At 65.8% G+C, this 115,052-nt stretch carries 100 protein-coding genes (2 of these 100 cut by a window edge); 58 read left to right on the forward strand and 42 right to left on the reverse strand.

From position 1 onward, the window contains the following. Positions 1-74, reverse strand: partial view of a LysR family transcriptional regulator gene (locus ACTSLZ_RS02745; protein WP_129316400.1) — the 5' portion only. Its footprint begins 820 nt before the window's first position; the window shows 74 of its 894 coding nt (coding positions 1-74); the start codon lies at positions 72-74; the stop codon falls past the left edge of the window. Between the two features lie 173 nt (positions 75-247). Here ACTSLZ_RS02745 and ACTSLZ_RS02750 point away from each other — a divergent pair, with 173 nt between their 5' ends. Continuing rightward, the gene (locus ACTSLZ_RS02750; RefSeq protein WP_129316399.1) at positions 248-1,603 is read left to right on the forward strand and encodes a gluconate:H+ symporter; all 1,356 of its coding nucleotides are present in this window, start codon (positions 248-250) and stop codon (positions 1,601-1,603) included. 67 nt (positions 1,604-1,670) lie between these two features. Here the strand turns inward: ACTSLZ_RS02750 and ACTSLZ_RS02755 are convergent, their stop codons facing one another. After that, positions 1,671-2,366 carry a YoaK family protein gene (locus tag ACTSLZ_RS02755; protein WP_443095633.1) on the reverse strand — a complete coding sequence of 232 codons (696 nt, stop codon included), beginning with the start codon at positions 2,364-2,366 and terminating at the stop codon, positions 1,671-1,673. A gap of 388 nt (positions 2,367-2,754) precedes the next feature. Between ACTSLZ_RS02755 and ACTSLZ_RS02760 the strand changes: the two genes are divergently transcribed. The 7 genes from ACTSLZ_RS02760 to ACTSLZ_RS02790 all read left to right on the forward strand — a co-directional run bounded on the left by ACTSLZ_RS02760 (position 2,755) and on the right by ACTSLZ_RS02790 (position 10,895). Further along, positions 2,755-4,029 (forward strand): enolase C-terminal domain-like protein, encoded by a 1,275-nt coding sequence (locus ACTSLZ_RS02760; RefSeq protein WP_443095634.1) that lies wholly within the window; start codon positions 2,755-2,757, stop codon positions 4,027-4,029. A 321-nt stretch (positions 4,030-4,350) separates the two neighbouring features. Continuing rightward, on the forward strand, positions 4,351-5,322 hold the full coding sequence (gene mvk, locus ACTSLZ_RS02765; protein WP_129316396.1) for a mevalonate kinase: 972 nt from the start codon (positions 4,351-4,353) through the stop codon (positions 5,320-5,322). Continuing rightward, positions 5,319-6,311 carry a diphosphomevalonate decarboxylase gene (gene mvaD / locus ACTSLZ_RS02770; RefSeq protein ID WP_443095635.1) on the forward strand — a complete coding sequence of 331 codons (993 nt, stop codon included), beginning with the start codon at positions 5,319-5,321 and terminating at the stop codon, positions 6,309-6,311. The genes mvk and mvaD overlap by 4 nt, the downstream gene beginning before the upstream one ends. Further along, positions 6,308-7,498 carry a phosphomevalonate kinase gene (locus ACTSLZ_RS02775; protein ID WP_443095636.1) on the forward strand — a complete coding sequence of 397 codons (1,191 nt, stop codon included), beginning with the start codon at positions 6,308-6,310 and terminating at the stop codon, positions 7,496-7,498. The genes mvaD and ACTSLZ_RS02775 overlap by 4 nt, the downstream gene beginning before the upstream one ends. Next, a complete protein-coding gene (fni, locus tag ACTSLZ_RS02780; RefSeq protein WP_436594950.1) occupies positions 7,495-8,598 on the forward strand; it encodes a type 2 isopentenyl-diphosphate Delta-isomerase in 1,104 nt (367 codons plus the stop codon). The genes ACTSLZ_RS02775 and fni overlap by 4 nt, the downstream gene beginning before the upstream one ends. Before the next feature lie 11 nt (positions 8,599-8,609). Further along, on the forward strand, positions 8,610-9,656 hold the full coding sequence (locus tag ACTSLZ_RS02785; RefSeq protein WP_197964342.1) for a hydroxymethylglutaryl-CoA reductase: 1,047 nt from the start codon (positions 8,610-8,612) through the stop codon (positions 9,654-9,656). Further along, complete coding sequence (locus ACTSLZ_RS02790) at positions 9,657-10,895, forward strand: hydroxymethylglutaryl-CoA synthase (protein ID WP_178979193.1); 1,239 nt, start codon at positions 9,657-9,659, stop codon at positions 10,893-10,895. 759 nt (positions 10,896-11,654) lie between these two features. Here the strand turns inward: ACTSLZ_RS02790 and ACTSLZ_RS02795 are convergent. The 6 genes from ACTSLZ_RS02795 to ACTSLZ_RS02820 form a co-directional block, all read right to left on the reverse strand. Beyond that, a complete protein-coding gene (locus ACTSLZ_RS02795) occupies positions 11,655-12,227 on the reverse strand; it encodes a GNAT family N-acetyltransferase (protein WP_338100834.1) in 573 nt (190 codons plus the stop codon). A gap of 7 nt (positions 12,228-12,234) precedes the next feature. Further along, positions 12,235-12,876 (reverse strand): HAD-IA family hydrolase, encoded by a 642-nt coding sequence (locus ACTSLZ_RS02800; protein ID WP_443096084.1) that lies wholly within the window; start codon positions 12,874-12,876, stop codon positions 12,235-12,237. Positions 12,877-12,883: 7 nt separating this feature from the next. After that, complete coding sequence (locus ACTSLZ_RS02805; protein ID WP_179628043.1) at positions 12,884-14,194, reverse strand: ISL3 family transposase; 1,311 nt, start codon at positions 14,192-14,194, stop codon at positions 12,884-12,886. A gap of 402 nt (positions 14,195-14,596) precedes the next feature. Continuing rightward, the gene (locus ACTSLZ_RS02810) at positions 14,597-15,226 is read right to left on the reverse strand and encodes a DJ-1/PfpI family protein (protein WP_443095637.1); all 630 of its coding nucleotides are present in this window, start codon (positions 15,224-15,226) and stop codon (positions 14,597-14,599) included. A 30-nt stretch (positions 15,227-15,256) separates the two neighbouring features. Beyond that, on the reverse strand, positions 15,257-16,246 hold the full coding sequence (bla, locus tag ACTSLZ_RS02815; protein WP_443095638.1) for a class A beta-lactamase: 990 nt from the start codon (positions 16,244-16,246) through the stop codon (positions 15,257-15,259). Between the two features lie 61 nt (positions 16,247-16,307). After that, positions 16,308-17,234 (reverse strand): helix-turn-helix transcriptional regulator, encoded by a 927-nt coding sequence (locus ACTSLZ_RS02820; RefSeq protein WP_443095639.1) that lies wholly within the window; start codon positions 17,232-17,234, stop codon positions 16,308-16,310. A 113-nt stretch (positions 17,235-17,347) separates the two neighbouring features. Here ACTSLZ_RS02820 and ACTSLZ_RS02825 point away from each other — a divergent pair, with 113 nt between their 5' ends. Next, positions 17,348-18,829, forward strand: a complete 1,482-nt coding sequence (locus ACTSLZ_RS02825) for an MFS transporter (RefSeq protein ID WP_443095640.1) — start codon at positions 17,348-17,350, stop codon at positions 18,827-18,829. Positions 18,830-18,842: 13 nt separating this feature from the next. Here ACTSLZ_RS02825 and ACTSLZ_RS02830 read toward each other — a convergent pair whose 3' ends face one another. From ACTSLZ_RS02830 to ACTSLZ_RS02845, 4 genes are all read right to left on the reverse strand, one after another. After that, the gene (locus ACTSLZ_RS02830; protein WP_443095641.1) at positions 18,843-20,081 is read right to left on the reverse strand and encodes an acetate/propionate family kinase; all 1,239 of its coding nucleotides are present in this window, start codon (positions 20,079-20,081) and stop codon (positions 18,843-18,845) included. Between the two features lie 76 nt (positions 20,082-20,157). Continuing rightward, positions 20,158-21,795: a class I adenylate-forming enzyme family protein gene (locus ACTSLZ_RS02835; RefSeq protein ID WP_443095642.1), complete on the reverse strand. Its 1,638-nt coding sequence runs from the start codon at positions 21,793-21,795 to the stop codon at positions 20,158-20,160. A gap of 267 nt (positions 21,796-22,062) precedes the next feature. Further along, positions 22,063-22,596 (reverse strand): Dps family protein, encoded by a 534-nt coding sequence (locus ACTSLZ_RS02840; RefSeq protein ID WP_129316416.1) that lies wholly within the window; start codon positions 22,594-22,596, stop codon positions 22,063-22,065. A gap of 97 nt (positions 22,597-22,693) precedes the next feature. Beyond that, positions 22,694-22,864, reverse strand: coding sequence for a hypothetical protein (locus ACTSLZ_RS02845; protein WP_443095643.1), 171 nt, complete (start codon positions 22,862-22,864; stop codon positions 22,694-22,696). Between the two features lie 897 nt (positions 22,865-23,761). Here ACTSLZ_RS02845 and ACTSLZ_RS02850 point away from each other — a divergent pair. The 5 genes from ACTSLZ_RS02850 to ACTSLZ_RS02870 are packed head-to-tail and all read left to right on the forward strand — an operon-like array spanning position 23,762 to position 29,264. Further along, a complete protein-coding gene (locus ACTSLZ_RS02850; RefSeq protein ID WP_129316417.1) occupies positions 23,762-24,088 on the forward strand; it encodes a PTS sugar transporter subunit IIB in 327 nt (108 codons plus the stop codon). Next, positions 24,085-25,464 carry a PTS sugar transporter subunit IIC gene (locus tag ACTSLZ_RS02855; protein WP_443095644.1) on the forward strand — a complete coding sequence of 460 codons (1,380 nt, stop codon included), beginning with the start codon at positions 24,085-24,087 and terminating at the stop codon, positions 25,462-25,464. Before ACTSLZ_RS02850 ends, ACTSLZ_RS02855 begins: the two co-directional genes overlap by 4 nt. Positions 25,465-25,469: 5 nt before the next feature. Next, positions 25,470-25,835, forward strand: coding sequence for a PTS lactose/cellobiose transporter subunit IIA (locus tag ACTSLZ_RS02860; protein WP_129316419.1), 366 nt, complete (start codon positions 25,470-25,472; stop codon positions 25,833-25,835). Next, positions 25,832-27,289, forward strand: a complete 1,458-nt coding sequence (locus tag ACTSLZ_RS02865; RefSeq protein WP_443095645.1) for a glycoside hydrolase family 1 protein — start codon at positions 25,832-25,834, stop codon at positions 27,287-27,289. The genes ACTSLZ_RS02860 and ACTSLZ_RS02865 overlap by 4 nt, the downstream gene beginning before the upstream one ends. Positions 27,290-27,305: 16 nt before the next feature. Beyond that, positions 27,306-29,264 (forward strand): BglG family transcription antiterminator, encoded by a 1,959-nt coding sequence (locus ACTSLZ_RS02870; RefSeq protein WP_443095646.1) that lies wholly within the window; start codon positions 27,306-27,308, stop codon positions 29,262-29,264. Positions 29,265-29,356: 92 nt separating this feature from the next. On the opposite strand, the gene ACTSLZ_RS02875 is transcribed toward ACTSLZ_RS02870, so the two are convergent. Continuing rightward, positions 29,357-29,761 carry a nuclear transport factor 2 family protein gene (locus ACTSLZ_RS02875; RefSeq protein ID WP_443095647.1) on the reverse strand — a complete coding sequence of 135 codons (405 nt, stop codon included), beginning with the start codon at positions 29,759-29,761 and terminating at the stop codon, positions 29,357-29,359. Beyond that, entirely contained in the window at positions 29,758-30,480 is a 723-nt protein-coding gene (locus tag ACTSLZ_RS02880; protein ID WP_443095648.1) for a hypothetical protein, read from the reverse strand. Before ACTSLZ_RS02880 ends, ACTSLZ_RS02875 begins: the two co-directional genes overlap by 4 nt. Positions 30,481-30,543: 63 nt before the next feature. Between ACTSLZ_RS02880 and ACTSLZ_RS02885 the strand changes: the two genes are divergently transcribed. Together ACTSLZ_RS02885 and ACTSLZ_RS02890 are read left to right on the forward strand one after the other, a co-directional pair. Continuing rightward, positions 30,544-31,056 (forward strand): MarR family winged helix-turn-helix transcriptional regulator, encoded by a 513-nt coding sequence (locus ACTSLZ_RS02885; protein WP_443095649.1) that lies wholly within the window; start codon positions 30,544-30,546, stop codon positions 31,054-31,056. Between the two features lie 88 nt (positions 31,057-31,144). Then, positions 31,145-31,705, forward strand: a complete 561-nt coding sequence (locus ACTSLZ_RS02890) for a dihydrofolate reductase family protein (RefSeq protein WP_129316424.1) — start codon at positions 31,145-31,147, stop codon at positions 31,703-31,705. 103 nt (positions 31,706-31,808) lie between these two features. On the opposite strand, the gene ACTSLZ_RS02895 is transcribed toward ACTSLZ_RS02890, so the two are convergent. Beyond that, positions 31,809-32,708 carry an alpha/beta hydrolase family protein gene (locus tag ACTSLZ_RS02895; protein ID WP_443095650.1) on the reverse strand — a complete coding sequence of 300 codons (900 nt, stop codon included), beginning with the start codon at positions 32,706-32,708 and terminating at the stop codon, positions 31,809-31,811. 236 nt (positions 32,709-32,944) lie between these two features. Here ACTSLZ_RS02895 and ACTSLZ_RS02900 point away from each other — a divergent pair, with 236 nt between their 5' ends. Then, positions 32,945-34,117: a polysaccharide deacetylase family protein gene (locus tag ACTSLZ_RS02900; RefSeq protein WP_443095651.1), complete on the forward strand. Its 1,173-nt coding sequence runs from the start codon at positions 32,945-32,947 to the stop codon at positions 34,115-34,117. Positions 34,118-34,203: 86 nt separating this feature from the next. Here ACTSLZ_RS02900 and ACTSLZ_RS02905 read toward each other — a convergent pair whose 3' ends face one another. The 7 genes from ACTSLZ_RS02905 to ACTSLZ_RS02935 all read right to left on the reverse strand — a co-directional run bounded on the left by ACTSLZ_RS02905 (position 34,204) and on the right by ACTSLZ_RS02935 (position 49,383). Next, positions 34,204-34,968: a 4'-phosphopantetheinyl transferase family protein gene (locus ACTSLZ_RS02905; RefSeq protein ID WP_443095652.1), complete on the reverse strand. Its 765-nt coding sequence runs from the start codon at positions 34,966-34,968 to the stop codon at positions 34,204-34,206. A 71-nt stretch (positions 34,969-35,039) separates the two neighbouring features. Next, positions 35,040-35,837: an ABC transporter permease gene (locus ACTSLZ_RS02910; protein ID WP_443095653.1), complete on the reverse strand. Its 798-nt coding sequence runs from the start codon at positions 35,835-35,837 to the stop codon at positions 35,040-35,042. Next, positions 35,834-36,838: an ATP-binding cassette domain-containing protein gene (locus ACTSLZ_RS02915; RefSeq protein ID WP_443095654.1), complete on the reverse strand. Its 1,005-nt coding sequence runs from the start codon at positions 36,836-36,838 to the stop codon at positions 35,834-35,836. Before ACTSLZ_RS02915 ends, ACTSLZ_RS02910 begins: the two co-directional genes overlap by 4 nt. Further along, positions 36,835-37,047, reverse strand: a complete 213-nt coding sequence (locus ACTSLZ_RS02920) for an MbtH family protein (RefSeq protein WP_443095655.1) — start codon at positions 37,045-37,047, stop codon at positions 36,835-36,837. The genes ACTSLZ_RS02915 and ACTSLZ_RS02920 overlap by 4 nt, the downstream gene beginning before the upstream one ends. Before the next feature lie 161 nt (positions 37,048-37,208). Further along, on the reverse strand, positions 37,209-47,933 hold the full coding sequence (locus ACTSLZ_RS02925; protein ID WP_443095656.1) for an amino acid adenylation domain-containing protein: 10,725 nt from the start codon (positions 47,931-47,933) through the stop codon (positions 37,209-37,211). 118 nt (positions 47,934-48,051) lie between these two features. Next, a complete protein-coding gene (locus ACTSLZ_RS02930) occupies positions 48,052-48,684 on the reverse strand; it encodes a class F sortase (RefSeq protein WP_443095657.1) in 633 nt (210 codons plus the stop codon). A 27-nt stretch (positions 48,685-48,711) separates the two neighbouring features. After that, the gene (locus ACTSLZ_RS02935) at positions 48,712-49,383 is read right to left on the reverse strand and encodes a hypothetical protein (protein ID WP_443095658.1); all 672 of its coding nucleotides are present in this window, start codon (positions 49,381-49,383) and stop codon (positions 48,712-48,714) included. 537 nt (positions 49,384-49,920) lie between these two features. On the opposite strand from ACTSLZ_RS02935, the gene ACTSLZ_RS02940 reads away from it, so the two are divergent. Together ACTSLZ_RS02940 and ACTSLZ_RS02945 are read left to right on the forward strand one after the other, a co-directional pair. After that, positions 49,921-50,484 carry a sigma-70 family RNA polymerase sigma factor gene (locus ACTSLZ_RS02940; RefSeq protein ID WP_443095659.1) on the forward strand — a complete coding sequence of 188 codons (564 nt, stop codon included), beginning with the start codon at positions 49,921-49,923 and terminating at the stop codon, positions 50,482-50,484. Further along, positions 50,478-51,290, forward strand: a complete 813-nt coding sequence (locus ACTSLZ_RS02945; protein ID WP_321201153.1) for an anti-sigma factor — start codon at positions 50,478-50,480, stop codon at positions 51,288-51,290. The genes ACTSLZ_RS02940 and ACTSLZ_RS02945 overlap by 7 nt, the downstream gene beginning before the upstream one ends. Positions 51,291-51,310: 20 nt before the next feature. Here ACTSLZ_RS02945 and ACTSLZ_RS02950 read toward each other — a convergent pair whose 3' ends face one another. Next, complete coding sequence (locus ACTSLZ_RS02950; protein ID WP_443095660.1) at positions 51,311-52,495, reverse strand: epoxide hydrolase family protein; 1,185 nt, start codon at positions 52,493-52,495, stop codon at positions 51,311-51,313. Continuing rightward, a complete protein-coding gene (locus ACTSLZ_RS02955) occupies positions 52,492-53,481 on the reverse strand; it encodes an MBL fold metallo-hydrolase (protein ID WP_443095661.1) in 990 nt (329 codons plus the stop codon). Before ACTSLZ_RS02955 ends, ACTSLZ_RS02950 begins: the two co-directional genes overlap by 4 nt. 47 nt (positions 53,482-53,528) lie before the next feature. Here ACTSLZ_RS02955 and ACTSLZ_RS02960 point away from each other — a divergent pair, with 47 nt between their 5' ends. Beyond that, positions 53,529-54,188: a TetR family transcriptional regulator gene (locus ACTSLZ_RS02960; protein ID WP_443095662.1), complete on the forward strand. Its 660-nt coding sequence runs from the start codon at positions 53,529-53,531 to the stop codon at positions 54,186-54,188. Positions 54,189-54,260: 72 nt separating this feature from the next. Here ACTSLZ_RS02960 and ACTSLZ_RS02965 read toward each other — a convergent pair whose 3' ends face one another. The 6 genes from ACTSLZ_RS02965 to ACTSLZ_RS02990 all read right to left on the reverse strand — a co-directional run bounded on the left by ACTSLZ_RS02965 (position 54,261) and on the right by ACTSLZ_RS02990 (position 58,307). Next, a complete protein-coding gene (locus ACTSLZ_RS02965) occupies positions 54,261-55,058 on the reverse strand; it encodes an aminotransferase class IV (RefSeq protein ID WP_443095663.1) in 798 nt (265 codons plus the stop codon). A 46-nt stretch (positions 55,059-55,104) separates the two neighbouring features. Continuing rightward, complete coding sequence (locus tag ACTSLZ_RS02970) at positions 55,105-55,611, reverse strand: YqeB family protein (protein WP_443095664.1); 507 nt, start codon at positions 55,609-55,611, stop codon at positions 55,105-55,107. A 194-nt stretch (positions 55,612-55,805) separates the two neighbouring features. Then, a complete protein-coding gene (locus tag ACTSLZ_RS02975; RefSeq protein ID WP_129316299.1) occupies positions 55,806-56,681 on the reverse strand; it encodes an MmyB family transcriptional regulator in 876 nt (291 codons plus the stop codon). Further along, a complete protein-coding gene (locus tag ACTSLZ_RS02980; RefSeq protein ID WP_129316300.1) occupies positions 56,681-57,226 on the reverse strand; it encodes a type 1 glutamine amidotransferase domain-containing protein in 546 nt (181 codons plus the stop codon). The genes ACTSLZ_RS02975 and ACTSLZ_RS02980 overlap by 1 nt, the downstream gene beginning before the upstream one ends. Positions 57,227-57,283: 57 nt before the next feature. Then, a complete protein-coding gene (locus ACTSLZ_RS02985) occupies positions 57,284-57,601 on the reverse strand; it encodes a putative quinol monooxygenase (RefSeq protein WP_443095665.1) in 318 nt (105 codons plus the stop codon). Between the two features lie 250 nt (positions 57,602-57,851). Then, positions 57,852-58,307, reverse strand: a complete 456-nt coding sequence (locus ACTSLZ_RS02990) for a hypothetical protein (RefSeq protein ID WP_443095666.1) — start codon at positions 58,305-58,307, stop codon at positions 57,852-57,854. Positions 58,308-58,425: 118 nt separating this feature from the next. Here ACTSLZ_RS02990 and ACTSLZ_RS02995 point away from each other — a divergent pair, with 118 nt between their 5' ends. From ACTSLZ_RS02995 to ACTSLZ_RS03020, 6 genes are all read left to right on the forward strand, one after another. Continuing rightward, a complete protein-coding gene (locus tag ACTSLZ_RS02995; protein WP_443095667.1) occupies positions 58,426-59,406 on the forward strand; it encodes an NAD-dependent epimerase/dehydratase family protein in 981 nt (326 codons plus the stop codon). Between the two features lie 54 nt (positions 59,407-59,460). After that, positions 59,461-59,940 (forward strand): MerR family transcriptional regulator, encoded by a 480-nt coding sequence (locus ACTSLZ_RS03000; protein WP_129316304.1) that lies wholly within the window; start codon positions 59,461-59,463, stop codon positions 59,938-59,940. Positions 59,941-60,066: 126 nt separating this feature from the next. Further along, positions 60,067-60,468 carry a (R)-mandelonitrile lyase gene (locus ACTSLZ_RS03005; RefSeq protein ID WP_443095668.1) on the forward strand — a complete coding sequence of 134 codons (402 nt, stop codon included), beginning with the start codon at positions 60,067-60,069 and terminating at the stop codon, positions 60,466-60,468. An 11-nt stretch (positions 60,469-60,479) separates the two neighbouring features. Further along, on the forward strand, positions 60,480-61,061 hold the full coding sequence (locus tag ACTSLZ_RS03010; protein WP_443095669.1) for a DapH/DapD/GlmU-related protein: 582 nt from the start codon (positions 60,480-60,482) through the stop codon (positions 61,059-61,061). A gap of 121 nt (positions 61,062-61,182) precedes the next feature. Then, positions 61,183-62,679 (forward strand): FAD-dependent oxidoreductase, encoded by a 1,497-nt coding sequence (locus ACTSLZ_RS03015; protein WP_443095670.1) that lies wholly within the window; start codon positions 61,183-61,185, stop codon positions 62,677-62,679. Positions 62,680-62,832: 153 nt separating this feature from the next. Then, positions 62,833-63,945: a DUF418 domain-containing protein gene (locus ACTSLZ_RS03020; RefSeq protein WP_397555255.1), complete on the forward strand. Its 1,113-nt coding sequence runs from the start codon at positions 62,833-62,835 to the stop codon at positions 63,943-63,945. Between the two features lie 212 nt (positions 63,946-64,157). On the opposite strand, the gene ACTSLZ_RS03025 is transcribed toward ACTSLZ_RS03020, so the two are convergent. Next, a complete protein-coding gene (locus ACTSLZ_RS03025) occupies positions 64,158-64,541 on the reverse strand; it encodes a nuclear transport factor 2 family protein (RefSeq protein WP_129316309.1) in 384 nt (127 codons plus the stop codon). A gap of 275 nt (positions 64,542-64,816) precedes the next feature. After that, positions 64,817-65,590, reverse strand: a complete 774-nt coding sequence (locus tag ACTSLZ_RS03030) for an MBL fold metallo-hydrolase (protein WP_443095671.1) — start codon at positions 65,588-65,590, stop codon at positions 64,817-64,819. 191 nt (positions 65,591-65,781) lie between these two features. On the opposite strand from ACTSLZ_RS03030, the gene ACTSLZ_RS03035 reads away from it, so the two are divergent. Beyond that, positions 65,782-66,300, forward strand: coding sequence for an amidase family protein (locus ACTSLZ_RS03035; protein ID WP_443095672.1), 519 nt, complete (start codon positions 65,782-65,784; stop codon positions 66,298-66,300). Continuing rightward, positions 66,297-66,587 (forward strand): helix-turn-helix domain-containing protein, encoded by a 291-nt coding sequence (locus ACTSLZ_RS03040; protein ID WP_443095673.1) that lies wholly within the window; start codon positions 66,297-66,299, stop codon positions 66,585-66,587. The genes ACTSLZ_RS03035 and ACTSLZ_RS03040 overlap by 4 nt, the downstream gene beginning before the upstream one ends. Positions 66,588-67,180: 593 nt before the next feature. On the opposite strand, the gene ACTSLZ_RS03045 is transcribed toward ACTSLZ_RS03040, so the two are convergent. After that, positions 67,181-68,491 carry an ISL3 family transposase gene (locus ACTSLZ_RS03045; protein WP_179628043.1) on the reverse strand — a complete coding sequence of 437 codons (1,311 nt, stop codon included), beginning with the start codon at positions 68,489-68,491 and terminating at the stop codon, positions 67,181-67,183. Positions 68,492-68,780: 289 nt separating this feature from the next. On the opposite strand from ACTSLZ_RS03045, the gene ACTSLZ_RS03050 reads away from it, so the two are divergent. The 3 genes from ACTSLZ_RS03050 to ACTSLZ_RS03060 all read left to right on the forward strand — a co-directional run bounded on the left by ACTSLZ_RS03050 (position 68,781) and on the right by ACTSLZ_RS03060 (position 69,938). Then, positions 68,781-68,921: a hypothetical protein gene (locus tag ACTSLZ_RS03050; protein ID WP_156265509.1), complete on the forward strand. Its 141-nt coding sequence runs from the start codon at positions 68,781-68,783 to the stop codon at positions 68,919-68,921. 292 nt (positions 68,922-69,213) lie between these two features. After that, complete coding sequence (locus ACTSLZ_RS03055; RefSeq protein WP_178979229.1) at positions 69,214-69,402, forward strand: DUF5708 family protein; 189 nt, start codon at positions 69,214-69,216, stop codon at positions 69,400-69,402. Further along, entirely contained in the window at positions 69,402-69,938 is a 537-nt protein-coding gene (locus ACTSLZ_RS03060) for a TetR/AcrR family transcriptional regulator (protein ID WP_443095674.1), read from the forward strand. The genes ACTSLZ_RS03055 and ACTSLZ_RS03060 overlap by 1 nt, the downstream gene beginning before the upstream one ends. Before the next feature lie 41 nt (positions 69,939-69,979). Here ACTSLZ_RS03060 and ACTSLZ_RS03065 read toward each other — a convergent pair whose 3' ends face one another. Beyond that, complete coding sequence (locus ACTSLZ_RS03065) at positions 69,980-70,480, reverse strand: GyrI-like domain-containing protein (RefSeq protein ID WP_178979231.1); 501 nt, start codon at positions 70,478-70,480, stop codon at positions 69,980-69,982. 55 nt (positions 70,481-70,535) lie between these two features. After that, positions 70,536-72,656: a phosphate acetyltransferase gene (gene pta, locus ACTSLZ_RS03070; protein WP_443095675.1), complete on the reverse strand. Its 2,121-nt coding sequence runs from the start codon at positions 72,654-72,656 to the stop codon at positions 70,536-70,538. Positions 72,657-72,803: 147 nt separating this feature from the next. Here pta and ACTSLZ_RS03075 point away from each other — a divergent pair, with 147 nt between their 5' ends. Both ACTSLZ_RS03075 and ACTSLZ_RS03080 read left to right on the forward strand, forming a co-directional pair. Then, positions 72,804-73,112 (forward strand): thiamine-binding protein, encoded by a 309-nt coding sequence (locus ACTSLZ_RS03075; RefSeq protein WP_129316314.1) that lies wholly within the window; start codon positions 72,804-72,806, stop codon positions 73,110-73,112. Further along, positions 73,109-73,741, forward strand: coding sequence for a GNAT family N-acetyltransferase (locus tag ACTSLZ_RS03080; protein ID WP_397555249.1), 633 nt, complete (start codon positions 73,109-73,111; stop codon positions 73,739-73,741). The genes ACTSLZ_RS03075 and ACTSLZ_RS03080 overlap by 4 nt, the downstream gene beginning before the upstream one ends. A 58-nt stretch (positions 73,742-73,799) precedes the next feature. Here the strand turns inward: ACTSLZ_RS03080 and ACTSLZ_RS03085 are convergent, their stop codons facing one another. Beyond that, positions 73,800-74,669, reverse strand: a complete 870-nt coding sequence (locus ACTSLZ_RS03085; RefSeq protein WP_443095676.1) for a TetR/AcrR family transcriptional regulator — start codon at positions 74,667-74,669, stop codon at positions 73,800-73,802. 205 nt (positions 74,670-74,874) lie between these two features. Between ACTSLZ_RS03085 and ACTSLZ_RS03090 the strand changes: the two genes are divergently transcribed. Both ACTSLZ_RS03090 and ACTSLZ_RS03095 read left to right on the forward strand, forming a co-directional pair. Then, positions 74,875-76,344, forward strand: a complete 1,470-nt coding sequence (locus ACTSLZ_RS03090) for an MFS transporter (RefSeq protein WP_443095677.1) — start codon at positions 74,875-74,877, stop codon at positions 76,342-76,344. A gap of 176 nt (positions 76,345-76,520) precedes the next feature. Further along, positions 76,521-77,399 (forward strand): spermidine synthase, encoded by an 879-nt coding sequence (locus tag ACTSLZ_RS03095; RefSeq protein ID WP_443095678.1) that lies wholly within the window; start codon positions 76,521-76,523, stop codon positions 77,397-77,399. An 896-nt stretch (positions 77,400-78,295) separates the two neighbouring features. Here ACTSLZ_RS03095 and ACTSLZ_RS03100 read toward each other — a convergent pair. Continuing rightward, positions 78,296-79,348, reverse strand: a complete 1,053-nt coding sequence (locus ACTSLZ_RS03100; protein ID WP_443095679.1) for a hypothetical protein — start codon at positions 79,346-79,348, stop codon at positions 78,296-78,298. A gap of 156 nt (positions 79,349-79,504) precedes the next feature. Next, on the reverse strand, positions 79,505-80,608 hold the full coding sequence (locus tag ACTSLZ_RS03105; RefSeq protein ID WP_443095680.1) for an ABC transporter permease: 1,104 nt from the start codon (positions 80,606-80,608) through the stop codon (positions 79,505-79,507). Between the two features lie 77 nt (positions 80,609-80,685). Between ACTSLZ_RS03105 and ACTSLZ_RS03110 the strand changes: the two genes are divergently transcribed. Both ACTSLZ_RS03110 and ACTSLZ_RS03115 read left to right on the forward strand, forming a co-directional pair. Further along, a complete protein-coding gene (locus tag ACTSLZ_RS03110; protein ID WP_443095681.1) occupies positions 80,686-81,387 on the forward strand; it encodes a TetR/AcrR family transcriptional regulator in 702 nt (233 codons plus the stop codon). Between the two features lie 147 nt (positions 81,388-81,534). Next, positions 81,535-83,226: an ABC-F family ATP-binding cassette domain-containing protein gene (locus ACTSLZ_RS03115; RefSeq protein WP_443095682.1), complete on the forward strand. Its 1,692-nt coding sequence runs from the start codon at positions 81,535-81,537 to the stop codon at positions 83,224-83,226. Here the strand turns inward: ACTSLZ_RS03115 and ACTSLZ_RS03120 are convergent. After that, on the reverse strand, positions 83,190-83,501 hold the full coding sequence (locus ACTSLZ_RS03120) for a YchJ family protein (RefSeq protein WP_443095683.1): 312 nt from the start codon (positions 83,499-83,501) through the stop codon (positions 83,190-83,192). The two genes, ACTSLZ_RS03115 and ACTSLZ_RS03120, sit on opposite strands and share 37 nt — an antisense overlap. A 647-nt stretch (positions 83,502-84,148) precedes the next feature. Next, positions 84,149-85,615: an NCS2 family permease gene (locus ACTSLZ_RS03125; protein WP_397555241.1), complete on the reverse strand. Its 1,467-nt coding sequence runs from the start codon at positions 85,613-85,615 to the stop codon at positions 84,149-84,151. A 307-nt stretch (positions 85,616-85,922) separates the two neighbouring features. Here ACTSLZ_RS03125 and ACTSLZ_RS03130 point away from each other — a divergent pair, with 307 nt between their 5' ends. From ACTSLZ_RS03130 to ACTSLZ_RS03140, 3 genes are all read left to right on the forward strand, one after another. Then, the gene (locus ACTSLZ_RS03130; protein WP_443095684.1) at positions 85,923-86,936 is read left to right on the forward strand and encodes an alpha/beta hydrolase family esterase; all 1,014 of its coding nucleotides are present in this window, start codon (positions 85,923-85,925) and stop codon (positions 86,934-86,936) included. Positions 86,937-87,033: 97 nt separating this feature from the next. Continuing rightward, on the forward strand, positions 87,034-88,029 hold the full coding sequence (locus ACTSLZ_RS03135) for an aldo/keto reductase (RefSeq protein WP_129315294.1): 996 nt from the start codon (positions 87,034-87,036) through the stop codon (positions 88,027-88,029). Positions 88,030-88,206: 177 nt separating this feature from the next. Beyond that, positions 88,207-89,643, forward strand: coding sequence for a sugar porter family MFS transporter (locus ACTSLZ_RS03140; protein WP_443095685.1), 1,437 nt, complete (start codon positions 88,207-88,209; stop codon positions 89,641-89,643). A 962-nt stretch (positions 89,644-90,605) separates the two neighbouring features. Here the strand turns inward: ACTSLZ_RS03140 and ACTSLZ_RS03145 are convergent. Beyond that, positions 90,606-91,619, reverse strand: a complete 1,014-nt coding sequence (locus ACTSLZ_RS03145; protein WP_443095686.1) for a sugar phosphate isomerase/epimerase family protein — start codon at positions 91,617-91,619, stop codon at positions 90,606-90,608. A gap of 278 nt (positions 91,620-91,897) precedes the next feature. Here ACTSLZ_RS03145 and iolC point away from each other — a divergent pair, with 278 nt between their 5' ends. The 10 genes from iolC to ACTSLZ_RS03195 all read left to right on the forward strand — a co-directional run bounded on the left by iolC (position 91,898) and on the right by ACTSLZ_RS03195 (position 104,556). Continuing rightward, entirely contained in the window at positions 91,898-92,872 is a 975-nt protein-coding gene (iolC, locus tag ACTSLZ_RS03150) for a 5-dehydro-2-deoxygluconokinase (protein WP_129315291.1), read from the forward strand. Further along, on the forward strand, positions 92,869-93,843 hold the full coding sequence (locus ACTSLZ_RS03155) for a Cgl0159 family (beta/alpha)8-fold protein (RefSeq protein WP_321201155.1): 975 nt from the start codon (positions 92,869-92,871) through the stop codon (positions 93,841-93,843). The genes iolC and ACTSLZ_RS03155 overlap by 4 nt, the downstream gene beginning before the upstream one ends. 11 nt (positions 93,844-93,854) lie before the next feature. Beyond that, positions 93,855-95,771: a 3D-(3,5/4)-trihydroxycyclohexane-1,2-dione acylhydrolase (decyclizing) gene (gene iolD / locus ACTSLZ_RS03160; RefSeq protein ID WP_436595370.1), complete on the forward strand. Its 1,917-nt coding sequence runs from the start codon at positions 93,855-93,857 to the stop codon at positions 95,769-95,771. Between the two features lie 64 nt (positions 95,772-95,835). Then, complete coding sequence (locus ACTSLZ_RS03165) at positions 95,836-97,341, forward strand: CoA-acylating methylmalonate-semialdehyde dehydrogenase (RefSeq protein WP_129315290.1); 1,506 nt, start codon at positions 95,836-95,838, stop codon at positions 97,339-97,341. A gap of 142 nt (positions 97,342-97,483) precedes the next feature. After that, positions 97,484-98,410, forward strand: a complete 927-nt coding sequence (locus ACTSLZ_RS03170) for a sugar phosphate isomerase/epimerase family protein (RefSeq protein WP_443095687.1) — start codon at positions 97,484-97,486, stop codon at positions 98,408-98,410. Between the two features lie 42 nt (positions 98,411-98,452). Continuing rightward, positions 98,453-99,430 (forward strand): Gfo/Idh/MocA family oxidoreductase, encoded by a 978-nt coding sequence (locus tag ACTSLZ_RS03175; RefSeq protein ID WP_443095688.1) that lies wholly within the window; start codon positions 98,453-98,455, stop codon positions 99,428-99,430. Between the two features lie 211 nt (positions 99,431-99,641). Next, on the forward strand, positions 99,642-100,541 hold the full coding sequence (locus tag ACTSLZ_RS03180; protein WP_129315287.1) for a sugar phosphate isomerase/epimerase family protein: 900 nt from the start codon (positions 99,642-99,644) through the stop codon (positions 100,539-100,541). Between the two features lie 56 nt (positions 100,542-100,597). Next, positions 100,598-102,043, forward strand: coding sequence for a sugar porter family MFS transporter (locus ACTSLZ_RS03185; protein ID WP_178979251.1), 1,446 nt, complete (start codon positions 100,598-100,600; stop codon positions 102,041-102,043). A gap of 123 nt (positions 102,044-102,166) precedes the next feature. Then, positions 102,167-103,297 (forward strand): zinc-binding dehydrogenase, encoded by a 1,131-nt coding sequence (locus ACTSLZ_RS03190; protein WP_443095689.1) that lies wholly within the window; start codon positions 102,167-102,169, stop codon positions 103,295-103,297. A gap of 53 nt (positions 103,298-103,350) precedes the next feature. Next, a complete protein-coding gene (locus tag ACTSLZ_RS03195) occupies positions 103,351-104,556 on the forward strand; it encodes an MFS transporter (protein ID WP_443095690.1) in 1,206 nt (401 codons plus the stop codon). A 330-nt stretch (positions 104,557-104,886) separates the two neighbouring features. Here the strand turns inward: ACTSLZ_RS03195 and ACTSLZ_RS03200 are convergent, their stop codons facing one another. Then, complete coding sequence (locus ACTSLZ_RS03200; RefSeq protein WP_443095691.1) at positions 104,887-105,786, reverse strand: LysR family transcriptional regulator; 900 nt, start codon at positions 105,784-105,786, stop codon at positions 104,887-104,889. Between the two features lie 148 nt (positions 105,787-105,934). On the opposite strand from ACTSLZ_RS03200, the gene ACTSLZ_RS03205 reads away from it, so the two are divergent. The 8 genes in view from ACTSLZ_RS03205 to ald are tightly spaced (at most 53 nt apart) and all read left to right on the forward strand, a layout consistent with a single transcriptional unit that may run on beyond the window. Continuing rightward, positions 105,935-107,149: a M24 family metallopeptidase gene (locus ACTSLZ_RS03205; RefSeq protein ID WP_156265507.1), complete on the forward strand. Its 1,215-nt coding sequence runs from the start codon at positions 105,935-105,937 to the stop codon at positions 107,147-107,149. A 2-nt stretch (positions 107,150-107,151) separates the two neighbouring features. Further along, the gene (locus tag ACTSLZ_RS03210) at positions 107,152-108,381 is read left to right on the forward strand and encodes an aminotransferase-like domain-containing protein (protein ID WP_443095692.1); all 1,230 of its coding nucleotides are present in this window, start codon (positions 107,152-107,154) and stop codon (positions 108,379-108,381) included. Continuing rightward, the gene (locus ACTSLZ_RS03215; RefSeq protein ID WP_443095693.1) at positions 108,381-109,613 is read left to right on the forward strand and encodes a M20 family metallopeptidase; all 1,233 of its coding nucleotides are present in this window, start codon (positions 108,381-108,383) and stop codon (positions 109,611-109,613) included. The genes ACTSLZ_RS03210 and ACTSLZ_RS03215 overlap by 1 nt, the downstream gene beginning before the upstream one ends. Positions 109,614-109,666: 53 nt before the next feature. Then, positions 109,667-111,139, forward strand: coding sequence for an MFS transporter (locus tag ACTSLZ_RS03220; protein WP_443095694.1), 1,473 nt, complete (start codon positions 109,667-109,669; stop codon positions 111,137-111,139). A gap of 3 nt (positions 111,140-111,142) precedes the next feature. After that, positions 111,143-111,898 carry an SDR family NAD(P)-dependent oxidoreductase gene (locus ACTSLZ_RS03225; protein ID WP_129315281.1) on the forward strand — a complete coding sequence of 252 codons (756 nt, stop codon included), beginning with the start codon at positions 111,143-111,145 and terminating at the stop codon, positions 111,896-111,898. Between the two features lie 29 nt (positions 111,899-111,927). Beyond that, positions 111,928-113,232: an aminotransferase family protein gene (locus tag ACTSLZ_RS03230; protein ID WP_443095695.1), complete on the forward strand. Its 1,305-nt coding sequence runs from the start codon at positions 111,928-111,930 to the stop codon at positions 113,230-113,232. Then, positions 113,229-114,704 (forward strand): NAD-dependent succinate-semialdehyde dehydrogenase, encoded by a 1,476-nt coding sequence (locus tag ACTSLZ_RS03235; RefSeq protein ID WP_443095696.1) that lies wholly within the window; start codon positions 113,229-113,231, stop codon positions 114,702-114,704. Before ACTSLZ_RS03230 ends, ACTSLZ_RS03235 begins: the two co-directional genes overlap by 4 nt. Before the next feature lie 32 nt (positions 114,705-114,736). After that, positions 114,737-115,052 carry the 5' portion of an alanine dehydrogenase gene (gene ald, locus ACTSLZ_RS03240; RefSeq protein WP_129315279.1) on the forward strand. The gene runs 830 nt beyond the window's last position, so only the first 316 of its 1,146 coding nucleotides appear in the window; the start codon lies at positions 114,737-114,739; its stop codon lies off the right edge, out of view.

Consider the following 115,052-nt stretch of genomic DNA (forward strand, 5'->3'; position numbering starts at 1 on the left):
TCCTCGGCGGCCCGGCCGAAGTGCAGGTTCTCCGCAACGGCGACGAAACACCGGAGCTGATCGAGGGTGAACATGCGCTCCTCCAGAACGAGTGATGCGGTTCAAGTATTACTTCATGCAAATCTAGTCTTAGACAATATTGAAACATGAATCATAAGCTCAATCACACTGTGAACCAGAACACGACCTGACGCATCCGACCTGCGCCGAGGCAACGCCCGGACGGCAGGGTTCGAAGGAGAATCTGATGCCTTTACTCATCGTGGCCATCGCAGTGGCATTGCTGCTGATCCTGATGACCAAGTACAAGCTCAACGGTTTCGTTGCGCTGCTGATCGTCTCGGTGCTCGTGGCCGGGTGGGGTGCCCTGTCGGGTGTTCTGACGGTGGACGACAAGCCCGCCGATGTCTCCGACATCCCGGACATCATCGGCAGCGGAATGGGCGGTCAGCTCGAAGAGACCCTTGCGGTGATCGGCATCGGCGCGATGATCGGCCGCATTCTGGGCGACGCCGGGGCCGCGCAACGGATCGCCCTCAAGGTGGTCGGGGCACTCGGCGAGAAACGTGTCCAGTGGGCGATGATCGCCACGGCCATGCTCATCGGCGTGACCATGTTCTACGAGGCGGCCTTCGTGATCGTGGTCCCGATTGTCTTCACCCTGGTCCGGGCGACGCGCACGAACCTGCTCTGGGTCGGTTTGCCGATGTCGATCGCCCTGTCCACGATGCACTCCTTCCTTCCCCCGCACCCGGGGCCGACGGCGGCGGCGAGCATCTACCAGGCCTCACCCGGCCTCTCCCTGCTCTACGGACTCTTCATCGCCGTCCCTGCCGGTGCCATCATCGCGATGGTTTGGCCGCGGCTGTCCTTCGTCAAGAAAATCGATCCGGAGATCCCCCGGGGGCTCGTGTCCGAGAAGTCCTTCACGGAGGACGAGATGCCGACCATGCTCCGGTCCGTCGTCGTCGCCCTGCTTCCCGTGGTGCTGATCGCCGGAGCCGAAATCTACATCATGGTCGGTACCGAGGGGACGCCGCTGATGCACGCGGTGACCTTCATCGGTTCCCCGACGATCGCGTTGCTGCTGTCCCTGATCGTCGCGATCATCATCTTCGGTCCCCTGAGCGGCCGACCGCTCACGGAACTCGCCGTCTCGATGGCCGACTCGGCGCGCGCCATGGCCATGATCATCATGGTGATCGCCGCCGGCGGCGGCTTCAAGGAGGTCCTGGTCTCGACCGGTATCGCCCAGTACATCGCGGACATGACCTCCGGGTGGCCGATCCACCCCATCATCCTGGTCTGGCTGACCGCCGTGATCCTTCGCATCGCCCTGGGGTCGGCGTCCGTCGCGGTGACGACGGCGGCCGGCATCGCTGCCCCGCTCGTCGGTTCGAGCGGCATCTCCCCGGAGCTCATGGTCCTGGCGACCACGTGCGGTTCGATCGCCGTCAGCCACGTCAATGACCCCGGGTTCTGGATGTTCAAGGAGTACTTCAACCTGTCGGTCGTCCAGACCCTCAAGGCGCGCACCACCTACACCACGGTCCTCTCGGTCCTCGGGCTGGGAGGCGTGCTCGTCATGAACCTGGTCATCTGAGCCGGCTTGCCGCGCCCGTGACCTCGTGGGTCTCGAGTCGACCGGCGGGCCGGGCCGGCGCGGAGCCTTACGCTGCCGTGCCGCCGGGTCTGCGGCGTGGCCGGAGTCCGGCGCGTGCCAGATCGCGAATGCTCGTGGGGGCGGACAGAAGAAGGATCAGAAGAGAGCCGACCATGAGCGCGCGGAAGTCGAACAGCCAGAAACCGACGATCCCCAGGGAGCCGCCGACCATGAACAACAGGACCAGAACGGCCAGGACCTTGGCCTTGTGCGGATCCATCCGAACCGATGAGGCGCCTCGCGGGATTCCGCCGTAGATCCATTTGCCGATCTCGACGCCCAAATCGGTGATCATCCCGGTCACGTGGGTCGTGCGCACGGGGAAGTCCCGGATCTTCGTGATGAGCGCATTCTGGAGCCCCATCGCGAAGCAGAGCGCCGGAACGAGGATGAGATCCGCCCGCACATGGTCGAGGTCGCCCGCGAGAAAACCCACGGCGAGGACCAGAAGGCCTTCGACGGCGAGGACGTTCGCATACCTGCTCGCCAGTCTTCGTCTCTTCGCCCAGGTAAAGAGGATCGTGCTCGCCATGGTTCCGGCGATGAAGGCACCTACGGCCAGCACACCGGTGAGCAATGAGTCGAATTTGGCGAGCATCGTGTGCTGGGCAATGTCGGCCACCATGCCACTCATGTGGGAGGTATAGATTCCGAGGGCCGTGAAGCCGACGGCGTTCAGTGCCCCCGCTTGAAGGACGAGCATATAGGCCAGATGGCGGTCGGATTTCGGGTGACGGTGCGGGCCGGAGACCACGTGGGGATATCGCGACGCTCTCGTCAGACGGGCTGCTATGGGGCTGGTCGAGTTCTTCAGGGCTGGTCCTCACAATCTTTGCTGTGGCGGGGCCGGTCCGGCGTATGAGGCCCGCTGGAAGCGGACGCCAGGGCACATGCGGCTTCTCTGAGGTTTTCACCCTGTCAGTCCCGCACGTCGGAGCACCAGGGTTCGGCGGCTATTGGTCCTTTCGTGACACGCCCCGTTCGACGCCGACGGGTGACGAAGCCCCGCCCGGACACCCCCGGCACGCAGCCCCTCGGATGCAATCCCCACACACAGGCCTCCACGCAACACCCGATCAGAAAGGCACGCCATGACGGACACCACCACTATTGCGGACATCAGAATCACACCGGTCGCCTTCGCCGACCCACCCCTGCTGAATTCGGTCGGCGTGCACGAACCGTACGCGCTGCGTTCCGTCGTCGAGGTCGAAACGTCCGGCGGCGTCGTCGGGCTGGGGGAGTCCTATGGCTCCTCGATCCACGTGTCCCGGCTGAAGATGGCCGCGGAATCCTTGCGCGGGCTCGACGTGCAGAACCTGTATGCGCTGCGCCAGGCCGTGGCGCGAGCACTGACGGACGACCGAACATCGGGCGGCGACGGAATGGCGGGGATGGTCACGGCCTCCTTGACCCTGGACCGCGTGTACTCCCCGTTCGAGGTCGCGGCCCTCGATATCCAGGGTCAGCAGTACGGCGTTCCGGTCAGCACCCTCCTCGGAGGACCGGCCAGGGACGAGGTCTCGTTCACCGGATACCTTTTCTACAAGTGGGCGGGGCACCCCGGCGCGGAACCCGACCGATGGGGTGAGGCGCTCGACGCTGCCGGGATCCTGGCCCAGGCCGAGACCATGGTCGAGGAGTACGGGTTCACCGCGCTCAAACTCAAGGGAGGGGTTCTCGCCCCCGAGGCGGAAGCGGAGGCCGTGGAAGCGCTCGCGGACCGGTTCCCGGGGATGCCGATCCGGCTCGATCCCAACGCCGTGTGGTCGGTCGAGACGGCCGTTCGGGTCGGCCGACGGCTCGAGGGCAAGCTCGAATACCTCGAGGACCCCTCGCCGGGTCTGGACGGCATGGCGGACGTGAGGCAGCGGGTTCCGATGCCGCTGGCCACGAACATGGCGGTCGTGGCCTTCGACCAGCTCCCAGAATCCGTGCGACGCGGCTCCGTCGACGTGATCCTGTCCGACCCGCACTTCTGGGGCGGGCTCGGGCAGACCAAGCTCCTCGCTGGAGTGGCTCAGACCTTCGGCATGGGACTGTCCATGCACTCCAACTCCCACCTGGGGATCAGCATGGCCGCGATGCTTCACGCCGCGGGCGCGACCCCCAATATCGACTACGCGTGCGACACGCACTGGCCATGGAAGGACCCCGAGGACGACGTCGTGGCCGGTTCGCCGTTCTCCTTCGACGCCGGCGCCGTCGCGGTCCCGACGTCGCCCGGGCTCGGCGTCTCCCTCGACCGCGACAAGCTCCGACGACTGCACGAACAGTACTTGGCCTCGGGGATGACCGAACGCGACGACACCGGGTACATGCGGCGGTTCGATCCGGCCTTCGACCCGAGCCTCGGCAGGTGGTGAAGCCGCGGGTATGACGCCCACGGAATGAAGTGCGCCACGTTGCGCCATGGTGATGGGCACAGGGCTCCATGTCTGTCGAGCGACCCCGACTCCGTGGTTCGATATCCTGGGTACATCGGTGCGGCCCGGGGTTCCCCGAGATCCCGGCGCTCCGACGGCTGACCCCGCTGACGGTGATGGCACGTTCCCCGCGTCCGACGGCGGCCGATGCCCCGGATCATGAATCACGACGTCCCGGCCCAGTGCGTGACACTTGGGGGATACGGAATATGCTTGATCCGTTCAGGAAAGTACCTTCCCCGCCCATCGGAGTTCAGAGATTTGCACAAGTTGAAAGAGGCCGACCCCCTCCAGGCCTCCGCGGTCGGCCAGTCCGTCGCTTGGGGCAAGGTGATTCTTTTCGGGGAACACTCGGTGGTCCACGGCCATCCGGCGATCGCATTTCCTCTGCCCCAGGTCGGGCTCACGGCCACCGCGACGCCGTCCCCCGGGCCGGTGTGGCTCACGGTCGACATCTACGACGGCCCCTTGTCCAGCGCGCCTCCCATGCTCGCCCCGCTGGGAGCGACGATCACCGCGACACTCCGACGCATCGGACGCCCGGAACGCGGACTCCACATCACCTGTATCGGGGACTTTCCCCTCGAGCGGGGTCTCGGCTCGAGCGCGGCGGGTGCAGCCAGCATCGTCAACGCAATTCTCGATCTCACGGGCGACGACCTGCCCAAAACCGTCCGTCACGAACTCGTCCAGACGGGTGAACGGGTCGCCCACGGCAACCCGTCCGGTCTGGACGCCTACACCGTGCTCAGCCGGTCGCCGATCTGGTTCCAGAACGGGTCCGCCGAAGGCATCGAGGTCAACCTGGGCGCGCCCATCGTCGTCGCCGACTCGGGACAACCAGGCGACACCCACTCCGCGGTCGGCGCCGTGACCGAAATGCGCCGGACCAACCCGGACGACGTCGCCCGATACTTCGAAACCATTCGTGACCACACGATTGCAGCACGGGAGAACCTCAAGAACGACGAACGCGTGGCCCTCGGTCGCCGCATGTACGAAGTGCACGAAGCACTCCACGAACTGTCTGTCTCCAGCCCGCACCTCGATCAGCTCGTGCGCTCGGCGCGTGAAGCCGGTGCTCTCGGCGCCAAACTGACGGGCGGAGGTCGCGGCGGTTGCGTGATCGCCCTGGCGAGCGACTTCCAGCACGGGCAGGACCTCGCCTCGCACCTGTTGCAGGCCGGGGCGCTCCAGACCTGGATCCTGAACCCCGAGGAGCTCGAGCAGTGACCGCAGAGCGCGCCACGGCAGTGGCCCACCCCAACCTGGCCCTCATCAAGTACTGGGGCAAGAGGGACGAACAGCTGGTCCTCCCGTGGACCGGCAGCCTGTCCCTGACCCTCGACGTCTTTCCGACCCGGACGAGCCTCACCCTCGACCCGTCCCTGGACGAGGACCGGTTCCTCCTCAACGGTGCAGCGGTCACCGGAACGCCCCTGGACCGGGTGCGCACCTTCCTCGACCTGGTCCGCGAGCAGTCCGGGAGCCGCGTCCGGGCGCGCATCGAATCCGAGAACTCCGTGCCGACCGGGGCCGGGCTGGCCTCGAGTGCCTCCGGCTTCGCCGCACTGGCCACGGCGGCGAGCAGCGCCTACGGCCTCCCCACGGACACCGTTTCCCTGTCCCGCCTCGCTCGGCGCGGTTCGGGGTCGGCGTGCCGCTCGGTGATCGGCGATCTCGTCGAATGGCACGCGGGCGAGGGCGCAGGCGAGGTGGCCGACGCGGCGTCGTACGCGGAGAACATTCCCGGACCGGAATTGGCCATGGTCATCGTGGTCGTCTCCGCTGCGGAGAAGGCCGTCTCCTCCAGGGTCGCGATGCGTGAAACGATCCGGACCTCGCCGTACTTCGACGGGTGGGTCACCGGAACCACGCAGGATCTGATCGACATGCGCGAGGCGCTCGCGGCGGGCGACTACACCCGCGTCGGGGAACTGACCGAGTCCAACGCCCTGCGCATGCACGCGGCGATCAACGGATCCCGACCCCCCGTGCGGTACCTCGCCCCCACATCGGTGGAAGTCTTCGACACGGTCGAAAGGCTGCGGGCCGACGGGCTGGAGGTCTACGGAACGGCCGACGCCGGTCCCAACGTCGCGGTCCTCTGCCGGAACGCCGACCTGGAGCGGACCCACCGTGCGCTGGCCGACCGCTTCCCCGGTCTGGACCTCATTCCGGCCCGGTCCGGACCGGGCGCGCACTTGGTGGAGAACGAATGATCGTTACCGAGGCACCCGGCAAGCTCTACGTTCTGGGGGAGTACGCCGTCGTCGAGCCCGGGCATCGAGCGATCCTGATTGCTGTGGACAGGTACGTCCGCGTCGAGGCCCGACCGGCCGAGGACGCCGGAACATTGTTCTCCACGGGCACCGACCGGAGCCTTTCGTGGCGGCACTCCGGCGACGTCGTCGACTTCGACGAGGACACCGCGGGCTTCTACCGTTACCTCATCGCGGCCCTCGACACGGTCGAGGGGCTGCGCCGGGAGCAGGGGATCGCCGCCCGGCACTACGAATTGCACGTCAGCAGCCACCTGGACGACGCCGCGACCGGAACCAAATTCGGTCTCGGATCGTCGGGGGCCGTGACCGTCGCCGCCGTCGCTGCCATCGGCGGGATCTACGGTCTCGAGCTCACCCCGGACCAGGTCTACCGCCTGGCGATGATCGCGACGGTGCAGGTCACCCGCACGACCTCGGGAGGAGACATCGCCGCGAGCGCACTCGGGGGATGGGTCTCCTATGCTTCCCCCGACCGTCAGTGGCTGTTCGACGCCTCGCGCGAGCGTTCCGTCGCGGAGCTCCTGGACGCCCCCTGGCCGGGCCTGCGCCTCGAGCGTTTGGACGAGCTCGACCCCGACCGCGACGATCGGGCAGTCCCCGCGACCGCCGGATTCGCGGAACCGGGCGACGTCGAGTCCGTCGAGGAATCGCCGTTGACGGTCCGCGTCGGTTGGACGGGCGAACCCGCTGACACGCCGGAGCTCGTGGGTCGTCTGCGCAAGGACACGGCCCTGCCTGCGGACCTCCTGGACCGTAGCGACGACCTCGTCGAACGCCTGGAACACGTTCTGACTAGTGGAAACACTGATAATGTGGCCGATATCGTGGCCGCGGCGCGGGCTCTTCTGGGAGAATTGGCCCAGCAGCGCGCGAGCATCATCGAAACCCCCGAGCTGACCGAGCTGGTCGAATCCGCGCTGAAGACCGGGTGGGCCGCCAAGTCCTCGGGATCCGGCGGCGGCGACTGCGGCATCGCGGTCGGCCCGGCGGGGCGCGACGACCGCGACCTCGAAAGGGCCTGGATCTCGGCCAATATCCGCCCGCTGCCTCTCCGCGTATCACCGCGCGGCCAGAAGATCCTGACCGACTCAGCACGCCCCACCGACCCGAGGGACTCCGCATGACCGGAAACCGCAAGGACGACCACCTGAACTTCGCCGCGGCCCAGCAGCGCGAGGAACCGCACCGCACGCCGTGGGACGACGTCCGGCTGGTCCACCACGCCCTCGCAGGGATCGACGCCGCGGACGTGGACATTTCGACTTCTCTGCCGGGCGGCGTCCGCTGGCCCCTGCCGTTCTACATCAACGGCATGACCGGCGGGACCGAGACCACGGGACGCGTCAACGCGGCCCTCGCGGAGGCTGCGGCCGAGACCGGAATCGCCATCGCGACCGGATCGATGAGCATCTACCTGCGCGACGAGACCGTCCTGCCGACGTTCCGCGTGCTCAGGGACAAGAATCCGCGCGGCTTCGTGATGGGCAACCTCAGCGCCGACGCCACGCCGGACCAGGCGCGCCGCGTGGTCGACGCGCTCGAGGCCAATGCGCTCCAGATCCACGTCAACTCGGTCCAGGAGACCGTGATGCCCGAAGGGTCCCGCGGGTTCGGGGCGTGGAGCGAGAACATCGCGGCCGTGGTCGAGGCGACACCGGTTCCGGTGATCGTCAAGGAAGTCGGTTTCGGAATGACCCGCGAGACCATCGCCCGGCTCGCTTCCTTGGGTGTGACCGTCGCGGACACGGCGGGCAACGGCGGGACCAATTTCGCCCGGGTCGAGAATGACCGACGGGCCGGCAAGGACTACTCGTTCCTGGCCGATTTCGGCCAATCGGCGCCGTTCTCGCTGCTCGATGCGACCACCCTCCCGGAGGCGACGCAGCGCCCCGCACTGCTGGCCTCGGGTGGGGTGCGCAACCCCTACGACGTCGTCCGCGGGCTTGCCCTCGGCGCGCGTGCCGTCGGTGTCGCCGGAACGTTCTTGCACACCGTCCTGGGCGAGACCGGCCTCGACGCCGGCGCCGACGGTACCGAGCGACTCGTTCAGCAGATCACCGACTGGCGGGACCGACTGACCGAAATGTACGCGATGCTCGGGGCGGCCACGACGCAGGACCTGAGCACAACTGACGTGCTGATCAGCGGCGAACTCGCCGAATCCGCACGGCTGCGCGGGGCGGACCTCGAGTCCCTGGCCTCCAGGCGCGGCACCAGCAAATGACCGGAGGAAAAATGCAGGAACCGTTTCAGACACCCGTCCCGACCCAGTGGATCGGTCCGATCCGCGTGTCCGGGAATGTGATCGGAAACGAAGAGGTCGAGGTCCCCCTGGCCACCTACGAGACGCCCTTGTGGCCCTCGGTCAAGCGCGGATCCAAGATCTCCCGCATGGTCGAGGGCGGGATTCGGGCGACCCTGGTCGATGACCGCATGACCCGTTCCGTCTACTTCGAGGCCCCCGACGCCGGGACCGCGCACCGCGTGGCCCAAGAACTCGATGCGCGCCGCGACGACCTGCAGGCCGTGGTCTCCGGGGCGTCCCGCTACGCGAAGCTCATCGACCTGCACTTCCAGCACGCGGGCAACCTCCTGTACGTGCGCTTCGACTTCACCACCGGCGACGCCTCGGGGCACAACATGGTCACGCTCGCGGCCGACAACCTGATGCCGTGGATCCTCCAGCAGTATCCGGAACTGAAGTACGGATCGATCTCCGGGAACTTCTGTTCCGACAAGAAACCCACCGCGGTCAACGGAATCCTCGGCCGCGGCAAGAGCGTGATCACCGAAATCCTGATCCCGCGCGACGTCGTCGTCCGGTTCCTCAAGACCACGCCCGAACAGGTTGCGGACCTCAACACCCGGAAGAACCTGGTGGGCACGAATCTTGCCGGCGGCCTCCGCGCGGCCAACGCCCACTACGCGAATATGCTGTTGGCGTTCTACCTTGCCACAGGCCAGGACGCGGCGAATATTGTGGAAGGATCACAAGGCATCACGACGGCCGAGGTCCGGGACGGGGATCTGTACTTCTCGTGCAATCTGCCCAATCTCATCGTGGGAACAGTCGGAAACGGCAAGGGCGCGGGCCTGAGCGTGGTCGAGGACAACCTGCGGAAGCTCGGTTGCCGCGAGGACCGGGAGCCGGGCGGGAACGCGCATCGTCTCGCGGTGCTCTGCGCCGCATCGGTCCTGTGCGGGGAGCTTTCCCTCCTGGCCGCTCAGACCAATCCTGGTGAGCTCATGGAAGCCCACGTGAAGATCGAAAGGAATCAGTAGTTGAGCACTGACAACACCCAGACTTTCCCCGAGGGCGCCGGCAACGGCGACGCGCGCACAGCGGCGTCGGGCCCTGCCGCCAGCGGCATCCAGGACATTGCCTTCGCGACCGGTCACTACTCCTTCGATCTCGCGCACCTCGCCGAGAAGCAGGGGATCGACGTCAACAAGTACTACATCGGCATCGGCCAGGAGAAGATGAGCCTGCCCGCCGAGGACGAGGACATCGTGACCATGGGCGCCGCGGCCGCGCAGCGCATCATCGACCGCAACGGCACGGACGGTATCCGCACGCTGCTGTTCGCGACCGAGTCGGGCATCGACCAGTCCAAGTCGGCCGGGGTGTACGTGCACGGTCTCCTCGACCTGCCCCGCGAGGTCAGGACGATCGAGACCAAGATGGCCTGCTACGGCGGTATCGGGGCCCTTCAGATGGCCCTGGGCATCGTGGCCCGGAACCCGGAAGAGAAGGTTCTGGTCATCGCCGCCGACGTCGCCCGGTACGATCTCGAGACCTCGGGCGAGCCCACGCAGGGCGCGGCCGCCGTCGCATTCCTGGTCCAAGCCGACCCGGACATTCTGGCGATCGAACCGGCCCAGGGCGTGTACACGCTGGACGTCCAGGACTTCTGGCGGCCGAACTACCGCAACACCGCGCTGGTGGACGGCAAGTTCTCGGTCGGCGCCTATCTCGACGCCCTGGTCGGAGCGTGGCACGACTACCGCGCCCATGGCGGCGTGGACTTCGATGACATCGACTGGTTCTGCTACCACCAGCCCTTCACCAAGATGGCGGTCAAGGCACACGTGCGACTGACCGAAGAGGCCGGCACGCCGTTGGAGAAGGCCGACGCCGCGGCCGCCCTGGCCCCGACCTTCGGCTACAACCAACAGCTCGGCAACAGCTACACGGCCTCGATCTTCCTGGGCTTCCTGGCGCTGCTCGACTCCGACCAGGAGATCCCGGGGGAGCGCGTCGGCTTCTTCTCCTACGGCTCCGGCGCGGTCTCCGAGTTCTTCGTGGGCGTCATCCAGCCCGGATACCGCGATCACTTGAGGGTCCAGGAACACCAGGGCATCCTGGACGCCCGCGAACCGATCGGTTACGACCAGTACCGCGCGCTGCACCCGGGTACGTTCGTCGAGGCGCAGGAAAACTTCACGACCGAGCGCCGGACCCGGTCCCCGTTCCGTTTCGAAGGCGTCGAAGAAGGCTCGAGGCTGTACGGCCGGGCGTGATGGGCGCTGCGGTGGCTTCGTGCGGCGGCGCTGTGTCGAGGTGGCTCTGTGTCGAGGTGGCAGTTTTGAGCGCCACTCCATGCTGAGGTGGCAATTTTGAGCGGATTTCGCGGGTAAAACTGCACAAGGTTGCCACTTCGCGCTCCGGATCGCGCAGAATTGCCACCTCGCGCGGGCTTGCTGGCGACATCGCGTGGGGTCGCGGCCTTTTTGGGTGGGGTTTGCCTGATGGTGTGGGGGTTGCCCGCCGACGTAGGTCGGTGATTGGGAGCTTTCGGGTTCTGTTGGGTGGTGGTTACCCGATGGTGAGGCGTTTTCCCGCCGACGTCGGTCGGTAAATGGGCGCTTTCCAGCCCCGTTGGGTGGGGGTTGCCTGCTGGTGAGGCGTTTTCCCCCGTTAGGTGGTGGTTCAGCCGCCTCCTAACGGCGGTAAGCGGCACCGAATCGGGTAACCGCCACTCAACACATGCGCCAGACTCCGCCTGAGAGCCCAAGAGCCCAAGAGCCCAAGAGCCCAAGAGCCCAAGAGCCCAAGAGCCCAAGAGCCCAAGAGCCCAAGAGCCCAAGAGCCCAAGAGCCTGAGAGCCTGAGAGCCTGAGAGCCTGAGAGCCCAAGAGCCTGAGAGCCCAAGAGCCTGAGAGCCCGAGAGCCCGAGCCCCAGACTCAGCCGCTTTTCAACCGGACCCGCCCCGCCCCGCCCAACCGGATCCTGCACTCGCGCCGCCCAACCGGACCCTGACCCGCGCCGCTCCGCGCGACTCAGTCGGACCTTGGGGTCCTCGTCTCGACGCCGGAGTCCTCCTCCAGCAGGGCGAAGATCAGGGTGTCGTTCCATTCGCCCTTGTTCCAAAAGTCTTTCCGCTGGTGGCCTTCGCAAGACATACCCACCCGCCTGGCCAGTGCGGCCGACGCCGTATTCCGCGGATCAACCCGCGCCACGACGCGGTGAACTCCGTACTGTTCGAAAGCCAGCTTCAGCGTCGCCGTGACCGCTTCTGTCCCGAAGCCTCGACGCGAATACTCCGGATCGACGGTCCACCCTATTTCGGCGATGCGGTAGTCGCGGTCGGTGTACCAGGTCGACACCCATCCGGCGGGTTTGCCCTCGACCTCGAACGCGAGGCTCAGCGCGCCGGCGTCGTCGTCCAGGCCTGTGCGGGCCATCCGTTCGCGATTCTTCTCGCGTGCGCCCTCTTCCGAGAGGGGGCCATACGGCAGGTATCGACAGACATCCGCACGGGAAAGAATGCGGTGCATCCACCAAGCATCCGACTCTCTGTGAAGCCGTAGTTCGAGTCTTTCGGTTCGGAGTGGAAGCATCACATGAGTCATGGGGTCCTCACCCTTGCCCGGCCGGAGCCCGGTGGGCCGGAGCCTCCTCGACCTGGATTCCGTCTTTCCCGACCGAGACCGACACGTCGGTCAGGGAGTCGACGACGACGTCGGCGTCGTCGACCTCGGCACGCTGGTGGGAGGTGCACACGGCGAGCACGGTCGCACCCGCGGCGCGACCGGCGGCGATGCCTGCCGGCGCGTCCTCGATGACAAGGCAACGGTCGATGGATGCGCCGAGAGCGTCGGCTGCCTTGCGGTAACCCTCAGGATCGGGTTTGCCCGCGACGACGTCGTCCGCAGCGATCAAGTGGTCGGGGACCGGCAGGCCCGCGGCAGAGAGCCGCTTGCGCATCAGCCGCCCGGATCCAGAAGTGACCGCGGCCCAACGAGTTTCGGGGAGTCGGCCCAACAGGTCCGCCGCGCCGGGGAGGGCCGTCACCCCCTCCAGATCTTGTAATTCCATGTTTTCCAGCTCGGCGGTCGCGGCCGGAATCTCCGACGCCGGCAAATACCTGGCGACGACGTCGCTCGAGCGAACCCCGTGGCAGATGCTCAGAATGTGGGCGGCGTCGAGATCGTGCTCGGCAGCCCACGTCCTCCACGTGCGTTCGACGGCGGTGGTGGAATCGACGAGCGTCCCGTCGATATCGGGCTCATCGCATTTGAGGGTGTAGGTGGTTCCTGAAGCCGCCGGTGTCGAGCAGCGATCGGGCTATGTAGTTCGTGAGGTTCCGGAATCCGAGGGCGGAGCCGCGGAGGTGTTCCAGGCGCCCGTTGATCGCCTCTGTTGGCCCGTTGGACGTGCCGGGCCGGTCGAAGAACGCGAGGATGTCGGCGGCGCGCTGCTTGAGCGTGCGGCCGAGCTTGCGGACCTCCACGAGCGCGGCGGGGACGCCGCTGGAGACGGAATCGATGACGGCTGTCATCAGCTTCTTCGCCGTCTTCCGATCGGGTTCGCGGTAGGCAGCGATCACGCGCTGGTAGATGCCCCAGGTCGCCTCGACCTCGACGTGCTCGGAGACCGCGAACAGTGCCTCGAGACGGGTCTGCTGCCGGTCAGTGAGCAGCTGCGCGCCGGTGTGGAGGATGCGGCGGGCCTTGTAGAGCGGATCGTTTTTGCGGCCCCGCCGGCCGTGCAGGCACTGCTGGACGCGACGACGGCAGGTGTCGAGGGCGTCGCCGGCGAGGCGGACGACGTGGAACGGGTCCATCACCGCCTGCGCGTCCGGGAGCTCCTCGCTGACGGCGGTCTTGAAGCCGGTGAACCCGTCCATCGCGACGACCTCGACACCATCGCGCCAGTCCTGCGGGCGTGCGGCGAGCCAGGTCTTGAACACGGCTTTCGAGCGACCCTCGATCATGTCCAGCAGACGGGCGGGGCCGGTCTTGTCGCGGTTCGGGGTGAGGTCGATGATGACGGTGACGTACTTGTCGCCGACTCTCGTGTGGCGCCAGACGTGCTCGTCGACGCCGATCACGGCGACGCCGTCGAACCGGGCGGGATCGTCGATCAGCACTCGACGCCCTTCAGCGAGGACCGCGTTGTTCGCCGTGTGCCAACCGACACCGAGGCCGGCGGCGACGCGGGCGACGGTGAGGTGGTCGATCACGAGCGCTTCCAACGCCCACCGCATCCCGCTACGGGACAGCTTGGCTCGCTCGGGCGCCGCTGCCGTGAGGTCCTCACGCCAGGACCGTCCGCATCCCGAGCACTTGTAGCGGCGGACCCGGACCAGCAGCGTCGTCGGGCGATGACCGAACGGCTCGTGGGCGAGACGCCGCGTGTCCGTCCCGCGCGAGAGCGCCTGGCTACCGCATCCCCGGCACCACGGATCCGGCTCGGCGACGCGGCACTCGATCACCGCGCGATCCGGCTCAAAAAGCTGACCGGTGGCCACGAGGCCGAGCTCGTCGAGATGGCAGAACACGGTCAGATCAGGGGTCGCGAAGGTAGCGTGGTGCACGTCGAGGTCTTCCGGCAGATGGTCAGTGTGAGAACTTCCATCATCGGAAGGCCTCGACCCTCATCCGGCGACCGACGCGCTCAGCCACCTACCCCCTCAACTGCGAAGAGCCCGATATCGAACAGAATTGCTTCATAGTGACCTATCACGCACCTCACGCTACGTCATCGGTGCCGGGCGGGCGATCCTCCGCCGGCGTCCGGCGTCCGGCGTCCGACGTCCGGCTCCGGCCGGGCCCGCCCGAAGCGTCCGCCCGGCTCCCGGCCCGTCCGGCCCGAAGCGTCCGCCCGGCTCCCGGTCCGCCCGGCCCGAAACGGCCACCCGGCCCCCGGCCGGGCCCGCCCGACTCCCCGCCCGAAGCGTCCCGCCGGGCACCCCCGCCCGCCCGGATCCAGCCAGTCGCTATGCCAGCCCGTAGACCTTCGCGAAAGGGTCCCAGGAACTGTCCCGGTGCGGTTCGTACTCGATCGCCCGGGCCGCGGCGTCGGCGTCCTCCGCGCCGAGGAGATCGGTCATCAGGGCGTGCGTCATGTCCATCCCCGCGGCGACTCCCGACGACGTCCACCGGTCCCGGTCCCTGACCCACCGGGCCTCCGCGACCCACTCGACGTCCGGCCCGCAACTGGTGGCCCACTCGAAGGCCTTCTTGTTGGTCGTTGCGCGGTACCCGTCGAGCAGGCCCGCGGCCGCCAGCAGAGCCGAGCCGGTGCACACCGAACCGATCAGCGGGCACGCGGCACCCACGTCGGCCAGCCACCCGAGGAAATCAGCGTCTCGCGACAGCGGCCGCGTGCCCGCGCCCCCTGGGACCAGGAGCATGTCCGTTTCGGCGCCGACGACGCCGTCGTACGCGACTTCGGAGACGACGCCGACGCCCTGGGAGCTCGCGACCGGTCCGACCTCGGGGCCGCACCACGTGATTCGACAATGGGGCGACTTGCTCAGGAGCTCGACGGGACCGAAGACATCCAACAGTTCGAATCCCTCGAACAGGATGACGCTGAGACGGAGCGGATCCACCGGTTTGGTCATGCGGCGATACTAGCAACCCAGCGGTCGCCCTCAGCCGGTGATTCCCCCGAACACTGCGCGTGCGGTACCGGCGATGGCGGCCTTCTGGCCGTCGGTGTCGTCCGCCCGGCTCGACGTGGTGAAGACCGACATGATGATCGGTCCGCCCTGCTTCGGCCAGATGACGGCGACGTCGTTGGACTCGCCGTGGGTGCCGGACCCGGTCTTGTCGCCCACGAGCGTCCCCTCGGGGAGGCCGGCACGGATCTGTTCGGCACCGGTCGCCGACTCCTTCATCCACCCGACCAGTTTGTCGCGTCCGGAAGCGGACAGTGCGCCACCGAGCGTCAGACGGTTCAGCGTCTCGGAGAACGCGGCCGGAGTGGTGGTGTCGAGACCGCCGGAAGCGTCGTTGAGATCGGGCTCGATCCGGTCGAGCCGAGTCGTGAGGTCGCCCGTGGAGCGCACGAAGTCGGTCACGGCCTCAGGACCGCCGCACTGCTCCATCAGCAGGTTCGACGCCGTGTTGTCGCTGACCGTCAGGGCGGCAGCGCAGAGTTCCTCGACCGTCATCCCGTCCTCCAGATGCTTGCTGGTCACCGGCGCGTAGGCCAGGATGTCCTCCTGGGTGATGTCGACGCGCCGCCCGAGCAGCTTCGGGTCATGGGACGCGCGGTTCAGGACCGTCGCGACCACCAGGACCTTGCTCACCGAGCAGAGCAGGAAGGGTTGTTGGTCCCGGTAGCCGAAGCACTCGCCTGTCGATGTGTCGATGGCGTGGACACCGATCTCGCCGTCGAGCTGGCGTTCGAGCTCACGAAGCTCGGAGACCACGTCGGAGTTCTGAGTGCCGCCAGCCGCTGGTGTGCCGCCGTCGGACGGTGTGCCGCCCGGGGCCGAGGCTCCCGCGGCGGTGGCGACGAAGGCCGCCGGGATCGCGGCTGCCGCGCCCGCGAGTATCGTTCGACGGGTCATGGAACTCGACGCGGCCTGTCGGCCTGCGGATCGGGCGGAGTGCTCCTGGGGAAGAAGGAACGACATGGTCTGCCTTTCTCTGGGGGGGGTGAGGCCGCGAGGCTGGGTATCCCGACGGCGCATGAGGTCACCCGACCGGACGCAGCGGCAACCGACGCACGACGTCGTCGTCATCCGCTGACGCGGGCGAGCGATGTTTCTTGGCCCACTCTATCTGGCCCGTATCGATGAGTTTCTGCAGGCGTTCCAGACGGGCGGCGGTCGTTTGGTCCTCGGGCTGGTGGATCGAGAGGGCGAGCCTGCGATCTTCCTGCACCACGAGCGTCAGATTGCTCAGGCGCAAGGTTCCCACCCAGGGGTTGTCCACGGTCTTGACGTGGTTGGCTTCGCGCACCACGTCACCGGAATCCCAGAGTTCCCGGAATTCGGCGTGGGCGCGGAGCTTGTCCAGGTGCGCTCCCCAGTCCGGGTGCTCGGGGGACTCGCCGAACGATGCTCGCAGCTTGGCGACGACGATCCGGAGCTGGTCGGGGTCGTTCCGGTAGGCATCGTGCCACGCCGGGTTGTTCAGGAGCTGCTGGACGCAGGACCGTTCCGTCGCTTCGTCGGCGTCGTCGATCAGGAACCGAAAGGCGGGGTTGTAGACGCGCCACCGGTAGAGCTCGTCGTGGACCATCGCGGGGTACGGCATGGCCTTGTCCAGCATCGCGCGGAGCCTGTCGTCGATGATGCTGGTACCCGGGCGTTGGGCCTGTGCGGGGTAGCCGCCGAGGCGAAACAGGTGGGCGCGCTCTTCGGGTTCGAGCAGCAACGCGTCGGCGATGGCGGTCAGGACGTCCACGGAGGCATGGACCTCGCGGCCCTGTTCGAGCCACGTGTACCAGGTGGTCCCGACGTGGGCCAGGACCGCGACCTCCTCGCGGCGCAACCCCGGCACGCGGCGTCGCGGTCCGCACGGCAGGCCGACGTCCCGAGGCGTGAGCCGATCGCGGCGGCTGCGCAGGAATGCGCCCAGCTCGTGATTGCTCAGCTCCTGGGAGGTCGACCTTGTCATGAGGACATTGTTGCAAGGTCGGCAACCAGGTGGGAACCCCCTCAGCCTGGTAGTGGCACTACCAGCATGGCCCGGCACTGCCACTGGCTAGCCCACCGCAGCATGGTGGTCACATGAACAAACCAATCCTGTGGCCGCTGCACCTGGCGGCCTTGCTGTCCACTTTCGTCTTTTCCCTCGGGTCCATGACGGCTCCCCAGATGAAGGAATCGCTCGGGGCCGACGACGGCCAGAGCGCGCTCATGGTCGGCATCTTCGCCGCCGCGTTCGCCTCCGGGATCATCTTCTGCGGCCGTCTGGGCGACAAATTCGGGCGACGCCGGCTGTTCATCATCGGCATGATGGGGCTCGCGGTGTGCTCCGTGGGGGTGGCCTGCGCGTGGAGCCCCGGTGCGGCCATTGCAGCCCGGGTCGCGCAAGGTTTCGCGGCCGCGGCGATGATGCCGCAGATCCTGTCGATCATCCAGTCCGCCGTCTCCGGCACGGACCGGATCCGTGCGGTCGGGGTCTACACGGCCGCGGCCGGCGTGGGCACCGTGGCCGGTCAGGTCATCGGCGGGTTCCTGGTCTCTGCGGGCGGTCCCGACCTGGGGTGGCGGCTGGCGTTCGCCGTATTCGCCGTCCTCTGCGTTCTGGCCGGGCTGAATGCGTTCCGTCTGCCCGCCGACGGGGGAAAACCGCAACTGCAGACCGACCCGGTCGGGGCCTTGCTGCTGCTGACCGCGCTCGGCAGCCTGATCACCGGGCTCTCGCTGGGACCCAAGGCGGGGTGGCCGACCTGGTGCGTGGCCCTGTTGGTGCTCGCGGTGGCGGCCCTCGCCGGGCTGGTCCTTCAACAGAGGTCGACGGCTCGGCGCGGTGGACAACCCCTGCTTCCTCCGGACGTGCTCCGTGCCCGTCCGCTGGCGATCGGCGGCGTCATGGCCATGGTGTTCTTCGGAGGGTACGGGGCATGGACATTCAACTACGCCGTGCTCACCCAGTCCGGTCGGGGCGAGCCCGCCTGGCTGTCCGGGACCGTGCTCGTTCCTTTCTGCGTGGCCTTCCTCCTGGCGTCGTTGCAATACCACCGCATTACCGCCCGGCTGGGCGGTCCCGGCACGATGCTGGTCGGCGCCCTGCTCCAGGGTATTGGTCTGGTCGGCGTCGGCCTGGTTTCCGTGGTGTCCGACGCCGGCTGGGAATGGTGGTTCCAGGTGCCCGCCGTCGTGCTGGGTGTCGGCCAAGCGCTCCAATTCGGTCCGCTGGTCTCGACCGTGATGGCGGAAGTCCCGGAACGAGTCGGGGGACTGACGGGCGGTTTGATCTCGACGATGCAGCAAACGGGGATTGCCGCCGGTGTCGCCACGATCGGCGCGGCCTACACCTGGTTCCAGTCCCTGGTCACGCCCACCCAGGCATTCGGGATCGTCTCGGTCGGGCAGGTGGCACTGGTCGCGGCGTTCGCCGTGGGCGCCGTCGTGCTTCGACGAGCCGCGAAGTCAGCCGCTTCCGCGGCTCCGGTGCCTGCGACGCCCGAGTATCCGGACCGGGGTGAAAGCCTGCCGGGGGCCGATCAGCCGGCGGCGGCGCAACAAGGGGTTCGCTGCTCCTGAGGCGGCGGGGCGGTCACCCGTGGTCGATCCTCGCCTCGACCAGGCCCGCGGTGGCCTCCGCGATGGCACGCTCCTCATCGGTCGGAACCACCAGCACGGTGATCGCGGAATCCTCACCGGAGATCACGCGCGTCTCTGCGCTGCGGACCTCGTTCGCCTCCGGGGCGAGGGTGATGCCGAGGGCGCTCAGCTCGTCCACCACGAGCCTCCGGAAGGCCGCCGAGTTCTCGCCGATCCCCGCCGTGAAAACGAGGCACTGCATCCCACCGACCGCCACGTGGTACCCGCCGATGTACTTGGCCAGGCGATACGCGGCCATATCCATGGCCAGCTGAGCCCCCGAGTCGCCGGATTCGGCGCGCTGCTCGAGCTCCCTCATGTCGTTGGTTCCGCCGACGGCGGTCAGGCCGGATTCCTTGTTCAGGATCTCGTCCAGCCGCTCGGCGTCGACGTCCTTGTTGCGCGTCAGGATTCCGGTGAGCACGGAGGGATCGATGTCGCCCGAACGGGTGCCCATGACCAGGCCGGCCAGGGGCGTGTAACCCATCGAGGTGTCGATCGATGCTCCGCCCCGGATGGCCGTGACCGATGCGCCGTTGCCCAAGTGCGCAATCACGGCGTCGAAATCCTCACGGTCCACCCCGAGGAACTCCGCCGCCTTCCCCGTGACGTAGTCATGGCTCGTGCCGTGGAAGCCGTAACGACGGATGCCGTGCAGACGGTAGAAAGCATCGGGGATGGCATAGCGCCAGGCCTTTTCCGGCAGGGACCTGTGGAAGGCCGTATCGAAGACCACCACCTGGGGCATCTCCGGCCACTTCTTCTGGATGGCCCTCAGCCCGAGAGCCGCCGCCGGGTTGTGCAACGGCGCCAGCGGCGCCAGACGCTCGATCGCGCGAATGATCTCATTGTTCACGATCACGGGCGCCGAAAAGCGCTCGCCGCCGTGCACGACCCGGTGCCCCACGGCGTCGATCTCCCGACCGTTCAATTCCCGATCCAGGCGCTCCGCCATGACGTCCAGCGCCTGGGAATGATCGGCGATCTCCCCGCCCTCACCGATGTTCTCGATCAGGCCCTTGGTGAGGACTTCGTCCCCCTCCGCGCCGAGGGTCGCCTGTTCCAGCGTGATCCGCTCGTTGATCGCCGGCATCGAGGACGTATAGGGGGCGACGTTCTCCTCCGAGGTGGTGACCTCGCGTACCTGGTACTTGATCGACGAGGAGCCGGAATTGATAACGAGGACGAGCATGGCGTTCCCTTCGCGTCGTGACGGTATGAGGCTTATTATTCCACCGTCACGACGCGCAGGGAGACCCTTGTGGATATCAGTTCTGCGGCCTGACAAGCCTGCCCGCGGCGTCGTCCTCCGCTGCGATCTCCGCAACCTTGTAGTGCATCTTCTTGCCCGTCGGGGTCAGAGGGACCTCCTCCACGAACCGGTACTCGCGGGGGCGCTTGAAGTCGGCCAGCCGCTGGTTGGCCCGGCAGAGCTCGTCCAGCTCTTCGGGTGCAGCACCGTCGCCCTCCGGGATGATGTACGCGGCAACCCGCTGGCCCCAGTGGGGGTCCGAAACGCCGACGACGACGGCGCTCGCGACCCCAGGGTGCTCCTCGAGGACCTCTTCGACCTGGACGGGATGAATATTTTCCCCTCCGGAGATGATCATGTCGTCCTTGCGGCCGACCACGGTCACGAATCCCTGTTCGTCCCACGTCGCGAGGTCGCCCGGGTAGAGCCACCCGTAATGGAATTTTTCCTCGTCCCGATCCGGATTGTTGTAGTACGAGAACCCCGACTTGGGCGAACGCATGATGACTTCACCGATCTCGGTGTTGTCCTGCGCGGCGGTCTCCTCGGGCGTGGCGACGCGGTCCTCGAAGATCCGCACGACGGCGACGTCGTCGTCCGTGCTGGCCCGCCCCGCGCTGCCCGCGTGGTCGGGGAGGTCCTCGGGCCGGAGGAACGTGTTCCAGAATGTTTCCGTGGTGCCGTACCCGTTGAAGATCCGGGGCGTCAGCACCTCCTGGTAGCGGATGGCGTCGGCCCGCGACAGCGGTGCACCCATCGTGACGATGCCTCGCAGCGTCGTCAGGTCGCGAGGGCGACGCTCCTGCGCGGCGGCGAGCATGCCCAGGGTCACGGGGGCGCCGATGAGGAACGTGATGCCGAGTTCCTCCGTCAGGTCCAGGGCCTTGTCCGGGTCGAAGGCGCGCATCGGGACCACGGAGCCGCCCGAGTAGAACACCGGGTTCGGGCCGCCCGAGTAGAGACCACCGCGGTGGAACCACGGGGTCGTGTTGAGCGTGCGATCATCCGGCGACAGGGGGAAATGCATGATGACGTCGTGTGCGGACATGACCTCGACGAGGGAGGGCAGCGGAACACCCTTCGGCATCCCCGTGGTACCGGAGGTGTACAAGCGGGTCGACTCCTCGTAGGTCGAGAAGTCTTCCGGAACGTGCGGGTGGTCATCGGGCGCAGTCTCGACGGCGTTCCAGAAGTCGACGACGTTCTCGCCCGTTCGCCCGTCCAGGACCCACTCGGTGGGCGTATCGGCTGCCAGTTCGACGGCGTGCTCCGCGGTCTGCTGGTACTTGCCCGTGTACACGAAGACCTTCGGCGAGCTGTCATCCAGAATGTGGGAGGTCTCGCCCGCGGAGAGCCGGTAATTGATCGGTACGCTCACCGCGGCGATGCGCTGGGTCGCGAGGTAGAGGATCGCGAATTCCGGGCAGTTGGGCAGCTGGTAGACGACGGCGTCGCCACGGCCGACGCCGGCCTCGGCCAGCGCCGACGCCGTGCGGGCGACGTCGGCGTCCAGCTCGGCGTAGGTCCAGTTGCGTCCGGTCTCCGGATCGAGGATTGCCGAGTCGTTGCCGTACCGGCGAATGTTGCGGCGGAAGCCCGCCTCATAGGTGAAGGCGCCTTCGAAGTATTCCTTGAAGCGTTGGGGGTCGTACACCTTCCGCATCTCCTGATTTCGACGAGTGATTTACATAGCTAAACTATAGATTGTCTGTGCCGCGTCCGAGACTCCGGCAGGTGGGGTGCGATGCGTCGGAGACGCGGACAGGTGCGGTGGCAGTCATAGAAATTTCTATGACACCCGGTCTAGCACAAAGAGAACTCGGATTCATCGTCCCGGAACGCACCGAGCCCAGGGAAACGATCATCGCGACCGGGTTGCGGATGACGTTTCCCTGGGCTCGACGAGCCGCGGGAGCGCGGGTTACTTGGCCTCGGCCGGGGTCCGGGTTTCGGCGCTGATGAACCACGACTGCTGCTCGAGCTTCTCGATGATTCCGTGCAGGATGTCGGCCGACGTCGGGTCGGCGGCGTCGACGGCGTCGTGGACCTCACGCATGGTTCCGGTGGTCGCCTCGATCGCGCGAACGATCAGGTCGATGGCGTCGGTGGTCAGCACTTCGCCCTGCGGCATCTCCGGCAGGGTGGTGTCCGCGGCGACGACGCCGGGCCGGCCGTCCGGCGTGGCGTGCAACGCGCGCATGCGCTCGGCGACGTCGTCCGAGGAATCGCGGGCGATATCGACGATCTCGTCCAGGTTCAGGTGCAGGTCGCGGAAGTTCGGGCCCACGATGTTCCAGTGGGCCTGCTTGCCGACCATGTGCAATGCGATCAGGTCGACCAGGACTTTCTGCAGGTCGTCCCGCAGTTCCCTGGGCGCGACGAAGCCCTTCTCCGCATTCTCGCGGCGGGTTGCGGTGTCTCCGGCGGGCTGCGGTGCCTTGATGGTGTCAGTCATTGCATCTCCTTGCGTTGCTGGGCCCGGGTTCGGGCCACGATGTGGTTCATTTCGATGCGGTTCGTCGTGGTTCTTGGTCTCTCGCACGACGGCGGGGTCAGTTGTCCGTGGCCGGGCGCCGTCCCTGCGAGTCGGTCATGTCGCCGATCGCCTCGTCACCGGGTTCGCCCTGTGCGCCCGGTTCCTGGCGATAGGCTTCCTCCTCCTGGGGAGTCATGCCGATCTTCTTTTCCCGGGATTCTTCGGGGTCATTCGTACGGCTCATCATGCACCTCCTTGGTCCTCGGTCCTCGGTCTTCGGTCTTCGAGGGCGCCGGGCGATGTCGCCCGTCTCCTATTGTCGGGCTGGCCCGCGTTTTCCCAGGTCAGGTCACATTTTCGACGATACTCGGCGGCCGCGGGGCGGGAAAGGGGTGTCAGCTGTCGGTGGACGGTGCCCGAGTTGGCGGTTTTGTGCGTCGTCCTTGCTCGAGGTGGCAGTGGCGTGCGGTTTTTGGGGGTTTTATCGCACGTCAGTGCCACTTCGTCGTTGGGGGTGGGCTGTTCTCGCACGGGATTGCCACTTCGACGTCGGGGGTGGGCTGTTTTTGCACGGGATTGCCACCTCGGCGCGTTTCGGGTGTTGGTTCTTCCTCGAGGTGGCGGTTTTGTGCGTCGTCCCTGGCCGAGGTGGCAGCCGCGTGCGGTTTTTGGGGGTTTTATCGCACGTCAGTGCCACTTCGACGCCGGGAGCGGGCCGTTTTCGCACGGGATTGCCACTTCGACGTCGGGGGTGGGCTGTTTTTGCACGGGATTGCCACCTCGGCGCGTTTCGGGTGTTGGTTCTTCCTCGAGGTGGCGGTTTTGTGCGTCGTCCCTGGTCGAGGTGGCAGCCGCGTGCGGTTTTTGGGGGTTTTATCGCACGTCAGTGCCACTTCGACGTCGGGGGTGGGCTGTTCTCGCACGGGATTGCCACCTCGACGTCGTCCTGGGTGATTTCGGGGTGGCCCCCTCGGCGAGGTGGCAGTCGCGTGCAGTTTTTCGCGGTTTTGCCGCACGCCAGTGCCACTTCGACGGCGGGGGCCCGGGTTTCCGGCCGGCGGAAAGTTTTCTCGTGGCGGTGCATCTCGGAATCCAGAAGCATGGTCGGACAACGGCACATCGGATCGCACACCAGGAGGACGAGATGGAAACTCTCACCGTCATGCTCGCTTGCGGGTCGGGCGCGAGCACAGGATTCATGGCTGCGAACATGAAGAAGGCCGCGAAGGACATGGGTCTGGATGTCGACATCATCGCCCGCAGCGAGAGCGAGATCAGCGAATACCTGAACCGGATCGACGTCCTGATGATCGGCCCGCACCTGGAGTACCTGTTCGACGACATCGACAGCTATATCGGCGACGCCGACATCGGCGTCGTGCTGATGAAACCGGACTATTACTCGACCCTCGACGGCAAGGCGGCGCTCGAACACATGCTCGAGGTCTTCGACGAGGACGACGAGTCATGAAAGGCCTGCTGAACTGGCTGGAGCATTCCTTCAGCCCGCGCATGAACAAGATCAACAGCAATCTGTGGATCGTCGCCCTCAAGGACTCGATCATGCAGATCCTGCCGTTCATCTTCCTCGGCAGTCTGTTCTCGATGCTCTCGATCCTCAACGAGATCTTCTCCGGGTGGCCCGACTTCCACGGGCTCTACTCGTGGACGATGGGCATGATCTCCTTGTTCGTCGCGTTCCTGATCCCGTTCAACCTCATGGAGCGCCTGCACGCGACGAAGCAAAGACTCATCGCGGGGATGGCGGGTCTGGTGCTTTTCCTGATCACGGTCTCTCCCGCCGTGATCGACGCGGGCAAACCAGGGTTCAAGAACGAAGCGCTCGGAGCCGGCGGCATGTTCGCGGCCATCATCACCGGTCTGATCACCGGGTGGGTCATGAAGATCTTCGCCTCCTTCACCTTCTTCAAGAACTCCTCCGCCATACCCGACTTCGTGCGCAACTGGTTCGACGCGATGCTCCCGGTGGCCATCGTCGTCGTTTTCGGCTGGGCACTGATCGACGTGATCGGCGTCGACCTGTTCCGCGGTATCCAGGCGGTGTTCTCCCCGGTCGCGGACATTATTCAAACGCCGTACGGGTTCGCGCTCATGATGTTCCTGTCCTGCTTCATCTACTCGATGGGGATTTCGGTCTGGGTGCTCTCTCCCGTGCTGCTTCCGGCGATGTACGCGGCGATGGCCGAGAACGTGGCCGGTCACGCCGACCATCTGGTGACCTATTCGTCCGTGTACTCGACCTACCTCTGGATCGGCGGCGTCGGAGCAACCCTGCCGCTGGTCCTCCTCATGCTCAGGGCCAAGTCCACCAGGCTTCGCGCCTTGGGCAAGGCCGGTCTGGCGCCGTCGGTCTTCAACATCAACGAACCGGTCATTTTCGGCGCCGTGGCCTGGAACCCGACCCTCATGGTCCCCCTGTGGCTGCAGGGGATCATCCTCCCGTTGCTCCTCTGGCTACTGACCAAGGTCATCCCGTTGGGCCCGATCCCGGACAAACAATTCGACCTCTGGTACATGCCGTACCCGATCTCCACCTGGCTCTCGACCGGATCGTTCTCGGCGGTCCTCGTGGCCCTGATCGTGTTCCTGGTCTCCGGGGCCATCTGGTCTCCGTTCCTCCGGGTCTATGACCGACAGCTCGTCAAACAGGCCGAGGCCGAGGCCCAGAAGGCGGCCATGGCCACGGACGCCACGGCCCCCGAGGCCAAGTCCACAGAAACGGGGCGGACGACGACGGTGCGCAAGGTCAAACGCAAACGCCCACCCATGAACACACCGGCCCCGGACCACGGAGCCTCGCCCCGAACCGATCCGACGAAGGACTGAAGACCATGTCGACCACCCCGTCCCAGGCTCCGAACGACGAAGCCATGAAGATCATCATCAACGCCGGCAAGGGCCGCACGGACACCTACGCCGCCCTCTCCGCGGTCGCCGAAGGAGACTTCCGGCGAGCGGGAGAGCTGCTCGAGAGCGCGGACAAGAGCGTCAGCGAAGCCCACGTGGTGCACACGGACCGCATCCAGCAGGAGGCGAGCGGCGAACCGACCGCGTATTCGATGCTGTTCACCCACGCCGAGGACACCCTCATGACGGCCTACGGCGAGCTGCGCCTGGTCCGGAAGATGCTCCCCATCTTCGAGAATTACGAGACGCGCCTCCGGGCGCTGGAAGAACGCGAGGTTGCACAACCATGAGCCCACAGAACACGTTCCCCGCCGACTTCCTCTGGGGCGGAGCCATCGCCGCGAACCAGGCCGAAGGCGCCTGGAAAGAAGGCGGCAAAGGATGGTGCCTGGCCGACATCAACCAGTTCCGGGACGACGTCGCGCTGAAGAAGAAGTCGAACAAGGAGATGACCACCGACCAGATCGCCGCCCACGTGGCGGACGAGGACGGCGTGTACCCCAAGCGCCACGGGATCGATTTCTACCACACGTACGACGACGACCTGCGGCTGCTCTCCCAGGCCGGATTCACCTCCTTCAGAACGTCCATCAACTGGGCCCGAATCTTTCCCCAGGGCGACGAGGAGAGCCCCAACGAAGAAGGCCTGGCCTTCTACGACCGGCTCATCGATTCGGTGATCGCTCACGGGATGGAGCCGGTGATCACGCTGTCGCACTACGAAATGCCGCTGCACCTGACCACCGCTTACGCCGGGTGGTACTCGAGGGAACTGATCGACCTGTTCCTCCGGTACGCCGAAACCGTTTTGCGTCGCTACTCGGGCCGGGTCAAGTACTGGATCGTGATCAACCAGATCAACCTGATCACGCACGAGTCCTTCAACCACCTGGGCGTCGCCGAGGACAAGGTGGAGGACATCGTCGCCGCCAAACACCAGGCGGTGCACCACGAGATGGTCGCCGCCGCGGCCGCCACGAGCTTGGGACGCTCGATCTCGTCCGAGAACCGGTTCGGCGTGATGCTCTGCCACACCCTGACGGACCCGGCGTCCCCGAAACCCGAGGACGTCTTCGCCTCGTTCCGGCAGAACCAGATGCAGTACCTCTACTCGGACATCGCCCTGCGCGGCGTGTACCCGGGATATGCCCGCCGGTATTTCGAGGACCGGGACATCGACGTCGAGATCACCGCGGAGGACGAGCGCGTTCTCCGTGAAGGCACCGCCGACTACATGACCTTCTCCTACTACTACACGCGGATCATGGATGCGGCCGGCTGGGGCGCGGGCGACGTCGACGGCCGACCCAACCCGCACCTCGAGGAGTCCGACTGGGGGTGGGCGATCAACCCCACCGGGCTGCGGATGGCGCTCAACGCGTACTGGGACCGCTACCAGGTCCCGATCATGATCACCGAGAACGGATTCGGTGCCCAGGACGTGCTCGAGGACGACGGGACCGTGCACGACCCCTACCGCAGCGATTACCTGCGGGAGCACCTCGACGCCGTGGCCGAAGTCATCGGGGACGGCGTGGACGTGCGTGGCCACTTCGCGTGGGGTCCGATCGACATCATCTCCTGCTCGTCCTCCGAAATGAGCAAGCGATACGGGTTCATCCACGTCGACCAGGACGACTACGGGCGGGGGAGCGGTGCCCGCACTCTCAAGGACTCATACTGGTGGTACCGCGATTACGTGACCGCAGCCCGGTCGGCGTCGCGGAAGAACGCATCCTCGTAGGACGTGAGCAGGACAGGTGTCAGCACGAACTCGCCGAGAAGAACAGCTGGTGGGCATCCTCGCTCGCGAACGGCGCGCGGTGCCGGCGTCCACCCTGGCGCGTGCGCTCGCCGTCACGGACCGCTCGGTGCGCAATTACGTTCGCTCGGTCAACGACAGGTTCGGGGCCGACCTGCTGGTGAGTTCCGCCGAGGGGATCAGGCTCGATCGCAAGCTCTACGAGGAGGTGCGACGCCGCTCCGACGGCGACCTGCGCATCTCCAGCGCCCCCGAGGAGAGGCTTGATTCGCTCATGGTGGCCCTGGTCAGGTCCGCATCCGCCGACGTCTTCGACCTCGAGGAACGGCTGTGCGTCAGCGTCTCGACCATCGAGGCCGACGTCGCGAGGGCGCGGCCCTTGTTCGCCGAATACGGGTTGACGCTGGTGCGCGAGGGCGACCGAATCGAGGTCGAAGGGACCGAGCGGCAGAAGCGCAGGTTCTTGAGATCATTGCTCTACAACGCCTCGGAGAGCGCGGGTCTCGAGGTCATGCGGGGAATCCGCAATGAGCCCGACTCCGCCGTGGCGCGGTTGCACCGCCTGGTCATAGCCGGTCTGGAACAGCACGGTCACCTCCCCAATCAGTACGTGCTCGGTGAGCTCATGACGCACCTGTCCCTTGTGGCCGAAAGGTTCGGTGACGACGAGGCGCTCGGCGAGCCGGAACCCGCCCGCTACGACCGCCGCGGCCCGGCGGCGGGTGGGGCAGCGGCCGGGGCGGGCGAGGGGACCGAGGGGGCTGAGGCGGCCGAGGCGGTCGCGGCGTCGTTCCGAAAGGTCTACGGTTGGGTCCTTCCTCCTGAAGAACTCGACATCCTGCGGGCGTACCTCGATGTCGGCCGGGACCGGGACCGAGGGGCGTCGTCGGGAGCGGCGGAGGACGAGGCACTGAGCGTAGTCGCGCGCGCAACCGTCGACGACGTGTGCGGACTCTTCGGACTGGGCCACCCGCGCGACGAAACCCTGGACGCGCTGCTGGTCCACATCCAGAGCCTGGGCCGGCGCGTTCGCAGCGGGAACCAGTGGCTGAACCCCCTGGGGCAGGGCTTCAAAGCGGCCCACCCCGTGGTCCACGAAATTACTCTGCACTTGTCGCAGGCCCTCGAGGGCCACCTCGGGGCAGGGCTCAGCGAGGGGGAGATCGATTATCTGTCCTTCCACCTGGGCACTGCCTTCCAGGACAACATCGACGCCGGCCCACGCGTCACCTACACCATCGTCACGCCCTCCTACGGACGCCTGTCCGAGACGACGATCGATCGGATCGTGCGGGCGGCGTCCGACGGCGCGGTCTGCGACAGGACCATCACGGATCTGTCCCACGACGTCACCGCGGTCCCCAGCGACATCGTCATCAGCACCGTCCCGGTTCCGGACGCGGGGGACATCCCGGTCGTCCAGGTCTCCCCGTTCGTCGACGCCGCCGACGCGTCCGCCATTGCCGGGGCCGTTGGGCAGGAGAAGCAACGACAGCGGCGTCACCAGGTCAAGGAGAGCATGTTGCGCATGCTCGACGCCGATTTGTTCCTGGAGATCGGCGCGGAGACCTCGCCCGAGGCCGCGATCGAGGCCGGGTCGGAGGCCCTTCACCGCGCGGGGTACGTGCGGGGAGATTACGCGGAGGACGTCATGGACAGGGAAAGGCGCTCGTCCACGGCTTTCGGAAGCGGTTTCGCTATACCGCACTCCCTGCACACCGATGCACTCAGGACCGGCGTGTGTATTCTGCGGCCGGAGCGGTCGATGATGTGGCACGGCGAACCGGTGCGGCTGATTCTGTTGTTCGCGGTCGCCCCGGACGGTCTCGTCGTCTTCCGGAAAGTTCTCGACGTGCTGAGTCAGGTACTCACCGATACCGAACGCTTCGAGGAATTCGTGGATGCGGCGGGCAGCAAAGCCGACTTCGTCGAGGCTCTCGACCGCGTCGTGGCGTGACAGAAGGGGGAGAGTCTCTCCCCCTTCTGTCGATCTCTTGGGTCCATCGCACTGCGTCGTCGACGGCGCGGACCTCGTGGAGGATCCCTGACTCAGCGTTCACCCTCCGGTTGTGGGGCCGGAACGGGAGAGCCAGGAGCTCCCGCGATGAAACTGTGCTGGATGCCCGCGATGAGCCATTCGCCGTCGGCGCGCACCAGGTGGAATGCGGTCCGGGTGGTCGGCAGCGGGTTGCCGCGCGCCGTGCCGAGAGTGTTCACGCGGGCCACGGCGACCGCGGAATCGGAATATTCCCGAATGGCCAGTTCGTCCAGGGAGAGTTCCTCGTAATGGAGTTGGCCGTCGCTGAGACGTTGCAGCCAGGGGCCCTTGGGAAGCTGGAAGCCGACCGGTCCGATACCGATGAAATCCTCGGTCAGGATGGTGGCTGCCGTGGTTGCGTCGCAGAGACGCTCCGAATCGGCCCACGTGGCCAGAGTGTCGTTGATGGTGTTCATGGTGTCTCCTTCGTTGTGTTTCTCTGATGGCGGGTGCGGGGCATGAGGAAGCCTGCGGCCACGATCCAGATGAGGGCCGAGAAGCGCCCGATCGGGATGAGGGGCTGGAGTGGTTCGATTACCATCGCGAGAACGGTGAGCTCGCACAGCGCGGCAATCACGAGCCCGGCCCAGGCAAGTGGAGTCGGCAGAAGGTGACGGATCAGGCTCGGAACCGCGATGCCGGCCACCAGGAGGCCCAGCCCCAGCACGTGAGCGAATCCGCCGGTTCCGAAGGCGATGAATCCCAGGGCCCGGGAGAGCTCGGGGAGCGCGGCGACGTCGTCCTGGCCGGCCGTCCACGTGAGGATCGCCGACAGCGCCAGCATGATGGAGGCGCTGGCGCCGCCGAAGAGCGCGATCACGGGGCCGGGGACTTTCATGCCGAGGCGTTGCAGACGGGAGGACATGGTGGCCGCGTAGATGCCGAGGGGCACGGAGGAACCCAGCTGCAACCACGCGGAGATTCGGACCGCGAGCCCGTGCCTCGTGTAGAAGTCTGCCGAGTCGTCCGAGAACGGCGAGGAGAGGGTGCCGCCGTGGCTGAGGGCCGCCATCGCGACCAGGCTCGCCACGAAGAGACCCAGACACACGGCGGCGATGATTCCCGGGTGGGGGCCGTCCGGGCGACGTCGTGCCCTGTCATGGTGGGGAATGCGGGTTTCCTGGTTCTCGTTCATGCCACAGACAATACACCCCATGAATGATTTATCAAGGGGGTCTATTATGGGGGTATGACATCCATGCCCCAGCCCCACCACCGGATTGCTTTCCTGCTGTCCCAGCTTGGCTCCGACGCAGCGAGCGGTTTCGAACAGGCGCTGCAATCCCTGAACATCACGGCCTCGGATGCGGGCCTTCTCCGTCTGATCGGCCGCACGCCGGGCGTGAGCCAACGCGTGCTCAGCAAGCAGGTCGGAGTGGGCCCCAGCCGGATCGTCGCGGTCCTGGACCGGCTCGAGGATCGGGGGCTCATCGAGCGACGTCGCAGCCGAACCGATCGCCGAATTCACGAGGTCGGCCTGACCGAGGAAGGCGAGGAGGTTCTGGCCGGTATTCGTCCCCTCGCCGAGGCACACGAACTGACCTACACCGAGTGCCTGGATCCTGGCGAGGTGGAAGTTTTGCAGTCGTTGTTGGGGAGAATCGCCGCGTCGCGAGGGCTCTCCACCGACATCCATCGGGGCACCACGGCAGATGGGGGCGACTCAGCGGGCCGGGCCGATGCGGCAGGCCGAAAGGCCGCGGCGCACTGACGGGCCGTTCCCGCGATGGGTACGGATGAGAACTGTCCGAGGCCGTGACTGGTGTAGCCGGGACGCGGGTGCGCACTAGCATGGCCGCATGATCATCTACGAGACGGCGACGAGCCTGGACGGTTGGATCGCCGACGATGAGAATTCACTGTCCTGGTTGTTTCCCGTCCCCGGCGGCGACGACCCGAGACTCGCGACTCCCGACGCATCGGTGCAGGTCATGGGCTCGACCACGTACGAGTGGGTTCTGCGTGAAATCGGTGCCATGGAGTCCCCTGGAGCGTGGAAGGAAGCGTTCGGTTCCACGCGCGTCGTCGTCTTCACCCACCGGGACCTGCCCATCCCCGCCGATGCGCAGGTCCAGTTGATTTCGGGGTCGGTCCGCGACGTGTTGCCGGAGATCCGGGAGGCGGCCGCAAACGGGACCATTTGGGTCGTCGGTGGGGGCGACCTGGCCGGCCAGTTTGCGGACGTGGGCGCCCTCGACGAAATCAGGCTGTCGGTCGCGCCCGTCGCGCTGGGCAGCGGCGCGCCACTGCTTCCCCGACGGCTGGATTCCACCCGCCTTCACCTGGTCGGTGCGGAACACGTCGGGGGATTCGCCCGACTGACGTATTCCGTCAGCTCCGCGCCCGACGACGCCGCGTAGAGGCGCGCGACGACCGGCCGAGGTGGCAACTACGTGCAGTTTTTGGGTCTTTTTCCGCACGGGAGTGCCACCTCGGCGGTCGCTGCCACCTCGGCGGTCGCTCTCAGAAATTCGCCATGACGTTGAGGACGTGGTCATAAGCCGGGCTCGTCGGTTTCAAGAACGATCCGTGGTTCTCCCGATCGAGGATCTCCAGTCGGCCGTCGCCGCCGACGGCATCGAGTCGGCGGATGTATTTTCTGGATATCTCCGCCGGAACGGTTCGGTCGAGCGAACCGTGAATCGCAACGACGGGCACGGAAGGGGTCGTATTGAGGATCGGGTCTATTGCTTGGTAGCGCTTCGGAAAGGTCGAAGGCGCTCCGCCCATGACGCCGATCGATCCCGCGTCTCCCGATCGCGCAGCGGTTTGCATGTCCAAGGGGCCGGCCAGGGCGACGATGCGTGCCGGTCTGATCCTCGGCGGATTGGCACACGGGTAAGACGACGTACCGCGTCTGGTCCCAGCCCAGAGGGCCAACTGCGCGCCGGCGCTGTGGCCCGCAAGCTCCACCGAGCCTGACAGCTCGGAGTTCTGGGCCAAGAGTTCGGGGACGTGATCGACCGCCGCCGCGACGTCCGTGAACGTCTCCGGCCACCCTCCGCCGGAGCCCACACGCCGGTACTCGATGTTGTAGACGGCAACCCCTCGAGTGGTGAGATCTTCGGCATACTCGTTCATCTCCTGCGCGCCCGAAGCGGCCTGCCAGCCGCCGCCGTGAACGAGCACCACCAACGGCACGGACCCTTCCCGGTGGTCTCCCGCGGGAAGGAACAGATCGCCCCAGTTCTGTGCTTCATCTCCCGGCCCGGAGACCGGGTAGGGCACTCGCCTGATCTCGGGAGCTTGCCGGTGGGCGACCATGGCCTGGGATACGCCCAGCACGGTGTGCGAGGCTTCCAGCGAATGATGCGTCGGCGTCTGTTCCTTGCCGTGGGAGCAGGCGCTCATCACGAGGGCCACGGCCACCATGATCGCGGCACAAGCCGGTCGTGTGTCAGCGGTCCGAGCCGCTCGCACTCCTGAAAAAGGGCGCACTTGATCACATCCTGCGGATGATCTTCAGGCTCACAGCGCCTGTGCTGGCTCCGGTGTGGTTCGGTCCGGGCGGGCACGAGTGTACCGTTTTTCTGTACTGACTAGTACATTTAGTCCGTCAGAACATCAATTGGCCGAGAAACAGAAGAAGGATGAGGTCGTTGACTATTACTCGAAGAGTCGCCTTGGCGTCTGCATCGGCAGTGGCGGGTGCGATTGCCTTGAGCGCGTGCGGCAAGCAGGAAAGCGGTTCCTCCGGAGGCTCGTCCTCTCAGGCTCCGAGTCCTTCCTCGGGGTCTGCGTCGGCGTCGGCTTCCCCGCAGGGTCCGTTGGTCACCTGGGCCGATAACACCATGGTCTCGCACCTGTTCTTCCACTCCCTGGTCGCGGACCCGAAACGAGCCTTCGACGGCGACGACGAGGCCAAGGGCTACCTCGACTACATGGTCACCATCGACGAATTCAAAAAAATCATCCAACAGGTCTACGACCGCAACTACATCCTGATCAGCCCGCACCAGCTCTACACCACCGGCCCCGACGGCAGCATCGAACTGAAACCGTTGGAGCTGCCCGAAGGCAAGAAACCACTGGTGATCTCCTTCGACGACCTCTCCTACTACGAATACATGGACGGCGACGGCTTCCCCGACCGGTTGATCGTCAAGGACGGCAAAATCGTCAACGAATACCGTGATGCCGCCGGCAAGAAACAGGTCGGAGCCTATGACCACTTGCCGATCATGGAAGAATTCCTGGACCAGCACCCGGATTTCTCCCACGACGGGGCCAAAGGCGTCATCGCGATGACCGGCTACAACGGGGTCCTGGGGTACCGGACCTCGGATATTTCCTACAAGGACCAGAACAAGAACCTGGACCAGGACAAGAAGGATGCGAAGAAGGTCGCGGATGCGATCAAGAACAACGGGTGGGAATTCGCTTCCCATTCCTGGGGTCATATCAATTTCACGAAGTCCCCGGTGGATCATATTCGGGCCGATAACGAGAAGTGGCAGGCCGAGGTCGCCCCGATCGTGGGCAAGACGGACTTGTTGATCTACCCGTTCGGGGCCGATATTGCCGGGATCGGTGATTACGAGAACGAGAAGTTCCAGTATTTGAAGTCGCAGGGGTTCAACGCGTTTTTCAATGTGGATGCCTCGGTCCCGGCCTGGGGTCAGGCCGGGGGCAAGTATCTGCGTCAGGCCCGGATCAATGTGGACGGGATTTCGTTGAAGCACGCGATCGAGGGGACTTCGCAGACGTTGAATGAGTTCTTCGACCCGCACACGGTCCTGGATCCCCAACGCCCCAAATCAATCTCCGGATAGGGGGAACGTCGTCGTCCTCGCGGGAGAAAGCGCGGTGAGCAGCACGAGCCCGGAGAGAATCTCGTCCGTCTGGCCGGACGGCGACTTCAAGCCTTGGGGCTCAGTACTTGTTCGATGCCCACCTGGTGGATTTCCTCCGGTACGGAAGCGGCAACGGCCGCGGCGTGACCAGCCGGACCGGGGATGAGGCAAGCCCATAGCCCGTGGACCCTTGCGGAGGCGGCCTCGACCACCGGGTGCCATCGCAGGTCGCGGGTCGCCGTTGCGTCCTTCCACGGTGCGTGCACAATTCGTTCGCCCAGGAGAAGATCGTGCGGAGCATGATCCAGTCCCAGCCCGGCGGCCTTGAGCACCGCTTCCTTGAGAACCCAGCGGTCGATCCGATGACGGATTCCGGTGCCGGGATCCGCGGACGCGGCCCATGGTGTCGGCCGCGGATCCGACGGGGCGACGTCGAGGGCGGCCGCTTCGACGGGGTGGAGCGCGTAGCGATCGAATCCGGCGAACAGTCGATCAGGAATGCGCTCGATATCGACCCCCAGTCGCAGGTCGGCCCGCGCGACCCCGGCGAGAGCCGCGTCGTCGGATCCGGAGCTGCTCAGGCTCGCAGCCTGGGACCTCGGCTGACCGTGGGGCCTCCCGCAGAGGGGGCACTGGCGGTCGATCACCAGGTCGGCTGCTTGTCGGGGTTCCACGCCGGAACGATGCGCCAGCAGCAGTCGCAGGGCGGCCCGCGAGGTCAGGGCCCGCCGCCTGTCCGTGGCTGAGATTTTGAGGTCGGCGTAGGCGGTGTCCTGGGCGGTTACCGTGTCCTCGAGGCCGCTCAGGACGCCGCCGCTGCACGCAGGCAACTGCGCCTCCAGCTCCGGACAGGAGGCGTGCAGAACGTTGATCATTTCGGCCCCGATGGTTCCGGACGGGTTCAGCGGTGGCTGATTCGGCGGTACTGGGCCACGGCGATCGGTGCGAAGACGGCAATGATCATGACGGAGCACAGGAGGGCGTAGAGGGCAGCGTGCTCCGCTGGCCAGCCGCCGGCCGCGCTGAAGTTCTCGGGTGCGGCGTTGCCGAAGCCCTGCCTGGCCATCGTCGCGATGGCGGTCACCGGGTTCCACTCGGCGACGCCGCGCAAAGGACCGGGGAGGGCATCCGCGGAGACGAAAGCGCCGGAGATGAAGCAGACCGGGAACAGCCAGAGCAGGCCGAGGCTCTGGGCGACCTCCACGCTGCGAGCGGTGAGTGCGACGACGGCGCCGACCCAGGCAATCGCAAAGGCGTAGAGCAGCAGGAGCAGGAATGTCAGGACGACGCTGAGTGGGTCGGTGCTCGTGCGCCAGCCGATCAGCAGTCCGCAGATCATCAGGACGGCCGTGGAAATGACGCTGGTGATCAGATCCGACCAGGTGCGCCCCAGGATGACTCCGAGGCGAGACATCGGCAGCACCCGGAAACGGTCGATGATTCCCTCGTGGAGGTCCTTGGACAGATAGACCGCGGTGAAGGAGGAGTTGAAGGTCAGCGTCTGGGCGAGCAGGCCGCCGATGAGGAACTCGCGGTACTGGGCGCCTCCCAGGGCTCCGCCGAAGACGAACCCGATGATGAGCACGAAGATCACGGGTTGGGCCACCCCCGTGACGAGTGCCCCCGGGGTCCTGCGGACATTGGTGAAATTGCGGGCGGCAACGACAGCGCCATCGCGCAGACTCGACATGAGGGTCATAGGCTCAGTTTCTGTGCCGGCTCGTCGGCGCGCACGCCCGCCGGCTTCGCGGTGATTTTCAGGAAAACATCGTCCAGGGTCGGTTGTCTCAGGGCGGCCTCGTCGATACCGATCCGGGCCTCGCGCAACACGCGCAGGGCCGCGGCGAGGCTGTCTTCGCCGTCCGGGGCCGTGGCGGTCAGTCGCCTGGATCGCGCTGCGATGGTGACGTCCAGACCCAACTCGGCCAGTCGGGTGCGGGCCTCGGGCACGGCCTCCTGGCGATCCAGGGTCAGATCGATTCTGACGCCGCCGGCGAGGGATTTCAGGTCGGTAGCGGTGCCCTCGGCGATGATGCGTCCCCCGTCGATGACGGCGATCGAGTCGGCCAGCTCATCGGCCTCCTCCAGATACTGGGTGGTCAGCAGGACCGCGGTGCCGTCTTCGGCCAGTGAGGAGATCGCGTTCCAGGTATCGCGGCGGCCTCGGGGATCAAGGCCCGTCGTGGGTTCGTCCAGGACGATCACCGGCGGTCGGGCGACCAGGGCGCCCGCGAGGTCGAGGCGACGCCGCATCCCTCCGGAATAGGTCCCGGCCCGTCGTTTGGCGGGGACGCCGTCGAGCCTGAACTGTTCGAGCAGCTCCCGGGCCCTGATCCTGGCGGCGCGGCGGCGCATTCCGTAGAGCTGACCCACCAGGGTGAGGTTCTCCATGCCGGTGAGCTTGTCATCGACGGCGGCGTACTGGCCGGATACGCCGATCCGGCTGCGCACCTCATGAGCCTCGCGACGTGCGCTGTACCCGTCGACCACGGCGTCGCCGCCGTCGGGATTCAGCAGCGTGGTGAGCACACGTACCGTCGTGGTCTTTCCGGCCCCATTCGGGCCGAGCAGCCCCTTCACGGTTCCGGCGGACACCTCGAGGTCGACGCCGTCGAGCACACGAAACTGTCCGAAGCTCTTGCGAAGCGACTGGAGCGAGACCATGGGGCCCCGCGGTTCCGCCAAGGATCCGGGGCTCACGAAATGGCCCTGTCGCGCTCTGCGCTCGGGGTGATATCCGGCCAGTGCGCTTCCACGTAGGCCAGGCATTCCTGACGTTCCGAGGGACCGTAGACGGCGACCCACCCGTCGGGCACCGCGGAGAAATCGGGCCACAGCGAGTGCTGGCCCAGGTCGTTGATGACGACCCTGAAGGCAATGTCGTCGCGATCGAATGGATTCAGCATCATCGGACTCCTTGGGATAGTTGGTTGTTCTGGGCCCCGATCAGGTCAGGCAGGTACACAGTCAGTTCGGAGCGGTTGCGCGATCGGATTGCCGGCAGGCCTTCTACCGCCTGCCGCGTCCCCTCGGGCACCCTCTCGGTCCTCGTCCGGTGTCCGGTCCCACGTCACAGGGTTCCCCACCGCTGAAGCGCGGCCGCCACGTGCCGCGCCGACTCAGGGGTGAGCATGTTCGCATGTGCTGCCGGGATTCTGTCCACGCTCACGTGCCCGTTCACGGAGGACGACCACGAATCCGGTGTGGGGCGCCCCGCAGGGACGTCGTGCGTCGCCTCCAGGACGTGCAGGTCCCCGTCGACAACGGGGACGGGCGCGGTTTTCAGGAGGCCCGCAATGGTGCGGAACCTCCGGATGATCGTGGTCATGCTTGCCTCCGGTACGGCCGCCAGAGAACTTCCCGCCTCGGCCATGAGCTCCGCGACGCGATGAACGTCCAATGCCTCGTCTTCGGGGACCTCGGTCCCGATGTTTTTGAGGAAGCTTCGCCAGAGGTCCTGGTCGGTCTCCACGCCGGCCGCGGAATCTCCCTCCGGATAGGCATCCATCACCGCAAGCGTCGACACCTGGTGGCCGCGGTGCTGCAACTCGGCGGCGATCCTGTGGGCCAGCCGGCCGCCGAGCGACCAGCCGAGCAGGTGGTACGGCCCCTGAGGCTGTTCTTCCTGAATCGTGGCGATGTACCAGGAGACCAGCTCCTGCATCGACGCCGGTTCGGTGATCTCGGGTTCATCGGGGGCCAGGCCGTGCATCTGAAGCCCCAAGACCGGTCGGTCCGTCTCCAGGTGTGCAAGGAGCGCGGAGAATGCCCAGGACAGGCCGCTCACCGGGTGAACCGTGAAGATCGGTGCGCCGTGGCCCTCGGGACGCAGCGGAAGAACCGCTCGGAGGCTGTCGGAAACCTCATTCCGCCCCGATTCGGCCAGCGCCGCCAGGGCTTCGACCGTGGGCCCCTGGAAGATGGCCTGGACCGGCAGCTCGGAGCCGAGCTCCGTGTTGACGGCCGCAATCGTGGGTTGCGCGAGGAACGAATGGCCGCCGAGGGCGAAGAACGACTCCGTCGCCGAGACCCCCGTGACTCCCAGGACGGCTTCGAAGGCCCGTGCCACGGAACGTTCGGCGGAAGTGTTCGGAGCGCGGCCCGCTGGAGCATGGCTCAACCGGTCCGGCTGGGGGAGGGCGGCGTCGTCGACCTTTCCGTGAGGCGTCAAGGGGATTTCGGCCAGGCACTGGACCGTGGCCGGCACCATGTAGTCGGGCAGATGGCGTCCGAGCTCATGGAGCAGTCCTCGGGAGAACTCCTGCGAATCATCGCACTGCCGTCCCAGGGGAACGATCCAGGCGAGTAATTCGGTCCCGCGGTGCGTCTCGCGGGCCCGGACCACGGCTTCGGCGACGTCGGCCTCGGCGCGCAGCAGGGCCTCGACCTCGGTCGGTTCCACGCGGTAGCCCCGGATCTTGACCTGCGAATCGGCTCGTCCAAGCGTGCGGATGCGTGGTGCGAGATCGTGCAACCGGCGGTGTGCCCCGTGCTCCTCGAGTGGCCGCTCGGGCAGTTCGTCGCCGACGTCGTCGGGCCGCTCCACGAGCACCAGATCGCCGGTACGGTACATGCGGCCGCCGTCCTCGGAGAACGGGTTGGGCGCGAAGGTCGAGGCGGTCTTGGACGGCTGGCCGGCGTACCCGTCCGCCAGCTGCGGACCGGCCAGCCACAGTTCACCCGTGGCACCGTCCGGCACCGGTCGGAGCCGGTCGTCCAGGACATACGCTCGCGTGGACGCCGTCGGTGAACCGAGATCGGGCCGAAGATCGGCTGAGACATCCGCGACGAGCGCATCGACCCCCGCCTCCGTGGGGCCATAGAGGTTCCATGCGCGGACGCCGCTGAATCGCCGCAACCAGGTCCACAGGCCGGGATCCACCGGTTCTCCGCCCAACAGCAGGGTGAACGGGTTCTCCGCGGTCTGTGATGCGAGCAGATCGGGCAGCCGGGAATGTGCGGTCAGTGCGCTGACGTAGCTCGGCGTGCTTTCCCACGCGGTGATGCCCCGTTCGGCGAAGAGGGCCGCGAGGGCCTCCGGGTTGCGACGAGTCTCGTCGCTGACCAGGTGCACCTCATGTCCCGCCAGCAGCCAGAGGACGGGGTCCATGGCTGCGTCGAAGCCCACCCCGGTGGTGTGGGCCAGCCGCACTCGCCGCTCCCGCGGGTCCGGGATGATCGTCCCGAGGTGGGAGTCCAACAGATGGTTCAGGGCACGATGCGGGACCTGGACGGCCTTGGGCCTGCCGGTGGTTCCCGACGTGAAGATTACGTACGCGGCCTGGTCCGGGTGGTTGCGGACGGCCCGTGAGGTGCGTTCGGCCGCGACGTCCGCTTCCTGGCTCGGCCGCCCGGATTCGATCAGTGCCGTGATGCCGAGTACTCGTTGCCGGGCTGTTCCTCCGAGGCCCGCGGCGCCCCGAGCCAGGGACGAGGACGAATTCACGCCGGTGGGAGGCTCGTCGTCGCCGTGAATAACCAGGCGGGCCCCCGAGACGGTCAGCATCTCGACCACCCGGGTCTCCGGCAGGGAGATGTCCACCGGAAGTGCGACGCCGCCGGCGCGCCACACGGCCAACAACCCGGCCATCGTGTCGGCGGACCGAGGCAGGCACAGGGCGACGACGTCGCCGGGTTCGATTCCCTCGGCGGTGAACCCGTAGGCCAGCTGACGGACGCGCTCGTCCACCGCGGAGAAGGTGAGGGTCCTGTCCGGTGCGACCAGGGCCGTGTGGTCGGGTGCGTCGCGCACTGCCGCGTCGAAAACTTCGGCTGTGTCGGGTGCCTCCGCCAAGGACTGCGGCCGTTCCGCACCGGGCCCGGCGGCAGCGGTTTCGTGCACCGGTCCACGGCGCGGCCAGGGCGTCAGCGGAGACGCCAAACCCGTCAGGGGAGTGTCCAGGACCGGTCTCTCCGGCTGCTGAACGGCTTCCGCAACGAACTGGATCCAGCCGTCGACCAGTCTCCGCGCGGAGGCCGCGGTGAACTTCGCGGCGTTGTACTCCAACACACCGCCGGTGTTCTCCGCAGGCTGCCTGCCCGGGCGCAGGGTGAAGGACAGATCCATTTTCGCGTCGCCCGTGGTCCCGGGGTCCAGGACGGTTGCCGTCACGCCTTGCAGATCCAGCTTCACGTCGGAGGGCTCCTCGACCGAGAGCATGGTCTGAAAGATCGGATGCCGGCCCAGCCGCCGCTCCGGCTCAAGACGTTCCACGATACGTTCGAACGGCACGTGCTCGTCCTCGAGCGCATCCAGAGTCTGGCCGCGGGCGAGATCGACCGCGTCGTAGAAGTTCGTGGACTCGCGGTCCAACGGCAAACGGATCGGCAGCGTATTCACAAAGAATCCGATGAGATCCTGCATGTCCGGGTCTCGTCGTCCTGCCGAAGGAGTGCCGAGGACGATGTCGGACCCGGCACCGATGCGGCGAAAATACGCCGCCAGGGCCGCGAGCCAAACATGGAAGGCACTCGCGGACCGGGCCGCGGAGAGATCCGCGATGTGGGTCGCCAACCCCGCGGGGAGCTCGAAGGACACCTGCTCCGCGGGCTGACGCGCCGACTCCGTGCCCCTGCCCGAGAAAGGCAGGCGAAGCTCTTCCGGGATGCCGGTCAGGCGGCTCGCCCAGCGCTCCAGGGCGGCGTCCTCGGTGCGGTCGGTTTCGTCCCGCTGGGCCACAGCGTGCTGTTCCCGGCGTGCGACGTCGCCGAACTGGACCCGCAGGGGACGGAGGAGAGCGGTCTCGTCGCAGAGCCGGGCGGCATAGGCGGCGCCGAGATCCCGGACCAGAGGGGCGAGGGACGCGCCATCCGTGGCGATATGGTGAATCACCAATTCCAGGCGCCAACTGTTCTCGCCCAGACGGACCAGCGCGGCGCGCAAAGGTGTCTGTCGGGTCAGGTCGAAGCCGGACGAAAGATCCACGGGCGTCTCACCCAGGACTCCCGCCACGGGGTCGTGGACGCGCTGAACAGGAATCGGCTCACCGCTGTCCCCGGACAGTTCCGCCGGGTAACTCGTGCGCAACACCTCGTGCCGGGCGACGAGGTCGTCCACCGCGGCCGACATCGCCTCGGTATCGAGCTCTCCGTCGAGCCGCACATGCAGGACCACGTTGTACTCGGCGCCCTCGGGATCCAGACGATTCAGGAACCAGAGGCGGTGCTGGCCGGCAGTCAGCGGCATCGGGGCATCGAGGTCACGCGGATGCTCCTTCGCCCAATCCGCCAAGGGCTGGTCGAGCACCTCCCGCACGACATCCGGGGCGGTATCCGATCCGCTGTCTCCGGCCTCCTCATCCCGCAGAGGGCGACCGGGCGCGGGAGCCCGCGAGAGCAACCGTCGAGGGGAGCCACCCTCAAAGACCGCGCGCAACGGCACCTCCAGGCCCAGCTCGTGCTGCAGCCGGCCCACGAGCGAGACTGCCAGCAATGAATGCCCGCCCAGGGCGAAGAAGTCGTCCTCGGGACCCACTCCTGAGACGCCCAAGACCTCCCCCATGAGGTCGCATACCTTCCGTTCGTGTTCGTCTCTGGGCGCGGAGTCGCTCGTCCGGCTCTGCGGATCCGGCAGAGAGGAATCGTCGACCTTGCCGTGTGCCGTCAGCGGGACCGAGTCAATGCGCGTCAGGCGCGTCGGGAGCATGTACGCGGGCAGGAGGCGAGCCGCCTCGGACCGAACCGCCTCGACCTCACGCCCGGTCACCAGCCAGGCCGCGAGCTGGGCGGTCTCGGCCCCTCCAGGGGTAACCACCCGAACGACGGCGGAGTCGACGCCGTCGACGGCACCGAGCACCGACTCCACCTCCGCGAGTTCGATGCGGTAGCCGCGGATCTTGACCTGGTCGTCGTCGCGCCGGAGGAAATCGAGCGTGCCGTCCGCACGACGGCGAACGATATCGCCGGTGCGGTACATCCTGCCCCCTGACCTCCACGGATCCGGGACGAACCGGACGGACGTCTCCCCGGGGCGGCCGCGATAGCCGTGCGCTTCGGAAAGCCCCGAGAGATACAGCTCCCCCTCGACGCCGGGCGGCACGACCGAGAGATACGGGTCCAGGACGCGTGCTGTCACGTTGCCGATCGGGCGACCGATATGAGGTTCGGTGCCCGTCATCCGACCCAGCACCGAGTCGACGGTGAATTCACTGGGTCCGTACAGGTTCCACCCCGTCAGCTCCGGGGAGTCGGCGACCTTTCGCCACAACGCCGCCGGTACGGCCTCACCGCCCAGGGCCACGGTCAGTCTGCCGCGACGCTCGCGGAGAGAATCGATCAGCCCGACGGCGATCAGCTGGCGAAGATACGACGGGGTGGTCTCGACGACGTCGATGGCGCCATCGGCCAGGAGGTCGGCAACGCTTTCGGCATTGACGCGTTGTTCTTCGGAGGGAATCTCAAGCGTGGTCCCGCCGACGAGCCACAGCAGCGGGTCCCAGGCGGCGTCGAAGCCGAGCCCGCTGAGATGGAGCATGCGAGGCAACCCCTCGACGCGTGCACGTTGATGGGGTTCCACCAGATGTTCGCGGTGGTGGACGAACACGTTCTGGAGCGCACGATGCGGCACCTGGACGGCTTTGGGAGTGCCCGTGGTCCCAGAGGTGTGCACGAGGTAGGCGGTGTCTTCCGGTGCCGGGCCGGCCGGAACCGGGTGCCCGGCCGGTCCCTCAAGGTCCGTCGGATCCAGGAACCGCACGGGTCTCGCCGTGGACGCCAGCGCATCCTGCACAACCTCGGAGACGCTCCCGGCTTCCACGATCGCGGCCCTGGGCTCCGAGCCGGAGATGATCCGGGCGATACGGGCAGGCGGATAGGAGACGTCGACCGGCACGGCCACCGCTCCGGTCCGCAAGCTCGCCAGGACGCCGATGAGCGCGTGGACGGTGCGTGGAAGAGCGATGATCACGCGGTCTCCGGGCTCCACGCCCGCTGCGGCCAAGTGCGCGGCGCCGTCGTCCACGGCGGCCGCCACCTGGGCGAAGTTCAGTGTCCTGTCCTGATCGGACAACGCTGGTGAGTCCGGCCAGCGGCGGGCGGTTGCGGCGAGCGTGTCGATGATCGTTCCGGAGGCCTCCACCGGGGCGCCGGAACCGTGTTCCTCGATCCAGGCCGACGTCGCCGGATCCACCGAGGACAACTCGGAGAGCCGGTGCGTCGACGAGTGCTGCCACGTCTCGAGCACCCGGATGACGCCGTCGAGAATCCTCTGCGCCGTGCCCCTGTCGAACAGGGACCGGTCGAAGCCCAAGGAGAATCCGAGCGGTCCGTCCTCGCCCGCGGGGGCGTCCACGTCCATCATCAGATCCGTCTTCACCCCGGCGCTCGTCATCTGGGAAGGCACGGTGACCTCGACCCCGTCGAGGGAGATGATGGCGGGCTCGGTGTTCTGCAGGGTCAGCATGACCTGGAATACCGGGTGCATATCCGGTGTGCGTGGGGGACTGACCGCATCGACGACCGTGTCAAAGGGCAGGTCCTGATGCGCGTAAGCAGACAGATCCGATTCCCGGACGCGGTCGAGGAGTTCGCCGAGCTCCGGGTCCCGATCCAGTGACGTACGAAGGGCCAGCGTGTTGACGAAGAACCCGACGAGTTCGTTCAGCCGTGGATCGGTGCGGCCGGCGACGGGAGCGCCGATCACGATGTCCTCACCGGCCCCGGCCTGCTTGAGGGTCACGGCCAGCGCGGTGTGCAGGACCATGAACAGGCTTGCCCGGTGCTCGGCCGCGATGTCGCGCAGAGCGGCGTGGGCGGCGGCGTCGAGCGAGCTTTCGAGTTTCCCGACTCCGCTCATCGACGTGCCGACGTCCTCGGCCGCATGGTCCGCTCCGTGTTCCTCGTTCCCGACCGCTCCCTCGGTGAAGGCCAGGCCCCGCGGGCGGTCCCGAGGCAGGTCGATTTCCGCGGGCGCTCCCTCCAACCTGCCCTGCCAGAAAGCGATCTGCCGATGCACTTCGCCGGATCGGTCCGTGGTCGCGTCCAGATGCTCTCGCTGCCACAGGCTGAAGTCGACGTAGGTCACGGCGAGCTCATCGAATTGGGGCGCTTCGTTGCGTACCCGGGCCGCATAGGCGGTCGAGAGATCGCGGGCCAAGGGCGCCAGCGACCAACCGTCCGAGGCGATGTGGTGCATGACCATGACCAGGGTGTGGTCTTCGGGCGACGTACTGAGCAGCACGGTGCGCAGCGGCGTCTCCCGGGTGATGTCGAAGGGGCGTGAGGCTTCCTGCCGCACCACGTACTCGACCCGATCGGCGGGAACGGTCACCGCGGTGAATCGGGGCCGACCGGCTTCTCCGCCCAGGACCTTCTGCTCCGGCTCACCATCGCGAGCGGGGAAGATCGTGCGCAACGGCTCGTGGCGGCGGGCCGTATCGGCCAGCGCCTCCTCCAGCGCGGTCGAGTCGATGCGTCCCGTCAGGTGCAGGACCACCGGGATGTTGTAGGCCGGCGATTCCGGTTCGAGCTGGGCCAGGAACCACAGTCGGCGCTGGGCCAGAGACACCGGCACCGTGTCCGGACGCGTCCGCCGCCGCAGCGTGTCGACGTCGGACACGGAATCCGCATGCTGGAGTCGCGCAGCCATGGCGGCGACCGTGGGGCGGTCGAAGACGTCGCGTACCCGGACGTCGATCTCCAACCGGTCCGTCAGCTGCGCGGCCAAACGCGTCGCCAGGAGCGAGTGTCCGCCGGCCGCGAAGAAGTCCTCGTCAACGCCCAGCCCGTCGGCGTCGAGCCCCAGGACGTCGGCGAACTCGGCGGCCACGTCGCGTTCGAGGACAGTCCTCGGGCGTTGCGTCCCACCAGTCTGCGTCCGTGGTTCGGGCAGCGCTTTGCGGTCGAGTTTGCCGTTGACCGTGTGCGGAAATTCGTCCAGCACAACCACCGCGGCGGGAACCATGTACTCGGGCAACCTGTGCCGGAGCTCTTCCTTCAGCTGGTTCCCGTCCAGGACGGTTTGCGAGCGGTTCCCGGTCCTGGCGACGTAGCCGATGATTCGGGTCGCCGGTCCGTCCCCGTGGACCACCGCGGCCGCCCGGCCGACGTCGTGCAGAGAACTGAGCGCCGTCTCGACCTCGCTCAGCTCGACCCGATAGCCGCGGATCTTGACCTGATCGTCGGCGCGCCCCATGAACCGCAAGGTCGCATCCCGGCGGCGACGCACGACGTCGCCGGTTCGGTACATCCGCGAGCCGTCGTCGGCGAAAGGGTCGGGGACAAACCGCGAGGCGCTCAAGCCGGGCCGGCCCACGTAGCCCTGGGCCACGTTCACGCCCGCCAGATAGAGCTCACCCACGGCGCCGTCCGGGACCGGCCGCAGGCCGCTGTCCAGGACATAGTGTCGGCTGTTGCGCACCGAGGAACCGATGTGCGGCGGATTCCCGGCCCCGATGGAGGTGACCATGCTGTCCACCGTCGTTTCCGTCGGTCCGTAGAGGTTCACGGCCTGGACGCCGGACAGGTCGGCCAGTCGGTCCCAGAGGTCCTGGCGAAGGTCTTCGCCGCCCACGGCAATGAGCGACGGGTGAGGTTGGGCGGAGTCCTCCCTCGCGGCGTCCAGGAGGCCCGTGTCCAGCAGGGCCTCCGCGAAGGACGGCGTGGTCTCGATGACGTCGATCTCGTGGTCCTCGAGCAGCACGGCGAGAGCTTGGGGGTCCCGCCGGACCTGGTCGTCCACGAGATGCAGCTCGTGTCCGGCGAAGAGCCACAGCAAAGGGTCCCACGCGGCGTCGAAAGAGAGACCGGCGGTATGCGCGACCCGCACGCGCCGACCGAGACGGGCCCGGGTCGGCTCGAACAGCTCGCCCCGATGCTCCTGGTAGAGATTGCGCAACGCTATGCGCTCGACGCCGACTCCCTTGGGTCGTCCCGTGCTGCCGGAGGTGAAGATCACGTAGGCGAGATCGTGTTGGGAGACCTCCGGAAGTCCTCGCGGATCGGGGGAGCATTGTCGCCATCCCTGTGCGGTGTCGGCATCCGTTGCAATCGTCCGCACGCTCCACGGCATCCCTGCCTCGCGGTCCTTTGCCGCCTGCGAATGGCTGGTCAGGATGAGCGCGGGGTCGGAATCTTCGATCATGTCGGCCACGCGATCCACGGGGTACTCCGGATCCAGGGGTACGTAGGCGCTGCCTGATTTGAGCACGGCGAGCACCAGCAGGGGGAGGTTCGCGCTACGCTCGATGCGCACGGCGACGGCATGGCCAGGACCCGCTCCGCACGTGAGCAAATAGTTGGCCAACCGGGTGGAGTCCTCCTCGAGCGTCCCGAAGGTCAGCGTCCCGTCGGGGGCGACGACGGCCGTCTCGCTCAGGTGATCGGCGGCGGTCGAGGCGAAGGACTCGAGGATGCTGAGGGGCTCGATGGTGCGGCGTGACCCGGCCCCGTGCTCCAACAGCCGGGCGCTTTCGTGCTCCGTGGTGATCTGGATCTGATCCACCGTGGCGGTCGGCGTCTCCAGGGCGGAGGCAATGAACCGGAGCAAGCGGTCCGCGTGCTCTTGAAGGGTCTCCGCGGTGTGCAGGGCGGCGTCGCCCTCCAACTGGAGGGTGGGTTCGGCGTCGGCGTTGCCCAGTCCGGAGAGGACCACGGAGAGATCGTGGACCGGACCGGTGGCGAGAATGTTGACCCGCGCGGAGGCCCCGCCGAATTCCAGGTCCTCGCTCACGGGGAGGAAGTTCACGGAGGTGCCGGACATGCTGGGAGCCTGTGGGAGTTCCTCGAGCCGGAAGCGCTGGTGGCGGACGGCGTTGCGCACGGTCTTTCCGGCACGCAGAACGGTGTCCTCGATGCTCTGGCCGGGAGAGACCTTCAGCCGCAAGGGAAGGATGTTGGAGAGCATCGACGGAGTGGACTTCGCGATGTGGCCGCGCCGCGCGGTCACGGGCAGGCCCACGGAGATCTCTTCCTGGCCCGTGATCCGTCCCAGGTACATGCCGACCACCGCGATCAGGGTGCGAGGGATGTCGCGGCCGAGCTCGCGCAACGGCTTCGCCTCATGTTCGGTCAGAACCCTCCGGACCCGCACGACCTCCTTCGCCGGACCGTTCGGGGTCCCTTCGAGTCCTTCGATCGCGGCGTCGTCCTGGATTTCACGGCGCCAGAACGCCTCGTCCTCCGTGTGCTGGGAGGAACGGTGGTAGTTGTGAAGATCGGCCAGGAGGTCCTCGTGACTGGGGAACGGCGAGCGGATCGCCGCGGCCGCCCGAGCGATGCGTGCACCCAGCCGGTTGCTGACGCTCTCGGGAGGTACCCGCTGGATCACGGCCGAGTACACCCGTGAGAGGTAGCTGGTGACCATGACGGCCGAGTAACCGTCCACCATGATGTGATGCATCCGCTGGTAGAACAGGCTTCGCCCCTGCGGAAGCTGGAACAACACGGCGGCGCTGAGATCATCGGAACCGGGAACCCGGGCGGTTGCGAGGTCCTCGGACATCCGCTGGTCTGCGACGTCGCGGGCTTCACGAGGGCTCAACGCGCTGAGATCCACGGTGGACATCAAGTGGTCCGACGGGTCGGGGCGCTCCATCCATGCGAAGGGTCCATCGCGGTCCGCGTCGAATCGCAGGGAGAGGGCGTCGATGTCCCGGACGGTCTTCGTCCAGGCGATGCTGAGCACATCGGCATCGATCCATCCGTCGAACTCCAGATACTGGCCGATCTGGTACGTGGCGTTGGCTGTATCCAGTTGCTGGGCATACCAGATGCCCCTCTGGGCGGGCGTCAGCTCGGTTCTGCGCGTCGAGGTCTCGGATGCCCGGGCCGAGGGTGCCGGTGCAGCGGTCGTGTCCATCAGATGATTTTCGATTCGAGGTACCTTGAACTCACATGGGGTGCAGATACCCGTGTATTCGGAGCGAGACCGTTGCTGGATTGGCGATGGCGCACCGTCGTCACGAGGTCGCACGAATTCAGCCGTTGTCGCCGTCGAGCGCGGCGTAGACCACGTAGTTGTCCTCGAAGAGTCCGGAGGATGAGTCGTACCCGTCACAGGTGATCAGGCGCAGCTCAGGCCCATCGGTGTGGCCGTAGACCTCGGCGGTCGGGAAGTGGTCCTTGGGGTATTCCTGGCCTTTCGTGACTGTGAATCTCACTTCCGAACCGTCGTCCCGATCCACTGTGATCGTGTCTCCCGGTTTCAGCGTGCGGAGTTCGGCGAAGACTCCGGAGCCGCCCTCGGTGTCGTTGACGTGGCCGAGGAATACCGACGGTCCTGGCGTTCCGGGGACGGGAGACTGGTTGTACCAGCCGGCCGGCGACCCGGGGTCCCCCGGAGGGACTTCGAGCCGATGGTCCTTGTTCAGTCCGAGGCTGAGGGGAGAGGTGTCGACGCCGATCGAGGGGACCCGCAACGCGGTCGGACGGGATGCCTTCGCGCTCTGGTCCGAACCGGGTGGTGCAGTGGCTCCTGCCGTGCTGCTTCCGGATGACCCAGGCGATGGTCCGTCCTGGCCAGGTTGTGCGCCGCAGGCCGAGACCAGCAGGACGGCGGCAACCGCGGAGACTCTGAGGAATCCGCGGTTGCCGAATTTGGTATGACTCATGATGATGCTGTCGTCCTTGCTTCGGGATCAGGCCCGGTGGCGACGCAGCAGGTACACGGCCCCTCCACCGACTGCCGCCAGCCCGACCGCACCGGCGCCAATGCCTACTGCGGTCGAGGAGGGATCGGTTTTCTGGGTGACTCCGGTATCGGCGCCGCCCTCAGGGACATCGCCCATTTGCGAGGCGTTCAGGGTCCCGCACGCCGCAGGCAGGGTTGCCGCCAACGGCAATGAGTCGTCCAGCGGACTCATTTCCTGTTGGGCCGTCTGGCTCAGGTTCATGGGGTCAACTCCGTGCACAACCACGACCGCGGTCCCGTCCTTCAACGCCTGCTGGGTGGCATCGTCGACGTCAACCGTCTGGTGGTAGCTGTACGAGCTGCCACCGGGGAACCGGTCCACGGCCAGTGCCGAATCCGGGCTGGTGTCACCCGAAGTCGTCAGCGACGAGGCGATCATGCCGTAGGCCGGATGGGCTTCGGGCGTGCTGACTGCACCGTCACCGTTGTCGTCCATATCGGGCGTGGGGCAAGTTCCCGCGGCCCCGATGTGGATGTGCTGGGCATGGGGGAAGGGCCCGTCCTTGAATGTCTCGGCCGCGCCCTGGACGTTGACCGTCACGGTGGCCTTGTTTCCGTCGACCTTGACCGTGGCATCGCCGGTGGTGCCGCTGTTGTTCAAGGAATCCAGGTTCGCCATGGAGGTCCATGACCCTTGGGAACTGGAAGCGGATCCGCCGTCATGGCCATGACCTTCGTGGGCCGATGCAGGTGCCGCTGCAAGTGCAAGGGTTCCCAGCGCGAGGGCGGGAATGGTGAGAAATGTTGAGCGTCGCATCGTCGGTCTCCTCAATGTGTGATGCTTCGTCCGCCCTTCGATCGGGGCGTATACGTGAGGTTCGACACCGCTTGATGCGTGGATGAGTGCCAACTCAATTTTTCCTGGGAATTTGGCACATTTCGCCGCAATGCGGTCTGTCTCGTTCCGAGGTGGCCGGATTCGGATGCCGCGCCCACACATCCATACGCGTGGCGGTACCGAATCAGAGGTATATCCCGCCCGGGGTCACACAGAAATGCCGCCCAGCGGACGAGTGGCGTGATCCGGGAGGAGGAATGCCCTGAGGGGCGAATGCTGCCGTCGTATGGGGCGCGCAGCACCACGAGAAGTTAGAGAGACCATGTGAGTTCTTCCTCAGCTACCCCGGGAGGCCGTCGTGGGGCATCGAAGAGAGGTGTGAACGATGCGGACGAGGCCCATCGGGCGTCCTTGGTCGCGCGAAGCGCCCAAGGTGACGATTCGGCTTTTGCCGACCTCTACGATGCCACCGTTTCGGTGGTCTATGGGGTCGTGATTCGTTTGCTCCGTTCCAGTGATTTGTCCGCCGAAATTGTTCAAGATGTGTATCTCATGGCGTGGCAGCAGGCGGCGAAATTCGACCCCGCTCGTGGAACCACCAAAGCCTGGTTGTCCACGATGGCCCACCGCCGGGCGGTGGACATGATCCGCTCCAGCACGCGACGTCGTGATCGCGAGGAGTACTACCGAGTCCGCGAGGGGGAAGGCGGTCCCGCAGACCAGACATGGGACGGCGTCGAAAGTGCTTTGGACAGAGAGGACGTGGACTCGGGGTTGTCTCAACTGAGCCCCGTCCAGCGGCAGGCCCTGGAGTTGGTTTATTTCCGGGGACTGACCCATCAGCAAATGGCCCATTACCTGAGGATCCCGTTGGGGACAGCGAAATCCAGGATCAGAAACGGGCTGGTCACTCTCCGGGCAGTATTGGGGGAACAGTGCTAGATCACAGTACGGAAGGGGCTCATCGGAGTGGCGACGTCCATTCGGACGCTGCACTGTACGCTGTTGATGCCCTCGAGCCAGAAGAAGTGCGTGCGTTCGAAGCGCACTTGGGCACGTGTTCCAGGTGCCGGGAAGAAGTCAGCTCCTTCCAGAGAACCGCCGAAGGGCTGGCCGAAGCGGTGGCGGTGGAACCGCCCGCGGAGTTGAAGGCACAAGTCTTCCGTGCGATTGGCCGTGATTCCGGGCGAGAAGCCGACAGGGACCAGAAACGAACGCGCCACCCCGACCGCAATTCCGAGACCGATTCATCGGCCACGCTGTACAGGCTCGAGACGGCGAAAGCTCGTCGCAACCGCTGGCTGCTCGCGGCGGCCGCGGTCATCCTGGCGCCCGGCCTGGCCCTGGGCGGCTGGAGTCTCGGCCATCAGGCCGGGAACGACGGCCAACAGGTCACCGCAGAGCGGCAGCACGAGCAACAACGTCAGGATGATCTGTTGGCCGCTCCGGACGTGGCCGTGAAACACATCAGTCAGGAAGGGGCCTCTGCCACGGTGGTCGCCTCCCGCGAACGAACCGACGCCATGTTTGTCGGGTCGAACTTCACGGACCCGGGGCAGGGCAAGCAGTATCAGCTCTGGCTGATGAAAGACGGTAGCCCCGTGCCTGACAAGACCTTCAACGGTGGCGACTCCAGCGTTTGGTTGACCGGAAATGTGGGCGACGCCGACGCCGTGGCGGTCACGGTCGAGCCAGAGGGGGGTTCCAAGGCTCCGACGAGCGACGTGATGATGTCTACCGAGATCTAGACGGGCAGTCCCGCCAGGGCTCATTCATCGGGGGCGTCGCGGAATGAGGCGCGAAGCTCGGCCACGAACGTCGTGGGTGTCTCCAGCATCGGAAAGTGTCCGCCGCGGTCCAGGACGTTCCAGTGGCGGAGGTCGACGAAGCGTCGTTCGACCCAGGACCGGGGAAGTTTGCGCAGCTCTTCGGGAAATACGGACACCGCGGTGGGAACCGTGACCGGAGTGGTCATGTCCAGGCCCGAACCGTTCCGGGCGCTTTCCCAATACAGGCGGGCCGAGGAAGCACCGGAGGCGCTGAACCAGTAGAAGGCGACGTTGTCGAGCAGGCGCTGCCGCGATACCGCATTCTCCGGGTGGCCCTGGCAGTCGGCGGCATCGTGAAACTTCTCGATGATCCAGGCCAATTGAGCGGCCGGTGAATCGACGAACCCGTATCCGATGGTTTGAGGTCTCGTGGATTGAATCGCCGCGTAGCCCATGCCTGTACGCCGGAATTGTGTTTCATGGTCGAGCCAATCGCGCTCGGTGGCGGTGAGCTCATCGTCGGAGAATCCGCTGGGACGGGTCGCGTGAGGAACGGTCGTGTGCATCATGGCGACCCGATCGGGGTGATGTATCGCCAGAGTGATCGTGACCATCGCGCCCCAGTCGCCCCCTTGGGCGAGGAAACGCTCATAACCGAGGCGAGTCATGAGTTCGGCCCAGGCGTCGGCGATCCGGCGAAGATCCCAACCAGGGGTGCTGGGCTTCCCCGAGAACCCGAACCCGGGGAGAGAAGGCAGAACCACGTGGAATGCGGGTTCATCGTCCGGCGGGTTGACCAGACCGTCGACCACATCCAGGGCTTCGACGACCGAGCCGGGCCACCCATGGGTGATCAGCAGAGGGCGCGCATCGGCGCGTGAAGACCGGACGTGCAGGAAATGGATGTCCAGGCCATCAATCTCAGTGGTCCACTGGCCGAGGCCATTCAGCTCGGCTTCCAGACGACGCCAGTCATGATCGTGCAACCAGTACTGGCACAGTTCGTGGACATACGTCAGCGGGATGCCCTGTGCCCACTCATCGTGGCTGCCGAGCACCGTCTCGTGCTCCGGAAAACGCGAGGCACGCAGACGCGAGTGAAGATCGTCGATCGCCTCGGTAGGGATGTTCAGGGCAAACGGCACGATACCCGTGTGCTCGGTGGCGCGCTGGTCTGCAGTCATTGTCTGCCTCCTGTGCTCTGTTCTGAATGTCTTGTCAATGCGCGGTCATCAGCGATGACCTGTTCCATCACCTCGGTCGGCTTCGGTGACGGGCGCCCCTCGGCCTCGGCATATGCGCAAGCGAGATTCGCGTACACACGAGAGGCGTGTGCCCAGTTCCGATAAGGGCCAAGATCGATGTCCTGATAGGCCGCTTCCAGCGGAATACCGGCCGCCTGGGAACGCCTCGCGTGGTCCTGGACGAGCGAGAAATAATCGCGCACCTCACGAACGCCCTCCTGGTCCGTGACAGAACCGTGCCCGGGGACCACGACGTCCGGAGCGAGGGCCAGGATTGTCTCGCACGCCTGGATCTGACCCGAAATGCTGGCCCAGGAGATGGGCGTTGTGCGCTGGAATATGATGTCGCCGGCGAATACGACGCCGTCGTGCGGTACGTGGACGATTGCATCACCGGGCGTGTGTGCGGGTCCGACCTCGACCAGATGTACCGCGATGTCTCCGAGGGAGATCGTCCGCGATCCGGCAAATGACTCGTTGGGCTCCACGCGGGTCCAGGCAGTGAAATCAAAAGTCTCGGCTTGCCCACGTGCCCATGCGCCCGCCGCGGTATCCGGTTCCACGAGATCCGGAAGTGAGTCCGGATCCGGTGTCGAGCGCATCTCTTTGACCGCGGCGTCGGTCGCGATGATTCGACCCGCGTCGAAGACGCCGTTGCCTGTCCAGTGGTCGAGGTCGTGATGCGTATTGACGATCGTGGTGTGTGCGGGATCTCGGCTGCCGAAGCATTGGTCGAGGGCTGCTCGCATGGCCCGGGCCATGCGCATGTCATTCTGCGTGTCGATGACCAGTACCTCATCTCCCGCTCTGACAACGCCGGAATTGCTCAGGCCCCAACCGCCAGGGGGCTCCAACCAGGCGTAACAATGGTCGGCCACGCGATGCAGGCCCTCTGTGTAGCTAGTGCGATCAATGTGGTTCACCATGTTCTCCCAACTCCAACGATGTGGTTGCAGTCTATGTTGCTCGCGGGGTGAAATACAACCACACCGTTGGAGTTGGTATACTTGTCTCCATGGCTTGGGATACCGAAGGAACACGGAGACGGCTCAAAGAGGCGGCAACAGTCGAATTTGCCGCGCACGGCCCCGACGGCACGTCCATGGCGCGCATCGCCGAACGCGCAGGAATCAACAAGGAGCGCTTGTACAACTATTTCGGTGACAAGCGGGCGTTGTTTCATACCGTGCTCGCTGACGAACTCGCTCGGCTGTCCGCATCGGTGGTTCCCCCTGAAGGCGGAGATTTCGAGCGGGTTGGCGAATTCGCGGGGAGGACCTATGACTACTACGCCGACCACCCCGATCTGGCGCGGCTCTTGCTTTGGGAGGGGCTCGCAGACGGGCCCATCGCGGATGAGGAGAACCGTACGGAGCATTACCGACGGAAGGTCGCGGCTTACAGTGCCGCCCAGGACAACGGGGCTGTGGGGACTGCTATTCCGGCCGATCACCTGGTGCTCTTGGTGATCGGCTTGGCCGCATGGTGGTTTTGTGTTCCGCAACTCGCGCAGATGCTCACCGGCACTGGCCCGGACAATGACACCGAGCAGCAACGTCGTCGGGCCACGGTGGTGACTGCCGCACAGAACCTGGCCACGGCGGAGAGCACGCCCGGTAACGCCGGACGGTGACCCCACCCCACCGGCGACGGTGATGGCGTACTACTGTTCCGCCGTCCTGGCCTGAGCTGGCCGCGTGCGTTGTTAGACCAACGCCACGGGTTCTTCTGCGGCGTAGGCCCTGCGAAGGGTTCCGAAGAAGGAATCGTCCTGAGCCAGGCGTACTTCTCCGATCCGGGATATCGGGATTCCGGGCGTCGTCGAATTCATGGATACTGCCGACCATCGATCGCTCAGGTCGGCACGACGGATGCTACGGGTTTGCTGGGCCACACCCCTGAGGCGAAGTTGGCGGCGGATGACCTGCATCGTGATGCCCGGGAGGTACTCGGCGTTCGGCCAGGTCACGGTCTCGCCGTCCCAAAAGGCGAGGTTCCACGTCGTCGCCTCGCTGAGCCTGCCGTCCCGGTCCTCGAACGCAGTGTCGTCGAAGCCCAGCGATGCCGCCTGACGCGCGAAGAACCTCGCCAAGCTGATTTCTCCGGCATGTTTTACGTCCGGAAGGTACCTCTCGTGCCCCGCCACATCGAGGGAGAGAGGGCCATCTGGTGGAGATGCCGGTCCAGCCATTCTCACGAAAACGTCGAGGCCCAGAGGGGTTTTGGCGCGGCTCGCTGTGATGAAACAGAACATCGATGCGGAGTCGCCGTCGAATGCGGTGAGTGCCGTACGAAGGCAGTCCAGGATTGTCTCGTCGGGGAGGTGCAAGCCAAAGAGGGTGTCGCTGTTCCGACGCAGACGGTCAAGATGGAGGTCCAGGCCGCGGACGGCGGTGTCGCGTACTTGCATTGCCGTGAAATGGGCATCGCCCGAGAACGCCACTGCCGCAAGTGTCGAGGCAGAAGCAGGCGAACCATTGAGGTGGATCAAGTGGCTTGTCATGGGGCGATCGCTCTTTGTCTGGGCGCCGGGGGGGGGGGGGCGGCGGTCAGATTTCTCCCCACCGATAGCCGCGGGATCTGAATGCCTCGGCGACGTCGTCCTTCTTGCCTTCAACGTCGCCCTTGAAGGCCTGGTGCCCACCTTCGGTCAGGATGGTGAGCTCTCCGCCGTCGAAGTAGGCGGTCGAGAACGACGCACGTGAGATGCGCAGGGGATGATCCTCTTGTCTGCCGACGACGATCCCTTCGTCGTCGATCCGCAACGGCGTCGTCATCCCGCAGATCACGAACGCAGCAATGATTCCGAGCACCGCCCCGATGATCGGGCGCGCAATCACGACCCACGGCTGGTCGAACGCGCTGAGCTTCTCGATGATGTCGCCGAACGGGATCGGGAATCGTGCCGCGAAACCGCCGATGGCCGGGAGGAAAAAACCGAGGGCAACACCGATGGCCACGCAGCCCACGCTGATGATCGCGATGTCCGCGCGGCTGAGGGCGAATACCACCGAGTTCGCCGATGCGCTCCCGCCGTCGCTATCGGTCGTCGTCACGTTTCCCCCTCCATAGTGGCGCTCGTCGCAGAGTGTGCTCCACAACGGTGTCACGACGAACCATACCCATAGTCCGGCGGTGGTTGACAACGATCCTTGCAAAGGATTCCGACGACGCCGGCCCACGTGACCGGCGGACAGCCGATCTTGCGCGAAGCCGCCGTCGTCGATTCGATGTTCCCTCTCGGGGCTGTTCAGCCCGTCTCCGCCTCGGTGTACACCACCAGGGAGACGTTGCGGCTCGAAGGGACCTGAAAGGTCGTGTAGTTGCAGACGACGATGCCCCGGCCTTCCACCTGAAGCCGCCACGAACCGTAGGCTTTCTCATACGGTTCGTACCGCGACCACAAGTATCGGAACGCGGAGCTGTTGTCCCATGCGGTGCGAAGAGCTTCGAGCAGCTGAGGCGTCGGAATCGACCTGGCCAGTGCCAGATGCGTCAGCCCGACCACTTCTCGGGCTTTGTCGGACCAGTCGACATACACCTGAAGACTCTGTGGATCGGCGAAGATGTAGGTGAGCAGCGAGAGATCGAAACCGTGACCGGGGTCAGGTGCTCCGTCGGGGAACAGGATCCCGGCGGTCGCCGGGGCAACTCCCCGAATCGTCAGGTCTTCCGTGAGAACGTGCAGCATCACCGGATCACGCAGCTGGTTCCCCAGACCGCGCAAAATGTGCTCCGCATGGGTGACTGTCGCCGTGTCCTCCTCAGCGCCCTGCTCCGGACCGGGGGTCGCGAGGGCCTGGATGTACCGGGACTCCAGTTCACTGAGCTGGAGAACTTCCGACAGCGAACTCACCACCGAGGCGGAAGGGTGGGCCGCCCGGCCCTGTTCGAGCTTCGTGTAGTACTCCGTGCTGACCCCCGCAGCCCAGGCGAGCTCTTCACGGCGGAGACCGGGTACCCGACGCGGCGTGCCCGCGTCGACAACCGGCCAGCAAGGGTCCGGGTCGATGCGGGCACGACGCGTGCGGAGAAAACCGGCCAGCGCCGTACGTCGATACTCTTCAGAGGCGCGTACGGGCTCCTTCCGAAAGAAGGTCGGTTGCGTGAGATTCCGAGAGGGCATCAGTTGAGCTGACCACTGATGGCCGCCGTGAACTGTTCCATGTCCTCTGGAGTCCTCGAGGTGATCAGGGCGAACCCGTTCGTCTCGTCAACCACCACGGGCTTGTCCACCCATGCGCCGCCGGCGTTGTTCACGTCGGTGCGCAGGGAAGGAAACGACGTGAGGGTTTTCCCGACCACGAGGTCCGCTTCCACGATCAGCCACGGTGCGTGGCAGATCGCCGCTATTGGTTTGCCCGCTGTCGCAAAGGCTTTCACCAGTCGCTGAGCGTGATCCTCCTGCCGCAACGCATCGGCGTTGATTGTTCCTCCCGGAACGATCAGAAGGTCGAACTCACCGGCCTGGGTTTCAGAGAGCAACGCATCGGAGGGAACCAGTGCGCCCGAGTCGTGATCCATGACCAGGGTCTGGATCGATTCGTTCTCCGGGGTAGCGACCGTCACGCGATGGCCGTTCTCCTCCAGATACTCCTTGGGCTTGATGAGCTCGTCTGTTTCCACACCGTATGAGGTGGCGATGACGAGGATCTTCTTCGGATCGCTCATGATGTAACTCCTTCTCTGGGTGGCCGAGGCCGACCTCTTCGTCCGCGGAGAATCGCCTCAGAAGTCGATTTCCTGGTAGTGGTGCTCTTCGTACTGGGAATTGAGGTAGTCGTTGACCGTTGCGTCGAAGTGCTTCCAGTGTGTCGTCTGCGCATGTGCATCAAGGTCCTCCTGGGTGTCCCAATGCTCGATGAGGTTGTAGGACAGAGGCTCTGCGACATTCCGGTGCAACTGGTACAGAGTGCAACCCTGCTCCTTGTTGGACTCAACAACCATGTTGTGGAGGAGCTTGACGAAGGCGCCCTCGTGTTCCTGCTTGACGTCGAAGAAAACGTTGAGAATGACCACGTGGGAATCTTCCTTCACTTCGTTCATGAGGCAACTGATGAATTCTCATCAGCTCTGACACCATCCACACAACCAGCCGGTGAATCATTGCGCCTGGCCTTGTCAGTACCAGGCTCGTCGGAGTCACAGGGTTGACTTGGGTGGTCTGCGTACGGCGGCCGCGACCCGTCGGCCTAGTCGAATCGGCGTTTCGCAAGCGCCTTCGCATTCTCGCGGGGTGCAACGATGTGGGTCAGGACGAGCACGAGTGCTGATCGGTCGCCGTGTGTCCGGGTGGTCATGATGAATTTCCCGAATGTTGTGGAGTGGTGACGGTCAGCAGGAAAGCGCGGAGCAGTCCGCGCCGATAGGTCTCGAAGTCCAGCGGCGGGTCGGCGTGCAGCCATTGAGCGGCGCGCTCGATGGATGCCCGGATCATGATCGCAACGGTTTCGGCGTCGAATTCTTCGCGCTCTCCGGATTCCTGCCCCTCACGCAGGATGGACGTCAGCGCATCGAGGACAGGCTCTTTCTCGCGCAACGACGTCGGTGACTGCCCCGACCGAGTCGGGAGGTGCGGTCCGATCTCGGTGAGGGCGGCGATCTGGCGAGGATGATCCCGAAGGTACTCGAGATTGGCGTCCATATAGGCGCGCAGGCGGTCCACCGCGGTTTCGGTACCCTGCATGCGCTCTCCCATGAACCGGGCGGCGTCTTCGTAGACGACCTCGACAATCTGCGTGCGTCGTGCCATCGAGGTGGCGGATCCGGAATTTACCTGCACAGGCAATTTATGGCGTGATGAGTTGAATTTGTACAGAGTTGCGGCCGACCCTGGACGGCCGGCGGTCGGCGTGTGGGAGGATCGGGCCATGCGCATATTGGTGCTGGGCGGAACGGGATTTGTCGGACGACGCATCGTCGAGAGGCTGCATGATCGCGGGGACGACGTGATGGTGGTCCATCGGGGCCGCCGTCAGCCGGAACCTTGGGTTGCCGTGCGGCACCTCCGCACCGATCGCCAGGACTTGCCGCGGCACCGCGACGTCATCCGCGATTTCGCCCCGGAGGCGGTCGTGGACGCGTACGCCCTGACCGCCCAGGACGTCACGACTGCCCAGTCCGTGCTTCCCGAGGTCCCCACGGTGGTGCTCTCGAGTCAGGACGTATACCAAGCATTTACGGGCCTGAGCACTGGGAAGTGCCTGTCTCCGGTCCCTCTGACGGAGGAGTCGGAGGTGCGCCGAGATCGCTACCCGTATCGCGGTTCCGGCTTGGAAGGCATACCCGAGGATTACGAGAAGCTCGACGTCGAGGCGCGCTGGATCGACCGCGGAGCCACCGTTCTGCGGTTGCCCATGGTCTACGGGCCCCACGACCGGCAACGCCGTGAAGACCTCGTGCTGCGGCGCATCCGGGCGGGACGACGTCGGATGCCGGTCGGCGCCGGCAACCTGCTCTGGACGCGGGCCCATGTCGACGACGTCGCTACCGGCGTCCTCTCGGCCGTGGATATCCGCGCCGGGGATGGTCTGGCCATCAACCTGGGGGAGACCAGCACCGTGCCCATGGTCGAGTGGTTCGAACACATCGTGCGGGCAGCCGGTGCAGAGCTCGAGCTGGTCCGAGTTCCGGACGATGTTCTGCCGGCAGAGTGGGCGCTGACCGGATCTCCGCGGCAGCACATCCTGACGTCGTCCGCCCTGGCTCAGAGCCTCCTGTCCTGGGCGCCTGCCGACCCGGCCGTGCGAGTCGCGGAGTCGGTGAAGTGGCACCTGGACAATCCGCCCGACACGCCCTGGACCGACGATGACACGAAGGCCGACGACGAGGCCTTGAGTGCAGCCTCCTGAGTCGCAGGATCCCGGCCTTGACTTCGAGTGCTTGAAGGTTCTTACAGTCGGGGTATGAGCGCTGGACAGAAGGAGCGGAATTACACGATCCGCGAGGCCGCGGCTTTTTCGGGGTTGCCGGCAAGTACGTTGCGCTTCTATGAGGCGAGCCGAGTGATCCCCGCGGCCCGGCGGACCGACAGCGGTTACCGCACCTATACCCAAGCGGACATCGAGATGCTCACGTGGGTGGGGTGCCTTGCCGCGACCGGCATGCCCGTCGCCCGAATGAGGGAGTACGTCAACAACGGAACCATCGGACCTGTCTCGGCCGCCGAACAGCGGCGTCTGCTCGTGCAGCAGGACGAGCGGCTCGCCCGAGAGCAGCGTGTGCTCGAGCTGCGTCGTCGTTATGTGCAATTGAAAATCGAGTACTGGCAGGCCGTGGAAGGAGACCGGAAGGACGACGTCGAGCGCCTGGCCGTGGAGGCCGCAGAGGTGGGCGAATCACTCAAAGACCTCGAATCAGAGAATCACGCGGAGGACACTCGATGACGGCATCGCTCGTCGCGGTGCCGGGAGGCGCTGTCGACCGAATCGGAGTGCCCCGGCGCGCCATTGCGGTCCTCATCCAAGCCACGGAACACTGACCCAAAGATCCGAAGACCCAAGGAGAAAACCATGGAATACACCCGCAGCGGCAACTCGAGCGCACAGGGCCCGTCCGAATACTTCACCGGCACCGTTTACATCGACGGCGTGCGCAACCCGGGCGAGGATTCGGCCATTGGGTGCGCGCACGTGCGCTTCACGCCAGGAGCCCGCACCATGTGGCACACCCACCCTAAGGGCCAAACCCTGTACGTGACCGATGGGATCGGCCTGGTGGGAACGGAAAACGGTGTTCAGGAAATCCGTCCGGGCGATGTGGCAGTCATCGAGCCCGGCGAACGGCACTGGCACGGTGCCACCCCGGAGCGATTCATGGCCCACGTCGCGATGCAGGAAGCGGACGAGAACGGCGAGGTGGTGACCTGGCAGGAGCCGGTCGCCGATACCGACTACACCCAGACGCCCGCATGAGGCAGGGCAACGTGGACGGTAGCAGTGACGCGCCCACGGTGGAGGATCTGCTCGCGGCGTTGCGCGCGGGCGAGACGATCAAGGACGGCTCGCCGCTGCACGGGGTCATGCACGAGGCCAGCCAGCGAGCACTCCGCATTACCGCGGAAATCAACGGCAGCTACCACGACCCGGTCGAGCTGCGTCGCCTCATGAGCGAGCTCGGCGGGGCGAAGGTACCCGAAACGTTCATGCTGTTCCCGCCGTTCCGCACGGACTTCGGGCAGAACACGACGTTCGGGGAGCGCACATTCGTCAATTCCGGGTGCGCCTTCCAGGACCAGGGCGGCATCACCATTGGTGACGACGTGCTCATTGGCCACAACGCCGTCATCGCGACCCTCAATCACGGTGCGAGTTTCGAGGAACGCGCCGACATGCACCCCGCGCCCGTCGTCATCGGCGACCGGGCGTGGTTGGGCTCCAACGTCACCGTCCTCCCGGGGGTCACGATCGGCGCGGGCGCCATTGCGGCCGCCGGAGCGGTCATCACCAAGGACGTCGTCCCCGGAACCACGGTCGCGGGCGTCCCGGCGAAACCCGTTTCGGCGTAGGGGACCGCTGGAGGCGGCCCGGGTGATCAAGGACATTGACTGAACTCTCCTGGTCGGACGGCACTCCAACGCAGGTCGCGCAGGGCAGACGGGGCGCACGGCCCGAAGGTAGCCTCGGGTTATGAGCGAATCCACGGACACCGACGTCATCGTCGTCGGCGGCGGGCTCGTCGGCCTGGCCGCTGCGGCGTTTCTTGCTCAGCACGGAGTGAGGACCACGGTGTTCGAAAAGCACCCGACGACGTCCATCCATCCCAAAGCCCGCCTGGTGACGGTACGCAGTATGGAGCTCTACCGTTCGTTGGGTATCGAGGAGGAGATCCGCGCCGCGGGTGACCAGGGCAATGGGTTCGTGATCGGTCAGACCTTGTCCGACGACCTGTCCACGTGGATCGCGTCTCCGGCGGAAGACGTCGAGTCCGGGAACCTGAGCCCGACAAGCCCCTATTCCTGCGATCAGCAGGTTCTGGAGCCCCTTGTGCTGAACGCCGCGCGGCGGTTCGGCGCAGAGGTCGAATTCGATTCCGCCGTTCTCGGGCTCGCCGAACGTGCAGACCACGTGGAGGCAACCGTCCGCCACGCTGGACAGGAGCGAGTCGTCAGCGCCCAATTCGTGATCGCCGCGGACGGAGCAGGCAGCGCCAGACGTCGGCACCTGGGCATCGGCATGTCCGGAACCGAGGTTCCTGGGAGGTCCGTCAGCGCGGTATTCCGCGCCGACCTGTCACCGGCCCTTCGCGGGCGGTTCGTCGATGCCGTGTTCTGCCGTGCGGCCAGCACGTTTCTCTTCGCCAGGGGCAATTCCGGTGATCGACGCTGGCAGATGGGTACCTACGTGCGTCCGGACTGGGAGGGTCGACCCACCGAGGACCTCACTGATGAGCTGTCCGGCCTCCTGCGACAGGCCACCGGCCTCTCAGACCTGGAGCCCGACTTCGACGACGTCGCGACGTGGAGTACCGGGGCCTTCGTCGCTGATCGGTTCCGGTCCGGCCGGATCGTTCTGGCGGGAGACGCCGCCCACATCATGCCTCCTTACGGCGGGATGGGTGGCAACACCGGGGTCCACGATGCCCACGATGCGGCCTGGATTCTCGCCGCGGTGATACGTGGGGACGCATCGCACCGGCTGCTCGACACGTACGAAAGGGAGCGTCGGCCCATTGATCAGGTCATAGTCGACCAGGCCCTTCTCCGTTCCCGGAAGTCCCCTGGTCCGAAGGAGGCCAGCGGAGAGATTGATGCCCTGACCCTCGCGTTGGGGCAACGCTACGGCGCTCCTCCTGGAGAGGAATTCGAAGATCCCCATGAGCCGAGCATGGCCGACGGGACCCGGGCCCCACACCTGACGCTGCGTGACGGGAAAAGCGTGCATGACCTTCTGAGTCGGCGGAAATTCACCGCGATCGTCGACGGGCCCATCACGAGAACCGACTCCCGTGCGGAATTCGTGGCATTGGGAAGGGGAGACGTTGCCACGGGACAGAGGGACCTCTGGGCCAACACCTACGGACGGGCCGTGGGCCATCTCGTTCGACCGGACGGGGTTCTGGCTGGAGAATTCGAGGCGCTGGACGATGTGCCGGGGCTGATCGATCGGGCGCTGCACATACGCTGACTCCGACATTCCGGCCATTGTCGCGTTCCGGCGGCCGTCCCTTCCTCCAGGGGATGTTTTCGAATGAAAGCGAAAAGTCGAGCAAACACCTGTTATAATAATCGGCCACAATTCCGACAAGAATATATCGGAGGGTGCTGATATCCTGGATTGATGCAGAAAACCTCGACGCCTGAAGACGATCGTTCGTCATATGCAACTGACAGCAATGCATCCGTTGCCAGTAACAGTTCAGAATACCGAAAGTCCGGCGCGCGTTCCGTGCGTCCGCGAATTATTTCCCTCGATGTTATTCGGGGAATAGCCGTCAGCAGCATCCTGCTGGTCAACGCACCAAGCATTCTCGAGGTCGACGCGTACACGGCGCCGGGGCATCCAGTTTTCGTGCGACACCTCCTGGATATCTTTGTCCAAGAGCGGTTCTTCCCCATCTTCTCGTTCCTCTTCGGCATCAGCTTCGCCATCGTCCTGGTCGGGGCGATGGAGCGCTCGACGCGTCCACGGTTGGTGCTGTTCCGCAGGCTGCTGGCCCTGGCGCTTCTCGGAGCCGTGCACCAATTTCTGCAACCGGGAGAGGCCCTGTTGCCGTACGGCCTGTGCGGTCTCGTCCTTCTGCTTCCCCTGAGTTGGGTGCCTCGACGGATGGCCTCCTGGATCTGTGCCGTGGTGGGGGCCGTTCTGCTGCTCGGAGCACTTTTGTTGAGTGGTGGCGGACTGACCCTCGTTCCTGGCCTCATAGTTCTGGGTTACTCGGTGGGTCTGACGGACCTGATTCGCCGCGCCGAAACGGCGACAAAAACCAACAGCATTGTTCTTCTCGTCGCGGCGGTGGTCTCCGTGATTGGGCTTGTTCTCAGCGAAAACAATGTTGACATGCGTGCGGACACTCGTTTTTCCGCGGGCTTGGGGCTCGTTATGGCGATCGGCTACTGTTCGCTGGTCCTGCTTTTGTTGAAAACCCCGATTCGACCCGTGCTCCGGTCTGTTTTTGCCCCGCTGGGACGAATGGCATTGACCAATTATGTTTCCGCCACGGTGGTGATAATTTTGGCGGCCCCGCTCTTCAGGGCGGTTGGAGTCGGTCCTGCCACCGAGTCCGGGTGGTGGCTGCTTGTTCTGGGCTGCGTCGTCATTATCGCCCTCCAGTCCGTCATTTCGGCGTTCTGGCTGAGGGCGTTCTTGTATGGCCCCCTGGAATATCTGTGGCGCGCCGTGACCTGGTGGAAAAAACCGGCCTTCGTGCGCAGGGACCCGATCGCCAAGTGATTCCTGCGGTCGTGTCGGGTGATGCGGTCACGGGAACCGGATCACCCGGCCACGCGGGTGCCAAGAACCACGTGCGCCGAGTTGTTCCCGAAGCCCGGTGGATGGGTGCGCCCATGCAAGCTGGGTGTGCCGTGAGGGACTGTGGACATGGCTGATGGCTGACGGTGGTGCGATCAGCGGACTGGTTTTCGGAAGGCTGCGACAGTCCGGAATTACTTGGCGTTTCCGAGGTCGCGATCGTCGGCATCCCCAGTCAGCATCAAAGTGACCTCTTCGAGGGTTGTGAACTTGCCAGCGCTGTCGAGTTGGGCGAAGACGTAGACCTCTTGCTTCGTCAGCGAGCCGTCGTTCTTGAAGACGGTGACAACATGCCGATCTGCATATCGAGTACCCGAGACGAATTCATCCAACACCTCTATCTCGACTGACTGCACAACTGACCTGAGGTGTCGGATGTGCTCCAGAAATCCGGCTCTGTCGTCCCATGATCCGTTGGTTCGTTGTTTGTAGTCTTCTGCGAAATGTCGCCGAGCTACAGCCTCGAGATCCTCATCCGTGTTGAGGAGATCGTGCAGCGCAGAACAGATATCGGTCATGGCGACATTTTAGCTTTCGCTCAGGTGGGCCGGGCCATAGCGATCCTCGGAGATTTCAGCGGCCGACGACGTCGATCAGAGCGGCGCCGATGCGTTGACCCGCATATTCCGGGTGAACGCTGCGGCTTCGACGGAAGGAAGGCTGAGTACGTCGGCTGGCAGAGCGGTGCGGACCCTTGGCGCGCACTGACCGTGGCGAAGACGGGTCGCGAGAACAACGGTGGTTCTGCATGTGTAGGGCATGGGAGCCCCCAGAGTCGCCATCCTCGGGCGGGTTAGTGCGCCGCATGGGCGGGAGTGAATCGGTAGGCATCGCCATCTTGGCCGATCCAGCCGCCAGTCGGGTCGGTGAAGTGGGAACCGAGCAACAGAATCTCTTCTTGTGCGGCCCAACGCAAGGTTTCCTCCCGTGTTTGAGCGGCCAAGGCGGAATCGACGTCCACGCTGGATCCCACGAACGGGAACATCGCCTGAGTCGGATGGTGGAGAACGTCACCGGTTATCAAGGCCTGAGCACCCTCGGACTCGATCAGAACCGCAATATGTCCCGGAGTGTGCCCTGGTGTCGGCAAGAGTCTTACTCCTGGGGTGACTTCGAAGCCCTGCGGTCCTACGAGGGGAGTCTCGAGAAGGCCAGCATCTTCAATGGGAACGATGGAATCCGCGATCATGATGGCTCGTGATTCCTCCATTTCCGCTCGTGACCAGTACTCGCGTTCGGTACTGTTCATGATGTAGCGGGCATTGGGGAAGGTCGGAACCCATCTGTCTCCGTCCCACCGCGTGTTCCAGCCCACGTGATCCGCATGCAGGTGCGTCAGAACCACGAAATCGACTTCCTCCGCTGGGTAGCCGGCAAGGCTGAGGCGTTCCATGAAATCAGTATCCAAATGGTCCCAGGCTGGATTCGCACGCGGTTTGGCATTGCCTATTCCAGTATCCACGAGAACCTTCTGCCCATGCGTGGTCACAGCGAAGGATTGCGTGGCAGCGGACAGAGCTCCGTTCCCGTCCAGGTGGTCGTTCCGGCCGATTTCGATTGTGGCCACACGGTCCCACAGGCCGGGGAGTAGCCAGTCGGCCGTGTCAGACGGGAGCTGGCACTCTTCGATTCGTTGGATCCGCGCATCTCCGACGCGCCAGTCGTTCGTCACAGCATCTCCCTTAAGGCTAATTCATTGCGTCAGAGGCTAGAGGTTTAGAGTCTCTAAAGTCAACGAAATTGCTTTAGGTGGGTGAGGTGTCGGAATCCGATTCCGCCGTAGGTGAGTACATGCGTGAGGTGGCCCATCGGCGTGCCAATGCGTTGGGTTCAGTAGAACGAGTCGGCGATGCGTTCGGAGCTCTGGCTGGGTGGACGGTCGAGATCAAAGACATTATTGATGCCCGAGAGCTTCCGACGGCTCACGGGCCCAAGGACCCGACTCCTGCCCCGGGCCATGACGTGTGGTCGGTGGCTGGGCAACGTCGGCAAGGGTCCGTTCTTTTGGGTACGACGCAAACCCATGAATATGCATACGGGCCCGTTACCCCTAAAACGGGCGACGCGATAGAACACAGACGTATCGCAGGCGGATCAAGCGGCGGATCAGCAGTGGCGGTGGCTACGGGTGTCGGCAATGTCGCCCTGGGTTCTGATGCTGGTGGTTCGACTCGTGTGCCAGCATCACTCAACGGCGTCGTAGGATTCAAGCCGACTTATAGCTGGCTCTCGTTGGATGGGGTGCTGGGGCAGGAAACCTCGAGGAGTACTTTGTGACGCCCAAAGCAAACATTCGCCCCGGCGGCAGGAGCAGACGCATCCAGGTCTCAGTTCATCATGCCGTCCACGAACTCCTCGGGGAATATCCTCGCGGACGTATCAGTGTGCCCATGATCGCCGAAAAGGCCGGTGTCACGCCCTCAACAATCTACCGGCGCTGGGGAAATCTCGATGTTCTTCTCTCGGATGTGGCCACAGAGAGTCTGCGGCCGGAGAAGCCCCCGCGAGATACCGGTTCACTCAATGGGGATCTCGAAGTGTGGGCGGGTGCGTTTTACGAGTAAATGTCCAGTCAGCCCGGACATTCTATGATTCGAGATGTACTGGCCGGGGACCAGGACAACGCTCGGTCTGGTTCAGACTACGCCGCAGACCAGATAGGAATAATCCTGCACCGTGCCCGAAATCGGGGAGAAGCGACCCCGTCTGTTGAGCAAGTACTTAATGTCATCGTCGCTTCCGTGATGTACAGGATTCTTTTTCGCTGCATCGGCCGGCGCATGCCGAAGCCCTTGTTCGGCCCCTCCTCCTGGCCCTGGGCCAGAAGTATTAGCAGCGTTTCTATGGTTTTCTGCCAGTGCCGGCCACGGATCGTGGGGATGAAACCTCGGCGGGAGGGGTAATACCCGTTCGAGGACTTGTTTGCCTCGCTGGGAGAGCGGACATCGACCGCCCCAGGAGGGGGGGGCGCAGGAGTGGGCCTGTACCCCACTATTCGTCGGCGAACGTGGGGCGTCGTTCTCGTGCGGCTGTGACCCCACCGGAATCGTCATGGAACGGTCACCGAAGGAGCCGCACCTGGTTCTCACTCCGCAATATTCGGCTGCTATCACTCTGCACTAATTTTTCGATTAAATACTGGTCGGTTGTTTATGGCTCATCGCATTTGAGGGTGTAGGTGGTTCCTGAAGCCGCCGGTGTCGAGCAGCGATCGGGCTATGTAGTTCGTGAGGTTCCGGAATCCGAGGGCGGAGCCGCGGAGGTGTTCCAGGCGCCCGTTGATCGCCTCTGTTGGCCCGTTGGACGTGCCGGGCCGGTCGAAGAACGCGAGGATGTCGGCGGCGCGCTGCTTGAGCGTGCGGCCGAGCTTGCGGACCTCCACGAGCGCGGCGGGGACGCCGCTGGAGACGGAATCGATGACGGCTGTCATCAGCTTCTTCGCCGTCTTCCGATCGGGTTCGCGGTAGGCAGCGATCACGCGCTGGTAGATGCCCCAGGTCGCCTCGACCTCGACGTGCTCGGAGACCGCGAACAGTGCCTCGAGACGGGTCTGCTGCCGGTCAGTGAGCAGCTGCGCGCCGGTGTGGAGGATGCGGCGGGCCTTGTAGAGCGGATCGTTTTTGCGGCCCCGCCGGCCGTGCAGGCACTGCTGGACGCGACGACGGCAGGTGTCGAGGGCGTCGCCGGCGAGGCGGACGACGTGGAACGGGTCCATCACCGCCTGCGCGTCCGGGAGCTCCTCGCTGACGGCGGTCTTGAAGCCGGTGAACCCGTCCATCGCGACGACCTCGACACCATCGCGCCAGTCCTGCGGGCGTGCGGCGAGCCAGGTCTTGAACACGGCTTTCGAGCGACCCTCGATCATGTCCAGCAGACGGGCGGGGCCGGTCTTGTCGCGGTTCGGGGTGAGGTCGATGATGACGGTGACGTACTTGTCGCCGACTCTCGTGTGGCGCCAGACGTGCTCGTCGACGCCGATCACGGCGACGCCGTCGAACCGGGCGGGATCGTCGATCAGCACTCGACGCCCTTCAGCGAGGACCGCGTTGTTCGCCGTGTGCCAACCGACACCGAGTCCGGCGGCGACGCGGGCGACGGTGAGGTGGTCGATCACGAGCGCTTCCAACGCCCACCGCATCCCGCTACGGGACAGCTTGGCTCGCTCGGGCGCCGCTGCCGTGAGGTCCTCACGCCAGGACCGTCCGCATCCCGAGCACTTGTAGCGGCGGACCCGGACCAGCAGCGTCGTCGGGCGATGACCGAACGGCTCGTGGGCGAGACGCCGCGTGTCCGTCCCGCGCGAGAGCGCCTGGCTACCGCATCCCCGGCACCACGGATCCGGCTCGGCGACGCGGCACTCGATCACCGCGCGATCCGGCTCAAAAAGCTGACCGGTGGCCACGAGGCCGAGCTCGTCGAGATGGCAGAACACGGTCAGATCAGGGGTCGCGAAGGTAGCGTGGTGCACGTCGAGGTCTTCCGGCAGATGGTCAGTGTGAGAACTTCCATCATCGGAAGGCCTCGACCCTCATCCGGCGACCGACGCGCTCAGCCACCTACCCCCTCAACTGCGAAGAGCCTTGTTTATTTCTCGCGCGGCAACCCGGGGAATTTACGATACTGAAGCGTACATTTACTTGATAGTAACTGAAACATTGTGTAACAGCCATTGTTTTCCGCCTGATCGTGGGCTGAACTAGGTGACGTGGAACACCAAAAGGGTGGGCTGCGGATAACACTGATGAAAGGTGAAAACTATGTTCGCTGCAAATGTTGTCGATGCTGTGCAGGATCTCCCGATCGTCGGAGATGTGGTCAATGGTGTAGTCAACGCAGTGGGTGACCTTGCGGATCCCGTGCTCGGACTGGTTACCGGTCTGCTCGGCCTCGGAGGCTGATTCCAACCCTCTGTAACCGTACTTTGGTCGGGGCAGTCACCATGACGTGACTGCCCCGATTTTTGTCTGCCGACTTTCGTTATTGATTATATTTGTTTGCTTATGTTTGAAGTGTCGGTATATCTCCAGGGCATATGTTCCCCAAGATTCCGATGAGTCTTGCGAAATGCCGCCGCCGCCCCGACGGTCACGTGGCGGCGTCGTCGTTGTCCATCAAGACTCTTGTGCGCTCACTGTTCGTCCCTGTACAGTTGTACAGTACAACCGTACGAAAGAAAGGGGGTCGAGGATCGTGAGTAAACATGCGATGGGATTCCTCGCAGGAGTCATCATGCTCATCGCCGGTGCGGTGTTGTTCTTTGTCTTCCACGACATCGAGACGCCGATCATCGGGTTGCGGCAGGCTGGTTTGGTGATCGCGGTCTTGGGCGTCGTCGAGATCGTGGCGACGGCTTGGTCGAAGATCGCTGCGAAAAGCTGATGTCGTCTACCCGCATACTCGACGGGGTCGTGAATGTTCTCGCCGACCGTGGGTCGCACGCCCTGAGCATCCGCAGCGTCGCAGCCGAGGCAGGCGTATCGCCGGCGCAAGTGCAGTATTACTACAGGACCAGGGCCGAGCTGGTCCGAGCGGGCTTTGACCATGCCGGGGAGCAGTTTCTGGCTGATATTGCCGCTGCCCGTCCCAGCACGCTGATGGACGTCGTGGAGCAGTGGCTCCCGCTCGACTCCCGGCGAGATCACCGAGCTCGGGTCTGGCTCGCGTACGCGGCAATGTCCTCCGTGGACGAGCACCTGGCGGCCGAGTCGGCGAGGCTCGACGGGGAGCTGCGCCAATGGTTCATGCAACAGGGCATCTCGGAGGAGGCGGCCGCTCATCTTTTCGCGCTGATCGACGGCGTCACCGTCCAATGCCTCATGGTTCCGATGGCCGAGCGTCGGTTCCTGGTCGATCGCGCGCTGACTCCGCTCGTGACCGAACTCGAGAAGGGGCTCGACGGCGCGCGGCCGAGGTGAGGGACCCGTTGGCCATCGACGACCTGGGGTGCAGCTTGCGCCTAGGCGGTGTTCGAGTCGTCCTTGACCGGTACCGCGAGCCCGGTGATCAGGGTTTCGGGGTCGACGTCGGGCCCTGGCTCGGTGTCGTAGGCCTCCCAGAACGGCATGAGGGTTGTTCGCCCCTCGGATTCCACCTGGTCGACGAAGGAGCGCCACGACTCGCCGAGTCCCTCGTACGGACCGACGTGTTGGGATATTGCCAGGGTGCAGGCGGGCAACTCGGACGGGACAATCCTGACATCGCCGACCGTCATCGCTTCCGCGAGCGGATCCTCCACCGGAAAACCGGTTTCGAAAGTTGCCGTTTCGCCGGGCACGGATTCGTAGCGTGAGAATGCCGGACCCGCGGGACGGAACGCCCCCTGCTGCATGGCCTCTCCAAGTGCACGGTACGCCCGGTCCATTGCCTCGGGCATCCGGGACACGGGCAGTTCGCTGAAGCGAACGACCACGGTTCTCGAACCGGGGAAATCAATGTATTCGGGCTTCGGGACATTCATGGCAGGCTCTCCTTGCGCCGGTTAGGTGCAGTCTATGGCCCGAAACCCGCGGCGGCTAGTGCTTGCCGTGGTCCTCCTGGGCCTGTATAGCCGTAATCGCCACGGTGTTGACGATGTCATCGACCGTGCAACCTCGCGAGAGATCGTTGACCGGTTTCCGCAGTCCCTGAAGGACCGGCCCGACCGCCACGGCACCCGAGGACTGCTGGACCGCTTTGTACGTGTTGTTGCCCGTATTCAGGTCAGGGAAAACGAACACTGTGGCATGCCCGGCCACCTGGGAATCGGGCAATTTGGACTTCGCGACGGAAGCGTTGGTTGCGGCGTCGTACTGGATGGGCCCCTCGACCTCGAAGTTCGGGGCCGAAGCGCGCACGATGTCGGTGGCCTCGCGGACGCGGTCGACGTCCTGACCCGAGCCCGAGCCGCCCGTCGAATAGGAAAGCATCGCAACCTTCGGATCGACGCCGAACTGGCGGGCGGTATCCGCGCTCGCCTTGGCAATGTCGGCCAGTTGGGCGGCGTCGGGATTGGGGTTGACCGCGCAGTCTCCGTACACGAGGGCACGATCCTCGAGGAGCATGAAGAACACCGACGACACGATCTTCACGCCTTCCTTGGTCTTCACGAATTCGAGCGCGGGCCGAATGGTGTTGGCGGTGGTGTGCGCGGCCCCCGAAACCATGCCGTCGACATGCCCCAGCTGGACCATCATGGTTCCGAAGTACGAGCCGTCCAGCATGCGCTCCTTGGCCTGCTCGATCTCTACACCCTTGTGGGCCCTGAGCTTGGCATACTCGGCCGCGTACTCGTCCCGCAACGGGGACGTTTCCGGGTCGATGAGCCGGACCTCGCCCCGGCCCGGGTTCTCTCCGTCGACGAATCCGAGGTCGATGCCCTCGGATTGCGCGAGTTCTCTGACCTTCGATGCCCTGCCGAGGATGGTGACGTCGCAGAAGTCGCGGCGGACAATGATCTCGGCAGCACGCAGGATTCTGATGTCCTCGCCCTCGGGGAGGACGACGCGGCGCCTGTTCGAGCGAGCCTTCTCGATCAACTCGTGCAGGAAACGCAAGGGAGTCATGCTCGCGGGCCGAGGGAGGTCCAGCCGACCGAGGAGCTCCTTCTCATCGACCGTTTTCGACCACTCGCCCATGGCGGCCGCGATCTTGCGCGGGGCTCCCGCACGAAGTTCGCCGTGCACCGAGCCCACCGCCTGGGCCGCAGAGAACGTGTCTCCCGAGGTGCGAAGGATCGGGAAGGGCGCGGCCGAGATCAAAGCCTGGGTCGCGGCGTTGATGTGCAGATCGCCCGAAAGCAGGACCCCCGAAGGGACCGGGAAGGAGGGGGAGAGCGCCGAGGCGAGGGTTGCCATGACCACGTCCGAGCGATCGGCCGGGGTGATCACGAAATCCCCGTCGGCCATCTGCTCCAGGAAATTTCCGACCGTCATCGCCGCGACCTTGACCGCCTGGATGTCGCGGTCCAAGGACACCTCCACGCCGTCTGCCTCGAGCTCCAACTCGTGCACGACCTCGGCGACCGTCGGTTGGGAAATGGCCGGCGTCTCCGGGACGACGTACACATGACCACCGCGGCGCCCGGCGGGGACCCGCTCCTCCACTTCCGAGGCCATCTCCGGGTCGACCCGGTTGACGATGATGCCCAGAAGGTCGGTCTTGGCCGCGTGGAGCTCGGCGCGCGTGACCTCCACGGAATTGACGATGTTCTCCACGCTTCCCGCCTCGGCGGCCGAGATCACGGCCAACACGGAACACCCCATGTTGTTCGCCAGACGGGCGTTCATATCGAATTCGGCGGTCGCCGCGTTGTGGGCGAGCAGGTCGGTGCCGTCCACCACGACGACGTCGAACTGCTGACTCATCTCCGAATAGATGGACAAGGAGATATTGACCAATTCGTTGAGGTCTCCCGAGGCCAGGAGCTCCCTGCACCGGGCGAGTGAGACGCCGCCACGAGCAGACGCGGAGTCCAGATCGAAGGTCTCCCTCATGAGCCTGATGCGCGGGTCCGTGTCCACGGAATCGGTTTCGAAGACCGGGCGGAAGTAGCCGACCGAATCCGCTCGGCGGATCAGGGAATCAGTGAGACCCAAAGCGATGAGGGTCTTGCCCGCCCGAGGCGTCATGGCATCGAGAAAAATACCGGTGGACATGGGTTTTCCTTCCCTGAAGCGATCACCGTCGACACCAATTTTAGGCGGGCTCGCCTCGGGGCGGTACGTGGTCCCCCTCATGTGGAAGGAACAGCGCATTGCTATGCGGTTCTGTCCTCCGGGCGCAGTCAGTGGCATTCTGGAACCATGTTGTTTGCATTCTCGGTCGCCCCGTCCGGCGGCGACTCACCCGACGCCTCCGTCCACGACGCCGTCGCCGCGGCCGTCCGTATCGTTCGCGATTCCGGACTCCCGCATCGCACCGACGCCATGTTCACCACCATCGAGGGCGACTGGGACGAGTGCATGGACGTCATCAAGCGGGCCACGGAAGCGGTGGGAGAGTACGGAACGCGAGTCTCCCTGGTCCTGAAGGCCGACATCCGACCCGGACACGACGGCGAACTGACGGGGAAGATCGAGCGACTCGAAAGGGCACTCGAGGGCGAAGAATGACCTTCGTCTGCGACGGAAAGTTCTTCCTTTCGCCCGCCGGTCCCGAAGACACGTCTGCCTACGCCCGGGTGCATGTGAGCGCGCTCGGGGCCTCCTACCGGGACATCATCGGTCCCGATTTCGGGTCACGCATGCGAGAACACGCGGACGAGATCGCCGCCGAGGATCGACAGTATCTTGCCCAACCGGACGCGACCGGTTTCATCGCGTGGTCGAACCCGTCCCTGGACGAGACCAATGACTACGGGTGCTGCGCCGTGGGCGCGGACCCGGACCTGTGGTTCCGTCCAGTAGGGATCGCCCTGTCCGCCGACGCCGGCCCTCTCGAATCCTGGGAGAAGGACATCGGCGCCGCTCCGATCGAATCCCCGGCAGGCCTGCGACTGCGCAAGCTCATCAATCTGTACATCCTCCCTGAAGCCCAGAACGAGGGCCTGGGGTCCGAGCTGTTGCGGGCGGCGTTGCCCACCGACGACCCCGCGTTCCTCTGGATCATCAATGGCAATGCAGCGGCCGCTCGCTTCTACCGCCGGCACGGGTTCCGTGATCTGGGCGAGGCCTTCGAGGCCGAAGGAGCGTGGGCACCGTCGACGACGGGGCGCATGGTCCGTGGCCTCGAGGGTTCATGACGCGTTCCGGATGATGCACGCCCCTGTGCTGCTTGGACCTGTTCCGACGCGGGCCGTATCAGCCTGCGCTGCGCCCTGACCCCGTCCACGTCTGCCGCTCCAGGCCGCTGAGGAGCAGGTCCAACCCGGCGATGAATTCGGAACGGTGGTCCAAGAGCCCCACGACCCCGAGGACCGAGTGGATGAACGGGTACTGGTCAGGATCGGAGGCCTCCCACTCGCGGATCTGTTCTCGGGCGCCGGCCTCTCTGTCCTGTTCGGCGGCCAGTTCCTTGATGCCTTCCGAGATCTCCGCGCCCATGCCCGTTGCGTAATTGATGGCGGCGACCGACGCGTGGAACTGCTCCGACGGCGTCAGTTCCATGCGCATGATCTGCTGACCGGCGGTCTCCCAGTAGAGGAACGCGTTGCGGCCGTCGGGGCCGGCCTTGATCAGCTGTCCGGCGAGCCAGGGATGCTTCATCATCTGCGCGAAGAGGCAGAGGATCAGGCGCCTGATCTTGAAAAGAGCGTCTTTGGTCTGTTGGCTCGTTCTGGGGTCCGGCTCGGGCACAGGGAATTCCGCGAAGTCGCGCGGGCTGGAGCTGCCGGACGAATCCAGGGCCTGGTTCTCGCGCAAGGACCGGCCGATCACCTCGTCCGCCGCGAGTTCCATGAGCTCGTCCTTGCCGCTGGCGTACCAGTAGAGGCTCGCGACGCCGCTGTCCAGTTCGGCCGCGAGACCTCTCAGGGTCAGTTTTTCCGATCCTTCGCGGTCCAGGGTCGCGATGGCCGTTTCGAGGATTGAGCCCAAGGACAACGACGCCCGCCGGCGTGCGTTCGCGCGGCCGGCGCCTCGGCCCGGCCCCCCGGCGGAACCTCCGCGGCCCCCTCCGCGCGCGTTGGACTCCTGGGCCGTGCGACGTGCATTCCGTTGAGCATTTCTCATTGCATTCAGCCGGACTTCGCGCTGGTGCGCGGACTCGGCATTGCTTCGTTTCCGGGGATCCGGGCGGGGTGTGGGCGGCGTCATTCCTCAAAATCTACGCAGGACCTTGCGCACTATCAAACACCGTTCTATTCTCGAACACAGTTCGATCATCGAACAACGTTCTATATCTCGAACGAGGTTCGATCCAATGAAAGGTTTCCCCATGACAACTCAAGAACTCACCGCCACGGAGGGCGTGCCACTGCCCTCCCGCAAACCCCAAAGTCTGCGGGCCGCCTGGCCCGCTCTGCTCGGCCTCTGCCTCGCCATGCTCGTGGAGATGGTCGACAACTCGATCCTCAACGTCGCCCTGCCGACCGTGGGGCGCGACCTCCAGGCCAACCCGACGGATCTGCAGTGGATCGTCGGCGCCTACTCGTTGACCTTCGGCGGCCTGCTGATGGTCGGAGGAACCCTCGGCGACAAGCTCGGGCGGCGTCGCACCCTGCTGACCGGTCTGGCGCTGTTCGGTGCGGCCGGACTCGCGGTCCTGCTGGTGCAGACCCCGGCCCAGTTGATTGCCGTCCGGGCCCTGTCCGGAGCATTTGCCGCACTCATGGCTCCACTGACCATGTCCCTCGTGTTCAGGCTCTTCGACCGGGAGGATCTGCGAACCAAGGCCATCGGCGTGATCATGGTCGTGTCCATGATCGGATTCGCGATCGGCCCGACGCTGGCCGGTCTGGCCGTCCAGAGCTGGCCGTGGCAATCGCTCCTCGTGCTCAACGCCCCCATGGCTCTCATCGCCTGGGTCGGTGTCCGGTTCGGCGTCGCCAAGGACGACCCGGCCGATCGGCGTCGAGGAGGCACCGATATCCCCGGTGGCCTGTTCTCGGTCGGGGCCCTGGGGCTGATCCTCTACTCGTTCACCGCAGGGACCGAATACGGATGGTCCTCGCCGAGGACGCTCGGCATCCTGGCCGCGGGCATCGTCTGCCTCATCGCATTCGTCTGGCGCGAGAAGACCGCCAAGGACCCCATGCTCGATCTCGGACTGCTCGCGATTCCGACCGTGCGCGGTTCGGCCGTCATGCAGACCGCGGTGATGATCGCGATGGTCGGCGTGATGTTCGGTTCGACGCAGCTGTACCAGTACGCATGGGGGTGGTCGGCGTTCAAGGCTGGCCTGGCGAACCTTCCGTTCGTCGCCGGGATGCTGCTGGTCGGTCCGTTCGTGGATCGCATGGTCGTCAGGCTCGGTCACCGGAAGACGTCGATGGTCGGCATCTCGCTGGTCCTCGTGAGCCTGCTCCTGTGGGTCTACGCGGTCTCCCACGGCTACCTGTGGTGCGCGATCGGAATGCTGATCATGACGATGGGCATGCGAACCATCATGACCACGGGTGCGGTGGCCCTCCTGGGCGCGCTCCCGGAGACGCACACCTCGATCGGTTCGGCCATGAACGACACCGCCCAGGAACTCGGCAATGCCGTGGGAGTCGCGATCGTCGGAACCGTGATGGCCACCGTGGTCGGCAAGACGCTTCCGCACGGGGCCTGGGATGCCGCAACGATCAACGGGTTCGTGCACTCCCAGCAGATATCGTTCTGGATCCTTGCCGGTCTGGTGCTCGTGATGTCCGCGATCGGCATCCGCACCCTGACCGATTCCAAGGAGACGGAAGAACACTGACCCCGGGGGCCGGGCCGGTACCCTGGGGCCGGGCCGGCGGGACTGGCTCGGCGGGACTGGGCCGGCGGGTCCGGGCTGGCGGGTCCGTGCCGGCGTCTGACCCCGGGCCTACCCGGGGATGCCCGCGGGTCCGGGGCGGCGTCTGACCGCGTGACCCGCCCGGGTAGGGTGGGGCCGTGAGCAGGAAGAGCAGGAACCGCAAGGGCGGTGCGGCCGTGGAGCACGTCGCGGATGGCCCGGTCGAGGGCGAATACGCGATCGACACAGGCACCGCGGAGTTGGAACGGGACACGTTCCGTCCGGGGGCCTGGATGCTCAGAATCAATGGGGTTCAGTCGAGCCACGTGGTCGTGGGGGAGCCCCGGGAGCTCGCCTTCGAATACATGCGGTGGATCGCCGCGGTGGTCGACTACTTCGTCGACCGGCACTTCGATCCGTCCGCGCTGCGCATGACCCATCTGGGCGGCGGTGCCTGTTCGATGCCGCGGTACTTTGCGGACGTCTGGCCCGGCAGCCGCCACTCCGTGGTCGAGCTCGACGGCAAACTCGCCGAATACGTGCGCGGTTGGTTCGATATCCCGCGTGCTCCCACCGTTCGCGTCCGGGTGGGAGAAGCCCGCGAGGTGACGGAATCCTTTGTCGACGACTCGCGCGACGTCGTCGTCCGTGATGTCTTCGCAGGTGCCCGGACGCCCCGCCCGCTCACGACCGTCGAATTCTTCCGACACGTACATCGCTCGCTGACTCCCGGTGGCCTGTACGTGGCCAACTGCGGCGACACCAGGGAGCTCGCCGTCGCCAGGTCCGAGGTCGCCGGCCTCTGCGAGGTGTTCGCCCACGTTGCGTGCGTCGCCGACCCGCCCATGCTCAAGGGCCGCCGGTACGGCAACATCATTCTTCTGGCCTCGGACACTCCGTTCCCGGACGCCCTCGACCCCGACGCCGCGGCGCTGAGCCGCGAGCTCCTGGGAGGCGGGGTCCCTGCCCACTTCAAGGACGAAAACTGGACGCGGCGCTTCGCCTCCGGTTCTGTCGCCCGGAGGGACCAGGGCTGATCAGCGAGTGACGCCGGGTCGCGCTTCGGGCTTCGGGCTGCGGGCGGGCTGCTGGCTGCGGGCGGGCGCGAGGTGGCAGTTTTGAGCGGTTTTTCTGGCGAGGTGGCAGTGGCGTGCGGTTGTGGGGCCAAAAATCGCACGTGGTTGCCACTTCGCGCCGCGGGGCGCACGGGGTTGCCACTTCGAGCCGCCGGGGTGCACGGGACTGCCACTTCGAGCCGCGGGGCGCATGTAATTGGCGCATCGGCCCGCCCAGGTGCACAGGGTTGCCACTTCGGCCTGCGGGTGTACGTGAGGTGGCAGTTTTGAGCGGTTTTTCCGGCGAGGTGGCAGTGGTGTGCGGTTGTGGGGCCAAAAATCGCACGTGGTTGCCACTTCGCGCCGCGGGCCGCACGGGATTGCCACTTCGCGCCGCGGGGCGCACGGGGTTGCCACTTCGAGCCGCCGGGGTGCACGGGACTGCCACTTCGAGCCGCGGGGCGCATGTAATTGGCGCATCGGCCCGCCCTGGTGCACAGGGTTGCCACTTCGGCCTGCGGGTGTACGTGAGGTGGCAGTTTTGAGCGGTTTTTCCGGCGAGGTGGCAGTGGTGTGCGGTCGTGGGGCCAAAAATCGCACGTGGTTGCCACTTCGCGCCGCGGGCCGCACGGGATTGCCACTTCGAGCCGCGGGGCGCACGTGGTTGCCACTTCGAGCCGCGGGGCGCACAGGATTGCCACTTCGAGCCGAGGGCCGCACGGGATTGCCACTTCGAGCCGCGGGGCGCACGAGATTGCCGCCTCGGCCCGCCCGGGGCGCACAAAGTTGCCACCTCGAGCGCCGATGCCGCGCAGCCCCGGAACCCCGGCCCGGCCGGAACGCCGCCCCGCCGGACCCCGCTCGGCCGGAACCCCGACTTACGGGGCCACGGCGGCGGCCGGGATCAGCGACGTCGCCTCCTGGACGTCGTTCATCTGGGCGAAGAGATGGCGTCGCTTCTGTCGCATCGTGCCCAGGGCGGCCAGCAGCACGCCCCCGACCGTCCACGCGATCATGACCCAGGCCGGCTGAGTCAGTGCGGCCTCGGGGAAGTAGATGGCGTCCCGGACCGCCTCGATACCCTGGGCCGAGAACAGCCAGGGGTTCACGCCGCCGTAGAAGCCGTTGATCATGTCGAGCGACCCGTTGATCCCGGACGCCGACATCCCCAGGAACGGCATGAGCAGCATCGAAATCGGCATCATGGCCGGGCCGATGAGCAACATCCCGCCCGTGGTCACGGCCAGGCAGGACAGGCCGAGAAGGTAGAACATGAACCACGGCGCGAGGGCCGAGGAGTCGAAGATCCCGAACATGCCCCAGCCGTAGAGGATCTCGCCGAAGGCCACGATGGCGGGCATCACCAGGGCCAGAACCACCCTGAGCCACGTCGCGACGGGGATGAGCCCCAAGATCATTCCGGCCATGAATCCGCCGAGAACGGCGCCGAGCGCGAGATACACCGCAATGTTCGCGAGGTTGTCCTCGGAAGCCGCCGGTGCGACGTCGTGGGTCGAGAGCGTGGTCTGTGATTCTTGGGCCGTCGAGGAGAACAGGTTGGTCACCGCGGACTTGACCTGTGACCCGTTGGCTCCCGCGTAGTACATGTCGCCCGTTGCCGGGTTGTACGCGGCGCGGAGGCTGTGGTCCTTGATGTCGTCCTTGGCCTGGTTCACGGAGTCCACGCGCGAGACGTCGAAGGAATTCGCGGTCTGCTTGTCGAGGTCCTTCTCGGCCTGCTCGACGCGGTCTCCGGATCCGATGACGGCCACCTTCATGTCGTGGGGCGACAGGTGGTGGGTCATGCCCGTCATGACCAGGGGCATCATGACCATGATGAACAGCGGGAAGAGCATCCCGAGGGTGACCATTCTCTTGGTGGTCAGGGCCTGGTCCACCTGTCGTGCGGGCTTCGTGGGATCGGTGTGCACGCCGATACCGGATGCAGGGGGGCATCGACCGGAGGCTCTCGGCCCGGGTCGTTTGGCGGTGCATGCTCGACCGGTGTCGGGCCGACGTCGACCCGTTGGAGTTCTGCTGCGGTGCATCCATCGAGGAATCGTTGTCATTCATGGAAGTCTCTGTTCCTATCGAGCGGGCTGGGAAGCGGTGCGGGGCTCGTCGCCGGGGGAGGGCGCGTCGTCCGTGTACGCGGTCAGGAGCGGTTCGTCGCTGGTGCGCGGCGGTCGGCGGTCCTCACCGGAGCCCATGGGCGGAACCGGTCGCGATCGGAGGCTGCCCATCCAGAGGAGTCCGGCGCCGATGAGCAACCAGACCGCGAGCACGAGGATCGGGGTCCCGACACCATTGCCGTCGAAGTACAGGGATCTCCTCATGAGTTCGGAGCTGGCCCCCGTGGGCAGAAGCTGGTTCATGACACGGAAGAAGCCGGGCATCATGTCGTACGACACCGCGACCCCGGTGGCAGGAATTCCCAGAATCACGAAAATCGTCAGCCCGATCAGGGAGGCCGCCTGGCCGATGATGTCGAAGAGTCCCATCTGGACCACCGACGCGGTGAAGAATGTGCCGGTGATGATCAGCGCGACCGGCATGATGTGGGCGTCGAAGGAGCCGAAGACGGCGTATGAGATCGCGGTTTCGACGACGCCGGCCGCCACGGCCATGACCGCCTGGACCGCCAGCCGGGTGCGAACGCGAGTTCGCGGCCCGAAGGTGTTGAGCATGGTTGCCGTCATGTATCCGGCGATGGTGGCACCGATGATCAGGTAGAGGAAGGACGTCCCGGTCGAGTCGTTCTCGCTCGGGGTCTTGATGTCCTTGACGTTCAGCGAGGTCCCGGACTGCTTGGCCACGGATTCGAAGATCCCCTGGGCGGCCTGGGTCGCCTGCCGGCTTCCGGCGGATGCCACGTACAGATCGCCCGTGCTCGGGTCGTACGCGGCGCGGGTATCCAGATGGCGCAGGTCGTCCTTCGCGGTATCCACGTCGGGGACCGTGGACACGTCCGTGGCGTCGTCGGCCTCGGCGGTGATCTCCTGGCTGATCTGGGAGGCCTGGGGCGATGTCTCGATGACCTCGACCTTCATGTCCCGGGGGTGGGGATTGTAGAACGCGGACACATATGACCCGGGGTAGGCAAAGGCCATGAACAAGGGGAAGAGCATGGCGAGAAGCACGAACTTGGTCGGGATCTTCTTCGCAGACAATTGCTGGGGCTGAACTGACATGACCATCACTTTACACTCGTAAACCAGCCTGTCAGGTGTAAGATAAAGGCACGAGGCACGAATGTGAGGAACAGATCATGACGAGCGAGTGCGGCGCGGAGGCCGCCGACCCCCGGATCGCGCAGACCCGTCGCGCCTTCAAGACGGCCCTGTACGACGCCGCCGCGCCGGAGTGGAACTGGAAGGTGTCGGTCTCCGAGCTGTGCAAGCGGGCCGGGGTGTCCCGGCCGACGTTCTACCAGCATTTCGCGGCGGTCGACGACGTCTACACCGAGCTGCTCCGCGACCGCCTCGTCAACCTGGTGAGCCCCGCCGTGTGGCGTCGCGGTGCAGGTGTTCCCCGCAGCGGCGCACTGGTCGCGCTCTTCGAGGACCTCCGTGCCGAACCCGGATTCTACGAGCCGATTCTCGGCGAGACCGAGGTCTTCGGCAATGCTCGCCGGTCATTCATCCGGTGGGTTGCCGGGCGTCTGTCGGAAACCTACTTCGGCGCGCCGTACGAGACCCTCGCGGCCGAGCCCCGTCAGAGGGTCATGTTCATCGCGGGTGGGGCCGTGGTGACCATGGGGTATTGGGTCTATTCCTCGGAACGGGACCCGAGCGTGACCCCCGTTGAGATTTCCGCCTACTTCAACTCGTACGTTTCCGCGCTGTCCACCGATTTCGTGCCGACGACGCCCGTGGAAACCCGGAGCGATTCCGAAGACGGCCCTCGCACGGAGTCGCCCGGGACCGGAAGCGGCGGCCTCGCGGAGGCTGGGCCCATCGGGTTACGGTAGGGACATGTATTCCGGCATCGCTTCGATGAAGCTCCGCACTCGCCGCTGACGGCGGCGAGTCCCCTCTGACTTCTCGTTCGCCGTCCTGGGCATCTGCCGGGCGGCCATTTCGTTCTGCCCGGCTCCACGACGAGCTGAGAGAACACCATGTCGAATTCATCCCTTTCAACCCCCTCTGCGAGCACCATGCTCTCGGTGGGACGTTCGGCCCAGATCAGGGCCGAAGCAATCCGCGTAACCCTCGGAGACCGGACCGTGCTCGACGGCGTCGACGTCACGGTCTCGGCCGGTTCCCGCCTCGCCGTCGTCGGCGAGAACGGTCGGGGCAAGACGACGTTGTTGCACGTGCTGGCCGGAACCCTGGCGCCCGACGACGGGCGCGTGTCCCGCTTCGGGTCCCTGACGCTCATCGAGCAGCAACTCGAGGCCGGCTCCGAACGGACCGTCGGAGACCTCATCCACGACTCCATCGCCGAGGCTCTTGCGGCCCTCGAGGACCTCGAGGCGGCGACCGAAGATCTCGCCCATGGCCGGCCTGGCGCCGAGGCCAGGTACACCGCCGCTCTGGATGCGGCGACCCGATGCGACGCGTGGGATGCCGAGCGACGCGTCGACGTCGACCTGGAAGGGTTGGGCGCCTGCTCGGACCGCGGGCGGGAACTCTCGACGCTGTCCGTCGGGCAGCGATACAGGGTGAGGTTGGCCGTCGCGCTCGGTTCCGGTGCGGACCTTCTGCTTCTGGACGAGCCGACGAACCATCTCGACGCCGAGGCACTGCGTTACCTGGTCCGTCGTCTCAAGGAGCATCGGGGCGGCCTGGTCCTGGTCAGCCACGATCGCGCCCTCTTGCGCGAGGTCGGGATCAGCTTTCTCGACCTGGATCCCACCAGAGACGGACTGCCCCGGCTCTATGCCGGAGGCTACGACGGGTGGGTCGCTGGCAGGGACGGCGAGAGAGACCGGTGGGAGCAGGAGTACCGCGACCAAGTTCGTGAACATTCGAGGCTGGCCGAGGCCGCCGCCGAGGCCAGGGGCAAGCTCCGCACCGGGTGGAGGCCGGACAAGGGGACGGGCAAGCACCAGCGGGCCACGCGCTCGGACGGCGTGGTTCAGGCCTTCAATCGTCGCCTCGAGGATCTCGAGAGACACCGGATCACGGTCCCCGAGCCTCCTCTGCACTTCGCCATGCCGGATTCGTTGGGCACCAAGGGAAAACCCATTCTGCACGGAGAGGACATGATGGTGTCCGGCCGACTGGACCGACCGATCGATCTGAGGATCGACGGTGGTGACCGGTTGTTGCTGACCGGTCCGAACGGGGCAGGCAAGTCCACCGTTCTCTCCGCGCTGGCCGGGCGACTTCGGCTCACGAGCGGGGACCTGACCGTTCATCAGGGTGCTCGTGTCGCTGTGCTCTCCCAGGAGGTTCCGGAGTGGGATTCGTCGAAGACGGCGTCGGAGACGTACCGGGACCACATCGACAGGATGGCTGTCGATGAGCCTGCGTCGGCCGGTCGCGATGCGCCGTCGTTGCGGAGCCTGGGTCTGTTGGATTCGGTGTCGGTCGGGGCTCCGGTCGGAAAACTGTCCCAGGGGCAGCAACGGCGCCTGCATCTGGCGCTGTGTCTGGCCGAACGCCCGGATCTGCTGATGCTCGACGAGCCGACCAACCACCTCTCGCCGGCCTTGGTCGACGAGCTGACGGCGGCCCTGCGAGCGACGGAGGCCGCGGTCGTCGTCGCAACCCACGATCAGCAGATGCTGGCCGACCTGGGAGACTGGCCCCGATTGGATCTCGGCAATTACCGGGGCGGCGCGATCGGCTCCCCGTCCACGTAGAACCAGCGGCCGCCCTCGCGGACGAACCGGCTGTCCTCCCTCTGCACTCCTTTGACCCGCTGGTGTTCCGGCGCGCCCGGCAGGGATCGGTAGTGGGCGGCGAAGGCGACGCGAGCGACGTCGTCGAACGGGCCGCCGGAGGTGCGAAGGATGTCGAGCCGCTGCCAGAGGATCGATTCGTCCAGCTCCAACGACGCCGGCCGCGTGCTCGGGTGCCAGCTGGCCAGCAGGTAGTCCGGTTCCGACACGGCGAAGGCCGTGAAGCGCGAACGCATGAGTGCCTCGGCGGTCGACGGGTTGCTGCGGCCCGTGATGAAAGGCCCGCAGCACGCGCCTAATACCTCGCCTGTGCCGCAGGGGCAACGTGTGTCGTCGGAGATCGCGGTCATGGTGACCAGGGTATCTGCCCCTGGCCCGGACCCGGGACCTACGGTTCGGGCTGGTTGACGAGCAGGGGCCAGTTGACCTCGTTGGTCCACCGTTCGTGGTTCGTTGCCGGAGGGGTGGGGCGTGGGGCGGTATCGCGGGCCGAGGTGGCAGTCTTGTGCGTTTTCGAGGGCATAATCTGCACAAATCTGCCACCTCGCGCCGCCGGGCGGCCTTGGGACGGTCCTGCGCGGCATCGGCGTGGCGCTGTTGGGTGGCGGTTGCCCGATGGGGTGGTGGTTGCCGGCGTCGTCGTGGCGCTGAGCGTCCTGTACGGGGTGCCGTTGGGTGGTGGTTACCCGACTCGGTGGCGATTGCCGCCGTTTGGAGGCGGTTATGCCACCACCTAACGGCGGTGAGTGGCTCCCCATCGGGTAACCGCCACGTAACCCGGATGGGCGGGGCGGGGGAAGGGGCCGGACCCCGATGGGGCTGAGTGCAAAGGGGGGGCCGGCCCCCAAAACGGGCCGGGCCCGAGGGCCGGCCCCCAGGGGGCTCAGCTCGTCCAGCCCTGGATGACTCCCATGCCGAAGTAGAGGACGAACGCGACCGAGACGAGGTACATCAGGGGGTGCACCTCCTTGGCCCGCCCCTGCACGATCCGGATGAACGTGTAGGACACGAAGCCCGCGCCGATGCCGTCCGCGATGGAGTAGGTGAACGGCATCATCGCGATGGTCAGGAATGCGGGGATGCCGAGGCCCCAGTCGTCCCACTGCACGTGCACGGCCTGACGGACCATAAGGAACCCGACGACGACCAAGGCGGGCGCGACAGCTTCGAAGGGCACGATGTTGACCAGTGGCGAGACGAACATGGCCAAAAGGAACATGACGCCGGTGATGACCACCGAGAATCCGGTCCGGGCGCCCTCGCCGATGCCCGTCGCGGACTCCACGAAGATCTGGGAGGACGAGGCCGACCCTGCGCCACCGGCGATCGAGCCGACGGCGTCCACGGCCAACACGCGATTGATCCCCGGGATCTTGCCGTTCTCGTCGATGTTGTGCGCTTCCGTCGCGAGGCCCACGGACGTGCCCATCGCGTCGAAGAACACCGAGAGCAGGATCGCGAAGACCATGAGGGTCGCGGCCATCCCACCCAGCGTCTGGAATGCGCCGAACAGGTTGACGTTGCCGATCAGGGACAGGTCAGGCAGTCCGAGCCACTGGTCGGGAATCTGCGGGGCGACCAGGGACCACCCCGTGGGCTTGTCCGTGGAGGACCCCGAGGGAAGGATCGCCTCGAGGACGACCGAGATGATTGTCGAGATGACGACGCCGATCAGGATGGCCCCGCGTACATTGCGGATCATCAGGGCGATCGTGACGAACAGGCCGATCACGAACACCAGGATCGGCAACCCGATGAGGTCGCCGTTGACGCCGAACGAGACGGGCACGGTGGTCCCAGCCGAATCGGGCATGCGGCGAATGAACCCCGCGTTCACGAATCCGATGAGCGAAATGAACAGACCGATGCCGACCACGATCGCCGTCTTGAGAGACGGAGGCACAGCGTTGAAGACGGCGGTCCGGAATCCGGTCAGGACCAGGAGGAACATGATGACGCCGGCCCACACGACCAGGCCCATGAGGTTCTCCCAGGTGAGATCCGGCGTCGTCGAAATGGTCGCGGCCAGGAAGGCGTTGATGCCGAGACCGGCCGACATGGCGAAGGGGTGGTTGGCGATGACGCCCATCAGGATGGTCATGACACCGGAAATCAAGGCGGTGGCTGCCGCGACTCGGGCCAGGCCGAGCTCGGAGCCGTTGGCGTCGGCGATCATCCCGAGGACCAGGGGGTTCAGGACCACGATGTAGCTCATCGCGAAGAAGGTGGCCAGGCCGCCTCGGATTTCGGTGGCAACGGACGATCCTCGCTCCGTGATCTTGAAGAACGAGTCGAAACCGTTGCGGGGTGGGTGGGGGCGGCTGGGAGCCGCGGTGTTCTCAGAAGTCATTCGTGAAAATCCGTAGATACTCTCTCAATGGGTGGGTTTGGGGTGTCCGGTCCCGACGCCGACCGGCCCCGTTCTCGGGGCCCGGCGTGATCCGATGCGGCCGCCTCAAAAGATCGAGCGTCGCACTCGCCGTCTCCGGCAGCTCCGACGCTCGTATCGATTCTAGTCCACCCGCGGTGAGGTGCGTCGTGCCTGGTCGGCAAGGAAGTCAGCGGCAGGGTCAGGTGGTTGACCCCGAGCCGAGGCGTGCTATTGATGAAGAGTCCCGAGCATCGACAACCCCAACACCGCAAGGTCGTGGTCCTCCGTGGAGAAAATCATCCGTGCACTCGGCGCCGTGGCCGTGCTCGGTTTCGGCCTGGTCGCCTGTTCGGCACCCGACGCCGACGTCGAGGGAAGCGGTTCCGGAGCGAGCGGTTCGGCCTCTTCCTCCGAGGACGAATCGTCGGGCGGCAAGGACTCGGGCGGCAAGAACTCCGGCAGGACCGGGGGCTGCGGGGCCAGTACCATGCGAGCAGGGGAATCGTGGAGCGTGCCCATCGAATCCGGCGGGAAGCACCGGATGTACCAGGTCACGACGCCCGCGGACTACCAGGCAGATGACCAGACCCCTCTCGTGCTGGCCTTCCACGGCATGTACGAACATTCCGAGACCATGAAGCGGCTCTCCGGCTTCTCCGACAAACCGGCCATCGCGGTCTACCCCCAGGGCCTCGACGGTGGTCAGGGGACGGCCTGGCAGGGAGCCGGATATTCGCCGAAGACCGACGACGTGAAATTCACGGAGGACATCCTCGACCGGGTCGAGTCGGACCTGTGTGTGGACAAGGACCGAGTCTTCGCGGCCGGATTCTCCAACGGAGGAGGATTCGTCAACCTCCTGGCCTGCCGCATGTCGGACCGCATCTCCGCGTTCGCCTCCGTCGCGGGGGCCTATTACGAGGGCACGCGAGACGGGTGCGAAAAGGCCTCCCCGGAGCCATTTATGGAATTCCACGGGACCGAGGACGGCGTCATGACCTATCGTGGCGGCGACGGCAAGGGCGGCAAGTACCTCTCGGTCGAGGACTTCGTGGACGAGTGGGTCGTCCGGAACGGGTGCGCTCGCGACGCCGAGGTCGACCACCCCGTGGACGGCGTCGAACACCGCCTGTACGAGAGGAAATGCCGGTCCGACACGGAAGTCCAGCAGTATCGCATCGACGGCGGCGGACACACCTGGCCGGGTGCTCCCGTGCACGTCGGCCAGGGAAGGGACACCCCGGACCTGCACGCGACGGACCTGATCTGGGACTTCTTCACCGATCACCCCGCGACCTGACGGGTCTGACGGGTCGGACGGGTCGGAGCCCGCAAACGCCCGTTCCTGAGAAGGTTTGGCGTTTCCGCCCCACCTGCCCGGCATCTAGTGTGGACGCATGACTTCTACTCCGGAATATCGTTCACTGGGCAATTCGGGACTCATGGTCTCCACCGTGGGGCTGGGGTGCAACAACTTCGGGCGTGCAGGCACCCCGACCGAGACGCAGGAAGGCACCGACTCCGTCGTCTCGGCGGCGGTCGACGCGGGCATCACACTGTTCGACGTCGCCGACGTCTACGGCAAGGAGCCCGGGACCTCGGAGCGGATGTTCGGCCAAGCCCTGCGCGGGCTGGGGAAGGCCGCGGACGACGTCGTCGTGGTCTCCAAATTCGGAATGGACATGAAGGGCACCAACGGTGCCGACCACGGCGCGCGAGGCTCGCGCCGCTACATCAACAGGGCGCTGGACGCCTCCCTCGAGCGCCTGGGGCGCGACCACATCGATCTGTACTTTTATCACACCCCCGACGGGGTGACTCCTCCCGAGGAGACCCTCGCCGCCCTCGACGACGTCGTCCGCGCCGGCAAGGTCAGGTACATCGGTACGTCCAACCACGCCGGGTGGCAGATCGCCGACGCCGACCACCTGGCATCCGAGACGGGAGCGACCCGCTACGTCGCGGCCGAGAACCACTACAACCTGCTCGACCGTCGGGCCGAACTCGAGGTTCTGCCCGCCGCCCAGCGCTTCGGAATCGGAGTCCTTCCCTACTTCCCGCTGGCCAACGGCCTGCTCACCGGTAAATACCGCCACGGGACGGCGCCGGACGGTTCGCGGCTTTCCCACTCGAAACCGGGTCTGCTCGAATCGACCGACTGGGACCAGATCGAGCGATTCGTCGCCTTCGCCGCGGAACGCGATCTGAGTCCGCTGGACGTCGCTTTCTCGTGGTTGGCCTCCCGTCCGCAGGTTGCCTCGGTCATCGCCGGGGCGACGTCGCCCGAACAGGTGCGCACCAACGCGGCGGCGACGTCGTGGGTTCCGGGCGACGACGACCTGGCCGCGCTGGACGAGATCTTCCCCGCGCCGGAGAAGATCGCGCTGTTCTGACGGATCCTCTCTGAGGATTTTTCGCATGTGACCCCTACAAGTCCAGATGTCAGGACAAACCCTAGACACGTGTGCTGAGTCACGCTAGGTTGTTCTGCAACGCCTGGCCGTCCAGAGCGGCCGGTCACTCGCCGGAGAAGTCTTTCTCGGGCGTGACAACGGACAAAGGAGTCTCCGATGCCGAACTCAGCGACCGATACCACCAGTTCCCATCTTCCCCCGCTGACCCCGGGGCCGTACCGGCGACGTCTGGGGCTGATGTCCGTCATTGCCTGTTTCGGTGGGCTGCTCTTCGGGTACGACACCGGGGTCATCAACGGGGCGCTGCGTCCCATGGCGGACGAGCTGGGTCTCACGGCCATCACGGAGGGGGTTGCGACGAGCTCGCTCGTTTTCGCGGCCGCCGTCGGCGCCTTCTTCGGGGGCAGAATTTCGGATGCCATCGGGCGACGACGAACCATCATCGTCCTGGCCGTGCTGTTCTTCCTGGGCACGGTCGTCGTCGTTCTCACGCCCAACGTGGGACTGCTGGTCACGGGCCGCGTCTGCCTCGGTCTCGCCGTGGGCGGAGCCTCCACGGTGGTCCCGGTGTTCCTCGCCGAACTCGCCCCCTACGAAATCCGCGGCTCCCTCTCGGGACGCAATGAGGTCGCCATCGTCATCGGGCAACTCGCCGCGTTCGTGATCAACGCGGTTCTGGGGAGCACCCTGGGGCACCTCGACCACGTCTGGCGGTTCATGTTCGCGATCTGTGCGATCCCCGCGGTGTGCCTGTTCATCGGGATGCTGCGCATGCCCGGATCGCCTCGCTGGTTGGTCGATCGGGGGCGTCACCAGGAGGCACTCGAAGTTCTCCGGACCGTGCGACCCGAGGGCCGGGCGGAGGCCGAGATCCTCGACGTCGAGGACGTCGCGGAGGAAGAGCGGGAGGTCCGTACCGGTCTCGGGGCGATCCTGGCCAACAAGTGGTTGCTCCGGATCCTTCTGGTCGGCATCGGGGTTGCCATGGCCCAACAGCTGACCGGCATCAACTCGATCATGTACTACGGCCAGATCGTGCTGATCCAGTCCGGGTTCGGGGCCAACGCGGCGCTGATCGCCAACATTGCTCCGGGAATCGTCGCGGTGATCGGTGGGTTCATCGCCCTGTACATGATGGACCGGGTCGACCGGAGGACCGTTTTCACGCTGGGCCTGACCCTGACGACGCTCTGCCACGCCCTCATCGGCGTGTCCTCCCGCTGGATTCCCGAGGACAACCCCATCCGGCCCTGGGTCCTTCTCTTCCTGATCGTGGCCTTCGTGGCGTCCATGCAGACATTCCTCAACGTCGCCGGCTGGGTGTGGCTGGCCGAAATCTTCCCCCTCCACATGCGCGGCGTCGCGATCGGCGTCTCGGTCTTCTTCGGATGGATGACCAACGGGTTGCTGGCCCTCTTCTTCCCGCAAATGGTCGCGAGCCTGGGGATCACCGTGGTGTTCTTCCTGTTCGCCGGGGTCAACCTGCTGGCTCTGATCTTTGTGAGGACCCAGGTCCCTGAGACGCGCGGGCGCACGCTGGAGGGCCTGGAAGAAGACGTGACCACCGGCCAGATCTACGTCGTCGGGAAATAGACGGCCCGCTGGCGGGGGCGGCGGCGTGGCGTGTGGGTTTGGCGTGGGCTCGAGGTGGCAATTCGGTGCGGTTTTCCCCGCGAGGTGGCAAATTTGAGCGACCTTCCCCGCGAGGTGGCAGATTTGAGCGATTTTGGCTGCCAAATTCGCACGGGATTGCCACCTCGCGGGGGTTTTCGCACGGGATTGCCACCTCGAGGGGGTGGCGAAGGGGCTGATCCCGGTTTCGCGGGCGTGCGAAGGCCTGTTCAGTGGCGGTTGCCCGATCGAGAGTGGGTTGCCCGCCGACGTCGTGGGCATGACGTCAATCGTTAGGTGGTGTTAGGTGGCGGTTACCCGATTCAGTGGAGTTCTCCGTCGTTAGGTGGGGGTTTGGCAGCCACCTAACGACGGTGGGCAGCTCCGAATCGGGTAACCGCCACCTAACGCGGGAAGCTGTGGGGCGGGACGGGACGCAACCGGACGGGAAGGGGCGCCGCCGGACGGGAAGGGGCGTCGCCGGGCGGGAAGGGGCGTCGCCGGGCCTGCGGGCGTGCGACGTCGCGGGTTCGAATCGTGGCCAGCGGGTATTGCGGCTGATGGCCGCGGGTGCAGCGAGATTTCGACAGTGATGGGCTGGCTCTCGTCTGCGAAAATCGTCCGGCCGACGTCGTCCGTCAGCCCCTGCGCTCCGACGCCGCCCGCCAGACTCGACCGACCGAGGTTGCTCTGCCCGACCGAGGCCGCCCGCCGAGACCGCCAGCGTCCGCCCGCCTGCGCCCGCCGACCTGGACCGACGCCGCCTGCGCCCGCCGACCTGGACCGACCGACGCCGACGCCGCCGCCCCGCCGACCTCGACCGACCGACGGCGCCTCGCCGAAGCCGCCCCGCCCCGCCTCGACCGACGCCGCCTGCGCCCGCCGAAGCCACCCCGCCGACCCCGACCGACGCCGCCCGACCGACGCCCGCCGGCCCCGCCCCGTCAGCGGAGGCCGGCTCGCTGGGCGGCGTCGAACAGGGTGCGGGAGGCGAGTTCGAGGCCTTCGATGGCGCCCATCGAGGTGTCCTCGTGCTCGATGTTGACGCACATCTCCTCGCCCGTGGCCTTTTCCGTTTCGGCCAGCGCGCGCAGGAATTCGGCCCAGTAGTCGGCGTCGTGGCCGATGCCGACGGTCACGAAGTCCCACGCGGAATCCTGCGGCCATTCGTTGGCGTATTCGTCGCCGCCCATGTGGGTGCGAGGTTCTTCGGGGCCGAGGCGGCGGAACCGTTCGTCCAGGACCCCGTGGATTTCGGCGTTCTCGCGGTTGATCCGCACGTCCTTGGCGGCCGCGTGGTAGACGAGCGGTCCCAGCCACCGGACGCAGGCGACCGGGTCCATCTGCTGCCAGAAGAGGTGGGAGGCATCGAGTTCGACGCCGATATTGGTCGCGCCGATCCGATCCACGAGTCGTCGAGCCGTCGCCGGGTTGAACACCAGGTTCTGGGGGTGGAGCTCGAGCGCCACCTTGACGTCGTTCTGCCGGGCAAGTTCGTCGATCTCGGTCCAGAATTCGCCCGCCCGGTCCCACTGCCACTCCAGCGAGTCCAGGGCGTGCGACCCCCATGCGTTGATGTTCCATGCGGGGTAGCGGGCGTCCGGGTCCGACCCCGGCAGACCTGACATGGTGACGACGCGCTTCTGTCCCAAGGCGGCTGCCGCGCGGATCGAGCGCCGGATGTCGTCGGCGTCGTCGGGGCCGATGGCCGGATCCGGATTGAGCGGGTTCCCGTTGCAATTCAGCCCCAGAATCTCCAGCCCGCGGTCCTCGAATCGCTTTAGATAATCCTTGGCGGCTGCGTCCGAGGAGAGGATCTCGTCGATCGGGAGGTGCTTCGGCGGAAGGAAGCCGCCGGAATTGACCTCGATGCCGTCCAGTCCGAGCTTCACCACTTCGTCGAGTGTTTCGTCCAGGGAGAGGTCGTGGAGGATCGCGTTGTAGACGCCGAGTTTCATGGAAGGCTCCTTTGCGGTCGTGCAGAAGATGCGGTCGGGGAGGGCAGGTCCGGGGAAACATCGACCCCGCGAAACGTAACCCCCGTCACGTCACAGTACACTGGGCAATGGAGTTTGTCTGTACAAAACATTGACAGGACAAAGTTCATGGGGCACTCTGTAATCAGTAAGACGGATCACCATGGGTGGTCCGAGGCGAGGCGCCGAAAGGGGCGTTCGGTCCGACATCGGGCCGACGCTCCGACAGCAGACGGACCACGGGAAGGACCGGCCAGCTCATGAGCTACGACTTGCTCACCATGGGACGGATCAGCGTTGACATCTATCCCAACGACATCGGAGTGGGCCTGGAGGATGTGACCTCATTCGGCAAGTACTTGGGCGGTTCGCCGTCCAACGTGGCCGTCGCCGCAGCGAAGCACGGGCGGAAGCCGGCCGTGATCACCCGCACTGGGGACGACCCCTTCGGCGAATACCTCCACCGCGAACTGCGTCGGTACGGCGTCGACGACGCCCATGTGACCCCCGTGGCCGGACTCCAGACCCCGGCCACGTTCTGCGCCATCAAGCCCCCGGAAGACTTCCCGCTCTACTTCTACGGCCGGTTCCCGACCGCGCCGGATCTCCAGATCAAGCCGGAAGAAATTGACGTCCAGGCGGTCAAGGACAGCCGAATCTTCTGGTCCACGGTCACGGGCCTCTGCCAGGATCCCAGCCGTTCCGCCCAGCTCGAGGCCCACCGGGCCCGTCCGCGCGAAGAGCTGAGAGAGGACCAGCACACGGTCCTGGATCTCGACTACCGCCCCATGTTCTGGGATTCGATCGAGGACGCCACGGAACAGGTTCGGGAGAATCTGAAGTACGTGACCATTGCGATCGGCAACCGCGAGGAATGCGCGGTCGCAGTCGGGGACGGATCCCCCGAAGAGCAGGCGGATCGGCTGCTCGACGCCGGGGTCAAAATCGCCGTCGTCAAGATGGGCTCCAAGGGGGTCATGGCCAAGACCGCGAATGAAACGGTGATTTCGGAGCCGGTCGCGGTGGAGACCCGCAACGGGCTCGGGGCGGGTGACTCCTTCGGCGGGGCCTTCTGCCACGGGATCCTCTCCGGGTGGGACATGCAGAATGTGCTGGACTTTGCGAACGCTGCCGGCGCGATCGTCGCCTCGCGCATCGCGTGCTCGGAGGACATGCCCACCACGGCCGAGGTCCTGGGTCTTCTCAACGAGCGCGGAAGGGGATTCGCAGCATGAGCACCGAAAGCAACCGCGTTCAGGGGATACCCCGTTTCCCTGCTCCCGACATCGGCTCGGACGATCCGACCAGGTACGAAGACCTGACCCGGATTCGTCTCGAAGACCCCGAGGCCGTGCAACGCGCCGCCGACGCGCGGACGCGGCACCCCGGCGTCGTCTACGGCAAGCAGAACTTCATCGTTGCCGCCGACCATCCGGCCCGCGGGGCCCTCAAGGTCAGGGACGATCATGAGGCCATGGCCGATCGCCGAGACCTCCTCGATCGTTTGCGCACGGCGCTCCAGAACCCCGACGTCGACGGCGTGCTGGCCTCTCCCGACGTGCTGGACGACCTGCTTCTCCTGGGTGCGCTCGACGGCAAGCTCGTCTTCGGTTCCATGAACCGTGGCGGGTTGTCGGGACTGGTCAACGAGATCGACGACCGTTTCACCGGCCACAACGCGGAGACTCTGAAAAACCTCGGGGCCGACGGCGGAAAAATGCTGACCCGGATCCACTACGGGGACGAGAACACCACCGCGACCCTCGAGGCCTGCGCACATGCCGTGGACGATCTGGCCGAGAACGGCCTGTACGCGATGGTCGAGCCCTTCATCTCGACCACTCGCAACGGCGGCATCGCCAACGACCTCAGCACGGAGGCCGTGATCAAGTCCGTCGGTATTGCGTCGTCGCTGGGTGCTTCGAGTGCCTGGACCTGGATGAAGCTGCCGGTGGTCCAGGACATGGAGCGAGTGATGGCATCGACCACCCTTCCCACGGTGCTCCTGGGCGGGGACCCGACGGCCGCACCCGACGAGATCTTCTCGACCTGGCGTGACGCTCTCGCCCTTCCGGGCGTCCAGGGCCTCACGGTGGGTCGAACCCTTCTGTACCCGGAGGACGGCGACGTCGAAGGCGCCGTTGCCACCGCGGCGTCGCTCCTGAGCGACAGACGAAACCAGAGCGCGCAAGAGAGGATCTCATGACTACTCAGACCATGACCGTAGGGCAGGCGCTCGTTCGCTTCCTGAGCCAGCAGTACACCGTGGATCGCATCGGATCCGAGGAGTACCGCGAGCGGACCGTTCCCGGTATGTTCGGCATCTTCGGCCACGGCAACGTTGCCGGGGTGGGCCAGGCCCTGCGTCAGTTCCAGGGGCAGGATCCCAGCATCATGCCTTATTACCAGGGGCGGAACGAGCAGGCGATGGTTCACCAGGCCACCGGCTACGCTCGTCACACCAGGCGTCGGGCAACGTACGGTTCGACCACTTCCATCGGCCCCGGCTCCACCAACCTCGTGACCGGCGCGGCGCTCGCGACGACCAACCGTCTGCCGGCGCTGCTGTTCCCGTCCGACGTCTTCGCCACGAGGACGACGGACCCGGTGCTGCAGCAGCTCGAACGCCCGGACGCCTACGATGTCACCGTCAATGACACGCTTCGGCCGGTGTCCCGGTACTTCGACCGCGTGTGGCGCCCGGAGCAATTGTTCTCCGCGCTGCTCAACGGCCTGCGGGTGCTGACCGACCCGGTCGAAACAGGGGCCGTCACGATTGCCCTCCCCCAGGACGTCCAGGCCGAACGCATCGATGTTCCCGAGGAGTTCCTGGCCGAGCGGGAGTGGCGGATCCGCCGCCCCGAGGCCGAGGACGAAGACATCCGTGCAGCCATGGACAAGATCCGGTCCGCGAAGAAGCCCGTGATCATCGCCGGCGGCGGCGTGCACTATGCCTTCGCGGTCAATGAGCTGCGCCAATTCGCCGAGTCCACCGGCATCCCGGTCGCGTACACGCAGGCCGGAGTCGGCGTCATGGACTGGGACCACCCGTTGTGCCTCGGAGCGGTGGGGTCGACCGGATCGACTGCATCCAACGCGCTCGTGGCCGAAGCCGACCTGATCATCGGGATCGGAACGCGGTACGAGGACTTCACCACCGCGTCGCGGACGGCCTTCCAGAATCCGGAGGTCTCCTTCGTCAACATCAACGTGGCCTCCTTCGACGCGTACAAGCAGGGAACCCAGGTTCCCGTGGTCGCCGATGCCCGCAAGGCACTGGTGAAGATGAACGACGCCGTCTCGGGGAGTCTCGTCTCGGAGGAGCTCACGGGTCGCGTGGCCGAAGAGAAGAAGCGGTGGGACTCGATCGCCGACGCCGCGTTCGCCGAGAGGTACCGGCCGCTTCCGTCCCAGAACGAGATCATCGGGACCGTGAACGAAGCGATGGACGATCGCGACGTCGTGATCTGCGCTGCTGGTTCCCTGCCCGGTGACCTGCACAAACTCTGGCGCGTCAAGGATCCGTACGGCTACCACGTGGAGTACGCCTACTCGTGCATGGGATACGAGATCGCCGGCGGTCTGGGAGTGAAGCGCGCGAGCCTCCACGAACAGGACGGCCGCGACGTCGTCGTGATGGTCGGTGACGGTTCGTACCTGATGATGCATACCGAACTGGTCACCGCGGTCGCCGAGGGCATCAAACTGATCGTCGTGCTGATCCAGAACCACGGATACGCCTCGATCGGGGCCCTCTCCGAGTCCCTCGGATCCCAACGATTCGGGACGAAGTATCGCTACCACGACGACGAGCACCAGTCCTTCGACTCCGGAGAGACCCTGCCCATCGATCTCGCGACGAACGCCGAATCCCTCGGTGTCACCGTGATTCGCGTGGACCCGGGGGAGAACGTGGGCAAGGACCTGGGCGAGGCCGTCACGCGGGCCAAGGCCGCTCCCGAAGGCTCCGGTCCCATCCTGATCCATGTCGATTCCGACCCCTTGATCGATGCACCCGACTCGGAGTCCTGGTGGGACGTTCCGGTCGCATCGGTCTCGGACCTGTCCTCCACACAGGAGGCGTACAAGGTTTACGAAAGCAAGAAATCCACACAGAAGCCCCTTCTGGGCTGACGGACGGATTCGAACACCCCGCCGAGTGCAAGAATTTGGCACCAATCCCCGTGAGGAGAAGACGTTGACCACAGACATCAAGCACTTCATCAATGGAAGTGAAACCGACGGATCGGGCGAGCGCCGCCAGGACGTCTACAACCCTGCCACCGGTGCCGTGACCGGCAACCTTCACCTGGGCGGCCAGGAGGACCTGGAGGCCGCCGTCGCCTCGGCCAAGAAGGCCGGGGAGGCGTGGGCAGAGATGTCCCTCGCCAAGAAGTCCGCGGTGCTGTTCAAGTTCCGCGAGCTCGTCCACGCCAATACGGACGAACTCGCCCGCATCATCACGGCCGAGCACGGCAAGGTGCTTTCGGACGCCAAGGGCGAAGTGAGCCGCGGTCTCGAGGTCATCGAGTTCGCGTGCGGCATTTCCGAACAGCTCAAGGGCGAATACTCCGAGCAGGTGTCGACCGGTATCGACGTGTTCTCGTTCCGGCAGCCGCTCGGCGTGGTTGCGGGCATCACGCCCTTCAACTTCCCGGTCATGGTCCCGCTCTGGATGTCACCGGTCGCGATTGCCACGGGCAATGCCTTCATCCTCAAGCCGTCCGAGCGCGATCCCTCCGCGTCGATGCTGCTCGCCAAGCTGTGGAAGGAAGCCGGGCTCCCGGACGGCGTCTTCAACGTCCTGCACGGGGACAAGGAAATGGTCGACGGACTGCTGACCCACCCGGACGTGGACGGCATCTCCTTCGTGGGCTCCACCCCGATCGCGAAGTACGTCTACGAGACCGGAACCCAGCACGGCAAGCGCGTTCAGGCCCTGGGAGGCGCGAAGAACCACGCCGTCATCATGCCGGATGCCGACATGACCATGGCCGCGGAACACCTCAACGCGGCCGCGTTCGGGTCCGCGGGCCAGCGGTGCATGGCCATTTCCGTGGCGGTTGCCGTGGGCGACGCCGCCGACGAGGTCGTTTCCCGGGTCAAGGACCTGGCCTCCGGGATCAAGGTCACCGAGGGGACCGACCCCGAGGCGGACATGGGGCCGGTCATCACCCCGGCCTCCAAGGAACGCATCACCCGCATCGTCGGGGAGGCACAGGAATCCGGTGCCGCCGTCGTCCTGGACGGCCGGGACCTGGTGGTCAAGGACCACGAGGACGGCTTCTTCGTGGGCCCGACCATTCTCGACAAGGTCAACAAGGAGATGAGCGCCTACGAGGAGGAAATCTTCGGGCCGGTCCTCGTGGTCATCCGCGCGGAATCCTTGGAAGAAGCCATCGAGATCATCAACGCGAACCCCTACGGGAACGGCACCGCCGTCTTCACCTCCAACGGGGCCGTGGCCCGCACCTTCCAGCGCAAGGTTCGGGTCGGCATGATCGGCATCAACGTTCCGCTCCCGGTGCCGGTCGCCTGGCACTCCTTCGGCGGCTGGAAGAACTCGCTGTTCGGCGACCTGCACATCTACGGTCCGGACGGAATCAAGTTCTACACCCGCGGCAAGGTGGTCACCCAGCGGTGGCCCGAGCCGAAGGCGGTTTCCGGCGCATCGTTCGCGATGCCCGCCAGCTCCGACAGTTAATCCTCGTCGTGGGCTCAGGGACACCGTCCGGTGGTCCTGGCCCCCGCGTCACCAACGCTCGGGCATCTCGCGGCCTTTCGGGTCGCGAGGTGCCCGGGCGCCCCTCTTCCCGCACTTTCAACGTCGAAAGCGAGTGTCAACGATGACCGCTCCCACCCTCGAGAACAATCTCATCATCGGAACAGCCCCCGACTCATGGGGCGTCTGGTTCCCCGATGACGAGCAGCAGACCCCGTGGCAACGTTTCCTCGATGAGGTGGCCGAGTCCGGTTACAAGTGGATCGAGCTCGGACCGTACGGGTATCTTCCCGCGGAACCGGAAACGCTGGCCAAGGAGCTCAAGGAACGTGATCTGAGCATCAGCGCCGGCACGGTCTTCACCGCTTTCCACCGTGGCGCGGACCAGTGGGACGCCGCGTGGGAGCCGGCGCGCCAAGTCGCCGAGCTGACCGCGGCCATGGGGGCTCACCACGTGGTCGTCATCCCTGCCCTGTGGCGGGACGACAAGACGGGCCGCGCCCTCGAGGACCGAACACTCACCGACCAGCAATGGGAGGACCTGGCCGCCGGGCACGACAAGCTCGGGCAGCGTCTCCAGAGCGAGTTCGGCCTCTTCCAGCAATTCCATTCCCACGCGGATTCGCACGTGGAGACCATGGACCAGATCGAGAAATTCCTGGCCATGACGGACCCGAAGCTCGTGACCCTCTGCCTGGACACCGGCCACGCGGAATACGGCGGGGCGTCGTCGGTCGAACTGATCGAGAAGTACCCCGAGCGCATCGGATACCTCCACCTGAAGCAGGTTCACCCGGATACCTTGGCCAAGGTTCGGGCCGAGGACATGACCTTCAAGGACGCGACGGCAGCCGGAGTCATGTGCGAGCCCCCGAACGGTCTTCCCGATCTGCGCAAAGTCATCGAGGCCGCGGAGAAGTTGGACCGTCCCCTGTACGGCATCGTCGAACAGGACATGTACCCCGTGGCCAGCTTCGACGATCCTCTCCCGATCGCATCGCGCACCTGCAAGTACCTCCTGAGCTGCGGCGCACGCACCGTGGTCGCCTGACACGGGTCCACGGATCCGAAATCTTTGAAAGGAACAGCCACCATGAACGAAATCCTGCGCGTCGGAGTCGTCGGGGCGGGCCGAATGGGCTCCGACCACATTGTGCGCCTCCAGAACCGTATGAAGAACGTGCGCGTCGCCGCCGTCGTCGATATCGACGAGCCCAAGGCCCAGGCGGCCATCGAGGGGATCGAGGGAGCGAAGGTCTTCACGGACTTCACCGAGGCCCTCGATTCGGGGGAGGTCGACGCCGTGATGGTCGCGACCCCCGGGTTCCTGCACGAGCAGGTTCTTCTTCCCGCGCTGACCAAGAGCTTCCCCGTGTTCTGCGAGAAGCCGCTGACCCCCGACTCCGAGTCGGCGTGGCGCGTGGTCGAGGCCGAGGAAACGATCGGCAAGCGGCTGATCCAGGTTGGTTTCATGCGGCGATTCGACCAGGGCTACCGCACGATTCGCTCGGCTGTTCGTTCGGGCGAACACGGCGAGCTGCTCGCCCTGGACTGTGAGCACATCAACCCGGAGGTCCCGGACGCATACACCGGGCGGAACCTGATCGATGACACCGTGGTCCACGAGTTCGACATCGTCCGCTATCTGACGGGCGAGGAAGTCACCTCGGTCGAAGTTCGGGCGTGCAAGAACTCCTCCCGCGCGAAAGAGGGGCTCGTGGATCCCGCACAGATTCTCATGGAGACCGAATCCGGGATCCGCGTGTCCGTCAATACCCACGTGACCGCCGAATACGGGTACGCCGTGACCACCCGGGCCGTGTTCGAGAGGAACCACCTGGAGGAAGGCGTCGACCAGGTGACCCCCGGCTTCGAAGAAAGGTTCGTGGACGCTTACGACACCGAGATCCAGGAATGGATCGACGGATGTCTGGCCGGAGAGATCGCCGGACCCGACGCCTGGGACGGTTACGCGGCCGCGGCCTGCTGCGAAGCGGGCCTCGAAGCGATCGCTGAGCCGGGGACCTCGGTGGACGTGGAACTCAAGCCGAAGCCGGATCTCTACCGTTGATCCCGGTCCCTGTCCCCAACTGACTCGATTTCTTTGCTGAAAACCTTGAACTGACCCAAATTGTGCATATGATAGGACAAATAAGGGTCACCCCGAAAACCGGGGCTTGTTCGCGCCGCCGCGGCAAGCCCCATTTTCGGATCACTTTTGCATTGCGACCCAAATCACATGCATGACCGGTCGCCCCGACGACACTCGATGAGGAGAACACGTGAAGATCGCCCTCGATCCCACCCCCTTCCATGCAACGCATTCCCTGCTCGAGTTCCCCCGCTTGGTCAAAGACCTCGGGTACGACTACCTGCAAATGACCCCGCACCCCGACTTCATTCCGTTCTTCAACCACCCCAAGGCCGACGACGACCTCGTCGCTCGGTTGGGTGCGGCCTGCAAGGACGCCGGCGTCGAAATCGCCTCGATCCTGCCCGTGATGCGTTGGTCCTCCCCGGACCCCGACGCCCGCGAGGCCGCCGTTCGGAACTGGAAGCGGATCATCCGGATCGCCGTCGACCTGGGCGTCCAGCAGCTCAACACCGAATTCCAGGGGCGCCCCGAACTCGCCGAGGAATCCGAACGCGCTTTCTACCGGTCGATGGAGGAGCTGCTCCCCATCATCGAGCGCGAGGGCCTGCACGTGGCTATCGACCCCCACCCCGATGACTTCGTCGAGCGCGGCCTCGACGCCTGGAGGGTGATCCGCGGGGCCAATTCCAAGAACCTGGGCATGGTCTACGTCGCCTGCCACACCTTCCACATGGAGGACGAACCCCTGGAGATCATGCGCGCTGCTGGGGACCGCATCAGGGTCGCCCACGTGGCGGACTCCATGGACCACCACCGGTCCAACGGCTTGCGTTACATCACCAACCCTCCCGGAAGCCCCGCCCGAGTCCACCAGCACCTCAAGATCGGCGACGGCGACGTCGACTGGCAGGAATTCTTCGGTGGCCTCAACGAGATCGGATTCCTCGACTCCGAGGACACGGTCTTGGTCTCGAGCGTCTTTGCAGAGAACGAGGACGCCTCCGCAGTCTCCCGCTATCAACTGGACACCATGACGGACATGGTTGATGCGGCTCGCCAGGGCAACATGCCCACCAATCACCAATAATCAACAACCGCTCCGAGGGGCGAGGAAGCCCCTCGGGCGCTATCGAAGGAGTCATCATGAGTGGCCCTGCAACGGAGAAACCCTCCAGACCGCTTCCGCCCCTGACCGAAGGCGTGCACAAACGGCGCTTGGGTCTGGTCGCCCTCGTCGCGACCTTCGGCGGCTTGCTGTTCGGCTACGACACCGGCGTCATCAACGGAGCTCTCGAGCCGATGTCGGCGGAGCTCGGGCTCAAAGCCGACACCCAGGGCCTCGTCACGAGCTCTTTGCTCGTGGGCGCGGCCGTTGGTGCGGTGAGCATCGGCAAGCTCTCGGACGCCTGGGGTCGTCGCAAGACGATCATCATGCTCGCCGTCCTGTTCTTCCTCGGAACGGCCGTGTGCGTGTTCGCACCGGAGATCGTCGTCCTGCTCATCGGTCGCTTCCTCCTCGGCATGGCCGTGGGCGGCGCATCGACCGTGGTCCCCGTGTTCCTCGCGGAGCTCGCCCCGTACGAGATCCGCGGTTCGCTCTCCGGGCGCAACGAAATGATGATCGTCGTGGGTCAGCTCGCGGCCTTCGTGGTCAACGCAATTCTGGGCAACACGCTCGGCCACATGGACCACGTCTGGCGCATCATGCTCGCGATCTGTGCCCTCCCGGCCATTTGTCTGTTCTTCGGGATGCTCCGCATGCCCGAGTCGCCCCGTTGGTTGATCAATCAGGGTCGCCACGATGAAGCCCTGGCCGTCCTGAAGACGATCCGCTCCGAGGAGCGGGCCATTGCCGAGATCGAGGACGTCCAGCAGGTCAACGAGCTCGAGAAGAAGGAGAACGAGACCGGGCTCAAGTCGGTCCTCAAGAACAAGTGGTTGTTGCGCATCCTGCTCGTCGGTATTGCGCTCGCGGTCTTCCAGCAGCTCACCGGCATCAACTCGATCATGTACTACGGGTCGATCGTTCTCGAGCAGTCCGGATTCGCGCTCAACGCTGCGCTCGTCGCCAACATCGCTCCCGGTGTCATCGCGGTGATCGGTGCATTCATCGCCCTGTGGATGATGGAGAAGATCAACCGCCGCACCACCGTCATCACGGGGTACACGCTCGTGACCCTGTTCCACGTGCTGATCGGCATCGCATCCTTTGCGGTTCCTGCCGACTCTGCCGCCCGCCCGTACATCATCCTGATTCTGGTGGTGTGTTTCGTGGGGTCCATGCAGACCTTCCTGAACGTCGCGACCTGGGTTCTGCTCTCCGAGATCTTCCCGCTGCACATGCGCGCGGTGGGCATGGGGTTCTCCGTGTTCTGCATGTGGATCGCCAACGCCCTCGTGAGCTACTTCTTCCCGGTCGCCCTCGAAGCAGTCGGCCTGACGGGGTCGTTCTTCGGCTTCGCCGTCATCAACGCGATCGCGATCCTGGTGATGTTCAAGTTCCTGCCCGAAACCCGCGGCCGGACCCTCGAATCCGTCGAGGAGGACGTCACGACAGGCGCCATCTTCGCGGTGGGACGCAAGAAGTAGTAGTCCCTCCGATGCGCTGACACGGCGGCCCTCCCCACCCGGTCATCCGGGCAGGGGAGGGCCGCCGTGTCGTGTCTCGGCGTCATTCTTGCAATACCGAGACGACGGACGGAGTATCAGTACATGACCTGCATCACCATTCCGGAAACCATGCGCGCCGCCATCTGGCAAGGGGATTCACCCCGACTCACGACCGAGGACGTCCCCGTCCCGGTCCCTTCGCGAGATGAAGCGCTCGTGCGCATCACGTCCTGCGGGGTGTGCCACACGGACCTCCACGTGCTGAAGGGCGAAGTCGCCTTTCCGGCTCCGGGCGTCATCGGCCATGAGATCAGCGGCGACGTCGTCGCGATCGGTGAAGGCACCGAGGACGCCGGTGGCATCGAGGTGGGGACTCCCGTGATCGGCGCGTTCATCATGCCCTGCACGGAGTGCGAACAGTGCCTCCGGGGAAGGGACGACCTGTGCGAGAAGTTCTTCGGAGAAAACCGGCTCAAAGGCAACCTGTTCGATGGGACCTCTCGTTTGGCCACGGCCGACGGCCGGCGTCTGTCCATGTATTCGATGGCCGGAATGGCCGAATACTCGGTCGTTCCGATCTCCGCCCTGACCCCGCGCCCCCAGAACGTCCCGGCCGAAGAGGGCGCAATCCTCGGGTGCGCCGCGTTCACGGCCTATGGGGCCGTGCGGAAATCGGGCCTGATGGAGGGCGAGACGGTCGCGGTGGTGGCCGTCGGCGGCGTCGGAACCAGTCTGATCCAGGTCGCGAAACACCAGGGTGCCTCCAAGGTCATCGCGATCGACGTCGCCGACGAGAAGCTCGAAGCTGCCCGCCGTCTCGGCGCGGACGAGGTCGTCAATTCGACCACCACGGATCCCCGGGAGGCGGTCCGGGAGATGACTGATGGCAAGGGGGTCCACGTGGCCTTCGAGGCCTTGGGTCGGCCCGAGACTTTCACGCAGGCGGCATCCCTCCTGCGCGAAGGAGGCAGGATGATCGCCATCGGTATTGCCCCGGGCGGGGTCTACGGGGAGGTCGAGATCAGTCCGCTGGTGCGGCGGGGCCAGACCGTGACCGGGTCCTTTGGTGCCGTGACCAGGGTGGATCTTCCCGCCGTCGCCCAGCTCGCCGCTGACGGGGGATACCGGCTCAAAGAGGCGGTGACCAGGCGCTACTCCCTGGAGGAAGTTGATGAGGCCTATCAGGCCCTCGATCGGGGCGAGATCACCGGACGCGCGATTGTCGTCATGTGAGACGTGGTGAAGCGAGGGGTCGAGATCGGTCGCGGGCGGACCACAATGGAGCCATGAGCACACGCGCAAGACCGAAGGCCGCGACCGTGGCGTCCCTGGCCGCGGCCGCCTATGTCTTCACCACGGTCATGCTGGGCACGACCCTTCCGACCCCCTTGTATCCGCAGTACCAGTCCGAATTCGGATTCCGCGGCACGGTCACGACCGAACTGTTCGCAATCTACGCCGGCGGCGTGATCCTCGGCCTGATTCTCTTCGGCAGGCTCTCGGAAATGCTCGGCCGGCGACCCGTTCTGTTGGCCGGGGTGATCCTCTCGATCGCATCCGCGGTGCTGTTCTGCATAGGAACCCAGGAATGGTTGCTGTTCGTGGGCAGGGTGCTCTCCGGGCTTGCCGCCGGGCTGCTGACCTCCACCGGAACCGTCAGCGTCATGGAGAACGCCCCCGTGGGCCGCGAACGACTCGGTGGGGCGGTGGCAACGGCCGCCAACATCGGTGGCCTGGGGTTGGGCATCGTGCTGGCCGGCGTCGCATCGCAGGTCGCGCTGGTTGCGTTTCAGGATGGCTGGTCACTGCGCGCACCGTACGTGCTACACATGGTGATGCTGGTCCTTGCCGGTCTGGCTCTGCTTCCCATGCGGGATCCGATCGAACGACGACGCGGCGCCTTCCGCCTCCAGATGCCCGGCGTTCCGGCCGAGACCCGTCACGTTTTCGGCCCGGCGTCGCTGGGCGCCGTGGTCGGATTCGCCACGATGGGCATTTACTCGTCGGTTGTGCCCAACGTGCTGTCCCAGATGCTCTCCGTGACTGCCCCGGCGGCGTTGGGCCTGATCATCGGCGCTGTCTTCCTGGCTTCGGCCGCGGCGCAGGTTGCGTTGAAGAGCCTCTCCGATCGTTGGCTCATTCTCTGCGGTTCACTGTCCCTGGCCTGCGGGATGCTGCTCGGTATCCTGACGCTGCGCTTCGAATCCCTGCCGATGCTTGTTCTCGCGGCGATCCTGAACGGGGCGGGCCAGGGCCTGCTGTTCATGACCGGGTTGCGAGTCGTGACCGCCGCGACCGCTTCCGAACACCGAACCGAGGTCACCACGAGCTATTTCGTCGTCGCATACCTGTCCATCTCGATCCCCTCCGTCGCGGCCGGGTTGCTGATTCCCGTCCTCGGGCTGGCGGCCACGGGTCTGCTCTCGTTCTCGGTCCTGGGCCTCGCCGTCCTGGCGGGTCTGTTCAACCTCCGCCGGTTCTCGTCGAGTTGAGGGGGGGGCGTCGTCCTCCGGGGCGTCGTACGGGGCGTCGTCGTCCGGGGAGTACGACGACGTGGCAGTTTCGTGCGGTTCTTGGCGCGAGGTGGCATTCGAGTGCGGTTCTTCGCGCGAGGTGGCAACTGTGTGCGGTTCTTCGCGTGAGGTGGCAGCTTTGTGCGGTTTTGGCCCCAAAAACTGCACGGGAATGCCACCTCGGCGCCGATACCGCACGAAACTGCCACCTCGGCGCCGGCACCGCACAGGATTGCCACCTCGGCGCCGGTACCGCACGAAACTGCAACCTCGAGCCCGGCACCGCACAAAACTGCCGCCTCGGCGCGCCTAACCGGCCGTCACTCGCATCGTGTGCTCGACCAGGGCCTTTGTCGCCGGTTTGAGCTGGGCCCCGCGTCGGGTCAGCGCGTGCACGTCCCGGTACAGCTCGGGGGAGTTGTCCGCGGACCATTCGATCGCGTGGGCCGGCCGCTCGATGGGGGTCAGGCCGTTGTCGAAGACCATGTCGGGCAGGAACGCGGCGGCCATGCCCGCGCGGACGAGGTCGTGGTGGAAGCGCAGGTCGGAGGATTCGTAACTGACCCGGGGCTCGAAGCCCGCGCGACGGCACGTGCTCAAGGCCCATTCCGCGGCCGTGCTCCCGGAGGGTTCGAGGACCCAGGGCACGTCCGCCAGGTCCTGGAGCGAGTCGACCGGCCACGGGGAGTAGGCGACGATGCGGTCCCGGAACAGGTGCACCGAATTCAACTCGGTCTCGACCGGCTGCGGACGGCCCGAGAACTCGTCCGTGATGGCGACGTCGATGCGCCGACCGACCAGGCTCGAAATCGCCGCCGTCGGCTCCTGGAGCGCGAACTCGACCGTGACCTGCGGATACGAAGCCTTCATCCGGTGCAGGATCTCAGCGAAGTACGAGACGGCGAAGGAGCCGAAGGACGCGAGTCGCACCGTTCCGTGGACGTCGCTGAGGGCGGCGTCGACATCGGCCTCCGCGCTCTCCAGGATGCCGACCACCTGATCCGCCCTCCGGGCGAGTTTCTTGCCCATCGGGGTCAGGAGGGTTCGACGGCCGACCCGTTCGGTCAGGGGGATCCCGACTTCCCGCTCCAACAGTGCGAGTTGCTGGGACACGGCGGCGGGGCTGATCTCATGGGCGCGGGCGACGGCGGCCAGGCTCCCGCGGGAGTCCAGCTCGCGCAACAGGATCAGTCGTTGGACGTTCAGCACGGTCGGTCCTTATCAGGGAAAGGGGGATCTTTAACTACAACTTAACCCTATGGGCAAGTTGCCCCTTCTTCTTCCCCTTGTCAGCCACGCATAGCATCGATAGCACCACGAAGCGAGAGGTGGCTCACAGAGCTCGAGAGGAGGGGAATTGTCCCGACAGAACGTGGACGGCACCAGGGAGGCCCCGTTTTCCGCGGAAGAGTTCGAAGCTCGTCGCCAGCGGGTCCGGGAACTGGCCGTCGCCGAGGGTCTCGATGCCCTCCTGGTCGCGGATCCGGCCAACATCTACTATCTGACCGGCTACGACGCCTGGTCCTTCTACACACCCCAGTTGCTGTTCGTCCCGGTCGACGGCGACCTTCGATTCTTCGCCCGCGAGATGGACGCCAACGGAGCCCACAGGACCATCACCCAGGTTCCCGGGGACCGGATCTTCGGGTATCCGGAAACCTACATCCACCAGGTCGATGTCCATCCCGGCGACTGGATCGCCGAGTCCCTGCGTGAATTGGGCTACGGCGGAGCCCTGCGCGTCGGGTATGAGGGCGACGCCGCCTTCTTCACCGTCCGCACGTACCGGTCCCTCGTGGACGGTCTGCCGAGCTGGAACCTCGTGGAGTCCCACAACCTCGTCAACTGGGCACGCCTCATCAAGTCCGACGCCGAGATCGCCTACATGCGACAGGCCGGCCGGATCTGCGAGATTGCCATGAACACTGCCTTTGCCGGGCTCCGTCCCGGCCGCCCCCAGAACCAGGTCGCCGCCGATGTCATGGCGGCCCAGGCGAGGGGCGAAGGCGACGTGGACGGCGACTACGCATCGATCGTCCCCATGTTTCCCACCGGTGCTGGCGCCGATACCCCGCATCTGACGTGGGCGGATACGCCCACTCCTCGGGGGTTGCCGATCTCGGTCGAATTGGCGGGAGCCCACCGTCGGTACCACGCGCCGTTGGCCCGGACCGCCATCATCGGCAGTCCACAACCGGACCTCGAGCGCCTGGCCGGAGTCACGGACGAGGCATTGGAAGCGGCCCTTGAGGTCGTCCGCGAGGGGAGCACCAGCGACGACGTCGCCCGCGCATTCACCGCGGTGCTTGACCGGAACGGGTACTCCAAGAATTCCCGGTTGGGCTATTCGATCGGCGTCGGCTATCCGCCGGACTGGGGTGAACGGACCGTGAGCATCAGGGAGGGCGACACCACGGTTCTCCACACCAACATGACTTTCCATCTCATCGCCGGCATGTGGCTGACCGGCATGGGATACGAGGTCTCGGAATCCATCAGGGTCACGCCCACCGGATGCGAGACCTTCAGCAGCATTCCGCACGGCCTCATCAGACTCGACTCAGGGAGGTAACCATGACAACCCCAACCATCTCCACGACCCGCCTGGCCAGCAGAGCCAGCGAGCTCAAGGGGTCCGTGATCGATGCCTCGACGGCCCTCCTTGCCAGCCAGACCCATGACATCGTCCGTTTCGCGATGGGTGCGCCCAATGACGAACTGATCCCCACGGAAGACTTCGGGCGCATCCTCGGGACCGCAGCCGAGGGCCGCTTCGGCTACGGCGCGAGCGAGGGAGAAGCCGACCTGGTCGACCAGATCGTTCGCTACCAGGCCTCGCGCGGCATCGAGACGAGTCCCGAACGCATCGTCGTGACAACGGGCGGGATGCAGGGGCTCGACATCGCGTTCAAGATGCTCGTGGACCCGGGCGACGGCGTCATCGTGGAATGCCCCACGTACACCAACGGCATCGGTACGGCCCTGAGTTACCAGGCCTCCGTGATCGAGGCGCCGATGGATGAGAACGGGCTCGTGGTCGAAGCGTTGCCCGATCTGGTCGAGAACTTCGGGAAGACCCCCAAGGCCATTTACACGATCCCCAATTTCCAGAACCCGAGCGGGACCACGATGTCGCGGGAACGCCGCGAACTGCTCCTGGAACTCGCAGAGAAGTGGGACGCGTACATCGTCGACGACGACCCGTACGGCGCCCTTCGCTTCGAGGGCGACGAGGTCCCAGGGTTCCTGGAACTCAGCCCCGGAAATCCGAGGGTCATCCAGGTCCGCACGTTTTCCAAGACGCTGGCCCCGGGCCTGCGCGTGGGCTGGATGGAGCTCGACCCCTCCCTCCGGGACATCGCGGTCAACGCAAAACCGGCCATGGACACGTGCACCAGCGTTCCGATGCAGAAGGTCGTCTCGGACTACCTCGCGGAAGGGAAACTGGACGAACACATCGACTGGTTGCGTTCGATCTACCGGGAGCGCAAGGAAGCGATGACGCAGGCCCTCGCGGAGCGTTTCGGTGACGACATCCGGTCCACCGACCCCGACGGCGGTTTCTTCCTGTGGATCGATCTCCAGGGCAAGTACTCCGGGATCGACACCGAAGAACTGTTCCCGCTCGCGCTGCGCCACGGCGTCGCGTACATCCCGGGGCCGGCCTTCACCGACTCGGGGAGCCAGCGCCATTCGTTGCGTCTGTGCTTCGCCACGTCCTCGCCCGAACGGATCCGCGAGGGTGTCGAGAGGCTCGGGACCGCACTGGACGAGTTCGCGGAGCAGCGGCGGGGGACTCTCTGATGACGTCGATCGACCTCGCCGCCACGGACACGCGGCGCGCGGAGAAGGTGACCGGAAGGATCGACGCCGAGAGCATCGTCGCGCTCGCGGAGGAACTGATTCGTGCCGGTGGCGAGAACCCCGGCGGCACGGAGGAGGCGACCGTCGTCTCCTTGTCCGGGGCGCTCGCGGCGATCGGGGCACGGACCGAGGTCGACGAGGTGGCTCCGGGCCGTTCGAACCTGACGGCCAGGCTCGGCGGAGACGGGACCGGGAACGGTGGCGTCCTCTTCCTCGGCCACAGTGACGTGGTCCCCGCAGGCGCCGGGTGGACCGCCGACCCGTTCGAACCGCGTCGGTGGGGAGACCGCCTCATCGGACGCGGGTCCTCCGACATGAAGGGCGGGCTGGCCTCCCTCGTGGTCGCCATGAACGCCGTCCACGCGGTCGCGCCCGAGGTCCCCATGACGCTGCTGGTCACGGTCGACGAAGAATGCGACGCCGCCGGGGCGCAGCATTACGTGGCCTCCGAACCGGCGGGGGAGTACACCGGCTGCGTGGCCGCCGAGCCCACGGGCATGCAGATCATCACGGCGTGCCGGGGAGCAACCAATCTCAGGCTCGAGATCACCGGCGCCAGCGCCCATGCCGGCAACCCGGACGACGGCGCGAGCGCGATCCTCGCCGCGAGCGACGTGATCGGCACGATCGAGGCCGACGACGTCGCCCTGCGGTCCCACCCGGATCCGGAACTCGGCCGGGCGTGCTGGAACGTGGGGTCGATCCGAGGCGGTCACGGAACATCGATCGTTGCGGGCCAGTGCGAGCTCGCGTTGGACCGCCGGACGCTGCCCGGAGAGGACCCCGCCACGATCCTGTCCGAGATCCTGGCCCAGTCCACGCGGGCCGTGCGCGGACGCAGCCGTGCGGGAGCGGAACGGATCTCCCTGACCGGTTCCATCGACATGATCATGCCGGGGTTCAGGACGGACCCCGAGGACGACTTCGTGGCCCGATGCCAGGACGCGGTGCGGCGTGCTGGTGGCAGCGGAGAGACCGGGGTATGGACGGCCGCGTGCGAGGGCGGCTTCGTCAACCGCGTCCACCAGATACCCACGGTGGTTCTCGGCCCCGGCGACGTCAACAACCAAGCCCATCAACCCGACGAAAGCGTGGAGATACCTGAACTGCTGGAAGCGGCGAGAACCTACGCGCTGATAGCCCTCCGCTCATCGAAGTCCATGACCACCTGACCGACCCCCACTGAACGGGTGGACACCCACCCTTGCACCTTCGGGAGGACCCCATGTCCCAGAGCCCTGTCTACGAACCGCCCCCGATCACATCCGAGATCGACATGACGGTCGACGAGAAGAAGACGGCGCGAAAGTCCGTCGCCGGCTCGGCCATCGGCAATGCCATCGAATGGTTCGACTACGGCATCTACGGCTACCTGCTCGTCTACATCTCGGACCTCTTCTTCACGTTCGACGACGACGGCGGCGCGCTCGCGCGCGTCATGGCCCTGGGCACCTTTGCCGTCTCCTTCCTCGTCCGGCCCCTGGGCGGATTCATCTTCGGTCCGCTGGGCGACAAGTTCGGACGTCAGAAGGTCTTGGTGCTCACCATCGCCCTGATCAGTACGTCCACGGCCTGCATCGGGCTGCTGCCGACCTACAACACGGTCGGCTTCCTGGCACCGATCGCGCTGATCCTGCTGCGCGCGATCCAGGGTTTCTCGGCGGGCGGCGAGTACGCCGGCGCGGCGGTTTTCATGGCCGAGCACGCTCCGGACAATCGCCGCGGGATCTACGGATGCTTCCTCGAATTCGGAACGCTGGTCGGGTACAGCGGTGCCGCCATCCTCTGCACCGTCCTGACGCTGATCGTCGGCGAGGACGGCATGATGGCGGGCTGGTGGAGGCTTCCCTTCGTCCTCACGATTCTCATGGGCATCCTTGCCCTGTGGATGCGGCGCCACCTGCACGACCCGGAGACGTTCACCGAGGACGTCGAGGAAGAGGTCGATCAGCCCTCGGCCCTCAGGGCCCTCGGGAACCTGTTGAAGACCTACCCGCTCCAGGTGCTCAAGCTCATCGGGTTCGTGACGCTGCTCAACATCGCGTTCTACCTCGTGCTGACCTACATGCCGAGCTACCTTTCCGCGACGCTCGGCCACAGCACAGCCCAGTCGAACTTCTCCCTGGTCATCATCCAGCTGGTCATGATCGCGGTGATCGTTCCCTTCGGCGCACTCAGCGACAAGATCGGGCGGCGCCCGATCCTCATCGTCGCCTCGGCCGGGTTCGTGCTGCTGTCGGTTCCGGCCATGATGCTGATTCAGGTCGATTCCTTCGTGACCCAGCTGCTCGGCATCGGGATCCTCGGGCTCTTCCTGGTCATGCTCATCTCCACGATCTCGGCGACGTTGCCTGCGCTGTTTCCGACCAAGGTCCGGTATTCGGGGTTCGCCGTCGGGTACAACATCTCGACCGCGATCTTCGGCGGCACGGCCGGCATGGTCAATGAGCTGCTGATCAACAAGACCGGCAACCCGTTGGTCCCGGGCTGGTACCTCGCGGCCGCGGGCGTCGTCGGGCTGATCGCGGTCCTCACCTTCCGGGAGACGGCGGGGCGGTCCCTGCGAGGGAACGTGGTTCCCGGCGCGGACGACGACCTGCGGATGGCCCGCGGAGAAGAACTGATCGGTGCCAAGACCGGTTCGACGTCGACGGTCGGCCGGACCGACGTCTCCGACGAGAACTCGACGAAAGGATAGACAGTGACGGAACAGCAACCAGTGGCCCTGGTGACCGGGGCGAACTCCGGCATCGGTGTGGAAATCGCCCGGCGCCTGGTCGACGACGGCTTCTTGGTGGTCCTCTCAGGTCGCAATGACGACCGGGGCCGGGCGGTGACCTCGGAGCTCGGCCAGAACGCCCGGTGGGTCAGGGCCGACCTGACCGATTCCGAGGACATCCAGCGGCTCGTGGACGAAACCGTGTCCACGGGTGGACGCCTGGACGTCCTGGTCAACAACGCCGGGGTGGACCTCATCGGCTCGGTCCTGGATCTCCCGGAGGAGAAACTCCGCGAGAACTTCGAGATCAACGTCTTCGGGACCATTGCCGCGCTGCAGGCCGCTGGCCGCGTCATGCGGGACCAGGGCGACGGCGGGGCAATCATCAACATCACCTCGCGCTTGGCCCTGATCGGTGTTCCCACCATGAGCCTCTACAGCGCCGGCAAGGGTGCGATCCAGTCGCTGACGACGGCGGCCGCCGTCGAGCTCGCACCCCACAACATTCGGGTCAACGCTGTGGCCCCGGGCATGGCACGGACCCCGCTGTACGACACGTGGGTCGCCGACCAGGACGACCCGGAGGCCACGGAGAAGGACGTCGCCGGAAAGATCCCGCTCGGACGGATCGCCGAGCCCTCGGACGTCGCGGCCGCCGTGTCCTACCTGGCCAGCCCCGGCGCAGCGTACGTCACCGGAACCACGATCCCGGTCGAGGGCGGATACATCTCGCAATGAACACCGTTGAGTCAGAAAGGACCACGATCATGACCACCACCATCGAGAACAACGCCTCGGAAGCCACGAACAAGGCTCCGGTCGACGGTCCCGCCCTGTGGCCTGCCCAGGCGCAGGCGCCGCAGGTCATCGGGCGGCAGCTCGTGATCGAAGGCGGCGAGGGGTCCTACATCGTCACGCGGGAGGGCCAACGGCTCTTCGACGGGACAGCAGGCTTGTGGCACGCCAATATCGGCCACTCCCGCCCCGAGCTGGCCCAGGCGGCCTACGACCAGATGATGAAGCTGGAGACGTACCACACCTTCGCCCGCTTCACGAACGACAAGGCGGATACCCTCGCGGAGAAACTGGCCGAGGTTTCCCCCATCCCCGACCCCAAGATCATCCTGAACAGCGGCGGGTCGGACGCGATCGACGTCGCCTGCAAGCTCGCCCGGAGGCACTGGCAGCGCGAGGGGCGGTCCTCGAAGCAGATCATCCTGAGCCGCGAATTCGCGTACCACGGGCTGCACGCCTACGGCACGAGCATCGCCGGACTGGAGTTCAACCGTGAGGGGTACGGCACCGAGTCCTTGGTCCCGGAGACGGCCCGCATCTCGCTGGACGACCCCGAGCAGGTGCGTCGGGCGGTCGAGGAGATCGGCGCGGAGAACATCGCCGCCATCGTGACCGAGCCGGTTCAGGGGACCGGCGGCGTGAACCCGCCGTCGGAGGGGTACCTGGAAACGATTCAGGAACTCTGCCGCGACAACGACATCCTGTTGATCCTCGACGAGGTCATCACCGGCTTCGGGCGTCTCGGCACGATGTTCGCCACGGAACGCTACGGGCTCGAACCCGACCTGGTGACCTTCGCCAAGGGCGTGACCTCGGGCTATGCCCCGCTGGGCGGGATCTTCGTGAGCCCCCGCATCTGGGAGCCCTTCTACGAGGATTCCCCCGACACACCGATCTTCCGGCACGGTTCGACCTATGCGGGGCACGCCACCGCGTCCGCGGTTGCCATCAAGCACCTCGAGATCCTCCGGAACGAGAACCTGGTCCAGCGGGTGCACGACCTCGAGCCCACGTTCGGTGCGGCCCTGGAATCTCTGGCCGCCCGCAACGACGACGTCGTCGAGGTCAGGTACGCCGGACTGCTGGGCGGAGTGACCCTCCGCGAAGAGGTCTCCGCGGGCGCTGTCTGCGACCGCATGGTCGACAAGGGCTTCGTCTCGAGGCCATTGCGCGGCAACACGCTCCAGGTCAGCCCGCCTTTCATCGTGACCGAACAAGAACTCGACGACTTCCTCGCCGCCATGGACGAGGCCATCCGTGAGGAGGCAGCATCGTGAACGCACGGACCAGCACCGCAACCGTGGCCCCACTCGACAGCGCCGGGATCGAGAGGGCGGACGACGTCGTTCGCGGGCTCGACCTGGCCGACACCGGGATTGCCGTCACGGACCCCGGGACGGGGGAGACGATTGCACACGTCCCGGACGCGCACAGCACCGACATCACGCGAACCCTGGGCGCGGCCCACCGGGCCGGTGCCGATTGGGCGCGGACCACGCCTCGCGAAAGGTCGAACGTCCTGCACCGTTGGTGGGAACTGCTGAACGAGAACGCCGAGGAGATCGCGCTGCTGATCACCAGGGAAATGGGCAAGACCCTTCCCGAGGCCAGGGGCGAGGTCAAGTACGGCAACGATTTCGTCCGGTGGTATGCCGAGCAGGCCGTGCGCTCAGGCGGGAACTTCCAGGAGGCCCCGGACGGCGGGTCCCGTATCGTGACCCGGCGAAGCCCCGTGGGCCTGGCGGTCCTCATCACGCCGTGGAACTTCCCGTTGGCCATGGCGACCCGGAAGATCGCCCCCGCGCTCGCGGCCGGCTGCCCCGCGGTGATCAAACCGGCCACGGCAACCCCGCTGACGGCGTACTACGCCGTCCAGCTCGCCCACGAAGCCGGAGTCCCGGAGGACCTGGTCCAGGTGGTGACCACGTCGAGTTCGAGCATGTTCAGCGAGACCGCGCTCCGGGACGAGTACACGCGGAAGGTCTCCTTCACCGGGTCCACGGAGGTCGGACGGACCCTGCTGGGCCTGGCCTCCGAGCGGGTCCTGCGGACGTCCATGGAACTTGGCGGGAACGCCCCGCTGATCGTCTTCGACGACGCCGACGTGGAACGAGCTGCAGCCGGTGCCGCCGCGGCCAAGCTCCGCAACGGTGGTCAGTCCTGCATCGCGGCCAACCGGATGTACGTGCAGAGCGGGATCGCCGACGATTTCGTGTCCGCATACCGGGAGCAGATGGAGTCGGTCCGCATCGGCCATGGTCTCACCGAGGGCGTGGGAATCGGCCCCCTGATCAACGAGGCCGCCGTGCGGGACATGGCGGGATTGGTCGAGGGCGCCGTCGAGGACGGGGCCGAACTGCTGACCGGCGGTCACGCGCCCGAGGGCGCGGGCAACTACTTCGAGCCGACCGTGCTGGACCGTGTTCCACCGAAGGCACGCATCACGGGCACGGAGATCTTCGGCCCGATCGCGGCGATCCAGCGCTTCGACGACGAGGACGAAGCCATCGCCCGGGCCAACGATACGGAGTTCGGGCTGGCCGGGTACGTCTTCACGGAGAGTCTCGACCGAGCCTTCCGGGCGGCCGACCGCCTGGAAACCGGTTTGGTGGGGATCAACCAGGGTGTCCCGTCCAATGCCGCGGCCCCCTTCGGCGGCGTCAAGCAGTCGGGGCTTGGCAGAGAGGGCGGGGCCGAGGGTCTCGAGGAATACCAGAACATTCGCTTCTACAACATCGCGTCCCGCTAGGGAACACAGGCAATATCAGAAGGAGAGAAACCATGCGCATTTCGGTCGTCAAGGAGATCAAGCCGCAGGAAGAGCGGGTCGGCCTCACTCCCGCGAATGTGTCCGAACTGGTTCGGAGCGGCCACACCGTGTTCGTCGAGTCCGGGGCCGGTGTTTCGGCGGGGTTCGAGGACGCCGCCTACCAGGAAGTCGGCGCGACGATGACGGACCAGGACGGCGCCTGGGCCCAGGCCGAACTCCTGATCAAGGTCAAGGAGCCGATCGAGGCAGAATACCGTTACCTGCGGTCTGACCTGACGCTTTTCACCTACCTTCACCTGGCCGCGGACCGCGCCCTGACGGAGGCCC

Origin of the sequence: Rothia koreensis, from assembly GCF_052232265.1 — a bacterium.
Lineage (GTDB): Bacteria > Actinomycetota > Actinomycetes > Actinomycetales > Micrococcaceae > Rothia > Rothia koreensis.

What these genes read in the sequence shown, in the direction of transcription:
- ACTSLZ_RS02750 (WP_129316399.1), top strand. Translation starts at nt 248, where the DNA reads ATGCCTTTACTCATCGTGGCCATCGCAGTGGCATTGCTGCTGATCCTG.
- ACTSLZ_RS02755 (WP_443095633.1), bottom strand. Translation starts at nt 2,366, where the DNA reads ATGCTCGTCCTTCAAGCGGGGGCACTGAACGCCGTCGGCTTCACGGCC.
- ACTSLZ_RS02760 (WP_443095634.1), top strand. Translation starts at nt 2,755, where the DNA reads ATGACGGACACCACCACTATTGCGGACATCAGAATCACACCGGTCGCC.
- ACTSLZ_RS02775 (WP_443095636.1), top strand. Translation starts at nt 6,308, where the DNA reads ATGATCGTTACCGAGGCACCCGGCAAGCTCTACGTTCTGGGGGAGTAC.
- fni (WP_436594950.1), top strand. Translation starts at nt 7,495, where the DNA reads ATGACCGGAAACCGCAAGGACGACCACCTGAACTTCGCCGCGGCCCAG.
- ACTSLZ_RS02785 (WP_197964342.1), top strand. Translation starts at nt 8,610, where the DNA reads ATGCAGGAACCGTTTCAGACACCCGTCCCGACCCAGTGGATCGGTCCG.
- ACTSLZ_RS02795 (WP_338100834.1), bottom strand. Translation starts at nt 12,227, where the DNA reads ATGACTCATGTGATGCTTCCACTCCGAACCGAAAGACTCGAACTACGG.
- ACTSLZ_RS02810 (WP_443095637.1), bottom strand. Translation starts at nt 15,226, where the DNA reads ATGACCAAACCGGTGGATCCGCTCCGTCTCAGCGTCATCCTGTTCGAG.
- bla (WP_443095638.1), bottom strand. Translation starts at nt 16,246, where the DNA reads ATGTCGTTCCTTCTTCCCCAGGAGCACTCCGCCCGATCCGCAGGCCGA.
- ACTSLZ_RS02820 (WP_443095639.1), bottom strand. Translation starts at nt 17,234, where the DNA reads ATGACAAGGTCGACCTCCCAGGAGCTGAGCAATCACGAGCTGGGCGCA.
- ACTSLZ_RS02825 (WP_443095640.1), top strand. Translation starts at nt 17,348, where the DNA reads ATGAACAAACCAATCCTGTGGCCGCTGCACCTGGCGGCCTTGCTGTCC.
- ACTSLZ_RS02830 (WP_443095641.1), bottom strand. Translation starts at nt 20,081, where the DNA reads ATGCTCGTCCTCGTTATCAATTCCGGCTCCTCGTCGATCAAGTACCAG.
- ACTSLZ_RS02840 (WP_129316416.1), bottom strand. Translation starts at nt 22,596, where the DNA reads ATGACTGACACCATCAAGGCACCGCAGCCCGCCGGAGACACCGCAACC.
- ACTSLZ_RS02845 (WP_443095643.1), bottom strand. Translation starts at nt 22,864, where the DNA reads ATGATGAGCCGTACGAATGACCCCGAAGAATCCCGGGAAAAGAAGATC.
- ACTSLZ_RS02850 (WP_129316417.1), top strand. Translation starts at nt 23,762, where the DNA reads ATGGAAACTCTCACCGTCATGCTCGCTTGCGGGTCGGGCGCGAGCACA.
- ACTSLZ_RS02855 (WP_443095644.1), top strand. Translation starts at nt 24,085, where the DNA reads ATGAAAGGCCTGCTGAACTGGCTGGAGCATTCCTTCAGCCCGCGCATG.
- ACTSLZ_RS02860 (WP_129316419.1), top strand. Translation starts at nt 25,470, where the DNA reads ATGTCGACCACCCCGTCCCAGGCTCCGAACGACGAAGCCATGAAGATC.
- ACTSLZ_RS02865 (WP_443095645.1), top strand. Translation starts at nt 25,832, where the DNA reads ATGAGCCCACAGAACACGTTCCCCGCCGACTTCCTCTGGGGCGGAGCC.
- ACTSLZ_RS02875 (WP_443095647.1), bottom strand. Translation starts at nt 29,761, where the DNA reads ATGAACACCATCAACGACACTCTGGCCACGTGGGCCGATTCGGAGCGT.
- ACTSLZ_RS02880 (WP_443095648.1), bottom strand. Translation starts at nt 30,480, where the DNA reads ATGAACGAGAACCAGGAAACCCGCATTCCCCACCATGACAGGGCACGA.
- ACTSLZ_RS02885 (WP_443095649.1), top strand. Translation starts at nt 30,544, where the DNA reads ATGCCCCAGCCCCACCACCGGATTGCTTTCCTGCTGTCCCAGCTTGGC.
- ACTSLZ_RS02890 (WP_129316424.1), top strand. Translation starts at nt 31,145, where the DNA reads ATGATCATCTACGAGACGGCGACGAGCCTGGACGGTTGGATCGCCGAC.
- ACTSLZ_RS02910 (WP_443095653.1), bottom strand. Translation starts at nt 35,837, where the DNA reads ATGACCCTCATGTCGAGTCTGCGCGATGGCGCTGTCGTTGCCGCCCGC.
- ACTSLZ_RS02920 (WP_443095655.1), bottom strand. Translation starts at nt 37,047, where the DNA reads ATGATGCTGAATCCATTCGATCGCGACGACATTGCCTTCAGGGTCGTC.
- ACTSLZ_RS02925 (WP_443095656.1), bottom strand. Translation starts at nt 47,933, where the DNA reads ATGGACACGACCGCTGCACCGGCACCCTCGGCCCGGGCATCCGAGACC.
- ACTSLZ_RS02930 (WP_443095657.1), bottom strand. Translation starts at nt 48,684, where the DNA reads ATGAGTCATACCAAATTCGGCAACCGCGGATTCCTCAGAGTCTCCGCG.
- ACTSLZ_RS02935 (WP_443095658.1), bottom strand. Translation starts at nt 49,383, where the DNA reads ATGGCGAACCTGGATTCCTTGAACAACAGCGGCACCACCGGCGATGCC.
- ACTSLZ_RS02950 (WP_443095660.1), bottom strand. Translation starts at nt 52,495, where the DNA reads ATGACTGCAGACCAGCGCGCCACCGAGCACACGGGTATCGTGCCGTTT.
- ACTSLZ_RS02955 (WP_443095661.1), bottom strand. Translation starts at nt 53,481, where the DNA reads ATGGTGAACCACATTGATCGCACTAGCTACACAGAGGGCCTGCATCGC.
- ACTSLZ_RS02965 (WP_443095663.1), bottom strand. Translation starts at nt 55,058, where the DNA reads ATGACAAGCCACTTGATCCACCTCAATGGTTCGCCTGCTTCTGCCTCG.
- ACTSLZ_RS02975 (WP_129316299.1), bottom strand. Translation starts at nt 56,681, where the DNA reads ATGCCCTCTCGGAATCTCACGCAACCGACCTTCTTTCGGAAGGAGCCC.
- ACTSLZ_RS02980 (WP_129316300.1), bottom strand. Translation starts at nt 57,226, where the DNA reads ATGAGCGATCCGAAGAAGATCCTCGTCATCGCCACCTCATACGGTGTG.
- ACTSLZ_RS02985 (WP_443095665.1), bottom strand. Translation starts at nt 57,601, where the DNA reads ATGAACGAAGTGAAGGAAGATTCCCACGTGGTCATTCTCAACGTTTTC.
- ACTSLZ_RS02990 (WP_443095666.1), bottom strand. Translation starts at nt 58,307, where the DNA reads ATGGCACGACGCACGCAGATTGTCGAGGTCGTCTACGAAGACGCCGCC.
- ACTSLZ_RS02995 (WP_443095667.1), top strand. Translation starts at nt 58,426, where the DNA reads ATGCGCATATTGGTGCTGGGCGGAACGGGATTTGTCGGACGACGCATC.
- ACTSLZ_RS03000 (WP_129316304.1), top strand. Translation starts at nt 59,461, where the DNA reads ATGAGCGCTGGACAGAAGGAGCGGAATTACACGATCCGCGAGGCCGCG.
- ACTSLZ_RS03005 (WP_443095668.1), top strand. Translation starts at nt 60,067, where the DNA reads ATGGAATACACCCGCAGCGGCAACTCGAGCGCACAGGGCCCGTCCGAA.
- ACTSLZ_RS03015 (WP_443095670.1), top strand. Translation starts at nt 61,183, where the DNA reads ATGAGCGAATCCACGGACACCGACGTCATCGTCGTCGGCGGCGGGCTC.
- ACTSLZ_RS03020 (WP_397555255.1), top strand. Translation starts at nt 62,833, where the DNA reads ATGCAGAAAACCTCGACGCCTGAAGACGATCGTTCGTCATATGCAACT.
- ACTSLZ_RS03025 (WP_129316309.1), bottom strand. Translation starts at nt 64,541, where the DNA reads ATGACCGATATCTGTTCTGCGCTGCACGATCTCCTCAACACGGATGAG.
- ACTSLZ_RS03050 (WP_156265509.1), top strand. Translation starts at nt 68,781, where the DNA reads ATGTTCGCTGCAAATGTTGTCGATGCTGTGCAGGATCTCCCGATCGTC.
- ACTSLZ_RS03060 (WP_443095674.1), top strand. Translation starts at nt 69,402, where the DNA reads ATGTCGTCTACCCGCATACTCGACGGGGTCGTGAATGTTCTCGCCGAC.
- ACTSLZ_RS03065 (WP_178979231.1), bottom strand. Translation starts at nt 70,480, where the DNA reads ATGAATGTCCCGAAGCCCGAATACATTGATTTCCCCGGTTCGAGAACC.
- pta (WP_443095675.1), bottom strand. Translation starts at nt 72,656, where the DNA reads ATGTCCACCGGTATTTTTCTCGATGCCATGACGCCTCGGGCGGGCAAG.
- ACTSLZ_RS03075 (WP_129316314.1), top strand. Translation starts at nt 72,804, where the DNA reads ATGTTGTTTGCATTCTCGGTCGCCCCGTCCGGCGGCGACTCACCCGAC.
- ACTSLZ_RS03080 (WP_397555249.1), top strand. Translation starts at nt 73,109, where the DNA reads ATGACCTTCGTCTGCGACGGAAAGTTCTTCCTTTCGCCCGCCGGTCCC.
- ACTSLZ_RS03085 (WP_443095676.1), bottom strand. Translation starts at nt 74,669, where the DNA reads ATGAGAAATGCTCAACGGAATGCACGTCGCACGGCCCAGGAGTCCAAC.
- ACTSLZ_RS03090 (WP_443095677.1), top strand. Translation starts at nt 74,875, where the DNA reads ATGACAACTCAAGAACTCACCGCCACGGAGGGCGTGCCACTGCCCTCC.
- ACTSLZ_RS03105 (WP_443095680.1), bottom strand. Translation starts at nt 80,608, where the DNA reads ATGTCAGTTCAGCCCCAGCAATTGTCTGCGAAGAAGATCCCGACCAAG.
- ACTSLZ_RS03110 (WP_443095681.1), top strand. Translation starts at nt 80,686, where the DNA reads ATGACGAGCGAGTGCGGCGCGGAGGCCGCCGACCCCCGGATCGCGCAG.
- ACTSLZ_RS03115 (WP_443095682.1), top strand. Translation starts at nt 81,535, where the DNA reads ATGTCGAATTCATCCCTTTCAACCCCCTCTGCGAGCACCATGCTCTCG.
- ACTSLZ_RS03120 (WP_443095683.1), bottom strand. Translation starts at nt 83,501, where the DNA reads ATGCGTTCGCGCTTCACGGCCTTCGCCGTGTCGGAACCGGACTACCTG.
- ACTSLZ_RS03125 (WP_397555241.1), bottom strand. Translation starts at nt 85,615, where the DNA reads ATGACTTCTGAGAACACCGCGGCTCCCAGCCGCCCCCACCCACCCCGC.
- ACTSLZ_RS03135 (WP_129315294.1), top strand. Translation starts at nt 87,034, where the DNA reads ATGACTTCTACTCCGGAATATCGTTCACTGGGCAATTCGGGACTCATG.
- ACTSLZ_RS03140 (WP_443095685.1), top strand. Translation starts at nt 88,207, where the DNA reads ATGCCGAACTCAGCGACCGATACCACCAGTTCCCATCTTCCCCCGCTG.
- ACTSLZ_RS03145 (WP_443095686.1), bottom strand. Translation starts at nt 91,619, where the DNA reads ATGAAACTCGGCGTCTACAACGCGATCCTCCACGACCTCTCCCTGGAC.
- iolC (WP_129315291.1), top strand. Translation starts at nt 91,898, where the DNA reads ATGAGCTACGACTTGCTCACCATGGGACGGATCAGCGTTGACATCTAT.
- ACTSLZ_RS03155 (WP_321201155.1), top strand. Translation starts at nt 92,869, where the DNA reads ATGAGCACCGAAAGCAACCGCGTTCAGGGGATACCCCGTTTCCCTGCT.
- iolD (WP_436595370.1), top strand. Translation starts at nt 93,855, where the DNA reads ATGACCGTAGGGCAGGCGCTCGTTCGCTTCCTGAGCCAGCAGTACACC.
- ACTSLZ_RS03170 (WP_443095687.1), top strand. Translation starts at nt 97,484, where the DNA reads ATGACCGCTCCCACCCTCGAGAACAATCTCATCATCGGAACAGCCCCC.
- ACTSLZ_RS03175 (WP_443095688.1), top strand. Translation starts at nt 98,453, where the DNA reads ATGAACGAAATCCTGCGCGTCGGAGTCGTCGGGGCGGGCCGAATGGGC.
- ACTSLZ_RS03185 (WP_178979251.1), top strand. Translation starts at nt 100,598, where the DNA reads ATGAGTGGCCCTGCAACGGAGAAACCCTCCAGACCGCTTCCGCCCCTG.
- ACTSLZ_RS03190 (WP_443095689.1), top strand. Translation starts at nt 102,167, where the DNA reads ATGACCTGCATCACCATTCCGGAAACCATGCGCGCCGCCATCTGGCAA.
- ACTSLZ_RS03195 (WP_443095690.1), top strand. Translation starts at nt 103,351, where the DNA reads ATGAGCACACGCGCAAGACCGAAGGCCGCGACCGTGGCGTCCCTGGCC.
- ACTSLZ_RS03210 (WP_443095692.1), top strand. Translation starts at nt 107,152, where the DNA reads ATGACAACCCCAACCATCTCCACGACCCGCCTGGCCAGCAGAGCCAGC.
- ACTSLZ_RS03215 (WP_443095693.1), top strand. Translation starts at nt 108,381, where the DNA reads ATGACGTCGATCGACCTCGCCGCCACGGACACGCGGCGCGCGGAGAAG.
- ACTSLZ_RS03220 (WP_443095694.1), top strand. Translation starts at nt 109,667, where the DNA reads ATGTCCCAGAGCCCTGTCTACGAACCGCCCCCGATCACATCCGAGATC.
- ACTSLZ_RS03230 (WP_443095695.1), top strand. Translation starts at nt 111,928, where the DNA reads ATGACCACCACCATCGAGAACAACGCCTCGGAAGCCACGAACAAGGCT.